The following is a 113,735-nucleotide window of genomic DNA, read 5'->3' as shown; positions in this document are numbered from 1 at the left end:
CAATCGCCAACAAGACAGCACGCATTGCCTAGGCGGTGTTGCGGAGTGGAGAAGGTTACAAAGCGGCGTAGTGGGTAGCGCGGAAAGCTTCGGCTTCCAAGAATGCGGGGTGATATGACGATGGTGTAACGGCAAGGGCCGCCAATTCACAGCCTGTAAGGAGTGGTGGCCATGAAAGGCCGGTCATCTTAGAAGGCACTGAAACCAGCGGATCCCATCGAGGCCAGGAGCCAATAAATGCTTCAATCAAAGGCCGGATAGATTCAAGCATCCAATGCCGTTGATGCTGTTGTGAAAAACACCTTGCGCAGGGGGCGTCCATAGATCCGCTCCTTGGTGGTTACGATGTGCCAGAAACCCTCTCTTATCAAATCGACCTAAACTGTCCCATTGGTGCTGACGTCAGACAAATCGAACTGCCCAACCAAAGCCGCGTTGCCGAGTTGGGATATGAAGAACACGCGCGTCGCTGTCTCAGCCACGCCAAGCGGACATTCGGCGCGGCGCGATCTCAGCGTCGTATGACCGATGCAGCAATTCCAAAACACCAAGAGGATTATCATGGGCAAAGAGCTCACTGAGAACGACCGCAACATGGCGGCCGATATGCTGGCGCGCGCCCGCGCTGCCATGGCCGAGATCGAGGATTGGGGTCAGGACAGGCTGGACCGCCTGTCTCAGGCCATTGCGTGGTATGCGGGGAACGAGAAGACCTTCACGCGTTTGGCCCAGCAGGGCGTGGACGAAAGCGGTATCGGAGATCGCGCAGGGCGTCCTGCGAAGCGCTTCAAGATTCACATGGTGCTGCGAGATGTCTTGCGCACACCCTCGACGGGTATCGTCGAGGTGGATGAGGAAAAAGGTCTGGTGAAATATGCCAAACCTGCCGGTGTGATCGCCTCCCTGATCCCGATGACCAACCCGGCAATGACTCCACCAGTGACCGGCGTGTCCGCCGCGAACGCCCGGAATGCGGTCGTCTTCAGCCCGCATCCGCGAACCGCCCATACCACCTTTGAAATGGTCGAGGTCATGCGTGCAGCTTGTCGTGCTGCCGGTGCCCCCGAGGACTTGTTCCAATCCATTCGCAAACCGTCGATCCCATTGACGCAACATCTGATGGAGATCTGCGACCTGACGTTGGCGACGGGTGGCAAGCCCATGGTCAAAGCAGCCTACAGCTCGGGACGTCCGGCCTATGGCGTGGGCGCGGGCAATTCGTCCATCGTCATCGATGAGACCGCAGATCTGGACATTGCCGCTCAGAACACTCGTATTTCTAAGACCTCTGACTTTGGGTCTGGCTGCTCGGCAGATGGCAACATCATCATCCAGCGCTCGGTCTACGACGATATGATCAAGGCACTTGAGGCCGAAGGTGGATATCTCTGTTCGGATGAAGAGAAGGCCATGCTCGAAGCGGCTATGTGGGATGATAGGGGCAACCGCACGTTCCCGACCATAGCTTGTCCGCCTCAGCAAACGGCCAAGGTCGCCGGGTTCTCGATCCCCGAAGATCGCAAATTCCTGATGGTTGAAAATCAGGGGCAAATCGGCCCGCAGCATAAGTTCTCCAAGGAAAAACTGACCACGTTAATGGCGCTATATCACTTCGAAACTTTCGATGATGCGCTGGAAACGGTCAGCCAGATCTACAACACCGGGGGCAAGGGCCATTCCTGCGGCATCTACAGCCACAATGACGATCACATCGACCGGTTGGCGCGTCTGGCTCCGGTCAGTCGCATGATGGTTCGACAGCCTCAGTCCAAGGCCAACGCGGGTGCGTGGACCAATGGCATGCCTATGACCAGCAGCCTTGGTTGCGGCATCTGGGGCGGCAACATCACAAATGAAAACGTCACCATGAAACACATGATGAACTACACTGGTCAGCCGTCCGATCCCTGAGGATCGCCCCTCGGAGCCGGACCTGTTCGGTGAATTCTACGGACAGGAGGTCGCGTGATGGACGCAAGCAAACTCGACGGTAAAACCGTCGCCGAACACATCGTTGATTTCCTCGAACGCCGTGATGTCAAGCATGTGTTCGGGCTTTGTGGCCATACAAACATCGCAGTTCTGGCTGCACTGGCCGAAAGTCCGATTGATTTTGTCACGGTGCGGCACGAACAAATCGCCAGCCACGCGGCGGACGCATATGCCCGCGTGACGGGCAAGGCCTCGGTGGTGTTGTCACACCTCTCCCCAGGTTTGACAAACTGTGCCACCGGGGTCGCCAACGCGGCGCTGGACTGTATCCCCATGGTCGTGATCGCGGGCGATATTCCCACGCATTACTATGGCAAGCATCCGCATCAGGAAGTGAACCTGCACGCAGACGCGGCCCAATGGGAGATTTATCGCCCCTTCGTCAAACGTGCTTGGCGGGTGGATCGCGCCGACCTGATGGCCGAAATCTTGGAAAAGGCGTTCCATCTGGCTGAAAGCGGTCAGCCCGGGCCGGTGCTGGTCAATGTGCCGATGGACATCTTCTCCGAGGTGATCCCCTCGGACAGCTTCGACCGTATCCGCGATAACACGCGCGCGCTCAAGAAGCCGTCGATTGACGATGAAACCGCACGTGAAATCATTGAGGCTCTGGCACAGGCCGAAAACCCGGTTGCCTATGTCGGCGGCGGTATCCTGTTGGCGCAGGCCAGTGAGGAGTTGCGAGAATTTGTTGAACATATGGGCCTTCCAGTCGCGCATTCCCTGATGGGTAAAGGCGCGTTGCGAGACGACCATCCGCTTGTGCTGGGAATGACCGGGTTTTGGGGCACCGAATTGGTCAACCAGTCCTGCTTGAATGCGGACTACATCTTTGCGGTGGGAACCCGGTTCAAAGAGGCCGATTGCTCCAGCTGGTACCCCGGCTATACGTTCAACATCCCCGGTTCCAAGGTCATTCATATCGACATTGAACCGCAGGAGATCGGCCGGAACTACCCCACCGAGATCGGAGTCGTTGCTGACGCCAAGGCCGCTTTACTAGTCCTCAACCGGGTCGCCCGCGAGATGTATCCGGAGGGCCTCCAACGCCCCGTGCTGGAGCAGAAGATCGCTGACTTTCGGACGGACTTCAAAGCGCGCAATGTGGAAATGGCGACCTCATCGGCCTTTCCAATGATGCCCGAGCGTATTCTGGCAGATGCCCGCAAGGCACTGCCTGAGGATGCCATCATCACCACGGACGTTGGGTGGAACAAGAACGGTGTCGGACAGCAATTCGATATCCTGACCCCTGGCTCAATACTGACCCCGGGCGGGTTCGCGACGATGGGTTTGGCCCTCCGGGCGCGATCGGCGCGAAATTGGCAGCACCTGATCGAGTCGTACTAAGTTTAGTTGGCGATGGTGGCTTCGGTCAAAACCCGTCGATGCTCGCAACGGCCGTCGAACTCAATCTGGGCATCATCTGGCTGGTCATGAACAACAACGCCTTCGGAACGATCGCAGGTCTTCAAAAAGCTCATTACGGTTTGACCTATGGAACCACGTTCCCCGGATCAGCCGCCGCACCCGCAAACGGACCGGGTTATGCAGATATTGCAAAAGCTTATGGTGCAAAAGGGCACAGGCTCAGTGCTGCTGATGAATTGTTGCCCGCATTGGAAGCGGCAATCGCCAGCGGCAAACCAACCGTTCTTGATGTCCCAATGATCAACAACCCAACACCAACCACCGGACATTGGAACATCTTGGACATATACTCGCCGGACAAAGAGATATCTCACGTCGCGACTTGACGAAACCGGGCGCGTTCAGACGCGCCCAGTGATCAGCCCCACTTGTGTGGTCCAATTTGATTGTTAGTGCATGACCGGCCTTTGGTCCATTTGAACGATGGTTTCCGGGGCCGGCGGTTTATATCCCAGAGCACTGTGCGGGCGTTTTGTGTTGTAGTGTTTCCTCCATTCTTCGATCAAAATCTGCGCTTCTCTTAGACAGTAGAAGACTTCTCCATTCAGGAACTCATCTCTGAACCGCGCATTGAAACTTTCACAGTAACCGTTCTCCCATGGGCTGCCTGGCTCGATGTATGCGGTCTTTGCTCCAACTGCATTGATCCAGTCTTGCACCGCCACGGCAATGAACTCAGGGCCATTGTCGGAGCGAATGTAGCTTGGCACACCGCGCATGATGAACAGGTCACTCAGCACGTCGATGACATCGCTGGAGTTCAGCTTGCGGTCCACACGGATCGCCAGGCACTCCCGGCTGTACTCATCGATGACGTTGAGCGTGCGGAAAGTATTCAGAGAGCAGTTTTGCGCGCCACAGAATGTCTTAAAACTGCCGGTTTATTGCTTGGAGAGCAGTCTCCAGTTGCCGGATAAACTCACTCGCCAATGCGGACGGGGGACGATGTGCTGGTCGCATGATTGAGACGTTTAGTATGACATGTGGATGGAATGCTCGAAAAACGACCGGCCTGGGTTCAGACCGCATGTTGACATATCCGGCTGCGGTAATTGGATCGCAGATACAGTAACAAAGCCCCTTTTCCACCAAAGTTAGAGCCGGGTTAAAAGTTCTAAGCTCGAACCGTTGGTCGAAACTGGCTTTTTGGCTGGCGAATGCCCTCTGAGTTGCGATCAGATTTGGATGCCCTTCTTGCAGCCCGGCCATCGGAAGGCCCGACAGATGGTGGGCTTCTACCTTGGCCAATTCAGTCAGTGGGTCATCTGCTGGGATTGCGCAAACGCATCTCATGTCGAAATCGACAGTATCAATCGCTGCTGTGGCTTTAGGTGTCTCACCCAGTCCAATGTCATATTGCTGAGAGGCTATCCATTCCTCGATAACGGGTGAGGCACGCATCATCAGTGACGCCTTTACGTCTGGTTTGTCCAGCAGAAACTCACCCAGTAGCTGCGGCATCAACAGGCTGCTGGCCGCCGGCATGCAGGCTATGTTCAGTCGCCCTTTCGTCAGCGCTCCGATTTCGCGCATTGTCCGGGTTGAAAGCGAAAGGCGATCCAGGATCGCTTCAGCCTCGGTGATGAAGTACTGGGCTTCCGGCGTAGGGGCCATTTTCCCGCGCTGCCGCCGGAATAGGGCGATGTCCAGTTCGGCTTCGAGATTTGCAATCAGTGCGCTGACGGCTGGCTGAGTCCGCCCGAGGATTCGGGCCGCTTCAGACACTGATCCTGTTCGCATGACTTCGCGGAAGGCCTGTAATTGGCGGAAGCTGAGATTCATTTGCCTTTGTTAATCCTTAACTTTTCATCGCCACATAAAGTAACTTTATTTAAAGATCAATTTAATCGTTTTGACTTAATAATCCGTACCCCTGATTTTTCCCATCATGAATGCGCTGCCTGTATTCGCCGTGATGGAGGGGGAAATGACACGTTTTTCAAGTGTCCTGCTGACGGTTCTGATTTGCCTTGTTGCTCTTGGGCAATTTGTGCAGGTGATCACGCGCTATGTGCTGGAGATCCCCGTCATGGGGCTGGAAGAAAGCCTGCTTTACCCAACGTTGTGGCTGTACATGCTGGGGGCGGTCAACGCGTCGCGCGAGAACACGCATATCCGCGCCAATGTGCTGGAGATCTTTCTGACCACAGAACGTCAGCATCAGGTTCTGGCGGTTATAGGTGAAGTCATCAGCCTGATCGTTGGCATCTGGTTGACCACCTGGGCCTGGGATTTCACCAAATATTCGATGCGGGTCTGGCGTGAGAGCCCGACATTGTATCTGCCGACCTTTTATGTCGATGTCGCTTTGTTTGTCGGGTTGGTTCTGATGATGATCTTCACCGCTTGGCATCTGCTTATGCACCTGCGCGCACTGTTTTCCCCCCTTGCCGAACCTGCCGTGGAAGGAGGTCTGAAATGATCGAGATTGCGCTTTTTGCTGTATTGATCCTGGTTATCCTGCTGACCTTGGGCGTACCGCTGCCCTATTGTTTCGGTGCGGGTCTGATGGTGATGTATTTCGCCGGAGACGTGGTCATGAAGGGCAATATGCTGTGGGGGTTCCAGCAGTTGGGCAACCCGGTGCTACTGGCCATTCCGCTGTTTGTTCTGGCCGGGACAATCATGTCAGTCTCAGGCATCGCTGCCAGCCTTCTGAATTTCGTCAATATATTCATCGGTCACCTGCGGGGCGGTCTGGGAGTGGTCGCTACAGTGTCCTGCGCCCTCATTGGAGCCATATCGGGTTCGGGCCTGACTGGCGTCGCAGCAATTGGCCCTTTGCTGATCCCCGAGATGGAGAAACAAGGCTATCCCCGCGAATACGCGACGGCGCTTATTGCCAACGCCTCGCTTTTGGGTCTGCTGATCCCGCCCTCGGTAACCATGATCGTCTATGGCTGGGTGACAGACACCTCAATTCTGGCCTGCTTCCTTGCTACATTGGGTCCCGGTCTGCTGATCATGGCCAGCTTTTCGGCGGTCAACATCCGCATGGCCCGCAAATTTCCCCTACAGCTGAATGAGCCGCCGAAAGGGAAGGCCTTTCTATCCGAGGCGACCTCGCTCGGTCTTAAGGCCACGCCCGCGTTGTTGATGCCGGTGATCATTCTGGGTGGTATCTATGGCGGTATCATGACACCGACCGAGGCTGCCGCCGTAGCTGTGATCTATGCGATCCCGGTAGGTTTCCTGATTTACAAGGGGCTGGACATCAAAACCTTTTTTGGTGCGGGCAAAGAGGCTGCGACCTCGGTCGGTGCGATCATGCTGATGATCTTGTTCTCGATGATCCTCAGCCAGATGTTTGTTCTGGAAAGCGTCCCTCAGGCCATCGTGCAGGCGATCTTTTCAGTGACCGAAAACAAAGCCCTGCTGCTGGTGTTGATCAACATCCTGTTGTTCCTCGTCGGAATGGTCGTGAATGATGTCACCGCCATAATCCTGATCGCGCCGCTGTTGCTGCCGCTGATGCAGGCCATCGGCGTCAGCCCGATCCAGTTTGCCGCGATCATGGGTGTGAATACCGCCATGGGCGGCGTGACCCCGCCCTATGCCTCGATCCTTTATCTGGGTGCACGCATCGGCCAGGTGCCGGTCACCAAGGTGATCCGCCCGGCCATGACCCTGATCCTGCTGGGATATCTGCCTGTCGTCTTCCTGACCAGTTTCTGGCCTGACCTGTCGATGTGGCTGCCTCGCTTCTTTGGCTACTAAGCCGACCACTTCATCATTCACGGAGGAGACTTATCCATGATGAACTTTCTGAAATCCACCTGCCTGGCTGCGGCCGTTGTCGCAACTGCAGGCATCGCTGCCGCCGACACGCTGAAGATCAGCCATATTCGACCTCAGGGCGCGACAATCGACAATGAACTGCGTGCTTTCGCTGAGGAGCTGAAGGCTGCCACGGACGGCTCTCTGGAACTGAACCTGTTCCCGGCATCTGCTCTGGGGGACTACACGTCTGTGCAAGAGCGTATTTCGGTTGGTGCCATCGACATGGCCGTGCAGCCCGCCGCCACAGCGGTTGATCGCCGTATGCAGATCTCGGCTTTCCCCTATGTTGCGGCAAACTGGGACGAAGCGAAAAAGATCTATGGTCCCGGCGGCGCGATCCATTCGGCGATGAAGGATCTTTATGCGAAGCAGGACATCACCATGCTGGCCGCCTATCCGGTGTATTTCGGCGGCGTTGCCTTGAATACCGACGCGGTGAACCCAGGTGATCCGACGGCCGCCAAGGGGATCAAGGTCCGTGTACCCGGTATCAAGAGCTTCCAGCTGACTGCAGACGCTCTGGGCTATATCTCGTCGCCCATTCCGTTCTCGGAAGCGTTTACTGCCGTGCAGACCGGTGTTGTTGACGGTGTCGTCGGTTCGGGCGCTGAAGGCTATTATGCCTCGTTTCGTGATGTGACGACGTCGTATGTGCCAGTGAACACGCATTTTGAAGTTTGGTACATGATCATCAACTCGGGCACATTGGCCGATTTGAGTGATGAAGATCGGGCTGCTCTGGAATCCGCGGCGCTGGCGTTCGAAGCCAAGCGCTGGGAAACCGCTGAGGCCGATCAGGCCGCGTTCGAGCAAAAGCTGGCCGACAATGGCGCAACCATCGTCTCGCTGACGGACGAAGAGCTTGCTGCCACCGCTGCTCATGTACGTGCGCAGGTCTGGCCTCAGGTCCTGGAGGACGTGGGGCAGGATTGGGGTCAGTCCATCCTCGACAAAATCGGCGAATAACCGATCAGACCCTGCGGTCGGGCAAGGCGCGCCTCTCCCCGTGCCTTGCCCGGCCAGCCCACGGAGATCAGCTTATGTTCAGATCCTTGCAAGACAATGACCACGATCTGGTGACGCTGGTCGTTAATGGTCAGCCGTTCACCGCGCGCAAAGGTCAGTCTGTCTGGTCCGCGATGGCCGTGGCCGGTCAGATTGTGACCCGTAAGGCGGCCCTGTCGGGTGACGAGCGCAGTGCTTATTGCGCCATGGGCGTCTGTTTCGAATGCATGGTCGAAATTGATGGGCTTCCCAATCAGCAAGCCTGCCTGCGTCGGGTCGTGGACGGGATGAGCGTTATGACACAAGACATTACCGAAGACACCGAGGCAACTGATGAAAGCTTTTGATTGTGCGATCATTGGGGCTGGCCCGGCCGGAATGTCAGCCGCCATTGAATTGGCGCGGGCTGGAATTGATGTGGTTGTGCTGGACCGGGCTGAACGGGCAGGGGGGCAGATCTATCGCTCTGCGGCAGATAGTCCCTTGCCGGATGCAGCACCCCTGGGGCCAGAATATGCGGCAGGTGCTGATCTGATCACTCGCTTTGAACAATCCCGCGCGACACATCTTGCCGGTGCCGATGCATGGCATCTGGGGGATGATGGCCGTATTCTGTTCTCATATCAGGGCGAAACACGTGAGTTGCACTGCCGGGAAATGTTGTTGTGCCCCGGGGCAATGGAGCGGCCCATGCCGATCCCGGGCTGGACCTTGCCCGGTGTCATGACCGCTGGTGCAGCGCAAGTGATGCTGAAGTCGCACGCAGTTGTAGCAGACAGGGCTGTCTTTGCTGGATCGGGACCGCTGTTGTACTTGATTGTGGCACAGTATCTGCGCCTCGGCGTGTCTGTGGCCGCTCTGGTCGATACGACTCCGCGACAACATTACATTGATGCCGCGCTTCTTATGCCGCGCGCCCTACGGCAGGTCGGACAATTTCGCAAGGGCTTGTCTTTGTTGCGGGAAATCCACGTTTCGGGTGTTGCCACCTACCGACATGCCGAAAATCTGGAGGTGATCGGCGATGAAAAAGCCTCTGGGCTGCGATTTGTGTCATCGGGTCAGCGGCGTGAGATCTTGGCCGATACCATATTCCTGCATCACGGCGTTCAGCCCAATCTGAACATGACCCGAGCAATGGGGTTGGATCATCATTGGAACAGCGAGCAGATGTGTTGGCAGGTCACTGTTGACGATTTTTGCCAGAGTTCGGTTGCGCATGTTTCGGTTGCTGGCGATGGGGCTGGGATTGCAGGTGCTGATGCCGCCTGCGCTGCTGGGCGTGTGGCTGCTCAGAACATTTTGGTTCACCTTGGCCGAATTTCCCAGACGGACAGGGATCAAAAAGCGCACGCTGATCTGAATTTCTTGTCCGCCCTGAAACCATTTCGCCGGTTCATCGACCGCCTGTACCGCCCAACCGAGGCGCTGAGATTGCCGCGCGATCCCGACACTCTGGTGTGTCGTTGCGAAGAACAGTCTTTGGGCGATTTGCGAGCGGGGTTCGAACAAGGTGCGCGGGACTCGAATGCGCTGAAATCCCTGACCCGATGTGGAATGGGGCCGTGCCAGGGAAGGCAATGTGGCCATGCCGTGACTGGCCTATTGGCAAAGTGGCGTGAGGAAAGCCCCGAAGCGGTTGGATATTACCGCCTGCGCAGCCCGCAACGCTTGTTGACCCTGGATGAGCTGGGCCGATACGACACGGTTCCGGCGGAGGCTGCGGAATGAAGGCGGATGTTCTGATTATCGGCGGGGGTATTCAGGGTTGTGCAACCGCGTACCATCTGGCCCGCAAGGGTGCCTCAGTTATTGTGGTCGAAAAGGATTACTCCGGTCGGCATGCTTCGGGCGTCAACGCGGGCGGAGTGCGGCTGCTGGGCCGGGATTTGGCTGAAGTCCCTTTGTCCAAAGCATCTATGGAGATGTGGCAGACACTGGATGAAGAGTTGGGTCACGATACCGGATTTCGGCGCCAGACACTGGTGAATATCGCGGTGGATGAGGCAGATCTGGCGAGTGCGAAGGCCCGCGAGGTCAAGATGTATGACGCAGGATATACGCATGAACGGATCATCGATCAGGTTGAACTCAGGGAACGATTGCCTCATGTGAATCCCAATTGCGTTGGCGGCGTGATCTCGGAGCTGGACGGGTATGCGATCCCCTTCAAGGCAACATCTGCGTTTCGCCTGGCGGCAAAAAACTATGGCGCTCTGGTGATCGAAGGCGAAGAGGTTAGGTGCCTCCGCCGCGTGGGCGATGTGTGGCTGGCGCAGGGCACCCGGCACAGGTTTGAGGCCAAAACCGTCGTCAATTGCGCCGGGGCCTGGGCGGATAAAATCGCTCTGATGATCGGTGATAACGTTCCCCTCAGCCATGCCGCACCGATGTTGATGATCACCGCCCGGATGCCGCATTTCGCCAAGCCTGTCGTTGGGGCGATCAGCCGACAGCTGAGCTTCAAACAGTTTGAAAACGGTACCGTCCTCATTGGCGGTGGCGCCAAGGGGTTCGCTGATCGCGACAATAATCGCACACGGCTGGACTATGCCAAACTTGCTGCTGCGTGCCGCACTACAACCGAGTTTTTTCCGATTATGCGCAAGGCCAGTATCAACCGGATGTGGGCCGGGTTGGAGGCTTATATGCCCGACAATCTGCCCGTGATCGGCCCGGCCGCAAATGCCCCGCGTGCATTCCACGCATTCGGGTTTTCAGCGCATGGATTTCAGATGGGACCTGTTGTGGGGCAGGTTCTGGCGGATCTGGTGACCGGTGGCCAAAGCCGCTTCAATCTATCGCCCTTCCGCATAGACCGATTTGACCGCAAGGTCCTGTAATGGAGATAACCGACATGACAATCACCCGCATCGAAACCGGCCAACGCATGAGCAAGATCGTCAAGCACAACGGCGTCGCTTATCTGTGTGGCCAAACCTCGGATGCCACAACAGCTGCGGATCAAACCCGCGAGATTCTGGCCAAGGTCGAGGACCTGTTGACCAAGGCCGGCAGCGACAAGACCCGCATCCTGCAATGCGTGATCTGGCTGGCAGACATGGCGGATTTCGCCGAGATGAATGACGTTTGGGATGCTTGGGTACCGCAAGGTCACGCCCCGGCCCGTGCCTGTGGCGAGGCCAAGCTGGCGCGTGATGTGCTCAAGGTTGAGATGATCGTCACTGCGGCCTGCGACTGAGCAGGTTGCTCCGCTTTTAATTTGCGCCCTGTTCAGCCGTTCTGAACTTTTCAGGATGTGTTCACGCTCAAGCCCAAGGCGACCAGCGCCCCGGATCTTGCCGTGCTTCAGGATCACCACCTGCGCAAAGGCGTGATGCACATCACGGGCAATGAGTTTCACGACCAGGGTCGGTCCATGATCTCTTTCAAAGGCGCGCAATATCCGAAGGACGTGATCCTGTTCGCGGTGTTCTTCTACGTTCGATAAGGTGTTTCATACCGTGACCTGGCGAAAATCATGGGTGAGCGCGGTGTTTCCGTGGATCACACCACGCTGAACCGTTGGGTAACGCAATACTCAGGCGCCATTGCCGAAGTCGTGCGTCGACGCAAAGGACCATGTGATTCCTCGAGGAGAGTGGGCGAGACTTACATCAAAGTGAAAGCCGCGTGGGTCTATCTCTACTGTGCCGTCGACAAACACGAAAAAACACTTGATGTCATGCTGTCCGAGCGGCGCAACAAACCAGCTGCCACGAAATTCTTCGCCCGGATGCTGTAGCTCAACGGCCTACCGCGAAAGATAGTCATCGACAAAAGTGGCGCAAGCACCGTTGGCATCAAGGCCATTAACAAGATGTTAAAGGGGTTTGGCTGCCCGATCCCGATCGATATGGTCAGGCGCAAATACCTCAATAACATCATGGAACAAGATCACAGCTTCGCCAATAGGCGAACCCGTCCGATGCTTGGCTTCAAGTCCTATATCTCGGCCGCAGCAACTCTGGTCGGGATCGAAGTCGCGCACATGATCCGCAAGGGCAACACACGCGCGGACTCTGTCCGTTCCAACAATTCGCTAGGCTAGCATATTAACGCTGGTGCGATCACTGAAGTAGCTCGCCTGGCTGAAATCTTTGCAACGGAACCGGATCAGACCCATGCTGGGATTCAAATCTTTCGCTTCAGCCGCATCTGCCCTGGCAGGCACAGAACTGATCAACATGATCCGCAAAGGTCAATTCACACCCGGGCTCCAACCGTTTCAGCAATTCGCCCAACTGGCAGGATAAACTGCTCACCAACTCCACTGATGCTCTGTCTTCTAAAAGGTTTGCGACAGAACCCTTGGTTGGTCAAAAAACGGAAGATCATCCCGTTCATTCATCTGGTTGACAAATCGGAACACAGGGACGGCACAATCATGCATTATCAATCGACTGTCGTGGATCCCTGAATGCCTTTCCGGTTACCAATCTCTAATGGGAGTACCCTTTTATGACATTGGCGACATTTGTGCCCAAAGCCTCCATCGCGTATCCGCCTTCCATGATAAACTGTGTGGAAAGGTCCAGAGCCCGGATCTGGCGCCCGATTTCGATGTAATCCGGGCTGTGCAGTTCGAATCCGCCAACGGGATCGCCCGCGAAACTGTCCACTCCGAGGGAAATCACAAGCACATCGGGGGCATAGTTGCGGGTCCTGTGTAGCGCGATTTCCAACGCTTTGCTCCAAGCGCGGAAATCGGTTCCACGCGGCATCGGAAGATTCAAATTATACCCCTTGCCCGGACCGAAACCGGTCTCGGTGTCATAGCCCATCAAAAAGGGGTACTCGTCCTCCGGCCGACAGTGGAGCGACGCAAAGAACACATCGGCCCGGTCATAGAAGATGGCCTGCGTCCCATTCCCGTGGTGATAGTCGATGTCCAGGATCGCCACACGCTTGGCCCCCTTGTTGCGGTGCGCCTGCGCGGCGATCGCAGCATTGTTGAGATAGCAATAGCCGCCTGCCATATCCTGCGAGGCGTGGTGCCCGGGCGGACGGCAGATGGAAAACACGGCTTGTTCTCCATCTTGGATCAGATCAACCCCTGTCAGGGCAATATCCTTGGCGGACCGGATCGCCTGCCATGTCCCTTTGACAAAGGGCACACATACGTCGAACGTATAGCAGCTGAGCATCGAATGCACCGAGGCGTTCGGCACCTGATCCATCCCGCGCATCCCAAAGGTATAGGCAGTGGCAAAACCGCCGGTGCCGAATTCGTCTTCCCATAGCGGATAACAGCGTTCCAGAAAGCTGACGAAAGCAGGGTCATGAACCTGATGCGCCACGTCCAGCCCATAGGTGGCTGGCGGGATGACATCCGTGAACCCGGCTTCGGCAAGCGCGGTCATGATCATATTCATGCGCTCGGGGCTTTCCGACATGGGTATCATCTGGTCATAGCGCATTTCCTTGGCACCGGCATGATCGCGATGATCGTCTGAATAGATCAGTTTCATGGCTTATCCATTTACAAAATGATTTTGGTATTTGCGCTGCCAGGCTTGGCAAAACCGGTCCGCCGTGATCGCGATGACGGCCATTCCTATCCCGGCCACTAAGCCCTGACCAAAATTACCGGCAGAAAGACCGATATAGACCTCTTGTCCCAGCCCGTTTGTCCCGACCAGTGCCGCAATGACCAGCATTGCGATGCCAAACATGATCGACTGGTTCAGCCCCAGCATGATGTTTGGCAGGGCCAGCGGCAGCTTGACCAGAAACAACATCTGTACGCGTGTTGTGCCCAGACTGGTTGCGGCTTCCGTCACGGTTTTAGGCACATGCCGAAGCCCGTGTTCCGTGTAGCGGAATGCCGGCACAAAGGCGTAAGAAACAATGGCCAGAAGCGCGGTGAACTCTCCGATCTTGAACACCATGACAATGGGGATCAGCAGCACAAAGGGTGGCATTGTCTGTAGCGTGTCGTTGACAGGCCGCATGATGCGCGAGAACCAGTCATACTGCGCCGCCGCCGCACCAAGCAATGCCCCGATGACAAAGGAAAGACCCACTGCGATCGAGCAGAGATAAAGCGACAGCATTGCCTTGTCCCAGCTGCCCGACACCAGAAGAAAGGTAAGCCCAAGCAGGGTTCCGGCTGCAAGTCGGCCCCCTCCCAGACGATAGGCGAAATAGGTGAGGATGGCGATCAGCGCCAGCCAGGGCATATCCGTCAACCCGATATAGAACAGCAGCCCACCCAACGGGACCGTCACGGCCAGACCCGGACGCTTCCGCTGCCAGAGCCACGCGGTGCCGAAGACCAGCAACGCGACATAGGCCACTGTGTGCCAGATTGTCAGAGCGAACCCCCAGGTGAACGGGCTGACCGTTTTGTCGAAACCAATTTTCAGGGGCAGCATAACAAAGAAGAGGCTGGCATTCTTGACCGCGTCCACCAAGGGTTTGAGGTTGATTATGAACCATGTGATCGCGCGATTAAGTGGTTCCGCCAGATCAAACTGCCAAGTTTCAGGCCATTGCGCCAGAAACGGAACGACCTGCGCCACAGCCAGAGCCAAAACCACGACCCCGATCAGACGCAGTGGAAAGGCGTATCGCTGCAACGTTGTTTTCCGGGTCAGCGTCACACCTTCGCGCTCGGCCAGACCAAAAGTGATCCGATCCAGGATCATCGCCATCAGGGCAATCACGATACCGGCCACCAGACTTTCACCAAACTGCGCTTTGCGCATGGTCGACAGAACCTCCCAGCCGATGTCGGCGGTGCCGCCGATGATCGAAGCAATGATTACCATCGAAAGCGATGCCATGGTGGTCTGGTTGATCCCGATCAGAATCTGCCGCAACGCAGTCGGGAACCGCACGCGCCAGAACAGCTGGCCTGGGGTGGCGCCGGACATGAGGCCGGACTCGATGATATCGGAGGGCACGCCGCGCAGCCCCAGAATGGTATTCCGCACCATGGGCGGGAAGGCGAACAGAATAGAGGCGACCAGACCAACAACCGGCCCGAAACCAAACAGCAGGAGGATCGGCAATAGATAAGCAAAGGCTGGAATAGTCTGAGAAATATCCAGCAGGTGGATGATGACGCGCTCGGCTCGAGTTGAGGCATAGCCCCACACCCCAAGAGCAAAGCCGACCAGAACGGCCATCGGAACCGAGATGAAGACAAGAGCAAAGGAATTCATCGCTTCTTCCCACAGGCCAACGCACAGCACATAAATCAGGCTGAGCACCGTAAACACTGCCAGATCGCGCCCGCCCGCCCTGTAGCCGATCATTGTTATCGCCGCGACGAAGGCGCTCCATGGCAGCCAATGCAGCAAGGCACGCACCCAGTCCATGGGATAGGTGAAAAGCAACGTGATCACTTTGAAGAAGGGTTCGAAATTGGCCACCACCCAATCCATGATGACATTCAGGACATCCGTGATCGGCAGTTCCAGCGCGCCAGGGAATTTCGCAATCCAGGGCACTTGCCCCATAAGAAGGACACAGAGCAGCGAAAACACAATGACTGCTGGCCATCCAAAGGATTGTTTTTGCAATTTGCCCGGATTGCTCGTTATCGCAATATCGCTGGGCATTTCACACCTCCCCTGAGGAAGCGGCGAGTGTTTTCATGAGTGAAGCAGGCGTCACGACGCCAAGAACACCTCCGTCGGCCCCATCGACAACCACCCCCTTGGGGCTGCGGACAAGTTCCGTGATGAGGGCTTCGGCCACCATCGCGCCCGGAACATGCGGCAGGTCGCCGATGTCGCCTTCGGGTGGGACCACGCAGGATTCGGCCCGCATGACACGGATACGGGGAACTTCGCTAGTGAATTGTGCGACATAGTTATCGGCGGGATTCAGTATCAGATCTTCGGGCGTTCCAATCTGTACCACCTTGCCATCACGCATGATCGCCATGCGGTCAGCAATGCGCAGCGCTTCAAGAAAATCATGAGTGATGAAGACGATGGATTTGTGCAACATCTTCTGAATACGCAGAAATTCATCCTGCATTTGTCGTCGGATCAAAGGATCCAACGCCGAAAACGGTTCATCCAGAAACCAGACATCCGGCTCAACCGCAAGCGAGCGCGCGATGCCAACCCGTTGTTGCTGCCCGCCTGACAATTGGCCGGGAAAGCTTGACTCACGCCCTTCGAGATCGACCAACTTGATGACGCGCTGGGCATGTTCAAGCTGTTCAGCAAGCGGCATCCCCTGAAGTTTCAGCGGAAAGGCTACGTTTTCAAGAACCGTCAGATGCGGCAGAAGCCCAAAGTTCTGAAAAACCATGCCCATCTTGTGGCGGCGGATGTCGATCAACTCTCGGTCGGATTTCGCCAGCAGGTTTTCTCCGTCCAACAGGACTTCGCCATAGCTGGCATCAACCAGCCTGGACAGACAGCGAACGACCGTCGACTTGCCCGAACCCGACAGGCCCATAATCACGAAGATCTCGCCCACATGGACATCGAAACTGACGTCTATGGCTGCTGGAACATGGACTTCGGACCGCATGCGGTCAGCCAGTGCATCACGATCTATCTGATAGCCGGAGGTGTCAAAGTAGTATTGCGGCCGGGGGCCATAGACCTTCCACAGATTGCGGCAGGAAAGCTTTACCGCGCGTTCCTCTGGTGACTCGTGCTGTCCCACAGCAGATCCTCTCATATTGTTAACGCCCGGCACCCTGTGCCGAGCGTCAAAGGCATCTGAACGACTTAGTTAATCCAGACCGACCATTGGTCTTCGTTGTTCGTGATCCATTCCTGAACAACCTCTTCCAGCGGTCTGCCGTCCTGATCTACGGCAAAGATCATTGCGTTTTGATCTTCGTTCGTCAGAGCGAACTGCTCAAGAAGCGCCGCCGCTCCGGGCCAGGTTTTCGCCAGCGAATTGGAGGCGATTTTCTTGACCGAAGCCTGAGCGAACCCGCAGGCTGTCTCGCGCTGCTGGTCTTCTTCGACGCACTCTCCGTCAATCGGGTTCCACTCAACCCAATTCATATCAACTTCGGCAAAGATCCAATGCGGTTGCCAGAACATCATCAGAATAGGGTCTTTGGACGCCAGTGCGCTTTTCAGTTCGGCCACCATTGCACCTTCGGAACCGCCGGGGACCGGTACGAAAGGCAGGCCAATCCCTTCGGCAACGGACTTGGAACGGGTGCCCCAGTCCCCCGGGTAAGTGATCAACCGGCCATCGGGGAATGTCTCGGCTGTGGCGAACGCCTGCGCACAGTCGAAGAGCGCCTGATAGTCGGGTAGGCCGGGGCACTTTTCAGCCATGTAGTCAGGGTACATCCAACCTTCTCGGGGGATGAGGCCCAGTTCTCCCATGTCGACAATCGCACCCGATGCCAGACCGTCGGTGTAAACGTCTGTGATGGAATTGTCCCAAACCTCGGGATTGAAATGCAGCTCATTCTGGGCCAGCGCGGTAAACTGTGGCAGACCGCCTGCGGTCACCAGCTCGACGTTGTAGCCCTTTTTCCTCAAAAGTTCCGCTGCAATGTTGGCTGACAGGTGCTGTCCTGTCCATTCATTGACCGCAATTTTGATTGGTTCTTCGGATTCAACCTCGGCAGTTGCCATAGATGCGGCCAGCATTGCAGCCGACAGGACCAGCGCGGTTTTCAGTTCTTTGATACTTTGTTTCACGTATTCTCCTCCCTGAGAGTGTTCAGTTTGTGGTTTCCAAAAGCGCTGCGCGCAAACTCTCGCGTTCGTTGGCATAATCATGGCTGATGTCCGGCGAACGCTGGCGGGTGCTCCAATTTGGATCGGCCAGCAACGGCGCGTCTGTAGCTTCACCCAGCGTTTGCCCGAGGATCAGATCAGCAGCCCGTTCCGCCAGCATGAGCGTGGGGGCATTCAGATCCCCCGCGGTCGCCTGCGGCATGACCGAACTGTCTACAAGACGAAGACCATCCACACCTTTGACCCGCATGGTCAGCGGATCGACGACCGCGCCGTCGTCCGTCCCCATTCGGCACGTCCCGCAGGGGTGATAGGCGCTCTCGACCTTTTCCTTGATGAACTGGTCGATGCACGCATCGCTTTGGTGGTCATCCCCCGGTGCGATTTCCCTGCCCCGATACGGGGCAAAGGCCGGTTGGGCAAAGATCTCACGGGTCAGGCGGACGCAGGCGCGCATTTCCAGCCAGTCGTCTTCGTGAGTCATATAGTTGAAACGCACGCGCGGCGGTTCTGAGGGGGCCGCGCTGCGCAGTCGGACCCAACCCCGGCTTTTTGAACGCTTGGTTCCGACATGGACCTGGAATCCGTGGCCATCAGCCAGGGACTTGCCGTCATAGGAAATTGCCAACGGCAGGAAATGGTACTGGATATCGGGATAGATGATCCCGGCCCGACTGCGTATGTGCCCACCGCTTTCAAAGTGGTTGGTGGCCCCAAGTCCCCCCTTAGTCAAAAGCCAGCGCGCACCGATCATCGCCTTGCCCAGCAGCGACATATGCGGAAACAAAGAGACAGGCTGTGTGCATTCCTGCTGCAGATAGACCTCAAGGTGGTCCATCAAATTTTCGCCCACGGCATCATTCGCTGCGATCACCTCGATCCCATGCTTGTCCAGTTCCTCTGGTGGCCCGATCCCGGACCGCTTGAGGATGGTGGGCGACATGATGGAACCGGCGCTCAGGACAACATCCCGCGTGGTGCGAACGATTTGAGAGGTGCCTTTTCGGGTGAACTTGACCCCTACCGCCCGGCGGCCTTCAAACACAATGCGTTCGACAAGCGCATGAGATAGAACACGGACATTGCCCCGCTTGATCGCGGGATACAGATAGCCCACGGCGGCACTGGCACGTTTGCCGCCGCCGACCGACATTTCCATCGGGCCGACGCCTTCATGCTGGCGCTCGTTCATGTTGGGGCTGACGGCATAGCCCGCCTCGCGGCCCGCTTCGACAAACGCGGAATAGAGAGGATTGCTTTCCTTGCCTCGTGTCACCGATATCGGACCCTGCGTGCCGCGCAAGGGACCGCCGCCTTTTACGTTCTCAAGGCGCTGGAAATAGGGCAGGACATTGGCCCAGTGCCAGCCTTCGGCCCCGCGCGCGGACCACAATTCGTAGTCCATCGGATTGCCGCGCACATAGCACATCCCATTGATCGAAGACGACCCGCCCAACCCTTTGCCGCGCGGCAAGTTCATGACACGCCCGTCCAAACCGGGTTCCGGTTCAGTCCACATGCCCCAGTTGAAGCGTTTGGTGTTCATCGGAATCGACAGCGCCGTCGGCATCGTCACGAACAGTGATTTATCGCTGCCGCCAGCCTCCAGCACCAGAATCCGAAGCTTGGGATCCGCGCCCAACCGGTTGGCCAGAACACAGCCGGCCGAACCTGCGCCAATGATCACGTAATCATAGAACCCGAGGTCACTTGATCCGTCGTTGTTGTGGACACTGTTCATGCAAACACATCTCCGCCGGATCAGTCGATCATCACGTAGTATTTCAGCATGGGTTCCGTCTGCTTCCAGTATCCCCGGAACCCCTTGGGCACGAGGAAGGCATCGCCCTTGGAATAGGTTTCCGAGAACTCTTCGTTTTCGAGTGTGACCGAGCCTTCGATGACATACATGAATTCGTGGCAGGGATAGGATTCATAGAACTCTGTATAAGCAGTGGAACGCCAGACGCCGGCGCGAATACCAGGAGTTTCGTTCTCAAAGTAAATGTGATCCAACCCAAGGGGCTGCTCAGTAAGAAGCTCAGCCGTCTCCAACGGTATGTCAGCTGTGGTTTTCCAACCTGTCGGTCCGTTAGCTTCAAATTTTATGGGGGTATTCATGTGGTTTCTTCCTTAGTCGGATCATCTTTGCGATGATGAATTTCGGCGACGTTAGAAGGCAAATGCTCAAAGGTGAAATTACTATTTGTGCCGTATAGAAACCTGAGGTTACTATAGGCCATGCAAATCAAACCAACTTTGACCTCATTGCGCGCCTTTGATCTTTTTGCTCGGACGGGCACGTTGACCGAGGCCGCGACCGTTCTGAATGTCACACGCCCAGCCATAAGCAAGCAGATCAAGGAATTGGAAACGATCACGGGCTGTCAGCTGGTTTCACGCGCCGGTCCCAACGTCACCCTTACCGCGCAGGGGGCCGAACTGGCCGCAGGACTTCGTCAAGCTTTCGATCTGATTTCAGCAACGACCGAACGCCTTACCGAAAGCGACCTTCGTTCAGATTCCGTGCGCGTCCTGGTCGAAAGAGATTTCGCGTCATCCTGGCTTGCCGAGAAAATCGGAACATTCCTGATCGACCATCCCGGTATTTCCGTTGAGATTATCGCCGAACGCAATGGGCGGCTGCGGAATGCAGAAGACTTTAGTTTTCGGATATTCTACGGACCACAAGGAAGTTTTGAATCTACGGATCTTACAGAGGAGTTTCTGTGCGACTGGATCGACATCCCCCTCTGTACACCGGAATATGCCGCAAGACACATAAGCGACGGTGGTCAGTATCAAGATGCGCGCTTCCTGCTCGACAAAAACTACAACCCCTGGGACCAATGGTTTGAAAAAGCTGGCATTGGAAGCCCCGGAGAATCTGCCGCCTTTACCAGCTTCAATGAAACCTCCCTATGCCTTTCAGCCGCGCTTTCAGATGCCGGAATAACCATTGGCGATAGTTTCTTGTGTCTTCATTCCATCGAAACCGGGCGTTTGATCGCCCCCTTTAAAATCGGTTCGCGTAGCACCGAACGTTATGCGATCTGCCGCCCTTCGGGGCGTAGGTTGTCGGCAAGTGAACTTAAATTCAAACAATGGCTGGTCCGCGAAATCGAAGAGTTCGAAAAAAAGGTAGATCGAGTCATTCGGCGAAAAGGGATCAAAGTGATTTGACACTCAATGAAAACACAACCGCTTGGTCGTGCTGCCCAAGTAGGCGAAGCTATGTTTGCTATGATCGTTCGCAGGCAAATCGGTTATGACAGAGACCGATGCAGCTTCATCCACAATAGCGGACGTTTTTACGAAACGTATTGTGGCGCACCAATCAGGCTCAGCCAATTCGACAAGGCTCCCAAGCCTGAGAAAGACCAAGCGACCAGTCCAGTTTGAGCCGACGGTAAACACGCGCGAAACCGTCTTGGCCTGGGTTAAATTACCCGAGTTGTTTGCGTGCCGTTTCATGTTCCCCAGCCGGTTCCATGACCGCCCACACATCTCAACCCGCCAGTATGGACGGCTTGTTCGAGACTGGGTAACTGCGATTGGCCTAGAACCGAGCGGGTACGGCACGCACACGCTCTGCCGGACAAAGGCAGCAAAGATATGTCGAAAGACCGGTAACATCCGTGCGGTCCAACTGTTGCCCGGCCATACTAAGGTTGACGGCACTGTTCGCTATCTCGGCGTCGAATTGGAAGACACCCTGAGCATCGCTGAGCGCATCGATATTTGAGCCACCTTGCCGAACGGTCCAGCCGTTCGCCACTCCAAAGCCGGTATCTGTTTCTCATGCGGCGTTGGCCGGTGCTGAGCCCGTACCGGATCTGTTAAAAATGTGCTGAACGAGCAAAGTGGTAGAACAATTCTGCACCGGCATGGAAAACCGGTCTGCGCTGCAGCGAAGATCTCGGCCATTCATGCAAGGTGCAGCGAATATTGAAGCCGTGAAACTGCACGGTGCGGGACAGAACCGCCGCTCATTTCACCTGACAACAGGTATCTGTTGTTAGGGCTGTTGATCTATGTTTGAGCAGCCTCATCTGACTGATCCAAGTTGATTGTTAGTGCATCATCGGCCTGTGATCCATCGGGACGATGGTTTCGGGCGCTGGCGGGCGATAGCCCAGAGCATTGTGGGGGCGTTTTGTGTTGTAGTGTCTCCTCCATTGTTCGATCAGAATTTGAGCTTCGCGCAGGTTGTAGAAGATCTCACCGTTGAGCGACTCGTCCTTGAACCTGCAATTGAAACTTTCACAGTATCCGTTCTCCCACGGGCTGCTAGGTTCGATGTAAGCCATCTTGGCGCCGACGGCGGCGATCCAGTCTCGGACGGCCTGGGCGACAAGTTCCGGCCCGTTATCCGAACGTATTAAACCGGGTGCGCCACGAAGGATGAACAGACCCGTCAGGGCATCGATCACGTCGGTCGAGTTCAGTTTTCGCTTCACTTTTATCGCAAGGCACTCCCGGCTGTGCTCATAAAGGATGTTCAGCGTCCGAAAAGCTTTGCCATCGTCGGTTCGGCAATGAACGAAGTCATAGCTCCATACATGATTGCGATACTCCGGCCTCAGCCGAACACACGACCCATCGTTCAGCCAGAGCCGTCCTTTCTTTGGTTGTTTCATTGGTACTTTCAGCCCCTCTCGCCGCCAGAGCCGTTCAATCCGCCCATCACTGACAGACCATCCAGCCTTTCTCAGCAGCGCTGTGTTCCTGCGATAGCCATATCGCCCGTATTGACGGGTCAGCTCAATCATGTCGGCCACCAGCCGGTCTTCGTCTTCGCGACCTTGTGGGACCCGCCGCTGCGTGGACCGGTGTTGCCCCAGCACGCGGCAGGCGCGTCGCTCAGGTACCTTGAGCTGGCTGCGGACATGATCGATGCAGGCACGACGACGAGCGGGGCTCAGTAGGGCCTCGCGTTCAGGCCTGCAAATCATCCACCGGATGATTTACTTTACGGCCTTCATCCTTTGTGGCTTCCGTCAGGATCAGTTTGTCCAACGTCAGATCTGAAACCGCGCGTCTCAGTCGCTCGTTCTCTTTCTGAAGCCGTTTCAGTTCTTTCAACTGGTCTACGCCCATTCCGCCGTACTTCTTTCGCCAGCGGTAATAGGTTTGTTCAACAACGCCAATCTGTCTGATCGCATCGAGACGGGACATGCCTTGCCCCATCAGAACTTCAACCTGCCGTAACTTCGAGACAATCTCTTTGGGCTTCGGTCGCTTGTTTGCTATTCGTGGTCCTCTGTTTCCTAAACATAACGGTGGACCAGTTTAGTTGGGGAGGCTCAGTACTTACTGCCCCCAAATCCTGGGACCGCAGCGCTTGTCCAAACAGCAGATCGCGTTCGCGCGCAGATGGCCATGATTGTTTGAACCGAAAACTCGAAATACTGGAGTAGGGCGCAGATATTAGGGTCAGGGCTGGGTTTTCCGCCCCGGCTTCTCAGGCATTGTCCTTCCGTCAATCGGGTCTTACTCGAAGAAATCTGAACATCCGATCTATGCGCAAAGAACTTGACGTCGCCGATTGCCTGCGGATTAACCGCTGCGAACAGCGGCTCGTGCCAATGCGGCGATCAGGTCGGTCCGCGTGACAATCCCTACGATGCGATCGTATTCGAGGACAGGGACGGCGTCGACATCCTCAACCGCCATCATCGGAAGCAGCACCCCGAGGGGTGAATTTGTCGTCACGCGCGGGCCTGCCACCTCCATGATGTCACCCGCTGTCACAGGCATCTCCCTTTTGCGATCCAATAAACGATTGAGTGTCGAAAAATATCCGCGCTTCAACCTGATCGCGTCTTCACGGGCCTGTCTGATCAGATGCATCTGAAAAATGACGCCCAGAAACTTTTCGTCGTTTCCGACGACAGGAAGAGAGATGAACCTGTGCCTTTTGAACAGCTCGGCAACCTCCCCGAGCGCCGTTTCGGGACCCACTGTGATCAGACTGGAGGACATGACATCTTTTGCCGTCAAAGGGGCGGTCACGTGCGTTGCCGCCTGCAGTTCCGCCGCGCTGATCAAGCGTGCCAGATCCTCGACCCCCAGATTGAAGGAGTGTCGGTAGCGCTCCAGAATACCTGCAAGTTCTTCTTCGGACAGGCCAAGGCGCTCTGAGGGGTTCTTGTCTTCCGATTGATTATTGCTCGGATCGTCGAATTGCCGGAATGGATAGCGACGTCCGGTGATCCGGGCATAGACTGTCGCAAGGATGACAAGGACACAGGTTCCGACCGCAATCGGTGCAAGCGCAAACCAGAACCCCAATTGCGCGATGGCCTCGGGATTCAATGCGGCCGTCATGGCGACGGCTCCTGCCGGCGGATGAAGCGCCCGGCACAGGATTGTTGCGGTAATGGCAAGCCCAACTGCAAGCGCAACGCGTAGCGCCGGGTCTGCGATTGTCATGCAAACAGCCACGCCGACAAGGGCCGCCACCGTATTGCCGACAACGGCGGACCAAGGCTGCGCGAGCGGGCTATTTGGGACAGCAAAGAGCAAGACAGAGGTCGCTCCGAAGGGTGCTACAAGATAAAGACCCAAATCCAGATCGGAACCCGGAGTCAGAAGGAACAGTCCCGTCAGCCCAAGACCGACAAGAGCACCCAGACCCGCACGAGCCGCTTCAATCGGTGAAACGCGGGAAACGGCCGGCCCGAGAGATCTGAGAATATACACGGCGCAGGCCCCATCCTTCTTCTTCTGCGCACAGTTTCAGCAGAATGCAAAAAGTTCAACCGCAGGGTTGCAGAGAGAGAATGCCGACCAACGACTTTGCCACTTTATTGGATGGGCGACATGGGAATTGGAAGCTGCTTGAAAGTGGGTAAATTTTTCGACACATCAGGCTGCTCTTTTGCACATCAAGGCTAAAGCAGATGGCCTGGCCCTTGGCGACCAAAGCTCCAGTCGTTTTCTACCCAGCCTTTCCAACGGTCTGCCACGCACGGCGCAAGACACAGGACGGATGTGAAAAGTGCATTTGCCGAAGCTGGTCTCCCTCTCAGATACAAGCTTGAAGCATGTTTGTCGGCGGATTTGAGCCCTTTTTGTCAACATCAATTGAGGCCCGCTCAATCGGGTTGTCTTCTATGTTTTAGCTGGACAAACGAGGGTAGGCCGCTTTCGGACTTTGCGAGAGGATACTTTTTGCTGCGTCACCCATGGCACCCATGGCGATCTCGTGCCACGATTTGTAGTCCGAGGCGAGGTTAAGAACCGGCCAGTCGCTGCCGAACAGCAGCCTCTCTGGGGCATAAATGCCAAGAATGTGGGCAATGTAAGGCTCAAGGCTGCTTGGCTTCCAATCGGTCGAGGCTTCGGTCACAATGCCCGACAGTTTACAAAACACCTGCGTGTTTTCGGCAATGTCAGCCATGTCCTGCGCCCAGCCCTCATAGGCCCCATTGCGGATTTCGGGCTTGGCGCAATGGTCAATGACGACTCGCAAATCGGGGTATTTTGCCAGAAACGCTTTGAGATGGTGTAGATGGTGGGGCAATACCAGAGCATCGAATGTCAGATCATTTTCGACCATGGCAGCGATAGCCGGACGCAGATCATCGCGCAGCATCCAAGCGTCATCGGGAATGTCCTGTATCATCGGGCGTAGTCCAAGAAGCTTTGGATGGGCCGCCAATCGCGCGATCGAGGCTGGTGCCGTTTCGGCGGCAAGGTCCACCCACCCGACAACCCCTCGTATCCAGTCATGCGTGTCTGCAAGAGACAGCAGGTATTCAGTCTCGGCCTCAGTATCGGCGGCCTGAACCGCGATGGTTCCACTGATACCCGCCTCGTCCAGCAAAGGTTTCAAATCCTTGGGCAGAAAATCGCGATATAGCGTTTCAAGCTCGGGTGTCAGCCAGCCGTAATCGCCTCGATCGAGCTTCCAGAAATGCTGATGCGTGTCGATGACCATGCTAAAACCTCTGATCATGTTTTTTGTTAAGCCGCCTTAAGCGGCTCCGAATTCCGGTGTTGATCCACCGTGAAGCAACGTCAGTTCCCGGGCCAGTTCCCGGTGCATATTCACGATTTCGTCCAGAGAGGGGACTTTCAGATCGTCGACACGTTCCAGATAGGGGCAGCTCAGCACCGCTGCGGCCCTGCCGCCCGGGCCAAAAATCGGGAAAGCCACATTGGTTACACCGATCGCAGTTGCAGACGGCATTTTTTCATAGCCCAAGCGCCGGATGCGGGCGATATGCTCCATGAACTCGCTACGGTCCAGCGGGGGTTCACCTACGGCAAGGCGGTGCTGCTCGATCAGGTCCTCGACTTCTTCATTTGAACGGAAGGCCGCCAGCACCCGGCCAGAGCCTGTATTCCCCAGCCCCACGACGGTTCCGGTTTTCAGCGCAAGGCCCCAATTGCCCGGAGACTCCGCTGAGGCCACGATCACGATATCACCGTTGCTTTCCATTCCCATATGGCAGGATTGCCAAGTTTTTCGTGTTATCGCGCGCATACGGGGCAGGGCACTTTCGATTACCCGTCCAATCGGCGGGTGTCGCTGCGAAATAGCGAACATCTTCAGGCCAAGTGAATATCGATCGCCTGACAGGGACCGGATGACATACCCGCGCCGTACCAGTGTCGAGAGCATCCGGTAAATCTCAGACGGGGACCGTTCCAGCGCCTTTGCGACCTCTCCCTGGGTCAGTCCCTCACCGTGGTCAGCCAAAAGCTCGATGATATCCAGGCCTTTTTCCAGCGCGGGTGCGCGGTATTTGTCGGTGATGTCGTCCATACAGTGCCCTGTCGCGCAATATTCCTGATTGATTTTCAGTCATTGGGAAGGCTAAGTCAACATTGATTTATAGATGAATAAATGTTTTAAATACGAACAAACAACAAGCATCGCTTGATTGCATCAGGGAGGACATGATGAAAAAATCCAGCATTTTAATGGGTTTGATGGTTGGAACAGCGATGGTCGCGGCCGTCGAATCGGCAAGTGCGTCGGATTGGGGGAACTTTGATGGCGTGACCATCGAGGCGAAACTGATCGGCGGACAACAATACGAAGGTCTCTATGGCCGTATTGCCGAATGGGAAGCTGCGACCGGTGCCAAGGTCGACATTATTTCGAAAAAAAGCCACTTCGAGATCGACAAGGAAATCAAGTCGGACATGGCCGCTGGGACCACCAGCTGGTGCGTGGGTTCAAACCACTCTTCCTTTGCGCCCCAGTATGAAGGGCTCTATGTTGATCTGAACGAGCTGGTTCCAGCGGAAACCATTGCCGAATTCGTTCCGGGCAACATTGGCGCCTCGACGGTCGACGGCCAGCTTTTGATGCTGCCGCGCGCGCAGTTTGACGTTTCAGTGCTTTATTACCTGAAGTCGAACTATGAAGACGCCGACAAGGCCGCCGCGTTCAAGGAAAAATACGGCTATGATCTGGCTGTTCCCGAGACGTGGGAGCAGGTCAAAGATCAGGCGATCTTTTTTGCCGACCCTCCGAATTTCTACGGCACTCAGTATGCAGGCAAGGATGAGGCCATCGTGGGTCGGTTCTATGAGATGGTTGTCGCCGAGGGCGGCAACTATCTGGACGAAAACAAGAAACCAATCTTCAATTCCGAGGCAGGTCAGCGCGCGCTGCAGTGGTTCGTAGACCTGTACGAGGCCAAGGCGGTTCCGGCTGGCACGACGTCCTATGTGTGGGACGATCTGGGGCAGGGCTTTGCCAGTGGAACCGTGGCGCTGAACCTGGACTGGCCGGGCTGGGCCGGGTTCTTCAACGATCCGGAATCGTCCAAGGCTGCTGGCAACGTCGGCGTTGCTGTGCAACCCATGGGTTCGGCGACGCGGACCGGTTGGTCCGGGCATCACGGGTTCTCGGTCACCAGTGACTGTGCAAACAAAGACGCCGCAGTATCGCTTGTTCAGTTCCTGACCAGCGAGGAAAGCCAGTTGGCCGAAAGCGCTGGTGGCTCGCTGCCGACACGGACAGCCGTTTGGGAGGCCAACGTCGCCGCTGCGCAAGCTGGTGATGACGCATTCCGCGCCGAAGCTCTGGCCGCGTTTGCCGAAGGTGCGAAATACGCCTTTGCGGTGCCGCCGATCCCGGAATGGGGCGAGACCACAAACCTGGTCTTTCCGGAACTGCAGGCCGCCATCGTTGGTGACAAGACTGTGCAGCAGGCGCTGGACGATGCCGCGGCTGCGGTGGACGAACTGATGCGGGAATCTGGTTACTACTAAACCCGGACCCGCAAGTATCCGCGGCGGGTGTTCCGCCGCGGGTGAACCCCAAAGACCCCTAAAAGGTGCACTATGACCCGCCGCCGCTTGCCCGAGTGGTTAGTCCTTCTGTTGCCTGCGATCATCGTGATTGCCGCAGTTGTTCTGATCCCTCTCATATTCTCACTCTATTCCAGCTTTACGCCGTACAAGCTGACGCGGCCGTCGACGCTGTGGAAATGGGTGGGGTTCTTCAACTATGAAAAAATCCTGACCGATGCGAAATTCTGGGCAGCGTTCGGGCGCACAGTGCTTTTTCTGACCATCGTTCTGAATCTGGAACTGCTTTTGGGACTGGGCATTGCGCTGATGATGAACAAGGTTACATGGGGCCAGCGCACGCTGCGCACGATCCTGATGTTCCCGATGATGTTCTCGCCCATCCTTGTGGGCTTTCAGTTCAAATTCATCTTCAACGACAACATCGGGCTGGTGAACAACGCGTTGCAATCGGTGGGCTTTCAGAATGCCTCGCTGCCGTGGCTGGTGGACGGCAACCTCGCGATGTTCTCGATCATGTTCGCGGAAATCTGGATGAGCACCTCCGTCTTCGCCATTCTGATCCTGGCCGGTCTGTTCGCCATGCCGCGTGACCCGCTGGAGGCCGCCAAGGTCGATGGCTGCACCGCTTGGCAGACCTTCCGCCACATCACTCTGCCGTTCCTGATGCCCTTCATCTTTATTGCCATGACCATCCGCTCGCTGGACGTCGCACGGGCCTATGACATCGTGCAGATCATGACCGGTGGTGGCCCCGCTCGGCGGACCGAGCTTTTGTGGACGCTGATGAGCCGCACCGGCTATGTCGATGCCCGCATGGGGCTGGCGAACGCGATGGGTTATGTCTCGATCCTGCTGTCGATCCTCTTCACCATCTATTTCTTCCGCAAGCTCAGCGCCGCACGTGCTGAACTGGGAATGGCGGGGTAGGGCCAATGGACCGCAATCTAGCACATCGCAATCGCCGCCGCGCCCTGAAAACTGCGCACTTCATCGGGCTGTTCCTGATTATGTCGATCATTTGCATTCCCGGGCTCTGGATTGTTCTCAACTCGTTCCGTCCAACGGTCGAGATTATGGCCAAACCGCCGGTTTGGACCCCCAGCTTTACGCTAGACCACTACCGCGCCATGTTCGGCGGCGCGGGCGAGGGCGGTGTGCCAGTGTTCAGCTATTTCCGCAACTCGCTGATCGTTTCGGTCGTCTCAACCTTTATCGCGATCCTGATCGGCATGTCGGGCGGCTATGCCTTTGCCCGCTATCGCTTCAAGGGCAAATCGGGCTATTTTGTCGGGCTGATGCTGTTCCGCGCGGTTCCCGGTGTGGCGTTGTCGCTGCCCCTGTTCATCGTGTTTGCCCGGGTCGGCATCATCGACACCCATTTCGGCCTGATCCTGGCCTATGTGGCGATGAACGTGCCGTTCACCATCTGGTTGACCGACGGGTTCTTCCGCCAGATCCCGAAAGAGCTGCACGAAGCGGCGGAAATTGACGGCTGCACCCGCTGGCAGGCATTCTGGAGGGTGGAATTTCCGGTGGCGCGCTCGGGCGTTGCCTCGGCGGCGATCTTTGCCTTCCTCACCTCGTGGAACGAATTCGCGCTGGCGTCGCAGCTGACCCGCTCGGTCGGGTCCAAGACGATGCCTGTGGGTCTTTTGGATTTTACCGCCGAATTTACCATCAACTGGGGGGGAATGTGCGCGCTTGCGGTTCTCATGATCGTGCCCGCGCTGGTCCTGACCTTCATCGTCCAGAAACACCTGATTGCCGGCCTGACCTTCGGCGGCGTCAAAGGATAAGAAAATGACTGAAGTTACCCTTTCCAATGTCGTCAAGAAATATGGCAAGCATCAGGCTGTGCACGGCATCGACCTGGGCATCCATGACGGAGAGTTCGTCGTGCTGGTCGGCCCTTCGGGCTGCGGCAAGTCGACGACGCTGCGGATGATTGCCGGACTCGAAGAAATCTCCGGCGGCGAGATCGCCATCGGCGGCCGTGTCGTCAATGACCTGCCCCCGCGCGAACGTAACATCTCGATGGTGTTCCAGAACTATGCTCTGTATCCGCATATGACCGTGCGCGAAAATCTGGGCTTTTCACTGAAGATCGCCAAGCGGCCCGTGGATGAGATTGCCAAATCCGTGGCCGAGGCGGCGGGCATTCTGGGACTGGACGAGTTGATGGAGCGCAAGCCCGCCGAACTGTCGGGCGGTCAGCGCCAGCGCGTCGCAATGGGCCGCGCCATCGTGCGGCACCCCGACGTGTTCCTGTTTGACGAGCCGCTGTCGAACCTTGACGCCAAGCTGCGCACCCAGATGCGGGTCGAGATCAAGAAGCTGCACCAGAAGGTCGGCAACACCATTATCTACGTAACACACGATCAGGTCGAGGCGATGACGCTGGCGGATCGAATCGTTCTGATGCGCGACGGCCATATAGTGCAGGTCGGCACCCCGCTGGACCTGTTCAACACGCCGGTAGATACCTTCGTGGCGACCTTCATCGGCTCGCCGCCGATGAACCTTGTCGATGGAGAGGTGTCCGGTGGCACCCTTCGTCTGAATGGCGGTATCGAGCTGTCCGTTCCCGCATCCGCGCGGTCACTTGTTCGCGACGGCCAAAAGGTGCGGTTCGGTTTCCGCGCCGACAACCTGATGCCAGTGGGCCACTCGGTCGAGGAAGAAGGCGAGACCGCAGAGCTGGACCTGTCCGTCACGCTGACGGAACCGCTTGGCACCGAGACGCTGCTGTTCGCCGACCTGGCCGGGGTCGAGGTCCAGGCCAAGATGTTCAATCCGCGCCCCGTCGCTCCGGGCGAGGCGATGAAGTTCCGCCTGATGCTGGACAAGACCCATGTCTTTGACGCTGCATCGGGCAAGGCGATCCGGGGGTAAGCATGGCGACAATCACTCATATTGAACTGCGCATGATCGATTTGGTGCCCAAGGTGAAACGGGTCGACGCCATCCAGACCTTTGTCAGTCAAGAAACCCCGATCCTTACTGTCTATGACAGCGACGGCGCCAGTGGTACGGGCTATTCCTATACCATTGGCACAGGTGGGCCATCTGTCATGGCGCTGCTGGAACACACGCTGGCCCCGATGCTGACCGGGCGCGACCCAGACCGGATCGAAGGCATCTGGCGCGACCTGCTGTTTGCCACTCACGCGACAGCGGTGGGCGCAATCACCTCGTTGGCGCTGGCCGCCATCGACACCGCGCTTTGGGATCTGCGTTGCCGCAAGCAAGGGCTGCCGCTTTGGAAAGCCGCCGGGGGATCGCGCGAAAAAGTGCCACTTTATTCCACCGAGGGCGGCTGGTTGCATCTGGAAACGCAGGCGCTGGTCGATGACGCGCTGGCGATGCAGGCACAGGGCTTTCGCGGCTCAAAAATCAAGATCGGCCGCGATCACCTGAGCGAAGATGACGCGCGTCTGGGGGCGGTCCGGTCTGCCCTGGGTGGCGGGTACGAGATTTTGACCGATGGCAATCAGGGCTTTACTCTGTCCGAAGCGATCCGCCGGGCGCGGGTTCTCGAGGAGCACGGGATAGGCTGGTTCGAAGAACCGCTGCCCGCCGATGATGTGGCAGGCCATGTGCAACTAGCGCAACACACCAGCGTGCCGATTGCGGTGGGCGAAAGTATGTATTCGCTGAGCCAGTTCAAGGATTACCTGCAAATGGGCGCGGCCTCGATCGTGCAGGTGGATGTGGCCCGGATTGGTGGCATCACCCCGTGGCTGAAGGTGGCGCACATGGCCGAGGCGTTCAACGTCATGGTTTGTCCGCATTTCCTGATGGAGCTGCACCTGCCGCTGGTTTGCGCTATCCCTAACGCAAAATGGCTGGAATACATCCCGCAATTGGACACCGTGACCAACGGCCCAATCCGGATTGAGGACGGTCACGCCATCCCTTCTGATGAACCCGGTTTGGGTATCGATTGGGATTGGGATGCGATTTCGCGGCTTTCCGAGGTCAAAACCGTCAAGGAAGGTGCATGATGCAGCGCATGGGCATGGTAATCGGGGTCAAACCCGAGATGATCGAAGAATATAAGCGCCTGCACGCCGCCGTCTGGCCGCAGGTTCTTAAGCAGATCAGAAACAGCAACATTCGCAACTATACCATCTTCCTGCGCGAGCCGGAAAACCTGTTGTTCGGGTACTGGGAATATCACGGCGAGGATTTCACTGCGGATATGGCCAAGATGGCCAAGGACCCGGTGACTCAGGAATGGTGGACCCATACCGACCCCTGCCAGTCGCCTCTGGCCAGCCGCGCCGAGGGCGAGCAATGGTCGATGATGCAAGAAGTATTTCACACGGATTAAAAGCTATGACTGACACAACGGGCCGTCTGGCCGGAAAAAAGACACTCATCACCGCCGCAGGCCAGGGCATCGGACGGGCGACGGCCGAGCTGTTCGCCGCCGAAGGGGGCGAGGTCATCGCCAGCGACATCAACGAGGATGCGCTGGCGGAATTGGCTAACAACCCGCGTGTCACTGCGCTGAAGCTGGATGTGACCGATGGCGCCGCAGTAGAGGCCGCCGTTACAGATATCGGCCCGCTGGACGTTCTGTTCAACTGCGCGGGCTATGTGGCGAACGGCACCATTCTGGAATGTGACGAAAAGGACTGGGATTTCAGCTTTGATCTGAACGTCAAGGCGATGTATCGGCTGATCCGTCTGACCCTGCCGGGAATGCTGGACAACGGTGGCGGATCGATCATCAACATGTCCTCGGTCGCGTCCTCGATCAAGGGCGTGCCGAACCGGTTTGCCTATTGCGCGTCCAAGGCGGCGGTGATCGGTATCACCAAGGCAGTGGCCGCTGACTATGTCACCCGTGGCATTCGCTGCAACGCGATCTGCCCGGGCACCGTTGACAGCCCCTCGATGCACGGACGTTTGCGCGCCACCGGCAACTATGAACAGGCACTGAACGACTTCATCGCACGTCAGCCGATGGGCCGCATCGGAACCGCCGAAGAAATCGCGGCATTGGCACTGTACCTCGCCAGCGACGACAGCGCCTTCACCACAGGACAGAACCACGCCATCGACGGCGGCTGGTCCATTTGATTTGCAGGAGAACTGAGAGATGAAACTGTTGCGCTATGGCCCGGTCGGGTCCGAAAAGCCGGGTTTGCTGGATGCCGAAGGGAACATTCGCGACCTGTCGGGTGTTGTTGATGATGTTTCGGGCGACACTCTAAGCGACGCCGCGCTGGACAAGTTGCGTGGCATCGACCCTGACTCATTGCCGTTGGTCGATGGCGACCCGCGTATCGGCGCCTGCGTGGGCCAGGTGGGAAAATTCATCTGTATCGGCTTGAACTATGCTGACCACGCCGCCGAAAGCGGCATGGAACTGCCGCAGGAGCCGGTGATCTTCTTCAAGGCCACTTCCTCGATCTGCGGGCCGAACGACGACACCGAAATCCCGCGCAGCTCGGTCAAGACCGATTGGGAGGTCGAGTTGGGCGTGGTGATCGGCAAGCACACCAAATACGTCAATGTCGAAGAGGCGCTGGACCATGTGGCAGGTTATTGCGTCATCAACGACCTGTCCGAGCGTGATTTCCAGCTGCACCGCTCGGGCCAATGGGTCAAGGGCAAGTCGGCGGACACGTTCGGCCCGATCGGTCCCTGGCTGGTGACACGGGACGAGGTTGCCGACCCGCAGAACCTGCCCATGTACCTAGAGGTCAACGGCCACCGCTATCAGGACGGCTCGACCCGGACCATGCATTTCGACGTGGCAACCGTTATCTCGCACCTGTCGCAATTCATGTCGCTGCAGCCCGGCGATGTAATCTCGACCGGTACGCCTCCGGGTGTCGGTATGGGGCAGAACCCTCAGACCTATCTGAAGCCTGGCGACGTTGTTGAACTTGGCATCGAAGGGCTGGGTGTTCAACGTCAGAACGTGGTGGCGGGCTGATGGTTACCATTACCGACCTGAAAACCTTCGACCTGCGGTTCCCGACCTCAGACTCGCTGGACGGGTCAGACGCAATGAACCCCGACCCGGACTATTCCGCCGCCTATGTGGTGCTGGAAACCGATGGCGCGTATCAGGGCCATGGCCTGACCTTCACCATCGGGCGAGGGAATGAGATTTGCATTACCGCTATTGAGGCGATGCGGCACCTGCTGGTCGGTCTCGATCTGGATTGGGCGCGCGAAGACATGGGACGGTTCTGGCGCTATGTCACCGGCGACAGCCAGTTGCGCTGGATCGGGCCGGACAAGGGTGCAATCCATCTGGCCACCGGTGCGGTGGTCAATGCGGTCTGGGATCTGCTGGCGAAAGAGGCCGGCAAGCCCGTCTGGCAACTGGTCGGGGAAATGACGCCCGAGGAAATCGTGCAACTTGTCGATTTCCGCTACATGACCGATGTTCTGACCAGGGACGAGGCGCTGGACATTCTGCGCAGGGCCGAACCGGGCAAGGCGGACAGGATCGCAAAGCTGAGGGCCGAAGGTTATCCCTGCTATACCACCTCGGCAGGATGGCTGGGCTATTCCGACGATAAGCTGCGCCGCTTGTGCCGCGAAGCGCGCGAGGCCGGATTTACCCATACCAAGTTCAAGGTGGGCCGCGAACTGGCCGACGACATCCGCCGCCTGACTATCGCCCGCGAGGAACTGGGCGAGGGCATGAACATCATGATCGACGCCAATCAGGTATGGGAGGTCGATCAGGCTATCGACTGGGTCAAGGAACTATCATTTGCGCGACCTTTGTTCATCGAGGAACCCACCAGCCCCGACGATGTGGTTGGGCACAGAAAAATCCGTCAGGCAATTGCCCCGATCAAGGTGGCGACGGGTGAAATGTGCCAGAACCGCATTCTGTTCAAACAGTTCATTGCCAACGAGGCTATTGATTTCGTGCAAATCGACAGCTGTCGTCTGGGCGGTTTGAACGAAGTGCTTGCGGTACAGCTGATGGCAGCAAAATTTGGCTTGCCGGTCTGGCCCCATGCCGGCGGCGTGGGCCTGTGCGAGTATGTGCAGCATCTGTCGATGATCGATTATGTGGCGATCACCGGTGAAAAAGACGACAAACGCATCGAATTTGTCGATCACCTGCACGAGCATTTCGTCGACCCCTGCATCGTGGAGAACGGTGCCTATCAGGCACCTGTGGCGCCGGGGTTTTCCATCGAGATGAAGGCAAGCTCGATCGCCGATTATCAACATCAACCATCTGCAACGCAAACCGCCGAGCAAGGAGCGGCCTGATGCGACAGAACCTCATTGGGAATACCGGTGTGCGCGTGACCGAGGCATCGTTTGGCTGTGCGAGTATCGGAAACCTGTACCGCCCAGCGACCGACGCGCAGGTGGATGAGGTGCTGCAATGCGCTTGGGACGCGGGTATCCGTTATTTCGATACCGCACCGCATTATGGTCGCGGCCTGTCCGAAATGCGACTGGGCCGCTTCCTTACGCGGTATCCCCGCGACGAATACGTCATTTCAACCAAGGTTGGGCGGGTGCTGTCACCCGGATCAGCGATGGTCGAGGCCGATGGCTTTGTCGATCCGCTGCCCAACGCGGTGCGCTATGACTATTCAGGCGACGGGATTGAAGCTTCGCTGGAACACAGTTTTGGCCTTCTGAATACCAACTACGCAGATATCGTCTATGTCCACGATATCGGTGAATACACTCACGGACAGGACAATAGCGCCCATATGGAAGCCTTCCTCGGGTCGGGATATGAACGGCTGGTAAGGTTGAAGGAGCAGGGCAAAATCCGGGCTTTCGGGCTGGGCGTGAACGAAAACCAGATTTGTCTCGACGTAATGGACCATGGCCCCATCGACGTGATCCTGTTGGCTGGTCGACTAACACTTCTGGACCGATCGGCAGAACAGGAGCTCACCGCCAAATGCCGAGCGCTAGGTACCAGCCTGGTACTGGGCGGCGTGTTCAATTCGGGCATCCTCGCTACCGGCCCGGTCGAAGGAGCAACCTATGATTATGTCCCGGCATCACCGGAAGTCATCGAGCAGGTTAAAAACCTTCAAACAAGAGCCGAGGTGCTTGGGCTGCAACTGGCAACTGCGGCGCTTCACTTTGCCAAACGGCATGAGTTGGCAGCCTCTGTCCTGTTGGGAACAGCTAGCGCGCGGTCATTGCAACGAAACCTTACTGCATTGGATGGACCAACGCCTGATGAGTTTGACAGTCATTTCAGGCGAGGATTTTGACGTGCAAGATGATGACAGGCGCAATCCGCCTAGCCGATAACCTAGGGTCAGAATTCATAGCCAAAAAGATGACGGTAGCCGCCCGTGCGATGGCTGAGAGGAAGACCTTTGGGCACCTGTCGTATCGGGTTGCCACACGTCGCCAATCTTTCAACCTTCCGAACATGATCTCGTATCACTGCCCGACAGTGCATTGCACAGCAATGTCACGAGAGGGGGGTTGCGACTATGTAGCGACGCTTGTCGTACTTCACCGCTTTTTTTGGCTGCTTCCGGCTTGGGATGCACATGCGTATCCCTTTGTCTTTCAACGTTTCCCGGAACCAATCAGCGTCATATCCGCGATCTCCGAGCAGCCATTCGACATCTGGCAGGCTGCTCAACAATGCTCGTGCGCCGATGTAATCACTCATCTGCCCAGGCGTCACAAACATGTTGAGTGGGCGCCCCTCGCTGTCGCGGATGACACGCCGTTTGGTGTTCATGCCGCCCTTGGTTCGGCCCCTCTCGGCAGCATCCTTCGGATGCGCCTTCAGGTAGGTCGCGTCCACTGCCCGGCAGTCGAAACGCAGTTTCGATGAGAGGGGATCATCACGGTCTTATCTTCTCCGTGCTCAGCGGCCAATCCGGCCATCATCCGCGCAAAGATGCCCTTGTGGCTCCAACGTTTCCAGCGGTTGTAGAGCGTCTTATGCGGGCCGTATTCCTTCGGCGCATCGCGCCAGCGCAAACCATTGCGATTAATGAAGACTATCCCACTCAACACCCGCCGGTCATCGACGCGGGGTTTGCCATGAGACTTTGGCAAGAAGGGCCCAAGACGCGCCATCTGGGCGTCGGTCAGCCAAAACAGATCAGACATGTTCACCGCCCGTTTTTCGAACCGTGAGTCACGCAACCCCGCTGAAATCAATGGGTCCTGACCCTAATTGACAGGATGACGACCAAGGTTTCGTTAAATCCTCACTATGCGATGAAACCTCCTGAAGTTTTATAGAACAAACTTGCAATCGTGACCTCAAGCGTAGTCACTTAAGAGTGACTGCTGGAGGAAACCGATGAAGTCATGGACTATAGTTCTTTGTGCCTGCTGCACGCTTGTTCTCGTCGCTTGCGCTCCTAAAGTTCGCATTTATGAAAAAACGGTAACGACTTCGTTACCCGCTGCCACAACCACTGAATTGGCTCTAGCAGCCAATCGGCTGGGAGATCCCAAAGACGGCCGTTCAGGCGTCAAATTAATCAGTGACGGTGAGCAAGCTCTGGTGTCACGACTTTTGTTGGCTGCTGCGGCTGAGCGAACGATTGACGCTCAATACTACCTTTTGCACAACGACCCGACAGGTCACCTTTTTGCGGCTAGCCTTTTGCAGGCTGCGGATCGAGGCGTGCGGGTGCGGCTGCTGTTGGATGACATAGATACATCCGGTTATGACGCGATGACAGCCGCGTTGGATCACCATGAGAATATTGAAATCCGCCTGTTCAATCCTTTCTGGCGTGACCAAGGCCTAGTCGTTGCCGGACTAACGGATTTCAAACGCATCAATCGCAGAATGCATAACAAGTCGATGACCGCAGACAACGTGTTCACGATTGTAGGCGGTCGCAATATCGGGGCCGAATACTTTCTGGCACGGGAAGAAATGAACTATGCAGATTTGGACGTATTAGCCGTCGGTCCCGTCGTGAATGAAGTATCGCAGAGCTTTGACGCATACTGGAACAGTGAATTCGCTGTTCCGGCCCGCGTGGTTGTCGGGGAACCCGAAGACTTCACACTTAGCGAAGCGAGAAACAGGTTGAGTGAATTGGTAGAGGAAGCAAAACAAACCCGGTACGGCGCGGCCCTGAGAAAATCGGCGAGGGAAAACTTTGCAGGCGGCGCGCTGTCACTAGATTGGGTGCCCGCAAAACTCTACGTCGATCCACCTTCCAAGGCCGCGGGGCTTGAGAACTCAGGTCCAATTCTTGCGTCGCAACTGTTGCCGTATTTCGAAAGCGCTGAAAGTGAGGTGAATATCGTTTCTGCTTACTTCGTGCCACGCAACAATGGCGTGAGGTGGTTGAACGAACTAGAAAACCGCGGTGTCGACGTCAAAGTCGTAACCAACTCGTTGGCTTCAAACGATGTCGCACCAGTCTACGCGCACTACGCAAAGAAACGCCGAGCATTGCTGCGTAGCGGGGTTGAGCTTTATGAATTGCGGCCGGACGCCTATCAGGTCCAACGTCGTGGTATTAACTGGGCTCAGTCTCGGTCTGGCCTGCATTCTAAAGCGTTTGCTGTGGACGACCGGTATCTGTTCATCGGTTCGTTCAATTGGGACCCTCGCTCGGTCAACATCAATACAGAAATGGGCATTTTGATCGACTCGCCAGCTCTGACCATTCAAACCTTAGGCGCTTTGGACGAAGCACTGTCGGCATATACCTATCGCGTGACGCTGGAGGAGGCAGGGCAGCTAAAATGGAGCACACGGGACGCAGATGGCAAAGTCCTCGAATATAGCTCAGAACCGACGGGTTCTGCCTGGGATCACATAGTCGCCGGCTTTCTAGGTATTCTGCCCATCGGTTCTCAGCTTTAGAGTTTTTGAAGAGGGCTTGGGACACACATCAAACTTGTTCTGGCCTTTTCCAATGTGCACTCGGTGCAAATCCTCGCGCGTATTCACGACGATGATAAATCTGAACTGGAAGCGCAGAGGGAAATGACCCATCACACATCGGATTGATCGCTCACCTGATACCTTTCATAAGATGAACGCGTTTTGGAATTCTCAGTGTTCAATGCGCCTTGTTCTGCCCGTAACCAATAGTGGCATAGGTCGCTAAACCATTTATGGTCCGTCCAGTTAAGGGAATTGTCCGCGCGCAGTCTTTGGCATGCATTGGCTTCCCAATCGACGCAAAATAGGATCGCCAATGAACACACAAACAGTCACTCCCATCTGTGCGTTTGATATAGTAGCGGGCCAAGCAGTCCCTGTCTCTTCAGATTGGCCAGAACCCTTCGCAAGGCAGCAAAACGGCTACCGCTGGATTCATTTCGACCTCGCCGACAGCGGCTTGAGGCAATGGGCATCCGAACAACTGCCAAACATAGCCGCGCAAGCATTGCTTCAATCCGAAACGCGACCACGATGTGATCTGCACGAGGATGGCATCATCCTGAACCTACGCGGCGTTAACTTGAACCCTGACGCGTCTCCGGAGGATATGGTTTCACTAAGGCTCTGGGCCACAGAAAGAACTATCGTATCTGCCCGTGTGCGCAAAGTCTGGGCAGCAGACAATTTTCGTCTAAGAGCCGAAAGCGGTTCGGGGCCGGAAAGTGTCGGTGCATTTTTGGCAGAACTTGCTGCGGGGCTCACAAAGCGGATTGAGGCTGTTTCCCTTGAACTTGAAGACGAGACAGACTCTCTCGAAGAGGTTGGACTTTCAGGAAATGAAATCAAACCAGAGAGCATTGCGCGATTGCGGCAAACGGTGATCAAACTTCGGCGCTATATCAGCCCGCAACGCGATGCGCTCGACGCTTTGTCCTCATTGAAAAGTAGCGTAATTCACAGCGACGCATCCGTATTGGTCAATGAAACCGCGAACCGCACTCGCCGTACACTTGAGGAACTGGACGCAAGTCGGGATCGCTTGACTGCCCTTCAGGAGCAAATGGACGCCGAACACGCGAATGCGCTTGCTCGAAACGGCTATCTCTTGTCTGTCGTGGCCGCGATCTTTCTGCCACTTGGATTTCTGACTGGTCTATTTGGCGTGAATGTTGCTGGCATGCCCGGCTTGAGTGCGCCCTTTGCGTTTTGGGCGCTGACACTGGCGTCGGTTGCCATCGGAATTGCACTTTACGTCGTATTCAAACTCTCGAAGTGGTTGTAGCGAAAGTAGATTGCCAAAGGTTGACCAAACTGCTGTACAGAAAGCCTTGATCACCTTCGCCAAATCGCTATTGCGAGCAAAATAGCTTCTCATTTCTCAGTTTGACATTAGGCTGGACCCGATGTTCCGACAGCTCTTACCGATATCAGCGTTACTTCTTGGTTCGGGGCTTCTTCTGTTCGCAGGTGGTGTCCATGGTCTGATACTTCCCGTTCGTGGCTCTTTCGAGGGTTTTTCCGCCAGCTCTCTGGGCCTTTTGGGAACGGGGTGGGCAGTTGGCTATGTCGCAGGATGCCTTGTTGCACCAAGGCTTGTTGGAGCAGTAGGACATATTCGAACCTTCGGCGTAATGTGTGCTCTTGCCGCCGTAACGATCCTTTTCCAGGCTGTGGTAGTAGAATCGTGGGCTTGGATACCGTCGCGCGCAGTTTCAGGATTTTGTTTTGCTGGCGCGGCAATGATCGTCGAGTCCTGGCTCAACGATAAGGTTGAACCCAATACGCGTGGTACAGTCTTTGGCGTCTACACGATGGTTAACCTGGGTGCGGTGACAGCCGGTCAGATGGCTATCTCACTGGGAGATGCAACAGGTTTCATCTTCTTTGCCATTGGTGCGATGGTCTATTGTTTGGCGCTTATACCAACAGCCCTGTCAACCTCTGAGTCGCCCGCACCCCTGACATCTGTGCGTCTCGACCTGCCGGCGTTGTGGCGAAACTCACCAGTTGCGGTTGCCGCGGTCTTTCTTGTTGGCATTTCAAATGCAGCATTTGGGACGCTTGCTGCGGTGTATGCGGATCGCGTCGGGCTATCACTTACTGCAATTGCTTTGTTCGCGAGTATTCCGGTTTTAGCCGGAGCCTTTGCGCAAGTCCCGATTGGTTTTGCAAGTGATCGAATGGACCGGCGTAAAGTCTTGCTGTTTACAGCGGGTGTGGCTCTCGCTTCGGACCTGGCTTTCGTCCTTCTTGCGCCGGAGTCGCGCGTCATGAACCTTGCTTTGGTCGGGATGTTCGGCGCTGCAATTTTTGCGATGTATCCAATCATCGTTGCGCACGCGAACGACCATGCTACGCCGGGCACCTCGATTCAGGTTTCAGGTGGGTTGCTGATGGTCTACGGGCTGGGATCGATTGTCGGGCCGCTGATAGCAGGTGTAGCAATGACTGGATTAGGGCCACAGGGCCTGTTCATGACAACTGTGGCAGCGCATTGCCTGATGATTGTATTTACGTTCTGGCGGATTATGGCCAAGTCAGCCGTACCTGAAAGTGACAAAACCGCATTTCGCGTCAGCGCTCCGGCAAGGGTGGTTACGCCTGAAACTGCCGTCCTTGCTGTCGGTGAAGATGAGGCAATTTCTCTTGCTGACGCCGAGAGCGGGCTGGGCGCCAGCCCCGATGTGAAGGATAGTCTGGCGCCAAGAACTAATTCTGAAGACAGCCCTTCCTAGTCGTCCCCAATGTGTTCGCGGCGCGCTAGGCTGGTCAACTACCGGCGCGAAGGTGAGAATTGAACATCACCTTAATCAAAAATGGTTTTCGCGCGGGGCTCTGTGAATGTTCCTGTCATTCATCCACAACACGAAACTCGCCGGAAGGCGCATCAGTCGGTGGTTCTTCAAACTCATTGGAAATCAGACCGCGACGGATGAGTTCTCGAATGGCGGCCGCTCTGGAGGGCAGTCTGTTCTCGAACCGCCAATCATCGATGACTTTAAGCTCTTCGAGGTCGAGCATCAGTTGCAGTTTTTCGGTGCGCTTTGGTGGTCGATTTTGATCAGACACTGGCATGACCTCAGTAGCTTACGTCAGTTACTCCAAGCATGTATGGCATTGGGCCTGCGTGTCTACATCAATATTGGCATGTGGGGCAGGATACCCAGGATCATGAAGCACCCCATGATGCGTCGGATACCCATAATAAGTATATGTTTTTATTTGTAATTTTTTGTGTCCCCCTTAGTTTTTACTCCATAAGCAACGAAACGGAGTGAATATGATACAGCAAGTATTGAAGTCTGAAGTTCAGGAAGAAACGAACGATACAGGCATCGACAAAAATGCGTGGATCGCCAACGCGGTGACGGAAATACTGGCCGATACAATGATCCTGATGGTGAAAACCCAAGGCACACATTGGAACGTTGTGGGCCCACTATTCCTGCCGATCCATGAGCTGACAGAGCGTCAGTATCGTGACCTGTTCGAGGCCGCTGATGAATTGGCCGAGCGTGTGCGCGCGTTGGGTCAGGTGGCACCGATTTCGTTCACTGACATGGTTAGTCAGGCAAAATTGACCGAAGAAGAGACGGTCAAAGATGCGGAGGGCATGATCAAACAATTGGTTGCAGACCACGAAGCGATTGCCCGGAACCTGCGTGAGACTGCCGCGACCGCCGCCCGTTATGGCGATGGGGCTACAGAGGATCTGATGAACGCCAGGATGGCGAAGCATGAAGAAGCAGTCTGGATGCTCAAGGCGATTGTTGCGGCCTAGTGGGCGGCTCCCGTCGATCTGAACCACAGTTTGCGAAGAAAGGAAAAACGATGACACGCGTTGGGTACGAGAAAAAGGCACAGCTGCAACTGGATAGTTGGAATGCCCAGATTGATGTTCTTGAAGCCAAGCTGAAAGTGGCGGAAGCGGATGCCAAGATCGAGCTCGAGGAACAACTCAGCATGCTCTACAAGGTAAGGTCTGACGCAGAAGCTCAGCTGAAAGAGTTGAAGTCGACCAGCGACGAGGCCTGGGAAGATGTCAAAGAGGGCTACGAGGCTGCATGGAATGACATGCAGAGTGCTTTGAAAAAAGCGGCCGACCGGTTCGCGTAAAGCAGGGTTCGTCAAGAAAGCGCGTGTTGTGAATGGGGACTGGAATGCAAACACCCAGAGAATTAGTGAGATACTTTCGCGGGTTCCTAACCATCCCTGCTGCCATAAGTCTTTCAGGGCTTTTGGTGGCTGGGATTGTCTTCAAGACCGAGCAAGCGCTCGTACGTTGGGGTTGGTCCGCTTCCGATTGGCTCAGCGTTTCCAATCGCACTGCGAGCGATGTACTGAGCGCAATCTCGGCAGCATCCATGTCCGCGTTGGTCATGGTCTATTCCATTGTTCTGCTGGTCTACACTTTGGCAGCAGGATCTATTGGCCCCAGGCTCTTGCAGCGTTTTGGCGAAGACAGGGTAAACCAGATTGCAGTTGGTTCACTTGGAGCAACGTTTTTATACAGCTTGATGATCTTGTGGTTAGTACGCGATGACACATCAGTGAACCTAGCCGTGGTGGTTGGCATAATCTATTCGATCGTCTCAGTTCTATTGCTGCTGCTCTTCGTCCATACAGTATCGACGCGCGTAACCATTGATCAGGAGGCGGCGCGGATTTCTGAAGCCTTGGATCGCCAAGTGAGCACCGCGATCGAAAACAGTGCAGATATTCCATCCTCAGAGGCAATTCCTGAGGAGGGAGACAAGCGCCCGGTCCCGGCTTCGGGCACCGGATATGTGAACTCGATCAACACCGAAGAACTGGTGCATGCGGCCAAACAAGCAGGAGCAGTCGTCGTTTTTGATGTGCAGCCTGGTGACTTTATGGTTCCATCGGACATTTTGGCCAATGTTTATGGTGATATTGATGAGAACCTCAATGATCTGGTGCCGGCGGCAGCTCCGTTGATCCCCGCGCGAGACCCTAACGGAGATATCCGTTTTTCTGTCCATCTTCTCGTTGAAATCGCACTTCGGGCATTGTCGCCGGGTGTCAACGACACGTTCACCGCAATAGTCTGCATCGACCGTCTGTCGGCCTCTCTGGCCCGTGCGTGGTCGTCCAAGCTCTGCACGGGTGTGTATCGAGATGACGACGGAGCCGTGCGGGTGGTTTACCCATCCATCACGGCAGAGTCGTTGTTTAACGACTCGATGCCAGCTCTGAGACGCGCCGCTCGGGGCAATGGCCTCGTGACGGCCGCCCTTATTCGAGCTTTGGTGCGCATTGCTGAAGCGGCTCCAGAAAAGAAAGCGCGGGCTGTTGTAGATGAACTATCCGCAGTCAGAGATGAGACCCGAGAAAGCGATATGCTGGAGCGCGATATTGATAAGTTTTGTGGTCAAATCGAAACTGCAATTAAAAGGGTTTAGTCAACCGTCCTGGACATTTGCAGTCCAGCTCGGCTCTTTCGCAAACACTGTTCCCACCTGTCAGATCAAGCGTCGTCTTGGTAGCGCGTGCTCAAAATGACAGGAGCAAACCATGACGATCTCATTCAAGGGCGCGCATTTTCCGAAAGAGGGGATTTTGTATGCTGTTTTCTTCTATCTCTGATACGGTGTTCATACCGGGATCTGGAAGAAATCATGGCGGAACGTGGCGTTGAACTGGATCACGCACCTCTGAACCGATGGGTGAACCAATATGCCGGTCTTGTAGCGGATGCGTCGCGGTACAAAAAGCGCCGCTGATCGTTCATGGCGCATGGATGAAACCTATGTGAAAGTGAAGGGTGAGTGGGTTTATCTCTATCGGGCCATCAACAAACACGGCAAGACCCTGGACCTCATGCTATCTAAGCGCCGCAATAAGACCGCTGCGACAGAGTTTTTCTCTTGGGCGCTTGAGGTGAACGGTTTGCCACGGAAGATTGTCATCGACAAAAGCGGGCCAACACTGCCGGTATCAAAGCAATCAACAAAATGCTGAAAAGGTTTTGGCTGCCCGATCCCAATCGAGATGATCAGGCGGAAGTGTTTGAATAACATCGTGGAACAGGACCATCAAGTCATCAAACGTCGCATCAGGCCCATGTTGGGTTTCAGGTCTTTCTCTTCAGCTGCATCTGCCCTAGCCGGCATCGAACTGGTTAACATGATCCGCAAGGATCAATTCACGCCCGGAACCTGCCCGGTTCAGCAGGTTGCTCAGCTGGTGGGCTTAAAGGATCGTTATTCCCATCCAGGCGGATTTAAAAGAATTTTGCGAGAGTCCCGTATCCCGGATAGAATGCGCGTCACTTTGAGAGGGGCTGAATGCGGTATCTGTTGTTGCAAGTATTGGCGATTGTCGCTTTTGCAGGCGCGCTTTGTGCAGAAAAGAGCGATTATATCGAACTTGCACAGAGAGGATGGGGGTATGAGCTGCGGTCCACGATGCTGGGGCGCGACATGGCGATCCCCGTTCACATCAATGGCCGCGATCAGGCCGGTGCAGCCCTGTGCCTGGTTGGTGAAAAACCGCATCCGCAAACGCTTGTCGTTCTTGATACTTTTCGGGCGTTGCTGAAACACAGCTTCGGGCACCCGACACCCATGCGCTACGCAGGCCCATCTGCGCGCGATTGTGGAACCGGTCGAACCGTGGTTTTGCGATTGTATTCCGGGCACCCTCCCAATCGGGACCTTTCGTCAGATATCGACTGGCTCAGTGAACTCCACCAGCTTGGTTTGCCTGCGGGTCGAAACTATGTGGTGACATCACCGGCGATGGCACAGACCTTTTTTGGTTATCGGGGGCAGGGGACCCATATTGTGGTCAAACAACCGGCGCATGATCAAACCAGCAAGCTGGAAAGGGATTTTCACAAATCGATCCTGCTGGAAGAGCTGTTTCAGTCCTTCACCTTTGGCATGGACATCCTGCTATATGACAAATCGTCAGGGTTCTTGTCGAAATTGCAGGAAACGCCGGTAAACTTGCAGCGCCTGCCTTGGAGTTCGCACGACTTCATGCGCGCATTGTTGGATTCGAACCCAAGCGGTCTTTGTGCGTTTGACATCTTCATGATGCATGCTGTCGCGCAATCCCCGGTGGATCAAACCATAGACCCCGGCTTTATCGAATACATTGATGCCCAATATGACCGGCTATGGGCGCAGGCGGACGAAACCCTGGCCAATCCCAGATTTGCAGCCCTTTTTGATGAAGGCTGCACCAATTCGGTTCGTGTGCCCAGGTAATACCATCTGACGTGTTTTATCGGGCGGGTGACTCCGGGTAGCCTGAGCGCAGGCAATGCGCCCTCAGAGGCTATGGGAGGACATATGGATACGAGGCCTGAAAACCCGCCACGCGCCATTGCGGGATTGTCCGCGTATCTGTCGCAGGGGCTTATCGGTCACGCGCATCTGGTGGACTCTCTTTTGATCGCGCTGCTGGAAGGTGGTCATCTTCTTGTAGAAGGTCCGCCCGGGCTGGCGAAGACACGGGCGGTCAAATGGCTGTCAAACGCTGTCGAGGGCGGCTTTGCCCGTATTCAATGCACACCTGACCTGATGCCCTCTGATCTGACCGGAACACCGGTTTACCAGCCTCAGGAAGGCCGCTTTGAGTTTGTTCCGGGGCCGGTGTTTCACACTCTGGTGCTGGTTGACGAGATCAACCGCGCGCCGCCAAAGGTGCAGTCTGCCTTGTTGGAGGCCATGGCAGAACACCAGGTTACGGTTGGCAATGAAACATACGCTCTGCCGGATCCCTTTCTGGTCGTGGCGACCCAGAACCCCATTGAACATGACGGGACCTTTCCTTTGCCCGAGGCGCAATTGGACAGGTTTCTGCTGCATGTCGTACTGACATTGCCGGATCTGGAAACGGAACGTGAGATTCTTGATCTGGTCATCGCCGAAACCCGGAATGGGCCTCCGGACGCGCAGCGGATGACGCTTGAAGAGTTGAAGATTGCCCGCACCGAAGCGCAGTCGGTTCACGTCGCGCCAGAATTGCGGGACTATATCGTACGGCTTGTGCTTGCCACCCGTGAAGGTCCGTTTTCCGAATATATTGAACACGCAGTCTCGCCGCGCGGGTCATTGGCCCTGGCCTCGGCATCGCGCGCGCGCGCCTATCTGCGGGGCCGGGATTTCGCCCTGCCTGAAGATGTCGCCGCTGTTGCGCCCGATGCGCTGGCCCACCGCATGGTGCTGACCTGGAGAGCCGTTGCAGATGGGAAAAAGCCGCGCGAGTTGGTGGCCGACATTCTGAATGCGGTCGAGCCGCTGTGACGGGCGTGCTGGCACATGCGGGGGTTCGCCTGACGACCGAGGCCTTGATTGCATTGCGGCATATCGCATTGACCGACCGCGGCAACCCGACAATGACGGCCCTGCCCGGAGGATTTCTGACCCGAAAGCGCGGGCAGGGCGTCGAGGTTGCTGATGTACGCGAATATGTGGACGGGGATGACATTCGTCATTTGGATCGCGGAACGACCGCCCGCACGGGGCGTATGCATATCCGGCAGTTTCAGGAGGAACAGGACCGCGTCGCCCTGTTGGTTGCGGATTTTCGTGCACCGATGTTCTGGGGCATCCAGCGGGCGTTTCTGTCAGTCGCTGCCGCCGAAGCCTTGACCCTGATCGGATGGTTCATGGTTGAAAGCGGCGGGCGTGTCGGTCTTTTGGCGCTTACCCCCGGCGCACCCGTCATCGTCCCGTTGCGAGGGAAAACGCGCGGAATGCTGGATGTGATCGGTGGCCTGGTTCAGGCTCATGCGCGCAGTCTGACCGCGCTGCAAAAAGGTGAGGATGAAAGCTGGACGCTGGAACAGGCACTTGCCGGCGTTGAGCGCCTGACGCCGACGGGCGCCGAGATTATCATCGCGTCTGGCTTTGATCAGCAGGGAGAGGGCTTTTCGGACGTGCTGGACCGGCTCAATCATCGCCGCACCCCCAGACTGCTGCTTGTGACTGAAAGCAAAGCGCATGAGATGCCAAGAGGCTGGTATCCGATCCGCCTTTCAGATGGGCGGCAAAAGCGGGTCTATCTGGCCCGGGCAGAGCCTGCCGGCGAACTTGCGTTTCAGAAGGTGGCAACACATCCTGCGCTTGTCCTGAATGCCAGTGACCCGGTCGAACAAACCTCTCGTCGCATTTCGTCGGTTTTCGCGGCAAGATATGTGGCATGAGTGAGAAAGCACTCTCTGAAGCCACGATGCTGGCCAGCCTGCGGGATATCCATTTGCCCGCCGAGGCCGCAGGTGGGGCGGTTGCGGAATTCGCGGCTGTTCTTGGTATCGCGGCGCTGGCTTCGGTCGGCTGTGTCGCCATCTTGCGGTTGCTGAGTGTTAAGACCGCAGCAAACAGGCGGCCGGATCCACCGGATCGATCTGTTGAACAACCGGGGTGGTCCGTGGATCGCCGCAGGGTGGCTCTATTGCACAAACTGCGCGCTCAGAATCCGACGCGTTATGCAGAGTTGACGGGTGATCTTTATCGACCCGGTGGTGAACCGGATCTGGCGACCCTGCAAAAGGAGGTCGCTAGTCGTGTTTGAGCTTGCTGACCCCTGGATCTTGTTGGCGCTGCCATTGCCTCTTGTCATCACACGTTTGGTCAAGCCGCGGCCGGTTTTCGAGCGGGGGTTCCCAGTTCCGGACCGCATAGGCGGAATGCTTATGGCGGCCAGCCCACAGGCTCAGGCCAGGACCCGGACTTTGGCGGACCTCCTGATTTTGTGGATCATTTGGGGGCTCATGATTTTTGCACTGTCCGGTCCGCGCCAACTGCAACCCGTCAGCGCCCTGAAAGTGTCCGGACGGGACCTTGCGATTGTTCTGGATCTTTCGGGATCGATGGTGCGGGAGGATTTTTATCTCGATGGGCGCCAGATCACCCGTTTGCAGGCGGTGACACGCGTTGGATCCGAGTTCGCCCGACGCCGCGCCGGCGACCGGGTGGCCTTGATTGTTTTCGGGTCCGAAGCCTATTTCGCCACGCCTTTCACTTTCGATACCGAGGCTGTCGCGCGACGGATCCAAGAGGCCACGATCGGTATCTCGGGCCGTGCGACAAACATATCCGATGGTCTGGGCCTTGCTTTGAAGCGCCTGGCCGACAGCCAGGCGGTGTCGCGGGTCGTCATTCTGTTGTCGGATGGAGTGAACAACGCGGGCGCCACGAACCCCGGTGGCGTGGCCGAACTGGCGGCCGAGATGGGGGTGCGGGTCCATACGATTGCTCTGGGCCCGAAAGACCTGCAAAGCGCCGAACCTGGTGAGCGCGGCGTCGTCGATGCGACAACCCTGCGCGCCATTGCCGAAATTTCAGGCGGCGAAGCGTTTCGCGTCAAAACCACCGATGATCTTGTCGACGTGACTCAGGCCTTGGATCGGCTGGAAGCGACGGACAGCGCGGGCCTTACGGCCGAGGTCTACCGATCATTCTGGACCTGGCCCGCAGCAATGGCGGCCGCACTTGCCCTGTTGGCGGCGTGGAGGCAAGCGTGATGATTGAGCTGGATGTCACTTTACTCAGACCGGTCTGGGGGCTTTTGCTGCCTGTCATCTGCGGGGCAGGGTGGTGGTTGCTTTCCCGTGCCGGAGGGTTCGGAGCCTGGGACAAGATCACCGACCCGCAGCTTGTCCAGGCGATGGCCGCGATCGGCCGGATCGAAGGCGGCTCCTTCCCGCTCAAACCCGCTGCCTTGCTTCTGACCGCCGGGATCGTCGCGATTGCCCTGACCGGCCCGGCAATCGAACGGCGCGACGCGCAGACCTATCGCAATCTGGATGGCGTATTGTTCCTTGTGGATGCATCTGACAGCGTGGCGGAAGGCGACCGCTGGCCGCAACTGCTGAGCATGGGGCGTTTGGGTGTCAGTGCGCTTGGGTCCCGCCCCGGCGGCATCATCGTTTACGCGGGCGATGCCTATGTCGCCACGGATATGACCACCGATCACCGCCAATTGGGTCAAACGCTGTCGCTCATCGATGGACAGACCGTTCCGGACAAGGGATCGCGACCCGAACGCGCGCTGGCTTTGGCTTTGCAGCGGATGGAAGGGGCGGGCATCCTGGCCGGGGACGTCGTCCTGTTCACTGACGGGGACGGGCTGGGATCACCCTCATTGCAGCGGGTCGCATTGCTTGCTGCACGAGGGGTGCGCGTGTCCTTGGTGTCGGCTCACCGCACGACTGCGCAAATCCAAACCCACGCCGCGCTCGGCGGTGGCGCTGTCTTCACTTTGGACCAGTCAGATGATCTGGCCAATTGGCTGGCAGATGATGCCGCAACCCGCTTGATACGGGCGGACTATCCGGTGCTGTTCTGGCATGATCTGGGGCGGTACTTGCTGTATTTCGCATTGCTCCCCCTGCTGTTTTTGTTCTGGAGGGAAGGGGCATGAGGTGGTTCGCGATTGCAGGTGCCACTTGTATTGCCGTTGCCTTTGCGCTGGGCGGCGCTGCCCCTTTTGGCCGCGTCGCATTGGCAATCGGTCTGTATCCAATGGCTGCAAAACTGTTTTCCGACCCTGACTGGCAAGGTGTTGCCTTCTACCGTGCGGGCGTTTTTGACAAAGCAGCCAGTGCTTTCGAGCACGCCGGGAACCAGTACAACCTCGGCAATGCTTACGCCCGGACCGGCCAATTGGCCGCTGCGCTGGAAGCCTATGATCAGGCCATGGCCAGGGGAAACCTGGATGCCCAGGCGAATTTCGATGTGCTGGCCGCCTATTACGCAGGGCAGCAGATCACCCCAGAGGCGTTGAGCCTTTTCCCCGAACGGAAATCCGGCCCCAAGGCCGACAGTTTTGTCGCGCGCGGGAATGCGCGGGCGGCGGGAACCGGCAGTGAGGTCACGAACGCGAACACGATGCTGGGACTGGCGGAATTGGACAGTCGCGGGCAACTGGGCGTGCGCCGCATCTTTGATGACAAGTTCATGGTTGCCGATCTGCGCTGGCTCAATCAGCTTTCCGATGTTCCGGGTGAGTTCATGGCGGCACGGATCGCACACGAACACAAGCGCCGGGAAAAGCTTGGTCTTTCGCCTCCGGAAGCGGAGAACCCGGAATGAAGTGGCTGTTTCTGCTTCTTATTGCACTTCCGATGCAGGTTTTGGCGCAGTCGAAAACAGTGCTGCCCTCCGAGGCGTTGATCGAAGTTGCCATCGAAGACAATGCCCCGGTTCCCTTCACCCAAGAGATGGTGCTGTTGACGATCCGGGGTGTCTATCGTCGGCACATCACGCGCGAAGAGCTGATCCAACCCCGCCTGGATGGGTTCAGCTGGGCGCAACTGGGCCCGGACAGCTGGTCGGAGCAAAGGATCAATGGCCGGAAATACAAAGTGTTCACCCGACGGATGGCGATCTATCCTGTCGAGGCAGGCAAGCTTACAATTGGTCCGTTTTTGCACAGGTTGACCCTGACAGACGAAAATGACGACTGGTTCGAACACGAGATTCAATCAGAGCCGCTGACCATTCAGGTGGCGCAAGCCCCGGCCACCAAGGAGTGGTGGTTTCCGGTTCGCAAATTGCAGATTTCGGATCAGTGGTCGAATGCGCCGGATCAACTTGCACCGGGTGAGGGGGTCTTGCGCGTCATTCGACTGGAAGCTCTGGGCGCGACGCCCGAGATGATCCCGCCCATGCCCGAGTTGACCTCGCCTTCGGCCCTGATCTTCCCGCATCCTGAGAAACGGCTTGTCGAACTGACCCCGGAAGGGCCGGTCACCCATGCGTTCTGGCGCTGGACCATACGCCCTTCAAACGACACATCCGGCATCGTTGAACCCTTACAATTCAGTTACTTTGATACCGTGGCCCGTGAAACCCGAGAGGTCGTCATCTCACCACAACGCATTGCCTATGGCACGGCCATCGAAGACGTAAACCTTGGCGGCGCAGAGGCAGATGCGCCAGCAGCAACGCTGTTGGGTTGGCCAATGGCCGCAACCGCCATTGTATTTTTTTTGGCCGGTTTGGGGTTTGGAATGTCCGGTCACAAACTGGCCGTTTCAAGGGCACTGCGTCGCTTTGGGGTTTTTGATCCGTTGGCCCGGGAATTGCGACGCAGTGCCAGGGCTGGTCGCGCAGACAGGCTGCGGCAAGCGGCTTCTGCCGTCCTGCGCCGCGACGGCCCTTCATCCAGTCGACTCAAACACATGCAAGACTTTGACAGGCAGTATTTTGATCCCAATGCTGCGGCGCCCGATTTGAAGGCGTTTGCCAGGGTCTTCCTCGGGAACCAGACCGGCTGAGTCATCAAGCATTTGTTATCTATGGTATCTTTCGCGTGTCTCAAAATGAAACAGTTGAACTGATCGGGAAATGCTGTACCTTTCCTGTCGGAGGAGAAGCAATGCACATTGCGGGATGCCCTAAACCGGTGGACCAGGTGTCCAGCGTGCTTATCGTGGATGATCATCCGCTGTTCAGCGATGCCTTGGCCGCGGCGTTGCAGCTGAGCTTCGAGAACTGCCGAATTGAAAAAGCCAACACGCTGAAGCAGACACTTGAAATACTTGGCGCAGGCTTCAAGCCCGATCTGATCATGTTCGATCTGAAATTGCCGGACGTAACGGGTATCTCGGGTTTTCAGCAGCTACGGCAGCGCTGTCCGAATGCGCCGGTTCTGGTGATATCGTCACTGGCATCCGGAGAGTTGGTAAGATCTTTGCTGGACCACGGTGCGATGGGATTTCTGCCGAAAGATACGCCGGCGCAAACCCTGAAACACGCCATTCAGGAGATCAGCTCTGGGCGGAGATACGTACCCACCGAATACAACCGCGTCGAAGAGCTGAAGCCCTCCGAAAGCACCGTCTACCAATCCAGCCCCGAGCTTTCATCACTGACGCCGCAGCAGGTTAAAATTCTCAAGCTTATCTGCGTGGGCCAATCCAACAAACAGATTGCATATGAGCTGTCGTTGGCCGAGGCGACGGTCAAGGCACATATCACCGCTTTGCTGCGCCGCCTTGGGGTGCGCAACCGGACCCAGGCCGCTGTTCTGGTCGACTCGGTTGTCGCCAGACAGTCGCGACACGAACCGGAGGTCAAATCCTTTCTTCAACACTAGGGGGGACACATGCGGGATCTGGAGCATGAACCAAATTTCATTGCGATTGGCCGTTCCGATGATTTGGACCCGACGACCGCCGTTGAAGAAGCCTGCGCGGAAATCGACAGTCTGTCGTCCTGCTTTGTCCTGGCCTTTATTCCCAGCACTCTTGACCCGGCAGAGGTGTCACGTTGCCTGAACAGAAGACTTGCGGGTGTTCCAGTATTTGGCTGCACTACCGCAGGTCAAATCACGCGATCGGGTTATGAATCCCATGCGCTTTTGCTGTTGGCCTTTCCAAAGTCCAACTTTCGGTGTTCGTCCATTTTGTTCGAGTCGCTCAGGCCGCTCAATTCAATGGAGATCGCTGCCGCAGCGCAGCGACTGGCCGAAAGATTCCGCCACACGGCGGGGTGGAACAGGCTGGCTCTGGTGTTTACGGATGGATTGTCCAAGCAGGAAGACTTGCTGGTTTCAACGCTGGAAACCGTTCTGGATGGATTGCCGATATTTGGCGGCTCTGCCGGGGATGGCCTTCAATATGAAGAGACGTTCGTTTTTCACGGTGGCAGCGCGCACAACAATGCTGCCGTCCTGTTGTTGATTGAAACCAACCTTGGTTTTCAGGGTATCGGTCTTGATCATTTCCTGCCCATCGGGTCAGAGATCATCATCACCGACGCCAACCCGGAAGAACGGGTGGTGTATGAGATCAACGGGGCGCCGGCAGCGCAGGAATATGCACGACTGGTCGGGTGCGCGGCCGAAGATCTTTCGCCACTGGTGTTCGCGGAAAACCCGCTGCTTCTCAGACAGAACCTCAATTACTATGTACGTGCCATTCGTGAACCGATGGAGGGGGGATCCCTGTCTTTTCTAGCGGCGATCGATGACGGCCTTATCATGACACTGGGGCGCGGGAAGGAGATTATTGAAACGCTCGAAGCTGGGTTGAATGTGCGCGACAACACCGGGACGGCCCCGGATTTCATTCTTGGATTCGACTGTATTCTGCGGAAACTCGAAATCGAACAGAAGCAGTTGAGCAAACAGGTTTCGGATGTTTTGCAATCCCACCGGGTGGTTGGCTTCAACACCTACGGCGAACAGCAATCCGGCGTTCACATGAACCAGACCTTTGTAGGGGTCGCTTTCTTTGAACCCGAAAAGCGGGAACTGAGCTGATCATGCTTAATCCTGACGACCCGCCAGAGATCCAGATATCCAAACAGGCCAAGATCATTGATGCGCTGATGCGGCGCGCCAACCGTCAGAAAGATGTAGGCCCGTCCGCCTTTCTGGCGTTTCAATCGGCGATAGAGTTGCGGCAGCAGGTGATGAAGCAGAGTCGCGATCTGGAACGCGCGACCACCGAACTTGAAAGCGCCAGATACGAACGCGAACAAACCCGCAAGAGCCTCGTCAAGGCCCTGTCTTCCATGGAAGAAGGGTTTGCGCTGTTCACGGATGGTGATTTGAACCTGTGCAACGAGCTGTTTCAGGCGATCTTCCCGGATATGTCTGATGTTGTCGGGCCCGGCCTCAGCCTGGGTCGGTTTTTTCTGTTGGTGCAGAACAGTCCTGAATTCGTATCGTCCGATAATGGCATATCGAAAATGCTGGATGCGCTTGAGCGCAATTGCCATACCGGGATGGTGTCCAGCGACGTGATCGAACTGCGTGGGGATCGTTGGTATCAACTCAGCGCACAATACACGTCGCCTCAGAATGTGGTCATTCTGTTGACCGATATCACATCCGTTGTTCGCAGAAACCGTGATGAGAAAGAAACCCTTATTGACCGTCAGGAGGACTACCTTAAGGCGGTTTTCCAAAACATGAGCTCAGGCGTTTGCACGTTTTCGTCAGATACGAAGATCATGATGCACAATGCGCGGTTCCGGGAAATACTGAACCTGCCGCTATCCGTCTTGCAGGCAAATATGCCAGTGCAAACGCTTTTGGATCTGATGCGGGCGCGTGGGCTGATCAAGGCCGATGATGAACTCAGGATCGGCAAGTGGCAACACGAGCTGAAAAGTCGTGGCTGGTTGCGCAAACGTGTGCGCGACGGATCAGACCGCGTATTGGACATTCAGGTCAACCAGCTGCCGGATGGTGGTTTTCTGGTCGAGCTGAAAGACGTAACGTTCGAAGCACGCGCGACCGAAACCCTGGAAAACCGGGTTATGGAACGCACGGCAGAGTTGACCCATGCCAACGCCAAGCTGGTTCAGGAATACGAAGAAAAAGCGCGGGTGGAAGAGGCGCTGCGGATCGCAAAGGAACGCGCCGAAGCTGCGGTTTCTTCCAAGACACGATTTCTTGCGGCCGCCAGCCACGACCTGCTTCAACCGATCAATGCCGCAAAACTCATGATCTCGACCCTGCTGGAGATCACGCGTGAGACAGAGCTTCATGAGATGATGGAGCGGTTGGACGGTGCGTTTGGATCTGCTGAACAACTGTTGCACTCATTGCTGGATATATCGCGGCTTGAAACCGCTGACCCGGACACGGTCTCACCCACAGAAGTTAGCCTTGCTACGATGATTGCAGGGATACAGGGCGACCAAACGCTGGTGGCCGAGAGCAAGAATGTGACGCTTGATGTGGTTCCGTGTTCGGAAATCGTGAAATCCGACCCGGTCTATCTGTTGCGCTCGATCCAGAATTTGGTCGTGAATGCCATCCAGTATACCGAACCGGGTGGTCGGGTTCTGGTGGGGTGCCGCAGGCGCGGCGACAAGGTCATTTTGCAGGTCTGGGATACGGGTATCGGTATCGCACGCAAAGACCAGGAACGCGTGTTCGAGGAATTCACTCGGGCCGAAAACGTGCCATTGGGGTCCGGCATGGGGCTGGGTTTGTCCGTCGTGGACCGCGCCTGCCGGCTGTTGGGTCACAAGCTGTCGCTGCGGTCCAAACCTGGCATTGGTTCAGTGTTCAGCATAGAAATGGACAGGGTCGAAAGTGGGCCAAGCACCATCGAACCCTTGGATCTTCTGGCCAATACGGGCGACGTGCCGTTGGATTTCATCATTCTGGTGATTGAAAATGACCGCGATGTTCTTTTTGGAACAACCCAGTGGCTGGAACAGAACGGCGCCAGTGTTCTGCCGGCTCGGTCGCCGAAGGAAGCGCTGCAATTCATAAAAGACATAGGAATGCCCCCGGATATCATTCTGGCCGACTATCAATTGGATGATGGGGAAACTGGCGTGATGGCCATTCACCGGATCCGAGAGATGACGCAGACTCAAGTTCCGGCGATTCTGATCACGGCTGATCGCAGCGAAGCGTTGCGCAAAGACGGATTGCGGCATGAAATTTCGGTTATGGCGAAACCGGTCAAGCTGCCTCGGCTGCGGTCCTTGATCTTTTGGAAGATACAGAATGCCCTGCACGCGCAAACGCTCAACACCGACAAAAGTCGGCGATGACATGGGGCGATTTGCCCATACTCTCATCCTTGGGAGGGCCAGGTTATGAGAAGGCTTCTTTGCGGCATCGCCGTTTTGTTTCTGAGTTTGAAAGCCGTTTCCGCGGCATCGGTTGATGCCGAGCAAGCCTATGATTTGCTGTTCCAAAATGGCGTTCTGGACACAATCGAACGTGACAAGGAATTGATCTATCAGCGTACCGTCACAAACCGGCTAAGACCCGATGCGGCGGAACGCGATACCGGTCTTATCTCTCTCAGTTTTTTGGATGACGGGAACGAGATGGCCCATCTGGAATTTCGCCAAGATGACAAACACCGCGCCATGGGTGTTTTTCCGGCCAGCGTCGGCAATCCGATGATCATGGTTTTCTATGAAAGCGCCATCCGGGATATGGCCGAGTCCGCCGGAGGCAGCCCGTTTTACATCCGAAACCGTATCAAGGATGCGCTGGTTCAACCTGCCGAGATCGTCGAAGGCGAGGCGGCGATTGGTGGCAGAACCATCCCCGTTCGGACCATTTTCATGCGTCCTTTCGCCGAGGATCCGAACCGCGACCGGATGCAAGGGTTCGGAGACCTGGTTCTTCGCGTCACGGTGTCAGAAGAGGTTCCGGGCTGGTATCTGAGCCTTGTGGCGGAAGCTGTTTCCGAACGTGACGGCACGGCCGTTTATCGATCGGAAATGCGGTTTGAAGGAATGCAGGAGGGTCGCGAATGAAAACGTCAGGCCAAATTCGGGAACGCAGCCGCATCACCTTTACGGCCCTGGTCGCGGGCATTCTGGCCGCGCCCATTGCAGCGTCAGCACAAAGCGTTGCGGATCGGCTCAATGACTACCCGACCGCGGCGCGCGCGGATTACGTGTTTGCATGTATGGTCACCAACGGTCAAACCCGCGAGATGCTGGATAGGTGTTCATGCTCGATCGATTTGATCGCTTCGATCCTGCCGTATGAGCATTATGAACAGGCGGAAACTGTTCTGTCTATGCGTCGGGTCGGGGGAGAGCGTATGGCGTTTTTCAAAAGCGCGGTACTGGCCGAAAACATGGTGGCTGACCTGCGCCGGGCGCAGGCAGAAGCCGAGGTTGTCTGTTTCCGATAAACGCAGGCTCGTCCGTCAGCTGGCCGCGGCTTTGGGCAGGTCTTTTTCGAACGTGTTGCCCTCGGTATCCGTTGCCTTGACCGTCAACATGGTCGAGCCGTTGTCATTGTAGGCAAAACGGAAAGCCGGGTTTTCCGAGATCGAGATGCCGCCATCCATCGTGAACAGCAACTCATCGCCCTGCCAGACTTCGATATGGTCGATGAAATGCGCGGGGATGAACAGTTGCGTGACCTGATCGCGTTGCAGGCCGGAATAGTTCGGATGGCGGATCATGATCTGAGCTTCTCGGCGTGATGTGGAAATCTGCGCCTCTTCCCCAAAGCTGCGCAGCTTCATCTTGCCCATGGACGCCAATGCGACCTCTGGGTCTTTGCTGGCCGGTGCCGAACAGCCGCCCGACGCTTTGACAAACCGGCCTGTCATATGAAGCCCGTCAGGCGTTTCAGCGATCACGCGGACATTCGAATATTGGTTCACGCGAACGCGCATCTCGAAATCCAACTGACCCATGGCCGGTGAAAAGCTGAAGACGCCTGCGATCGGCGCCGGGTTTTCGTCGATAACGACGGTGGCAGCGGAAATCCGGGCATCGGGATCAAGCTGTTTCAAAACGATCGGCACCGTTGCGGCATCATGCGCCCGGTATGGGGCGTCCAGCGAAAGCAGCGTGTCCGCGTTCCCGATCTGGGCGTCGCCCACGACATCGTATTGCAGGTCCTTCCAGGTTTCGCTGTCGACCAGCGGATTTTTGATCGGCTGCTGTGCCCATGCAGGCAGGGACAGCGCAAGAGAAAGGATCGCTGCGGGTGCTAGTGCTCTGGCCATGGTGTCTCCTCCGGCAACCGGTGGCCAAGAATGTGCCACAAAATGCGGGGAAAATACATGCCGACGAAAGGCGCGGTGGTTCGGGCAGAGATCTATGCCAATGTTCCGGTCGGAGGGCTGCCATGTTTGAAGCCGTAATTTTGCTATGCGCGCAGGTCGCGGCAGAGCCATGCAGAGAACAACTTTTGCCGGGTTACGAAGCCCGATCCCAGGCTGAATGCGAGCAGAAGCTGAAATCAACTCCTCCGCCGCTGTCCGATCGGCGCAGCGGCGCGCCTTATTGCCAACCCATTGGCCTGGCTCTGGAATTTGAAGAAGCTGCGCCGGGTCTGTTCGTGCATCGCGGCTTGATAGCGGAACCCGACGCGGACAATCTGGGCGACGTGTCCAATATCGGGTTTGTCATTGGCCAGGAGAGTGTCGCAGTGATTGACACGGGAACGGCACCATGGATAGGCGAGGCTGTCTGGCGGGCCATTCGGGCCGAGACGGACAAGCCAGTCAGTCACGTAATTTTGACTCACATGCATCCCGATCACACATTGGGTACAGAGCCTTTGGCCCTTTCAGGTGCGCAGGTTGTGGGCCATGTGGGGCTGGAGAGAGCGTTGCTGGACCGGTTGGGCAACTATGTCGAAAGCCTGAGCGCCGCGATCGGCGAAAGCGCCTATGTGGGCATCGGGCCGATTTCCGTCGACATCGCCGTCGAAACCACGCACGAGATTGATCTGGGTGGGCGCAAACTGATCCTGCGGGCCTGGCCCCGGGCACATACCGGGAATGACTTGACCGTGATGGATGCAAACACCGGCGTCATGTTCACCGGCGATCTTGTATTTCACCGGCACACCCCGGCATTGGATGGTCAACTGATAGGCTGGCAACGCGTCTTGAAACAGATGACCGGGCTTGAGGTCACCCAAATCGTACCGGGCCATGGTGGGCCGATCCTGGCGTGGCCTGAAGGGGCCGAGGATATGATGCGCTATTTGAACATGCTGGAAAGCGACACACGCAAAGCAATCGACAGTGGCCAGCGGTTGGGGGATGCGGTTGAAACGATCGCTCAGGAAGAAGCAGTGCACTGGGACTTGTTTGACACCTACAACCCGCGCAATGCAACGGTCGCATTCACCGAACTCGAATGGGAATAGCCCGGTCAGCGAATGGCCCGATCCACGTTTTTCGCTTCGTTCAGATTGGCCTGATCTGCGCCCTGAACATCAGTCAGCCGCGTTGCCGTCAAATCGGCGTTCGTAAAATCGGCACCGGACAAAGTGGCCCCTGTCAGGTCAGCCCCGCCCAATGTGGCCATCGACAAATCGGCATTGGTGAAATTGGCGTTAGGCAATTTGGCAAATTCCAGATCGGCGCGGGACATTTGCGCATCAGTGAAATCCACGTCCGATCCACGAGCCGAGGACAGAACACCGCGCATAAGCCCCATGGATTGGTTGCGCATGTCGGCCGAAAAATCCGCCCCTTTGAATACTGCCCGGTTCAGATTGGCCTTGGTAAAATCGGCGGCCGTTCTGGCATTTGTGAAATCCGTATCGCTCAGATCCGCCCGGCTGAGCTGGGTCTGGAACAGCTCGGCCCCGACAAGCGATGCGCCTGAAAGGTTGGCGCCGATCATCCAGGATTGGCTGAGAATCGCGCCGTCCAGAGTGGATCCCGACAAATTGGTGCCGTTCAATGATGTCGCTCGCAGGATCGCGTTGCTGAAATCCAACCCGGACAAGTCGAGATTGTTCAGCCAGACCCGGGTGAAATCGGCAGGGGCGTCGGCCGTTGCAGCCGCAAGCCGGGCCACGACATCAGCGCGGGTCATTTGCGCTTGGGTCATTTTGGGCAGAGTCATGTCAACGCCGCTGAGTGGGGACTGGCCCAGGGCCGAGAGGGGCGACAGCGTCAGAAAGATGATCAATACGTGTTTCATGTGTCCCTCCTTGCCCCCGAGGGCGCTGCGTCAACCCTGGTCTGAGGTCAATTGTTGCAGCATTTGCGAAATCGCGAACAGGCGCCGCTCGATGATTTGCGGCGTTTCACACAGATAGGTGATCGAGCGTTGACGGTCAGAATAGATAAGCTGATCCCAATCCAGCTGCTCTTCCAGGGCGTCAACGCGGTCATGGTCGGGCGGGTCGGAAGACAGGGCTTGGTCCATTTCCACCCTGGCCAGATCAATCTTTTCTGCCAGATCGATCTGCTTGAGCGAAAACTCTCCGATCCCCGCGATGATGTGCTTGCGCCTTTTGGACAAGGTGTCAAAGACGCGCTGGAACACCTGACCCAGAATATCCGGATCCCCATTGTACCGCGCGGCGAACTCTGCAACCTGGGGCCGAAGGTCTTCCAGTTCGATCCGCCTCAGGGCCAACAGCCCGGCGATTTCGTCGATGTCGGCAGTGTTTTTAGCGGTTTCGCCGTCAACAACCTGATACGGCCACATGAGGCCCAGCGAAAGGTCCTCGACCTTGCGCTGAATGCACGGCCATGTTGGATCGGAGAAATCCGCAGCCAAGCCAGGGCCAGCCGCACCCAGACAGGCCAGCGCCAAAACAATCAGCTTGCCGTTTGACATCACAGCTTTCCTCCACGCGGACATCATGCATGAAATGTGCGCGCGAAGTCCATTCAACCCAATACACACCATTGTCTTAATTGTTTGCACGTGGTGCTCGCCCCCATACTCGACCCAAGCTGCCGGACTGCGGTTGATTCCGGTGCCATGGGAGGACAGACGGAGATGAGAACACGCGCGGCGGTTGCTGTGGCGGCAGGCCAACCTCTGGAAATCATGGAGGTTGAGCTGGACGGCCCGAAAGCAGGTGAAGTCCTGATCGAGGTCAAGGCGACCGGTCTATGTCATACGGATGAGTTTACCCGTTCCGGAGATGACCCCGAAGGGATTTTCCCTGCAATTTTGGGCCATGAGGGTGCCGGGGTTGTTCTGGAGATCGGGGAAGGCGTTACCAGCCTAACCGTCGGCGATCACGTGATACCGCTGTACACACCCGAGTGCCGCGAATGCGAATATTGCCTGAACCCCAAGACAAACCTGTGTCAGAAAGTGCGGGCGACTCAGGGTGCCGGTCTGTTGCCGGATGGAACGACCCGGTTCAGCATGTTGGATGGCACACCGATCCACCACTACATGGGCTGTTCGACTTTTGCCAATCACACCGTGGTGCCCGAGATTGCGCTGGCCAAGGTGCGCAAGGATGCGCCGTTTGACAAGATTTGTTACATCGGCTGCGGCGTGACCACCGGCATCGGGGCCGTTATCAACACCGCCAAGGTCGAAATTGGTTCGCGTTGCGTGGTCTTTGGTCTGGGCGGGATCGGCCTGAACGTCATTCAGGGCTGTCGCATGGCGGGCTGTGATCAGATCGTTGGTGTCGACCTGAATGACGGCAAGGCCGAAATGGCGACTCATTTCGGTATGACCGATTTCGTGAACCCCTCGAACGTCAGCGGTGATATCGTGGCGCATCTGGTCGAACTGACCGGCGGCGGTGCGGATTATAGCTTTGATGCGACCGGCAATGTCGGCGTGATGCGGACCGCTTTGGAATGCGCACACAAAGGTTGGGGTGAAAGCATCATCATCGGGGTGGCACCCGCTGGCGCCGAGATTTCAACGCGTCCGTTCCAGCTGGTCACCGGCCGGTCATGGCGCGGAACCGCGTTCGGCGGTGCCAAGGGCCGGACGGATGTTCCGAAGATCGTGGATTGGTACATGGCCGGGAAGATCGAGATCGACCCCATGATCACGCACAAGCTGACGCTTGATGAAATCAACCACGGCTTTGACCTGATGCACCAGGGTAAATCGATCCGCGCGGTCGTGGAGTACTGACATGGGTTTGAAAACCATCTCGCAAAACCGCAGTTTCGGAGGGGAGCAGACCGTGTACTCCCACGCGTCCGAGACCTGTGATTGCGAGATGACCTTTGCCGTCTACCTGCCGCCTCAGGCCAAATCCGGCCCGGTGCCGGTGTTGTGGTACTTGTCCGGCCTGACCTGCACCCATGAAAACGCGATGACCAAAGGCGGATTTCAGGAGGCGGCCGCGGATTACGGTGTTGCGGTTGTGTTTCCCGATACGTCCCCGCGTGGTGACAATGTTGCCGATGATGACGCCTATGATCTGGGGCAGGGGGCCGGGTTTTACGTGAACGCCACCCGGGACCCGTGGCGGGCCCATTTCAGGATGTATGACTACATCGTCGACGAACTGCGCGACATCGTACTAAAGAATTTCCCTGTGCAGGATCGTCACGGGATCACGGGCCATTCCATGGGTGGGCACGGTGCGATTACGATCGCGATACGCAACTCCGACAAATTCGGGTCTCTTTCGGCATTTGCGCCGATTGCGCACCCGACGCGGTCGGATTGGGGCCGTAAACAGCTCAGCAGCTATCTGGGTGACGACGAAAACACCTGGGTCGCGCATGACGCCACCCTGCTGCTGGAAGAGCACGGCTGGAAAGGTGACCTGCTGATTGATCAGGGCGCGGATGATCAGTTCCTTGATCTGCTCAAACCCGAAGCGTTGGCCAACATGATGGCAAAGCGCCGCCAGCCCGGACAGATCAGAATTCAGGAAGGGTATGACCATTCGTATTTCTTCGTGAACAGTTTTGCGCGCGACCATGTCGAATGGCACGCGGAACGTCTCAGCCAATGAAAATAGCAAGGAAAGATTGATAGTGATCAGAACGGTATTCGCAGCAACCTGCCTCATGCTTTCCCCCGCCTTCACAAGTGCCGAAGGCGACCCCGAAGCGGGTGAGAAAGTCTTTCGCAAGTGCAAGGCCTGCCATGCGGTGGGCGAGGGGGCTGAAAACAAGGTGGGGCCGATGCTGAACGGCATTGTTGGACGTCAGGCCGCAACCGTAGAAGGATTTGGCTATTCACCGGTGTTGATTTCGCTGTCCGAAGAAGGGCTGGTTTGGACACCCGAAGAACTGGACGCGTTTCTGACGAAACCGCGCGACTACGCGAAGGGGATCAAGATGACCTTCGCCGGGCTGCGAAAAGAGGACGATCGGGCCAACATCATAGCATATCTTGCGACCTTTGAGGACAGCGGGTCGTAGGAGATCGCATTGCTCTCCCACCTAAGCGACCGGAAAACCGTCGGTCGGGGCGAGCATCAACAGACACCGTAATCCGACCTGGGTGAGGTGTTGCAATGCAGAGAGAGATCGCTGCACGAAAGGGAGGAGATTGAATGAAAAATCTATCGCTTTGGACCTCCGGGATTGCCATTGCACTGGCCACCACGGCCTATGCAAATGACGACCTGGTTGCCCAGATGGAGAACGCAAAACAATGGGCGATCCAGACGGGTGACTACAAAAATCAGCGCTATTCCGAACTGGATCAGATCAACGCAGACAATGTAGGTGATCTGCAAGTGGCGTGGACCTTCTCGACCGGTGTTCTGCGCGGGCACGAGGGTTCACCGCTGGTGATTGGTGACATGATGTATGTCCACACGCCGTTCCCGAACATTGTCTATGCTCTGGATCTGGCAAATGAGGGCAAAATCGTCTGGAAGTATGAGCCCAAGCAGGATCCGGACGTGATTCCGGTCATGTGCTGTGACACGGTGAACCGCGGTGTGGCTTATGCGGATGGCAAGATCTTCCTGCATCAGGCCGACACCAAGGTTGTGGCGCTTGATGCCAAGTCCGGCGATGTCGTCTGGGAAGTCCAGAATGGCGACCCGGCGATTGGTGAAACCAACACGGCCACGGTGTTGCCAATCAAGGACAAGGTCATCGTCGGTATCTCGGGTGGCGAATTCGGTGTGCGCGGGTCTGTTACGGCCTATGATATGAACTCGGGCGAGCAGGTCTGGCGGGCCTATTCCATGGGGCCGGATTCGGACATTCTTGTTGATCCGGAAAAGACCACCCATCTGGGTAAGCCGGTTGGCGCGGACTCGGGTACAAACACCTGGGAAGGCGATCAGTGGAAGATCGGCGGCGGCACCACATGGGGCTGGTATTCCGCGGATCTGGACGAGAACCTGATGTACTATGGCACCGGGAACCCGTCGACCTGGAACCCGGCGCAGCGTCCGGGCGACAACCGCTGGTCGATGACCATCATGGCGCGTGACATCGACACCGGCGTGGCAAGATGGTTCTACCAGATGACGCCGCATGATGAATGGGACTATGACGGCATCAATGAAATGATCCTTACGGAACAGGAAATTGATGGCGAGCAGCGCAAGTTGCTGACCCATTTCGACCGCAACGGTCTTGGTTACACCATGGACCGCGTGACGGGCGAGCTGCTGGTGGCCGAAAAATTCGACCCGGTTGTGAACTGGACAACTGGCGTCGACATGGATCCCAACAGCGAAACCTATGGCCGCCCGGCCGTGGTTGCGCAGTATTCGACGGAACAGAACGGCGAGGACGTGAACTCGACCGGTATCTGCCCGGCGGCTTTGGGCACCAAGGACCAACAGCCTGCGGCCTATTCGCCGAAGACTCAGTTGATGTATGTGCCAACCAACCATGTCTGCATGGATTATGAGCCGTTCCGCGTGTCCTATACCGCTGGTCAGCCCTATGTGGGTGCAACTCTGGCAATGTATCCGGCACCAGACAGCCATGGTGGCATGGGCAACTTCATTGCCTGGGACAACACTGATGGAAGCATCAAGTGGTCACTGCCAGAGCAGTTCTCGGTCTGGTCGGGTGCGCTGGCGACAGCGGGTGACGTTGTCTTCTATGGAACGCTCGAAGGGTATCTGAAGGCTGTTCATGCAGAAACAGGTGAAGAACTGTACAAGTTCAAAACGCCCTCTGGCATCATCGGCAACGTGATGACGTACGAGCAAGGTGGCAAGCAGTATATCGGCATCCTGTCCGGTGTCGGTGGCTGGGCCGGTATCGGTCTGGCGGCTGGTTTGACCAACCCGAATGACGGTCTGGGCGCCGTGGGTGGCTATGCCGCACTCAGCGACTATACCGCGCTGGGCGGTCAGCTGACCGTGTTCGCATTGCCGAACTAAGCCAAAGATCTGGCCGGCGCGGTTCAATCGGGCCGCGCCGGTATTCACTTGAAAAGAAACGAGCGTTCCATGAACCATTCTGTACGTCTTCTGGCTTCAATTCTTGCATTGTGCCTTCCTGTTGCCGCGATCGCTGACAATCTGGCAGTCGCGTATTCCGAAGATGGACGGTATTACACCGAAGACGATATCCCGACATTCAACGTGGCCGAGGATGGAACCGTGGACTGGATGACATTTTCGGGCTTCCGGCGCTATCACGCGGAATGCCATGTCTGTCACGGCCCGGATGGCGAGGGCTCGACCTATGCGCCGGCTCTGAAAGAGTCTGCGTTGGAAATGGATTATTACGACTTCGTTGATGTCGTCACCAATGGCCGCCAGGTGGTGAACGCCGCTGAAAACTCGGTAATGCCGGGATTTGGCGACAACCCGAATGTGATGTGCTTTCTGGATGACATTTATGTATACTTGAAGGCTCATGGATCGGGCGCGATCCCGCGTGGCCGCCCGCCCAAGAAAGAGGCGAAATCCGACGTGATCCGCGAGGATGAAGATGCGTGTATGGGCTAAGGCCTGCCTGCCGATTTTCGGACTTTGCGTCTGGCTTTGTCAGGCAGTGCCCGTGTCGGCGCAGACGTCTGACCTGGTTTCAAGAACGGCTTTTCGCGTCTGTGCGGATCCAGCCAACTATCCCATGTCATCCGAGGATGGATCGGGATTTGAAAACAAACTGGCCGAATTGATTGCCGCAAAGCTGGAATTGCCCGTGCAATATGTCTGGTTTCCGCAGGCGACGGGCTTCATACGGAACACGCTGGCCGCCAAACGTTGCGATGTGGTGATCGGTTATGCGCAAGGTCATGAGCTGGTGCAGAACACCAACCACTACTACACGTCCGCCTATGCGCTGATCGTGCCGATGGACAGTGATCTGGCCCAGGTGAACAGGCTGAACGCTCCCCTGCTCAAAGGGAAACGGATCGGGATCGTGGCGGGTACACCACCCGCGGCTCATATGGCGCGGAACGGGCTGATCGGGCAAGCCAAGCCTTATAACCTCTTCGTTGACCGACGTGTGGAAAGCCCGGCCATCGACATGCTGGATGACCTGCAAACAGGTGAGATCGATGCGGCCATTCTTTGGGGTCCGCTGGGCGGACCACTGGTCAAGGCAGACTATCCTGATTTCAAGGTGATCCCGCTGGTCAAGGAAGAGCTGCCACCGCGCCTGTTCTATCGCATCACCATGGGCGTGCGGCAGGGTGAGAAGGTATGGCAAAGACAGCTGAATTCCCTGATCCGGCGTAACCAGGGCGGGATCAATTCGTTATTGGCCGAGGCCGGTGTTCCCTTGGTGAATGATCTGGGGACAGAGGTTCTGGACCTGTCGCAATGATGCGGGCAACGGTGGCAATTGCGTTGATCTCGACTGCTGCAATAGCGCAGACAGTACCCGAACCAGGTGATTATCGCATGGACCACTACCGCGCGCCGGTGCCGGATCAGATAACCGGCGGGACGGTCATCGGCCCGGAAGAGGCGTACGGCCTATGGCAGGAACAAAGCGTCGCGTTCATCGACGTTTTGCCGCAGCCGCCCAAACCGGCCAATCTGCCTGAAGGCACGATCTGGCGCGACAAGCCGCGCGACAGCATTCCGGGATCACTGTGGTTGCCTAATGTCGGCTACGGCGCAATTGCCGATGTTACGACAGACTATTTTCGTACCGGTCTAGAAGCCAGCACCGATGGCGATATCGACCACGGTCTCGTGTTCTTTTGTCTGGAAGATTGCTGGATGAGCTGGAATGCCGCCCGACGCGCAATCGAATGGGGATACACCAAAGTCTATTGGTTCCCGGAAGGTACCGACGGCTGGGCCTTGTGGGGCTATCCGCTGGAACGGGTAAAGCCAGCCCCGGGCCAGCCCGTTGCCGGAGGCGGCTGATCTAAAAACCCGCCAGTTTTTTGTGTAAGTGACTGACCGTGCCGTCCGTATCCGTCATGGTCACGTCAACCGCTTGCGCCCTGCTTGGAACGGAAATGCCGACCCTTGGGTTTTCGGACAGTGAAATCGACCCCGTCATCTGGACATAGCCCGCGCCATCAAGATCGATATCCACGGTCTCTACATATCGCATCGGAATGAACAGCAGGGAAATCTGATCCATCTGCATTCCGGAATGCGACGGGTGATCAATGTTCAGATCCATCTTGTTGGCCCGGCTCGCCCCCAGGCTGGACAATCGTGCCCGCGTGTTCAACGCAGGGACGCGGCCCACCAGTTCGGCCTCCATCGTTCCAAGGTTTGCCAACGCCAGTTCCGGATCAGTTCCGGGAGGTGCCGCGCAAGCGCCAAGGCCCGAGGTTTTGACGAAAGTTTCCGATACCCAAAGGCGGCCATCCGTGGTTTCGGCGATGACATGCATCGGGGTCGGGCCGTTCACGCGCATGGTCACGTCGAAGTAGAAACCCGGCAACGGTTCTTCCAACTCGAACACGGCAGAAACCGGCATCGGGTTTTCGTCCAGCACCAACGTCACCTTGGCCACTTTCGTCCCCTGAGGGGCCGCAACCTGAGCCGCCAGTTGAGCCCGCGCATCATCGGGCGTGCGATAGGGGGCATCAATCGCGATGAACGCATCTCCGTTTTGCATCAGTCGGTCGCCATACAACATCGCTCGGACATTTTCCCATGCCTCGTTGGATGCCCAAACCGGAGCCGCCAGCACACAGAACAGGACTGCAATCAGATGATAAACTTTCATGGTCGTCCTCCTTGCAGGAACCTGCCAAAGGCACGGGGCCCATCACAGGTTTCCATAGTTTCTACCACCGACAGTGCCTGCGGGTCCACGATGCTGACAGTGTTGTCGAACCAGTTTGCGATGACCAGAAGATCTTCGCCCGCCGTCGCATCAATGCCTTCGGGGTATTCTCCAACATCAACCACGCCCTCATGTTCGAGCGTGTCCAGAGATATGACGCTGAGCGTATTGGCATATTGGTTCGTGACGAACGCCCGGCCGTGGGCGAAAGCGATACCGTACGGGCGTTCCCCGACCGGGACCGTTGCGAGAACGGCGCCGGTTTCCGCATCGACCACGGTGACATCATTGCTGCCGACATTGCCGACGAACAGACGCCCATCCGGGTCAAAACGCAGCCCGAAGGGGCGTGATCCAACCGGGCTGCGGTGCAGAGGCTGAAGAGTGTCGGCATCGAAAACCGACACCTGGTCCGCGTCCTTGTCGGCCGACGCCAGAAAACGCCCGTCTTTCGACATCGCAATACCCGCCGGGGCGGCTCCGGTGGGCAACTCGGATTGAACTTTCAGAGTTTCACTGTCCAGCACCCACAGTCGGGCGTTGTACCAGTCCGAGACGAAAACCCGCCCGCGATCCTGATCCAGTGCGATTCCAATCGGCCCCCCTTCAAGCGTAACTTGTGCGATCGTTTCACCGGTCTCGGCAGACAAACGCCTGACCATCTTGCTGTCCGGGGACACGGTGAACAGCGTCTCATCCAGACCAACCGCCACACCCGCAGGCTTGCCAGGAAGGGGCCAGCGGGCCGTTTCCTGCATCCGCGCAAGATCCATCCGGCTTAGTTCCTCACCGTTCTGACAGGTGATGAATGCTGTCTGTGCCAGTGTCGGGCTGCCAGAGAGCGCCAAAAACAACATCAGCAGTTGGCTAACTTGCCGCACCGAACCGCTCGATCAACGCGTCGAGACCCGCCTGATAGACGCCGGTCACGGCGGCAATGGCGGCTTCGTCATTCAACTCGGCCGGAGGATCGTTGTTTGGATACCCGCGATAGAAGGCACCGCGCCATTCGATGATCGAACCACCTCCGTCGCGCGGTTTTACCGTCAGATGCGACGAATAGTTGGTGACAGGCAGCACCTCTACCGCGACCTCGGTGATCCGGTAGGAGTAGCTCATTTTTTCCGCGCTGTACTTGTACAGAATTTCATTGATCGTCGGACCGCCTTCCTGGCCAAGTGTCAGCAATCGGGTCGCATCGACCTCGTTGCCGCCGTTTCCTTCGGTCGCAAACACAGCCGGATGCCACGACATGTCATCAAAGTTCCCGACAACGGCCCAGACTTCCTCTGGTGAGGCTGCGACCTCGGCAGTCAGCGTGACTTTCTGCCGGGTCGGCCCGTGGGCCCAAACCAGACCCGGAACCAGCAGAGCGGCGGTTGCGGCAAGAAGAAATCGTCGATGCATTCCATGTCCTCCCTGAATGCGCAGAGCGTTGGCAGACGCTGCGCGCTCGCGGCGTTTCTTCTGTCAGACCTGACGGCCGGGCGCACCTCGCCAGTCACCCGTCACATCCCCTGAAAAATCGGCGGGTGTCGCGGGAAACCGCAGCAAGATCAACCATATACGCGCATTCTTATAAAATAAGAATCGAGCTCAATGATGAAGCTGATAGGCTTTGTTTTACAACACGGCCAAAAGTATCGGTTCCGTTTTTCGGGGCGCTATGCTCCGGGTGTTTCAATCTGAACTCTGACTTTCAGGCAACGGGAGGACATCTTGAATACTCGCCTGCTGCCGCTGCTTGCGGCGCTTCTTTGGTGTGCATCCGCGATGACCGCCGCGGCGCTGGATGTGAAGGCTGCGGTGCTGCGAATCGACTATCCGTCGCTTCTGCCGATCTCGCGATATGATCTGAAACCGGACGACCTGGGGTTTGCCGGTGCCGCGCTTGGGGATGAGGATAACGGAACCACGGGCGGATTTCTGGGACATACCTACGAGACCATCACGATGGCCGTTCTGCCGGAAGAGGCTGACGCCGCAATGGACCAGATCCTTGCCGGAGGCGTGCGCCTGATCGTCCTTTTGGCCAAAGCGCCTGACATGTTGCGCCTGACGGACAAGGCGGCAGCGTCCGGGGCGCTTGTTTTCAACGTGTCTGCACCTGATGTCGATCTTCGCGACGCAAACTGCCGGGGCAACTTGCTTCATATCGCCCCGTCCCGCGCCATGAAGGCCGATGCGGTTGCACAGTTTGCCGTCTGGAAGAAATGGGGCGACTGGTTCCTGTTGGCGGGATCCAACCCCGAGGATGTCCAGCTTGCAGACGCGTATCGCCGCGCAGCCAAAAAGTTCGGCGCGAAGATTGCAGAAGATCGAACCTTTGCGGATACCGGTGGGTCTCGTAGAACGGATTCCGGTCACGTCCTTGTTCAGCGCCAATTGCCATTGGACACGCAGGATGCGCGAGACCATGACGTTGTGATTGCCGCAGACGAAACTGATTATTTCGCGCGCTATCTGTCCTATCACCTTTGGACTCCGCGCCCGGTGATGGGGTCAGGCGGCTTGCGTCCGACGACGTTTCACGGCGCGCATGAGGCATGGGGCGCGACCCAGTTCCAGACCCGTTTCGAGGATCTGACAGGCCGTTATGTCCGCCCCGAAGACTACAACACCTGGCTTGCACTGCGCGTGATCGGCGAGGCCGTGACCCGCGCCAGTACGGCAGAGCCCGAAGGTGTTCGGGATTATGCTCTGTCGGACGAGTTTGAGCTTGCCGCATTCAAAGGACAGAAAGTGACATTCCGCGAATGGAACGGGCAGTTGCGTCAGCCGATCCTTCTGTATGACGGGTCGATCACTGTCAGCGTCAGTCCGCAAGAGGGGTTTCTGCACCAGGTCTCACCGCTCGATACGATGGGATTGGATCGGGCGGAATCCAGCTGCCGCGCATTTGAGTAACCGGAGGTATTGATGAAACGACTTTTGTTGACTGTTGCCTGTGCTGCGCTGACCGCGGGTCCCGTGTTTGCGGGCAAGGCTTTTGTCTCGAACGAGCGGGGCAATACGATTACCGTGGTTGATACCGAAACCTGGGAGGTGATCACCGAATTTCCAGGCGGCAACCGACCGCGCGGGATCACCGTCAGTCCGGATGGCGGCACGCTGTATGTCTGTGCCTCGGATGACAATATCATCCGGGTATTTGATACAGAGACCTATGAAGAACTTCCCAGTTTGCCCTCTGGTCCGGACCCCGAACTTTTCATTCTCGAACCCTCGGGCAAGCGGCTCTATATCGCCAATGAGGACGACAATCTGGTGACGGTCACGGACACTGAAACACGCACCATTCTGGCCGAGGTTCCGGTCGGCGTCGAGCCCGAGGGCATGGGGATCAGCCCCGACGCCAAGTTCGTGGTCAATACGTCCGAGACCACCAACATGGCGCATTTCATTTCCACCGAGGATTATTCTATCAAGCATAATGTCCTGGTCGACCAGCGCCCGCGCTATGCCCAGTATACAGCGGATGGAAAGCGCCTGTTCGTGACATCGGAAATCGGCGGAACCGTCACGGTCATGGATATTGCAGAAGACGGAACGCCGACGGTTGTCGGCAAGATCAGCTTCGAAGTAGCGGGCGTGCAGCCGGAATGGTTGCAGCCTGTCGGTGCCAAGGTGACATCGGATGGCAAACGCCTGTTCGTTGCTTTGGGGCCCGCAAACCGGGTTGCCGTCGTTGACGCGCAAAGTCTTGAAGTGCTGGACTATATCTTGGTGGGGCAGCGGGTCTGGCAGTTGGACTTCACACCGGACGAAAAATATCTGCTGACCACGAATGGCAATTCAAACGACATCACCATCATCGATGTCGCCTCTGAAAAGGCGATCAAATCGGTGCAGGTCGGGCAACAGCCCTGGGGTGTGGTGACCATTGACTGAAGTTCTGGGAGGGACAGGAATGAAGAAACTTATGATCGCGGCCATGGTCGCGGCGCTCGGTGGGCCGATATCGGCGGCACCTCTTTGCGATGATCTGGGATTTGCCGGGCTTCTGGCGAAATGCAACCGCGGGGAAACCATCAAGCTGACGCTTGCTTCGGGGCAACCGTTGGGTGAGGACGTGGTTCTGCAATCCGGCGCGTATTACAAGCTTGAGATCACCGCTGACGGTTCGGCGGAATTGGCCATCGAGGGGCCGTCTTTCTTTCGCGCGATCTGGATGAATGAGATCGTGATCAACAAGATCGAGATCCGTCCTATGGCGGTGGACAGCATCGAGTTTGACAAGGCCGGCGTCGCCGAATTGTCGTTTATCGCGATCAAACCCGGCAGTCATGAAATTCGCATCCCCGGTTCCACCGGTGACACGCAACGCATTACGGTGAGTATTCAGTAACGGAGAGATAACGTCATGAAAAGATTTGCTATGTTGATAACCGTCGGGCTTCTGGCGGCCCCGGCTTTCGCCGACGACATTGACGCCGAAACGGTGGCAAAGATCGAGGCCTATCTTGTCTCTGTCGAGTGCCAGATGGACCCGGATGACATCGAGGTTGAAGATGATGGTTATGATCTGGACGATGTCATCTGCAAGGGCGGCAACCAGTTCGACATCAAACTGGACAAAGACTTGAAGGAAATCAGCCGAAAGGCGGAATAGCGATTGAACGGGATCGGGTCATGTTCAAACTTCTTGCCGCGTGCCTTGCATTTGCACTCAGTTCGGGGGCTTTGGCCGCCGAGACCCTGCCGACCATTCGCGCGGCCGTACTCAAGATCGGAACGGTGAATTGGGAGCTTGAGACCATTCGCCGGAACGGTCTGGATCGGAAACATGGCTTTGTCCTTGATGTTCAACCGTTTGCCGACAATGGCGCAACGCGTATCGCGGTCGAGGGGGATGAGGCTGATTTGGCGGTTGCCGACTGGATTTGGGTTGCGCGTCAAAGGGCTGCCGGCAAGGACTATGTGTTCATCCCTTATTCCAAAGCCGTGGGCGGGGTGGTTGTGCCCGCTGGCAGCCCGGCAACCAGTTTGAAGGACTTGGCGGGCGGCAAGATCGGCATCGCGGGTGGACCGCTGGATAAATCCTGGCTGATCCTGCGCGCCTATGCAGCAAAGGAATACGGGATGGACTTGAAAGCCGACACCGAACAGGTGTTCGGTGCGCCGCCTCTGATCTTCAAATCTGCTTTGAACGGCGATTATGCCGGGGCGATCAATTTCTGGCATTTCCTGGCCAAGATGAAAGCGTCCGGCATGAAAGAACTGATCTCGGTTGAGGATGCCGGGCAGGCCTTGGGGCTCGACACCAATACGCCCTTGCTGGGCTATTACCTGAAAGAGAGTTTTCTGAACGAACACCCCGACCTTGCGCAAAGCCTGTTTGCCGCCAGCCGCGACGCCAAGGACCTGCTGGCCAATTCGCCCAAGGCATGGGAGGCGATCAGACCGCGGATGAACGTCAAGTCCGATGCACAGTTTGAACAACTCAAGCTCGATTGGATCGCCGGTATTCCCGATCGCCGCCCGGTAGATGCGGTCGCGGCCAACAGGATGCTGGAACTTATGGCCGAATTGGGCGGGGCTGAACTGGTGGGCGCTGCGACGACTGTGCCGCAGGGTCTTTTTGCTGACGTGGAATAGGATCAGATGCAAAATGCGCGCCTCACGCCGCTTTTGTCTATCGCAGGCCTTGTGGCCTTGTGGATTGTTGCGGCGTCGCTGACCGCAGACCCTCAGATACTGCCGCAACCCTGGGACCTGGTCCCCAGATTTCATCAAGAGCTTGCGTCAGGAGAGTTGCTGCGCAGCCTTGGCGCGACCCTGTCCCGCGTGATCTGGGCGTTTGTGCTGGCAATGACTTTGGGAACGATCATTGGCCTGGCCATGGGCCGGTCGGATGCGCTGAACCGCTGGCTTGATCCATGGCTGGTTGTCTTCCTGAACCTGCCCGCGCTGGTTCTGATCGTGCTGTGCTACCTCTGGATCGGGTTGACCGAGGCTGCGGCGATCACGGCGGTTACGCTGAACAAAATTCCCAATGTCGCGACGATCCTCCGAGAGGGCGGCCGGGCGCTGAGCCGGGATCTGGATGCGTTGGCACGGGTCTACCGGATGCCGTGGCAAAGGCGACAGCGTCATGTGATCCTGCCGCAGCTTGCCCCGTTCATCGCAGCTGCCGCACGGTCCGGGCTTTCTCTGATCTGGAAGATCGTGCTCGTGGTCGAGTTTCTTGGGCGCTCATCCGGTGTCGGGTTTCAGATCCATTTGTATTTTCAGCTGTTCGATGTGGCAATGGTGCTGGTCTACGCGTTTTCGTTCATTGCTGTCATGCTGGTTGTCGAATGGCTGGTTCTTCAACCTTTGGAGCGCAATGCTCGACGGTGGAGAACTGCATGATCAGAATTGACATCCAAAGGAAGCGCTTTGAACACCACGCCGTTCTGGGCCCCATTGCATTTGACATCGCCGCTGGGGAAACGGTCGCGCTGACCGGACCATCGGGCATCGGAAAGACGACGCTGCTGCGATTGGTGGCAGGCATTGACCCGGATTTCGAAGGCCAGATCGTGCAGCCGGATCGGCTTGCCATTGTGTTTCAGGAACCCACTTTGCTGCCATGGCGTTCGGCTTTCGATAATCTCGCCCTGATCCATGGTGACCTGTCGCAGGCTGACATTGACGCCGCGCTGTCAGACGTCGGCCTGGACGGAAAGGGGGATTTGTTTCCCGGTCAATTGTCATTGGGTCAGCAGCGCCGGCTTTCTCTGGCGCGCGCCTTTGCCGGGCAGCCTGAATTTCTGATTATGGACGAGCCTTTTGTATCACTGGATACCGAAACGGCAGAGACGATGTTGACTCTGACCGAGGACCTCATCACGCGGCATCGCCCGGCGACCCTGTTCGTGACGCATTCCAAACCCGAAGCACGGCGGCTTTCCGACCGGATCCTGACCCTGGTACCCGGGCCCAGCGGTGCGGTTCTTGGTTAGGGTCATTCCGCAGGCTCTCTCGCCGCACCGGGTGCGGTACGATATGTGAAGGGTGCATCCGATTTGGCGGCATGTTCGTTTGCCTGGTTTTGCAGGGTCTGATGGTGGGGTGATTTGATGCAAACCGGATCAGTGGCGCTTGCGTCTCCGATAACGGCCATGGCCTGACAGCGGCAGCCACCAAAATCAATGGTTTTGCGTTCGCAGGTTTTGCACGGGTCCGACATCCAATCCGTTCCGCGATAGGCATTGAACGCGCTGCCATGGAACCAGATATCCGCAAGCGGTTTGTCCTGTACCCGGTCAAATGTCAGATGCGGGATGGACTGAGCCGCATGGCAGGGCAGAACCTGACCGTCTGGCGCCACGTTCAGCCCGGTTGTCCCCCAGCCGCCCATGCATCGCTTGGGGTAGTCGTCGTGATAGTCCGCTGGAACATAATCGATGACCAGTTGCCCCTTGAGGTCTTTCCTGGCCTCGGCCACCTGTCGCGTCACCTGTTGCGCCTGTTCCCGCGTCGGCATCAACGCATCCCTGTTCCGCAAGGCCCAGCCGTGGAACTGCACTGTTGCAACTTCGATCCGCCGGGCACCCATCTCCTGTGCCAGTTCCAGCGCCCGCGGCAGTTGGTAGGCATTGTGACGGTGCAGCACGAAGTTCAGGGTCAGCGGAAACCCGATCTTCTTGATCCATTCGACCGTTTTCATCTTGCGGTCAAACCCGCCGCGATAGCCGCCTACCTTATCCGCCATCGCGGCGTCGGTGCCCTGAAGAGAAAGCTGGATATGGTCCAGGCCGACTTCGTCCAGCTCATACAGGCGTCGCTCGGACAGGCCGATCGCCGACGTGATCAGGTTGGTGTACAACCCGGCCTCACGCGCGGAATTGACCAGTGCAACCAGATCGCGGCGGGATGCGGGTTCGCCACCGGACAGATGCAATTGCAAGACACCAAGTGCCGCCGCTTCTCTGAAAACACGTGCCCAGCTTTCGGTATCCATTTCATTGTCGAGTTTGGCCATTTCGACTGGGTTGGAGCAATAGGGGCAGGACAACGGACATCTGTGCGTCAGCTCGGCCAGCATGGCAATGGGGGGAGGGGGTTTTACCTGCATCAGATGACATCCAGAAAGCGACGGGCCCGAAGGGCATCCAGAAACCCCGAGCTGTCTTCGACAATCTGTTCTTCCGGGGCGTTGTATTGCCTGGACAGTCTCGCGGTGATCTGACCAAAGCTGCGTTGGCCGTCAACTTCGCTCAGAATCGCATGTCCGATCTGATCCAACGTCACGGCCCGTTCAGGTGCCAGCAGAACCCATTGTTCTCGCACGGAATCGAAATGGATGCGGACACCACGCGGTAGCAAGGGGACCTCCTGCGCCAACATTACGACGCCTGCCGCATCCGTAAACCGGTGTCCGGCTTCCATGCCCCCGGAGGAATTCGGGCAGGTTCGACATAGGCGCCCCACAGGGCATCCAGCTGCGACCAGAGGACATCGGTTTTGAATATCAGTGCCTTGGCTGCCGCGTCCTGTTTTTCAGCGGTGTCGGCATGATCCAATACCCATGCCAGACCAAAGGCCACATCCTTGGGGGCTTCTTTCAGGCGGTTGCGGAAATAGGCAAGCGAGCTGTCATCCGCAAAATCGTAATGCCGAAGCAGGCCTTCGATCCTGTTGGCATGAATCTTGGGAGCAAACAATTCAGTGAGTGAGGCCGCAACCGCTTCCAGCAACGATTTTTCGCGGACGTATCGCACGTAAGCGTCCACCGCAAATCTGGTGGCAGGCAATACGCCGTCGCATGAGGCGACATAGTCCGGATCCAGACCGACGGCTTCGGCCAGTCGCAACCAGCGCCGGATACCACCTTCGTTGTCTTCCGTGCCGTCATGATCTTCGATCCGCGACCGCCAGGCTCGGCGCAGCGCAGGATCTTCTACACGCGACATGAAGGCGGCGTCCTTCATCGGGATGGAATGCTGATAATAGTAGCGGTTGATCACCCAGGCCCGCACTTCGTCAGGCGTGCATTGACCACCGTGCAGGCGATGATGAAACGGATGAAGGTCGTGGTAACGCTCGGCTCCGATCTGACGAAGTCGGGCCTCGAACTCTTTGTGGCTTTGGGTCATAGCGTTATCTCCATGCCATCCTGGCCTATCGTCCAGCCTTTCGCCCTTGCCCGGGCGTTCTCGGCGCTGTCGGGGCGCAGAACCGGATTGGTGTTGTTCATGTGGATGAACACTTTCCGGCCGATTTTCATATCGGCGAAACCAGCGATCGATCCATCGGGGCCGTCCATCGACATATGGCCCATGCGCTTGCCCGTTTTCTGACCCAACCCGGCCTGCACCATTTCCGTGTCGTGCCAAAGCGTGCCGTCGAAAAACAAAAGATCGGCCTCGTCAAGTCGGGCGCGCAGCTCGGGCGTCAATGCGGCACAGCCCGGTATGTAATATGCCGTCTTCCCCTGCGCGCTCAGCGCCACTCCGACGGTTTGTTCGCCAACCAATTCGGTTTCGACATGTTCCCCTTCCAGATACAGAGGCACTTTGCCGGGCACCGAAAACAATGTTGCCTGCAAGCCGGGAACCAGATCGAACGTCTGATTCAACGAGATAGGCGCGCGAGTCACGACCGAGGCGTTCAAGGCGTCGAAAATCGGGTTCTGCGCGATGACGTCCTGAATGCTCTGGGTTGCAAACAGCGTGAATGACTGCATCTCGCGCAGCGTCAGCAAGCCGGCCACATGGTCGATGTCACCATTTGTCACCAGCACCGATTGAATCGGCACCTCTCGCAACCCGGACGGATACAGGACAGGCGTATTGCCGATCTGCGTTCGAATATCCGGAGACGCGTTCAGGATGGCCCAGTTCTGGCCATCGGGTGAGACCGCGAGTGATGATTGCGTCTGCGCCGGGATATGTCCGCTTCGGGCCAGATTGCAGTTTTCACATCCGCAATTCCATTGCGGAAGGCCGCCGCCAGCAGCGGCCCCAAGTATTATTGCGCGCAACGTCATTTAATGTTGGCGCTTGCAGCTGATCAAATCAGGCCGCCACCGCGCTCATCGTCGTGATCGGGGCCGTACATGTTGATTTCCATGCCGCATTCGATTTCGCGAATAACAGGTCTGTTCCAAGCCATATCAGGGTCCTCCTCCTAGAATGTGCTTGCGAGCAATGTGGCAGGTCTCATGCGCCCGTGCGACTCTTAATTCATAAGAAGGATTTAGACTTTGGTCGGTACTCAGGCGTCATCTGACAGTGGAGCAGTTCCCTGAAGGCAGAAGCCTTGATTGCGTATGGTTTTGATTTCAAATCCAAAGTCATCCGCCCCCAATTTCTTTCTCAGATATCCGATGTAGACGTCCACCACGTTTTCGTTACTGGACCCGTCCTGTGACCAGAGCGTGTCAAACAGTTCTCCTCGGGATATTGGCGATCCGGCCTTGCTGTTGAGCAGTGTGAGCAGTTCGAATTCACGTTCGGTGAGCGCAATGCGTGTCTCGCGGATCGAAAGTGTTCTGTCCCGCGACGACAGGCGCGCGGGGTCCGGGCGCTGAGACAGCACGCGTTGTTCCTGTACCTGCAACCGGGCGACAAGCTCATCAAAGCTGAACGGCTTAATGACGTAATCATCGGCCCCGGCTTCAAGCCCGGCGGCACGATGATCGACATCGGAAAGGGCAGACAACATCAATATCGGGATTCCGACCCCGGCAAGACGCGCGGCCCGGACCAGTTCGATACCACTGTCGGTTCCCAGCATGACATCGACAATCGCGCCCGAGAATACACCGCTTTTCAACCGCTCCAACCCTTGGTCGGCGCGGTTTTCAGCCTCGGCTGAGTAGCCGTGCAGCGACAGGCCCCGGACAAGGGCCGACGTGATTCTGGGGTCGTCATCTATGATCAGCAGTCTGGAGACCATTTTTCTATGCCTCCGCCAGTGGTAGTCGAATGCAGACATTTGTACCGGCATTTGATCCCAAGGCGTCTTCACGCGGAACCGGGCTTGCCACCGAAATGGTTCCTTCATGGGCCTCTATAACCCACCTGGCCAGTGCCAGCCCGACACCGAAACCCTGACTGTTTGCTGCCCCTCCTTGTACAAACCGCTCGAAGATCCGGGTTTGGGCGCCGTCGGGAATTCCGGGGCCGTTATCGGTCAGCTGTATTTGAACGCCACCATCAACCGATTGACCGGACAGCAACAACGCCTTCCCGTCCCGCGCATGTCGGATCGCATTGCGTATCAGACTGAGCAGGACCTGACGAATCCAGTTCAGGTCACAGTGCAACGAACAATCCGGGAAGTCGCCCGTTTCAAGCTGCATGTCGGCGCCGTCGATTTCAGGTTGAATGTCGCTCACAACTGTTTGCATCAGATCGCATAGTGCAACGTTGGTTGGTTCCAGAGCCAGCTCACCGGTTTCGGAACGGGCGACGCGCAGCAAATCATCGATTCTCTGGTTCAGTTTTGCCGCGCTGCTTTCGATTGTTGCCAACGCCTCTGGCGCGTTCTGGTTATCCCTCTGGCCTATCTGAGCTTCCATCATGATGACCGTCAGCGGTGTGCGCAGTTCGTGACTGACATCAGCAAAAAAGCGGCGCCGGTTTTCGTCGATCTTGGACAGGGACTCATTTGCAGCGCTCAGTTCGCAGGTTCGCTGGGCAATGGTCTCGTTCAACCGGGCCCATTCTGCGTCAACCTCGGCCTGGCGTTTTCTCAATGCAGCGGCCATGCGGTTGGTCTCGCCATATAACTGGCCGATCTCATCATTGCGGGTTTGAGGCAGCGAAATTGCGAATTCGGATCGGCCGACCTGAACCGCCGCGTTGCGCAGCCGATCCAGACGAGAGAACTGCGGTCGCACCAGGCCAAAATAGAACCACGCCGTGCTGAGCAAGGCGAACAGTGCCAGTGCCAGTGCCGCCCAGGTCAGAACCCAGCGGGTCCTTTCGATTCCCGCCATGACGGAGTTTCGAAACAGTACCTCGGTATTCACCGCCTGGCTGAGAAGGGGATCAAACGCCGACGCAAACGAGTCGACATAGGCGCGGAGCTGGGCCTGATCGGCGTCTGCGTCGGCTAGCCCTTCCAGCGTGCTGGCCAGCAGCGCCTCCATTCTGGCCAGACCCAGGGATTGGGTTCCGTATCGCGATTGTTCGTCCAGCCCCAGGGATTGAACCGCGGCAACGGCATCTTCCACATCGGAACGAAGGTTCAGAAACGTTGCCCCAATTTGGTCTTGGATCGGCGAAAGGCGATCGAGTCGAGACTCGACCGTTTGGCCGGTCTGTATCGACTCGGTTGCGATCACAAGAAATGTGGCCGCCTGGGTCGACAGAGCAGCATATCGTGCCATGCGGGTCTCCGATGCCAGTGCCGTTTCCAGGCGGCTGGCGACGGTCTGCATCCCGAAGTAAAGGATTGCGGCCGCCAGCAGGGTGCCTGATCCAAGCACGACGGCCCCAAGGCCCAAGCGTGTTTTCAGAAGCAGACTCCGCTTTGCGGTTTGTGGCGCGGCCGTCATGATTTCCGCCTCATCAGGCCCCGGGCCGGGTCGTACCCCCAAACGGCGATCGCGCTCAGTATCGCGGTTGACGCCAGAACCCACAGCAGGGCCCCCCAGTTGATCTGCAAGTAAAGCAGAAACCGGATCAACTCGACCACATGCGTGAAAGGATTGAGCGCACAGATATCACGCAGCAATGGCGAGCTTTCAGCCATTTTCCACAGCGGATAAAGGGCGGAGGACAGGAAGAACATCGGGAAGATGACAAAGTTCATCACCCCGGCAAAATTCTCCAGCTGCTTGACGAAACTGGACAGCACCAGCCCCAGCGCGCCCAGCATCAGACCACCCAGAACCAGCCCCGGCAAAACCGCGACATATCCGGGTAGGGGCAGGACAATGCCGAACACAGCGGCCAATGCGAGAAACGTATAGACTTGCAGGATGGATATCGCCGTTGATCCCAGCAGACGGCAGAACAAAAGCCACCAGCGCGGGAACGAGCTGGTCAGCAGAAGGCGCATCGAGCCCATCTCGCGGTCGTAGACAAGGCTGAGCGAGCTTTGCATCCCATTGAACAACAGAACCATCGCACACAGGCCGGGGACGATATAGGTCTCGTAAGTGATATAGGTCTGGTAGGGTGGAATGATCGACAGGCCGAGGGCCGCGCGAAACCCTGCTGCGAAGATCAAAAGCCAAACCATTGGCCGAACCAGAGCTGCCAGAAATCGTTCGCGTTGATGGATGAAACGCAGAAACTCGCGTCCGATGATGGCGCGGGCGACTCCCAGGAATCCGTTCATGTCGGGACCTCGGTTCGGGACAGGAACCAATCGGACAGTGTTTGATTCCCCCGCAGGCGGCCCACCTGCCCACTGGCAAGAATCTGACCGCGATGCAGAACCAGAAGCTGGTCGTCGTCGCGCATTTCATCTGTCAGATGCGTGGCCCACAAGACGCACAGCCCCTGTTCCGCCAGGTCGTGCACATGGTCGGTTATCGCGTGCCGAGCCGCGGCATCAAGCCCAACGGTCGGTTCGTCCAACAGCAACACCGAAGGTTCGTGCAACAGGGCCCGAGCCAGCTCCATACGGCGGCGATGACCGCCATTGAGATCGCGCACTCGTTCCCCGGCGCGGTCGCGCATGTTCAGCCGATCCAGCGCCGCGTCGATACGGCCGGGGACTTCGGATCGCGACAACCCATGCAGAGCTGCGAAATAGGCCATGTTCTGGCGCACCGTCAAACCCAGATCCAGTGTCGGTTGCTGAAAGACCACGCCAAGCTTTGCCAGCGCCCTGCGTGGGGATTGGCGCAGATCATGGCCCGCGACCGTGATTTCACCGTCCGGCGCCACAAGCAATCGCGTGAGCAGCGACACCAGTGTCGATTTCCCGGCCCCATTCGGACCGAGCAGACCACAGAACATCCCCGCCGACACGTCAAAAGAGACAGCATCCAAAGCCGTCTTGGCGCCATAATGAAAGCTCAGGTCGCGTACGGCGAGACCAGGATCGGTTTCCGCCGAGGGGCGCGCGTCTGACATTCTTCCTCCGTCCCGAACCATGGTTCTTGACAGCAGCTTGCATCGTCGGGCCGCGTTTCTCAACCTTCCAGTCCGAGGCTGGACCACGACTTAAGTATGTGAAGGTTCACGGATTTGATGGGATTGCCCGAAGGATCCGTCGCCAAATTTGGCCAGCCGAGACTGTCAGGGGAAGGCGGGCCTAATTGGCGGGAACAACCCGTTTTGCGGACACCGCTCTTCAGTTTGCGTTCAGCAAAAACGATCTTAACTCTTTGAACGCGGGGGATCTGCTGAATGAGGGTGTGAATTTGGCTACCATTGCGCGGGGCAGCTTCAACGAGGCCGAAAACGGGCGAACCAGGTCGCCATTGTCCAGCAAGTTCTGAACCAGAACTTCGTGCGCCATCAACACGCCGCCGCCATGACGCGCCTCCTCCAGCGCGACGGAATACAACGAGTGCACGGTTCCCGTCTTCGGTACACGTGGGCCATCTGGTTGGCTGTTCAGCCAATTGTCCCAATCATCTGCCCATGCCCCGTCATGGAGAAGTGTTTCCTTCGAAAGATCCGAAACAGAATTCAATCTGTTCGCGACCGAAGGGGCGCAAACCGGGAAAATCACATCTTCGGCAATTTTGATTTCGTTGATGCCGATCGGTTCACCGGAAAAAAACAAAGTCATGTCAAATGGTTCACGCGTAAGGTTTGGCGGCGTTTCAAGGGCCACGACAGACACGGATAAATCCGGGGCAATTCGCCTTAGCGTTCCAAGCCGCGGGGCCAGCCACAACTGCGCGATCGATGGCAACGCAGCAACCTTGACCTTCCGAGGCAAGGCCTTGCTTCGAAGTTCCTGCACGGCCATTCCCAATTGGTCAAACGCCTGGGTGAACCCGGGCAAAAGCTCTTCGGCAAGCGCCGTCATCTCGACCCCTCGGGCGTTTCGAACAAAAAGTTGGGTGCCGGCCCAGGCTTCCAGGGTCTTGACGTGCTGAGTTATCGCGCCCGGAGTAACGGATAGCTCGTCTGCCGCCGCAGCAAAACTGCCCAGCCGAGCCGCTGCCTCAAATGCTCGGAGGGCATTGAGATGTGGGCCTTTCGGGCGACGAGGAGAAAGTGACATCACTTGAGCCTTAGTTTTTCTGCGGCAAATAAATAGCAATACTGATTTGCTTCGGCCAGTGGAACTCTGGAATTTTGGAGAAAACGCAATCGCATCGGAGGAGCCCGGATGTCGCGGCACTTTGAAAACCCAGTTGGGATGACCGACCCCGTCGTCGCAGAAGCTCTTGCAAACGAGAAAAAGCGCCAGCAGGACCAAATTGAGCTGATCGCGTCCGAAAATATCGTCAGCCGCGCGGTGCTGGATGCTCTCGGGCATGAGATGACCAACAAGACGCTTGAAGGGTATCCGGGAAACCGGTTCCACGGGGGCGGTCAGTTTGTCGACGTCGTCGAGCAGGCGGCAATCGACCGCGCCAGGGAACTGTTCGGATGCGACTATGCCAATGTTCAGCCCCATTCCGGCAGCCAGGCGAACCTTGCTGTTTTCTTTCTGCTGCTTAAGCCTGGCGACAGGGTTTTGTCGCTGGATCTGGCTGCCGGCGGTCATCTGAGTCACGGCCTGAAGGCCAACCTGTCGGGTCGCTGGTTCGAACCGCATCATTATGGTGTCGATGCCGAATCCGAGGTCATTGACTGCGATGCGCTGGAAAAACTGGCCGAGGAAATCCGGCCAAAGCTGCTGATCGCGGGTGGGTCTGCCTATCCACGGGAAATCGACTTCGGGCGCATGGGGCAAATCGCCAGGAAGGTTGGTGCGCATTTTCATGTGGACATGGCCCATATTGCCGGGCTGGTCGCCGCGGGCGTGCATCCTTCGCCTTTTCCGCATGCGGACATTGTGACGTGCACCACGACAAAAACACTGCGTGGTCCTCGTGGCGGGCTGATCCTCACCAACAACGAGGACTGGTTCAAGAGGCTGCAATCTGCGGTTTTCCCCGGCGTTCAGGGTTCGATCCACAGCCAGGTTCTGGCGGCCAAAGCGGTTTGCCTTGCCGAAGCGCTTACGGATGAGTTCAAGGACTACGGAGCGCAGGTCAAAGCCAACGCCGCCAAACTTGCAGAAACCTTGCAGTCCCGGGGGTTGCGTATCGTGTCCGGTGGTACTGACACGCATCTGGTGCTCGTGGATCTCAGCCCCAAGGGTATCACAGGCAAACGCGCCGAGGCCGTTCTGGAAAAGGCCAATATCACGACCAACAAAAACGCGATCCCCAATGACAGCACGCGACCGTCAGAATGGGTTGGATTGCGCCTGGGCGTGAGCGCGGCAACGACCCGCGGCATGAAAGAGGCCGCGTTCGACCAGTTGGCAAACGTGATTGCGGATTTGATCGAAGCTGAGGCCACGGGTGATACCGACGCGACAATTCCGCGCTGCAAAGCCTCGGTCGCAACGTTGTGCAAATCGTTCCCCATCTATCCAGCGTAGTCACTGCGTGCCCGGTGGCAGGGTCCATTGACCGCTCTGGACCATTGGTGTGAGCGCGTCACCGCTGCGCCATGGCAACGCATGCCTGATTGGGTGTTTGGGCTGTACCATGTTTGCAAATTTTGGCATATTCGTGCAGTCCAAAACCAAAGGGCCGGCCAATGCTCGCACCTGAACGCCACGCCATCATACTGGAAGAAGTCTCGCGCCAGCCAGCGGTCTCGATCCGTTCGCTGACGGAACGGCTTGGTGTGTCACGGGAAACCGTGCGCAAGGATATTGAACAGTTGGCACTGGAGAACAAGCTTCATCAGGTGCGGGGCGGCGCGACCAGTGTTCGCAGGCGGGAACCTCCGATGGCCGACCGGGCTCAAACCAACCCGCAAGGCAAGGAACGGATTGGAGTCTATGTGGCAAGCGTGATTCCGGACGGGGCCAGCGTGATAATCGACAGCGGGTCAACGACAGTGGCGGCGGCGCAGGCTCTGGCTGCTGTGCGACAAAACCTTACAATATATACCAATGATTTGACGATTGCATCTGTGCTGGCGTCGGCAGCCGCCGAAGTCACGCTGCTGGGCGGACGGCTGGATTTTTCAGAGAATGTCACATTGGGTTTGGACACGCTCGACCACCTGTCGCGATACAATACGGAATATGCGTTGATCGGGGTCGGCGGTGTGAGCTCTCGGGCATTGTTTACGGATTTCTCACTGGAAGGCGCCAACCTGCGTCATATGATGATGCAACGTGCGCAGCGGCCGCTGATCCTGGCTGATAGCAGCAAGTTCGACGTGGTTGGTCCGATTGTGATGAAACCTCTGCCGGTGAAAGCGACTCTGGTTGTGGATGAGGAGTTGCCAAACAGCATAGCTGGCGCGCTGCAAAGCCAACCCGTGGATATTGTGAAAGCATAACGCAAATACAGGAAAGCAATTGCCAAATTTTGCAAAGTACAAATAGGGTGAAGGGAAATCCGAATCCCTGAGTACGGAGCGACCCGATGGCTGACACCAAACTTTCGCACAGCGCAGCATGTTATTGTCGGAGGCATCATCATTGGCTGCACGGTTGCGTATCATCTGACCGGAAAGTGGCAACGTGAAGTGGTGCTTATTGAGCAGGGGCAACCAAGCCGTGGCACCACATGGCATGTGGCTGGTCTGGTTGGTCCGTTGTGCAACCAACCCGCGATGACCAACCTGATCCGCCCCTCGCCGGGGTCGCATTGCCCAGCGGGATTGAGCCCCCTAAACCGTTGCTGCCGCGATACAGATCAAGATTTGGTCAAGTCACTGCATGCGCGCGCAAACAAGCGCGCTGAAAGTCGAAATCTGACGCAAGACAAATATTCAGCTCATATCGTCGGGCCACAATGACACTACAGGCAGTTCTCATCGTATTGACCGCAGCCGTGTTGCACGCGCTCTGGAATGCGGTTGTCAAAGGCGCGCCCGACAAAGCGGTTGTTTTGGGGTTGGTGGCGCTTGGCCACGCCGTGCCTGCGCTGATTGCGTTGCCTTTTATCGGCTTGCCGGTTTGGGCGGCGTTCCCCTTCATCATCGGTTCGACCCTGATCCACTGGGGGTACTATTGGTTTCTCAACACCGCGTACAAACATGGGGATCTGTCGGTGGTGTACCCGATCTCACGCGGGATGACGCCAATCCTGGTCACGGTGGGTGCCATTCTTTTCGCGGGTGAGTTTCTGCCGCCGATCGCGTGGGTCGGCATTGTCTGCATCTCGGCTGGGATTGGGTGCCTGTCCCTGGTCGGGCTGGGCCGAAACACAAGCTGGGTCGCCGTGGCGGCGTCGTTTGGCACGGGCCTGATGATAGCGTCCTATTCGATTGTGGACGGCATTGGTATCCGGCTGTCCGGGAATATACTGGGATACATTGCGGCATTGTTCGTTGCGGAAATTTTTGTCGCCGGATTTATCTTCGCAACCAGATGGCAGCGTTTCGTCGCACTGCCCAGGCGTTATGTGTGGGCGGGTCTGACAGGCGGCGTCATCTCTGGCGTGGCGTATGGGCTGGTGCTGTATGCGAAGACGGTCGCGCCCTTGGGCGTTGTATCCGCGCTTAGGGAAAGTTCGGTTATCTTTGCATCGCTTATTGGTGTGATGTGGTTCGGCGAAGGGCCGAAATCCAACAGGCTTCTTGCAGCGACTATTGTCGCGATCGGGATCGGACTCCTTGCGATGACACGTTGAGCGTTCTTGCGCCGCCGCGGGAAAGTTTTGAGAATTAAGCTCCTTTGACATGCCTTGATGATCTGTTGATCGTCATGGCCAGTTCCGCGCTGATCTTCCGGGGCGAGCGGATTTCATCTATAGGAGATGCTTATGACATCGAAGATATAATCGATTTTTATTGGCGTTTTTATCTGTCAAACTGCTGTCAAACAATCGGTGCACAATAATCGAGTTCTAACGCCGCGCAAGAATGGCGAAAACAACATAATTACCAACAGAGGATCACAATGAAACACAAAGCATCACTTCTCGCAGCTCTGACTATCGGTGCGCTGACGGCGACGGCGGCGGCATCGGAAACGGAACTTACAGTTTATACCGCAGTCGAGGCGGAAGACTTGGCCCGGTATGCCGAGACGTTCAATCAAAGCCACCCTGATATCAAGATCAATTGGGTTCGCGACTCGACCGGGATCATTACGGCGAAATTGCTGGCAGAACGTGATAATCCGCAGGCAGACGTTGTTTGGGGCCTGGCCGCCACGTCGCTGCTGCTGCTGAAATCAGAAGGTATGTTGGAGCCTTATGCGCCGGCCGGTGTGGAAAAGCTGGACAAAAAATTTGTTGATGGCGACAACCCCCCTGCCTGGGTCGGCATGGACGCCTGGGTTGCATCCGTCTGCTACAATACCGTCGAGGCCGAAAAGGCCGGGTTGACCCCGCCGACATCCTGGAAGGATCTCACCGATCCGATGTACAAAGATCAGGTGATCATGCCCAATCCGAACTCATCGGGCACCGGTTTCCTTGACGTGTCCAGCTGGTTGCAGATGTTCGGTGAAGAAGGTGGTTGGGAATACATGGATGCGCTGCACGAGAATATCGCGCGGTACACCCATTCAGGTTCAAAACCCTGCAAACTGGCCGCAGCAGGCGAAATCCCGATTGGCATTTCCTTTGCGTTCCGCGGGGCAAAGTCCAAAGCCGACGGCGCGCCCCTTGAGATCATCGTGCCTTCCGAGGGCGTCGGATGGGACATGGAAGCCACCGCAATTGTTGCTGGCACCGCCAATTTGGAGGCCGCGCAAAAGCTGGTGGATTTCACCGTCACCAAGGAAGCCAACGAGATGTACAACACCGGCTATGCAGTTGTCGCCTATCCGGGCGTTGCAAAACCGGTTGAGCACTTCCCAGAGGGTCTTCTGGATGCAATGATCGAAAATGATTTTGAGTTTGCCGCCAACAATCGCGCGGCAATCCTGAAGGAATGGCAGTCTCGCTATGACGGAAAGTCGGAAGCGAAGTAACCCCATTGGCAGGAGAGGTTTTCGTGCCTCTCCTGCACACCAGTCTCTTGTTCCCCGAAAAACAACTTACTCACCCGGTTTCAACCGGCCAGGACCGGCCGCGCCCGAGGTGCAGATGTGAGGACTTCTCCCGTGCTTCAGAAAACACCACCCGGTGAACTGTATCTCAGCATCCAGAATTTGTGGAAAGCGTTCGGAAGCTTTCTGGCGCTCAAGGACATCTCTTTGGAAATCAACGAGGGCGAGTTTGTCTGTTTCCTCGGCCCGTCCGGGTGCGGCAAGACCACTCTTTTGCGGGCAATCGCCGGATTGGATTTGCAGACCAAGGGTACGGTCATGCAGGATGGCAAGGACGTGTCCAATCTGCCCCCGTCCGAGCGTGATTTCGGGATCGTGTTTCAGTCCTACGCGTTGTTCCCAAATCTGACGATTGAAAAGAACATCGCTTTTGGCCTTGAAAACACCGGCCGCAGCAAATCGGATATCGCTATTCGCGTAAACGAACTCTTGACCCTGGTTGGTCTGCCGGATCAGGGCAAGAAATATCCGGCGCAATTGTCAGGTGGTCAGCAGCAACGAATTGCGCTGGCGCGTGCCATTGCGACCAACCCCGGACTTTTGCTGCTGGACGAACCCCTGTCGGCGCTGGACGCCAAAGTGCGTGTTCATCTGCGGCACGAGATCAAGGAGTTGCAGCGCAAGCTGGGTGTGACCACCGTGATGGTCACTCACGATCAGGAAGAAGCGCTGGCGATGGCAGACCGCATCGTGGTCATGAATCATGGTGTGATCGAACAGGTGGGGCCCCCTACCGAAATCTACCGGGATCCGGCCAATCTGTTCGTTGCCGACTTTATCGGTGAAATGAACCAGATCCGGTCGCAGGTCACCAACGGCGGACGTTTGAGCGTCGGTGAAAAGACCTTTGCCTGCCTCAGCCACAAGTTCAACGATGGAACTCCGATCATCGCGGCCATTCGACCCGAAGACATCATCCCTCATGAAGCTGGTTATCTCGACACGGGCGGCAATCGGAACTGCATAGAGGTGACGCTGGATGAGATGGAGTTCCTGGGTTCGTTCTGGCGCTGCCGCTTGAACAACGAGAAGTTCGGATCATCGGAACTGATCGCGGATTTCTCGATCAATGCCGTGCGTCGTCTGGAACTGGAAGAGGGGCGCAGCGTGGTGATTGAGCTTCCCGAGAACCGCCTTATGGCGTTTGAAGCGCCGGAGGCCAAGGCATGAGCTCGGTTTCTACCAATCAGGACAGCCTGCCTGTCGGGCCGGACATCAAGCCCAAGCTCAGCCGTGATGATATCCTGATGCGCGGCAGTATGATGGTGATCGCGCTGTATCTGGTCGTGACATTGGCGTTGCCGCTTTACACGATGCTGTCCAAGTCGTTTTCGACCTATCGGGTCGAGCTGTCCCAGTACGAGTTTCAGGTAAGTGACGACGCAGGCGTCTTCGACGGAACGATCCTGTCGGCAGACGAGTTGAACAGGCAATTGGGGGTCTATTCCGACTCTGATCTGGTGACGGGTTCGGACGGGCGCTTGCCTGTGACCGGATTCTTTCCTGATTTCAGCTTTCGCAGCCCGGTGATGTACAAGATCCGCAACACGACGGATACCGGGCGCTTTCTGGTCGGATCGACATTGAATGAAGGCACCGATTGGGTCGAGCTTGATTCCAACACGTTCCGCCGGGTGCAAATGCGGCCGGTCCAGTCGCGAGGGTTGGACAATTTCATCAACTATTTCTCGACACCGGCACTGTTCAATTCGATCAAGAACTCGCTTTGGATCTCGGTCGTCAGCACCATTGTGACGGTGACACTGGCGTTTTGGTTCGCCTATGCGCTGAACCGAAGCTGCATGCGGTTCAAGGGTGTTTTTCGCCTTATCGCGATGGCACCGATCCTGGTTCCGTCGCTCTTGCCGGGCATCGCGTTGGTCTACCTGTTCGGCAATCAGGGCATGATCAAGGAGTTGCTGTTCGGTGCCAGCATTTACGGCCCCATAGGCATCGTGATCGGATCGGTTTTCTTTACCTTTCCGCACGCGTTTCTGATCATATCGACCGCGCTCGCGATATCTGACGCGCGCCTGTATGAAGCTGCGGCCAGCTTGCGGTCGACGCCATGGCGGACCTTCTGGACCGTAACCATCCCCGGGGCCCGCTATGGCCTGATCTCGGCGGCCTTTGTCGTGTTCAACCTGGTGATCACTGATTTCGGATTGCCAAAGGTCATCGGTGGTCAATTCAACGTGCTTGCTGTGGATATCTACAAACAGGTGATCGGCCAGCAGAACTTTGAAATGGGCGCCGTGGTCTCTGTGGTTCTGGTCATTCCGGCCATTCTGGCTTTTGCCATCGACCGGATGGTTCAGTCCAAGCAGGTTGCGCTGCTTTCGGCGCGTTCCGTGCCATATCAGGCGACGCCAAACCCGCAAGCTGACCGCATATTCCTGATCTATTGCAGCCTGATCGGCCTGTTCATCGTTGGTCTTCTGGCTGTGTGTCAGTTTGCGGCGCTGATCAAGTTCTGGCCCTACGACCTGAGTCTGAGCCTCAAGAACTATCAGTTCAACAGAATGGACGGCGGCGGCTGGGGGTCGTATTTCAACTCGATCAAACTGGCGTTGCTGACGGCAGTCATCGGCACGACGGTTGTGTTCTTCGGGGCCTATCTGGTTGAAAAATCAAACGGGTTCAGAACCGGCCGGTCGATTTTCCAGATGTTCGCGATGCTACCCATGGCGATCCCGGGAATGGTATTGGGGCTGTCCTACATCTTCTTCTTCAACAACCCGTCCAATCCGCTGAACGGGATTTACGGCACGATGGCGATTTTGGTGATTTGCACTGTGACGCATTTCTACACCGTATCGCACCTGACGGCCGTCACCGCGCTCAAGCAAATGGACAGAGAATTTGAGTCCGTGTCTGCCTCGCTCAAACAGCCGACAATGAAGCTGTTTGCACGGGTAACGGTTCCGGTTTGTCTGCCAGCGGTGTTGGACATCTCAATCTATCTGTTCGTCAATGCGATGACGACCGTGTCGGCAGTGGTATTCCTCTATTCTCCCAAAACGACGCTTGCGTCCATCGCGGTGCTGAACATGGATGATGCCGGGGATATCGCGCCTGCGGCGGCGATGGGCATGATGATCTTTTACACCAACGCCGCTGCCCGGATCGTTCACCTGATTGCTTCAAAAGGCATCCTCAAGCGCACTCAGGCTTGGCGAAGCCGGTAGCCAAAGGAACCCTGCCCCCGCCGGTCAGGTATCAGCGGGGGGGCTTTTTTCTTCCAGCGCGCGCTGGGCGAAGTCCATGAAGGCCCGGATGATCTTTACGTTGCGCCGTTGCGACAGCGAAATCATGCTTTCACCCATTTGCAACTTCACGTCCTTGAGCTTGATTTGTCGCAACCGATCATCATGCCCATACTCTGCCTGAGAGACAAACCCGATGCCTGCCCCCGAGGCCACAAGCTCGCGCACGGCCTCGCGCCCTTCCGCAACGATTGCAGGATTCAACGTGATACCGCGCCTTTCGGCTTCTTCTTCCAATTTCTGACGTGTTTTTGACCCGTGCTCTCTGAAAACCAGCGGCAGATCGGCCAGTTCTTCCAAAGAAAGCGAGGGTTTGGATGCCAAAAGCACGCCTTGGGCGGCAAAGGCCACGATTTCAGTGGACCCTAGGTTCAACACATCCATGTCCTTGCCGGGGGACAGGCTGCCGACAACACCAATCTCGGCATTGTACGACCGAAGTTCTTCCAAAATTTCTTCGGTGTTTCCGGACCGCACGGTGATGGTGATTTTGGGGTACTTCTTTTGAAACGACCCCAGGAAAGACGTCATGTGATGCGCTGAATCGGCGATGATCCGCAATTCCCCGTCGATTGCGGCCTTGGTTTCCGAAAGGTAGTCCTCGATCTGATCTTCGATCTCAAAATACTGCTTTGTGAACCGGTAAAGCTGTTCGCCTTCGGGGGTGAGGTTCACGCGTTTTCGTTCGCGCTGAAACAACAACAGATCGTGATCCTGTTCCAGCTTTCGAACCTGTTCGGAAATTGCCGGCTGCGTCAGAAAAAGCGCCTCGGCCGCGCGGGAAAACCCGCCATGTTTGGCCACGTAATGAAAGGCTTTGAGCTGGCTGTGTCGCATCACCGGTCCCCAATGATTTGTGCATAGGCTGCACTTATAATTAGATTGATATTTGCAATTTCACATATAGCAACCGTTGCTGCAATGGTGTTTGTGAAAACGCTGTTCTGGAGCCCGGTAATGACGCCATCCCATCCAAAAATCGAGCAACCGCGCCTCGGCGAACCATACCTTTTGACACCCGGTCCTTTGACAACGTCCTATGCCGTAAAAGAGGCCATGCTGAAGGACTGGGGCAGCTGGGACGACGACTTTCGCGCCATGACAAAAGAGCTGCGGTCAAGCCTGCTGGACCTGCTTGGTGAAGGTGCCGACGCCTTCGATTGTGTGCCAATGCAAGGCAGCGGCTCCTTCTCGGTCGAAGCAATGCTGGCGTCTTTTATTCCGCCGGAAGGAAAGGCGCTGGTACTGGCCAATGGCGCCTATGGGCAACGTTCTGCGCAGACGCTACAGTATCTGGGCCGGGACCATATCGTGCTGGACAAGGGCGATTACCTGCCGCCACGGGGCGACGAGGTTGCGCGCATTCTCGCGGATGACCCGGCCATCACGCATGTTGTTGCCATTCACTGCGAAACCAGTTCGGGTATCTTGAACCCCGTCGAGGAAATATCCGAGGCCACATATGCAGCCGGTCGCAAGCTGTTGATCGACTCGATGTCTGCCTTTGGCGCGATCGAGCTCAGGCCCTCGGATATTCGATATGAAGCCATGGTGTCTTCGGCCAACAAGTGCATTGAGGGCGTTCCTGGCTTTGGCTTCATTGTGGCGCGCAAGAACGAGCTGAAAGCCGCAAAGGGTAACAGTCATTCCCTGTCTCTGGATGTGCACGCCCAATGGGCGCACATGAACAAGACCGGTCAGTGGCGCTTTACCCCGCCGACGCACGTGGTCGCCGCCTTCATCGAAGCGCTTCGGGCGCATGCAGCTGAAGGCGGTGTTGCCGGCCGCGGCGCACGTTACACCCGCAACCGGGACGTCATGGTTGCGGGCATGCGTGAACTGGGTTTCGAAACGCTGCTGGACAATCGTTGGCTCAGCCCGATCATCGTCACGTTCTTCTGCCCCGCCGATGAGAAATTCGTATTCGATCAGTTCTACAACCTGATGAAGGACAAAGGGTTCATTATCTACCCGGGCAAGCTGACCGTCGTCGACAGTTTCCGCGTCGGATGCATCGGTCAGATGGACGAAGACGTCATGCGCAATGTCGTGCGCGCAGCAAAGGAATCCCTGGAAGAAATGGGCGTGACAAACGCCGCTCCTCCTCTTCGGGCACTGGAAGAACGCGCCAAGCTGGCCGCTTAATCATCAAGGAAAATACAGATGACCATTCAAACCCCTGTCGAAGCAAATGAGCGCGTCTATCCGACGCCGAAGGTGCCTGCCATTGCCATCTGCCTTGATGGATGCGAGCCCGAATATCTTGATGTCGCGATTGCGAAAGGGCTGATGCCCAATCTCAAGCGGATACGCGAAGAGGGCACGGACCGACTGGCCCATTCCGTTATCCCGTCCTTCACCAACCCCAACAATCTTTCGATTGCCACCGGGCGCCCTCCGATCGTGCATGGCATCTGCGGCAACTACCTCATCGACCCCGACAGCGGTGAGGAAGTGATGATGAATGATGTCCGCTTCCTGCGTGCGCCGACCATTTTTTCCCAATTCTACGACGCAGGTTTCCGCGTGGCGATGGTAACCGCCAAGGACAAGCTGCGCGCGCTGTTGGGGGCCGGGCTGAAATTTGACGAGGGCAGGGCGGTTGCGTTTTCTTCCGAACGGTCGGGTGAAACGACGCTGGCGGAACATGGCATCGACAACGCCAGCGAATGGCTGGGCATGGACGTCCCCGAGGTCTACTCGGCAGAGCTTTCCGAATTTGTCTTTGCCGCTGGCGTCAAGCTGCTGAAAGAGTTCAAGCCCGACGTGATGTATTTGTCGACGACCGACTATATCCAGCACAAGTTTGCACCCGATCAAAAAGGCGCACTCGATTTCTATGCCATGTTCGACCGGTATCTTGGCGAACTGGATGAATTGGGTGCGGCCATCGTGGTGACCGCGGATCACGGCATGAAGCCAAAGCATTTGGCGGATGGATCCCCCTCGGTGGTGTACGTGCAAGACCTGATGGACGAATGGCTGGGCAAGGATGCGGCGCGGGTCATTCTTCCGATTACCGATCCTTACGTCGTGCATCATGGCGCGTTGGGATCTTTTGCAACCGCTTATTTGCCTGACGGAGCAGACCAGGACGACATCATCAGCAAGCTCAAGGCGACCAGCGGCATCACTCATGTGCTGACCAAGGCCGAGGCGATCGAGCAATTCGAATTGCCGGGCGACCGCATTGGCGACATCGTGATGGTTTCCGGTGAAAACATCTGCATCGGCACGTCCGAGCATCGCCACGATCTGGCAGCACTCAAAGAGCCGTTGCGCAGCCATGGTGGTTTGACCGAGCAGGAAGTTCCCTTCATCGTGAACCGTGTCATCGACCTGCCAAACCAACCCGTGCTGCGCAATTTCGATGCCTTCTTCTACGCAACAACAGCGGCGGCCCAGTAAGCTATGAAAGATCAGACCATGTCGAAAATCGAAGTACGCAACGAGGGAATGCGGATCGGCGGCGAAATAGTCTTTACCGATGACACCGTTCCCGTTCTCTACCCGTACACAAACGAGGTTGTGGGTCACGTACCAGCCGGTACAGCCGAACATGCGCGCCGGGCGTTTGAGATCGCGGCGAATTACAAACCCAAGCTGACCCGATACGAGCGCAGCCAGATCCTGCAACGGGCAGGCGAGCTGATCGGCGAAAAGCGCGATTATCTTGCGAAATGGCTGACGCTGGAGTTGGGGATCTGTCACCAGCATGCGATCTACGAAACCAAGCGCGCGCAGGACGTGTATCAATTCGCGGCGGCCGAGGCACTGAAGGATGATGGTGAGATCTTCTCCTGCGACCTGACCCACAATGGCAAGGCCCGCAAGATTTTCACCACCCGAGAACCGGTGAAAGCAATCAGCGCGATCACGCCGTTCAACCACCCGCTGAACATGGTCAGCCACAAGATCGCGCCGTCGATTGCCACCAACAATTGCATGGTTTGCAAACCGACCGAGCTGACGCCGCTGACCGCATTGACACTGGCGGACATTCTCTACGAGGCCGGCTTGCCGCCCGAGATGTTCCAGGTCGTGACAGGTTGGCCCGCCGACATTGGCGACGAAATGATCACCAATGAGCACATCGATATCATCACCTTCACCGGCGGTGTGCCCGTCGGCAAGATGATCGCCGAAAAGGGCGTCTACAAGCGTCAGGCGCTGGAACTTGGCGGCAACGACCCTCTGATCGTTCTGAATGACCTGAGTGAGGCCGATCTGGACAAGGCGGCAGCCATTGCGGTGGCGGGGGCTACCGGAAATTCCGGCCAGCGTTGCACGGCGGTCAAGCGCATTCTCGTGCAGGAAAGTGTGGCCGATACATTCGTGCCGCTGGTTCTTGAAAAGGCCAAGAAGATCAAGTTCGGCGATCCGCAAGACCCGGAAACCGAATTGGGATGCGTGATCCATGACAAGGCCGCCGAAATTTTTGAAAACCGCGTTTTTCAGGCGGAAAAAGAGGGTGCTGAAATTCTGTACCACCCCGGTCGTCAGGGGGCGCTGCTGCCGCCAATCGTCGTCGACAAGGTTCCCCATGACAGCGAGCTGGTGATGGAGGAAACCTTTGGTCCCATCGTGCCGATCGTTCGTGTGCCGGACAACGACGAAGAGGTGATGGCAATTTCAAACGGAACCGAGTTCGGCCTGTCTTCGGGTGTCTGCACCAATGATCTGAACCGGGCGATTGCCTTCATCAACGGGTTGAACGTCGGCACCTGCAACATCTGGGAACAGCCGGGTTACCGCATTGAAATGTCGCCCTTTGGCGGCATCAAGGACAGTGGAAACGGGGTGAAGGAAGGCGTCATCGAAGCGATGAAGTTTTTCACCAACGTCAAAACCTATTCGCTGCCGTGGCCTAACTGAGTCTGTTGCCCTTACTCCTTTTGCGGAAAGGGCAACACAGTTCCTCCCTGGTACTGGCGGGCCTTGCGGGGTCCGCATCTTTTGATGACGGCAAAGAGGAGCGGCGATGCCACAAATTGTCCACACTGAAGGGGAATCAAACACGTCCGAGGCGCGCAAGGCGTGGCTGCAAAAATCGACGGGGCCGAAATCATCGCCATTGCTCAAACGCGATGCGAACGTTTTCCTGCATCAATCTCTGTCCTCACCCTGCGTCAGCACCATTGCAAAGGCCGAAGGGCTCTGGATCGAAGATATCGAGGGCCGCCGGTACATGGATTTCCACGGCAACTCGGTACACCACATCGGGTATGGCCATCCCCGCTTGGTAGCCGCCATAAAGGCACAGCTTGACGATCTGCCCTTTGCGCCCCGCCGCTTTACCAATGATCCGGCGGTGGAGCTGGCTGAAAAACTGGCAGAGATCGTGCCTGGTGATCTGGGCAAAATGCTCTTTACCACTGGCGGATCCGACGCCAACGAGGTTGCCCTCAGGATCGCGCGTGCCGCCACCGGTCGTTTCAAAACAATCAGCTTCTGGGATGCCTTCCATGGCGCGGGTTTCGGCGCCGCAAGTGTCGGCGGAGAGGCGACCTTTCGCAGTCACATTGCGGGGCCCCTTTTGTCCGGTACCGAACATGTCGCCCCCTTTGCCTGCTATCGATGCCCGTACAATCATGCGGGCCCCGAAACCTGCGGGCTGGCTTGTGCGAAAATGGTGGAATATGTCCTCGAGCGCGAAGGAGATGTGGCGGCGGTCATTGCGGAACCGATGCGCGCCGTGCCCTATGTCCCGCCGCCGGGGTTCTGGAAGACGGTGCGCGAGGCATGCAACCGTCACGGGGCGCTGTTGATCATGGATGAAATCCCGACGGGTCTTGGCAAGACGGGCAGGATGTTCGCCTTTGAACATGACGAGATCATCCCGGACATCGTGACACTTGGGAAGGCGCTTGGCGGCGGCATCCTGCCTATTGCCGCCTGTGTCGCCCGTAAGCAACTAGATGTCTGCGGAGATTTTGCCATCGGGCATTACACGCACGAAAAAAACCCGGTCACCGCCCGTGCCGCTTTGACGACAATTCAGATCATCGAAGACGAAGGCCTGGTTCGCCGGTCAGCCGAACTGGGTGAACATGCCATTGGTCGCTTGATGGATGAACTTCAGAACGTTCCGATTGTCGGAGACATCCGGGGAAGGGGCCTGATGTTCGGGATCGAAATCGTCGATGATCGCGCCGACAAAACACCGGGGAACGCGTGCGCCGAACGGATCTATTATGCCTGTCTCGAGGCCGGTCTGAGCTATAAGATCAGCCAGGGGTGCGTTCTGACACTGTCACCGCCGCTGACGATCTCGCGTTTGGAACTGGACCGCGCAATCGATATCGTAATTGCTGCAATCAAGGCCGAGAGTTGACGCCCCTTACCGATCTCGTGTCACAATAGGATCAGGGGCCGCGCCCTTCCGGGGGCCCTTGGCCAAGTTCATAAGTGACGGATGTTCCGTCAAAGCGCGGTCAAGTGCTTGCGGTGAAGCTCACAGGAGTTTACGCCTTGTAGGCCAAAATGGGATGTATCCCTTCCCGATCGCGGTCGGTAACATGAATAATTCAATGCGCCGCGACAAGCTGGGCCAAAAAGAATAACGGGGTAGAGTATGGCAATTGTCAGCTTCCTTATCAGCCTTGCCGGGGCGACGATGCTGCTGCTTTACGCGGTTCGTATGGTGCGAACCGGGATCGAGCGCAGCTATGGGGCGTCTTTCCAGCGGGTAATGACCCAACAACGCAGCTACCTTCAGGCCTCGGTGGTTGGGTTGACGATGGCGGTCGTGTTGCAAAGCTCGGCGGCTGTTGCTCTGTTGACCTCGGGGTTTGCGGCCAGTGGAATGCTCAGTTTTCCTGCCGGCCTTGCGATTGTGCTTGGCGGCGATCTGGGGTCGGCGCTGATCATCCAGATTCTTTCGTTCCGGCTGGACTGGCTTGTTCCGATGCTGTTGGCGGTTGGGGGGTATCTGTTCGTAAAGACCGACGCAAAAAAAACCCGGCAAATGGGGCGCATCCTGATGGGCGTGGCCTTTATCCTGATCTCGCTTCGGTTCCTTCGCGAGGCAATGGATCCCATTCGGGACAGCGCGTTTCTGCCCGCGGTGGCGGATTATCTGGCGCGCGACTATATCACCGCGTTTCTGGTCGGGGGCGCCTTGGCTTTCGTCATGCATTCCTCGGTGGCGGCCATCCTCATGTGTGTCACCCTTGTGCAGATCGGAGCGATCCCGTTCGCCGCCGGGATGTCTTTGGTGTTTGGCGCGAATTTCGGCTCTGCCTTCATTCCGGTCTGGCTCACCCGCGCCATGCCAGTCCAGGCCCGGCGCATTCCATATGCCAACCTGGCATTGCGTGGCAGTTGGGCTTTGGTGAGTTTGTTTGCCGCCAACATGGCTTTGCGGACCGGGTTGTTAGGAGACCCGCAAGGCGGGCAGATGCTGGTCAATGTGCATGTTTTGTTCAACCTGTCACTGCTGCTTCTGGCCTTGCCATTTTGCGGGAAATTGAAGGATCTGTTCGAAAGGTTTTTGCCGGATCAGAAGAAGGAACTGGTTCCACAACCGGCACGACCGGCCAGCGCATTGGACATTGGCAATGTGGCAAATCCCAGCCAGGCCCTGCCAAGCCTCAAACGTGAGCTGCTGCGGATGAGCGACCTAGTCGAAACCATGTTCCGGCCTTGCCTGGAATTGTATCGCAGTGGCGACAAACAACAGATTCGAGCGGTACAGGCCATCGACGAGGACGTGAACAATTGCCTGTCCGGGATCAGGGCATTCGTTTCGGCGATTCCACCGGATGTATATGAAAAAAAAGATGAAAAATCCGCACGCGACCTGATGGAATTCGCTATCCGGCTGGAGACGGCCGGTGATGTCGTGGCCAAGCGCTTGACCGTGTTGGCGGGTGAAATGCGGGCCAAAGGCTCGAGTTTCTCGCAGGAAGGCTGGTCGGAACTCGTTCAGATGCACGAGGGCATTCTGGCCAACATGAAGCTGGCATCAAACGTGCTTATTTCAGACGATCTGGAAAGCGCGCGCCTGCTGAGCCTTGAGAAGACCGAAATCAAACGGGTGGAACGTGAAAGCCGAAAACGACATCTGCGCCGATTGCAGCACGGGTCACGGGAAAGCTTCGAAACCAGTGATATTCATCTTGAGACGTTGCGGGCGTTCCGGGAGTTCAACAGCCATATCGCATCTATTGCTTACCCTGTGCTGTACCAGAATGGCCAGCTCCTCGAGACGCGGCTGATCGACGAAATTGCGAAATAGTCGTAAGGTTCTCTGATAAAAATCTGAAAAAGCAAAGGAACGATGCTACACTCGGGATGACGGCAGCGAACAGGAGCCGGACTCGATGCAAGCACGGGAAAAGAAAACAGGAAAATCGAAACGCGAAGCAAAAAAGTGGCTTCAGTTTCGAAATTCGGTTTTGCGGCTGTTCGGCGTCGATGGAAGCTTCCGCCCAGAGGGCGGCGCAGAAGGCGGAATCCAAAAGGTTGCGGTCGAAAAGGCAACCACGTTTTACCTGCCTTGAAGCTGAATTGCGCGACGGTTTTCGGGGGCGCTCCCAGACCTGATGCGTGAAAAATTCTATGAACATCAATTCCGTGGAGTTTGGCGGGCCAAATCGTAGCTTGGGAACGGGTTCGAGTGGATCTTTAGCTTGGTGCGTTCAAAGCTTTGCAACAAAGCCGATACCAGCCGGAAAGCCCCACCCGGGAACCGATCTCAACAGGAAGGAATGGGCAGGGCGTTGCTGCGTTTGATTTCGCGCAAAACGACATTTGTTTGCGCGCTTTCCACCGCCGGCAGGCGAAACAGGAATTCTTCAAGAAAAACGTTGTAAGCCCCGATATCCTTGCAGATCACCCGCATGTGGTAATCTGCCTGCCCGGTCGTTGCGTAGCATTCCATGACTTCCGGGCGCTTCTCGATCGCTGCAATGAACCGTTCAAGATGTTCCGGATTGTGCCGGGTCAGATGAACATGCACCAGGGCCTGAAACGAAAGCCCGGCGTGTTCAGGCGACAATTCGGCACGGTACTGCGAAATCAGGCCGGCCTCTTCAAACACACGGACTCGACGCCAGCAAGCAGAGGATGACATGCCCACCCGTTCAGCAAGGTCAGCGTTTGAGATGCGACAGTCCTTTTGAAGCAGCGCGAGAAGTTGGCAGTCACGTGAGTCGAGAAGCATCCGAGAAAAATACCCCAAATCGCGACAAAAGAAGAGATGATTTTTCAAGAATGCTAGGAAACGTCGGGAAGACAGAACAGATTCTTCAAAAATTTCCGGTAAAATATCCAAAAAAAGGCGAGGTGTCCATGACTGACCAGTCCCTGAAATTCGATACTTACGCCCTGTCGGACCGATACAAAGCCTCAAAGGGTCGTGTTTTCCTGACGGGAACGCAAGCTCTGGTGCGCATCATGTTAGACCAGGCCCGCAGGGACGCAGCAGCAGGAAACAACACGGCCGGGTTCATTTCCGGATATCGGGGGTCTCCTCTTGGTGGGTTGGATCTGGAGCTGTGGCGAGCGAAAGAGGAAACCGAGGCGGCCAGGATCACATTCATGCCGGCCGTAAACGAAGACCTCGGCGCAACAGCGGTTCTTGGTGCCCAGCAGGCCTCGCTTGATCCCGATTGTGAGGTCGAGGGCGTGTTTTCGATGTGGTACGGGAAGGGCCCCGGAGTTGACCGTTCAGGGGACGCGTTGCGCCATGGCAATGCATATGGCTCGTCGCCGAAGGGCGGGGTACTGGTTGTCGCGGGTGACGATCATGGCTGCGTGTCTTCTTCAATGCCGCATCAGTCCGACGTCGCCTTCATGACCTGGTTCATGCCAACGCTGAACCCGGCCAACGTGGCTGAATACCTGGAGTTCGGTGAATACGGGATCGCGCTGAGCCGATACTCGGGCACCTGGGTCGGGTTCAAGGCGATTTCGGAAACCGTGGAAAGCGGGCAATCCGTGCGGTTGAAGCCGGACCGTACGTTTACCTTGCCGGAAATAGATCTGCCGCCGGGCGGCTTGCACGTGCGCAGCGCCGATTTGCCAAGCCCGGCCATCGAGACGCGGATCGAACACAAGTTGCGGGCAGTCGAGGCTTTTGTCGAGGCGAACCCGATCGACCGGCGCATCTATGACATCAAGGATGCCCCATTCGGGATTGTCACAACGGGCAAAAGCCATCTGGACCTGATGGAAGTGCTGCGCCTTCTGGGGCTCGACGAAAGCGGATGCCGCCGTTTGGGCATCGACATCTACAAGGTCGGGATGGTTTGGCCTTTGGCGCGGCGCGATGCGCTGTCTTTCGTCCGTGGTAAAAAAGAGGTGCTGGTCGTCGAGGAAAAACGCGGGATCATCGAAAGCCAGTTCAAGGAATATTTCTATGACTGGCCGGGGGACAAACCCGAAAAGATGGTCGGAAAACACCGCGCAGCGGGTGATCCGTTGATTCCCTGGACCGGAGAGTTGAGCCCGTTGAACCTGATCCCAGTCGTTGCAGAGCGACTCGACCGTTTTTTTCCGGAAGAGGGTTTCTTGGAAAAGGCGAAGGCGCTGACGGACGAACCGCCATCCGTTCTGAATGTTCCGGGTGCGGTCAGGGCTCCGTATTTTTGCTCGGGTTGTCCCCACAACACATCCACCAAAGTCCCCGATGGAAGCATGGCTGCGTCAGGCATCGGCTGTCACGTGATGGCAAGTTGGATGAATCGCAACACGGTCGGTTATGCGCAGATGGGTGGGGAAGGTGTGCCGCATGTTGTTGCCTCGAAATTCAATGGCAACAAACATATCTTTCAAAACCTTGGCGAGGGCACTTGGTATCATTCCGGGTCGCTTGCCATTCGCCAGGCCGTGGCGGCGGGTACGAACATCACCTACAAGATCCTTTACAATGACGCAGTGGCAATGACGGGGGGGCAGCCTGTTGATGGCCCTATCAGCGTTTCCGGGATCGCCCAGACCTGTCGCGCAGAAGGTGTGGACCGGATCGCGTTGGTTTCAGACGACATTACGAAATTCGATTCCAGCGATTTTCCGGCACGAACGAGCTTTCACCCCCGGGAAGAGATGGATGCGGTGCAGCGTGAGTTGCGTGACATCCAAGGTGTGACGGTTTTAATCTACGAGCAGACCTGCGCCACCGAGAAACGTCGTCGCCGCAAGCGTGGCAAAACAGAAGACCCCAAGCGGTTTGCTTTCATCAACCCCGCGGTGTGCGAAGGCTGCGGCGATTGCTCGGTCGAAAGCAACTGTCTGAGTATCGAACCCCTGGAAACCCCATTGGGCCGCAAGCGAAAGGTCAACCTGAACTCGTGCAACAAGGACTTTTCCTGCCTGAACGGGTTTTGCCCCAGTTTCATTACCGTGGAAGGGGCAATGCGGCGAAAGGAACCCAAGCAGAAACTGGATATCCCGTCGCTTCTTGCCAAGGTTCCCGACCCGCAGCTTCCTGACCTGCACGCGCCGTACGATCTTTTGGTCGGTGGGGTCGGCGGCACCGGTGTCGTAACGGTGGGCGCCGTTCTGACGATGGCGGCGCATTTGGAAGGCAAAGGCGCCAGCGTGCTGGATTTCACCGGGTTCGCCCAGAAATTCGGCACGGTTGTCGGCTATGTTCGCATTGCCCGCACGCCCGAAGAAATCAATCAGGTCCGAATTGAGGCCAATAGCGCGGACGCCGTCATCGGGTGTGACGTGGTCGTGTCTTCGGCGCCCAAAGCCTCGGTTCACTATCGCAAGGGCACAAAAGTTGTGCTGAACCGTGCGGAAATGCCAACAGGCGATCTTGTTCTGCACCGCGATGCCCAGCTCAAGGTCGATGAACGAGAAGCGTTGATACGCCGGACCGTCGGCGAAGAAAACGTTTTCGGTTTGGATGCAAACCAATTGGCCGTGGATTTGCTGGGGGATTCGGTCTTTGCCAATACCTTGCTGTTTGGTGTCGCATGGCAGTTGGGGAACATTCCGATCAGTGAAGTTGCTATCAAACAGGCGATCAAGCTCAATGGAACCGCGGTCGAGGCCAACATAAGGGCCTTTGATCTCGGGCGGGTGATCGCAGCAAACCCACAGATGCTGAATGCGAAGGAAAAGAGCTTCTCGCAAGAGTCGGCGCAGCAGATAATCGATTACCGGTCCGACGAATTGGCGACCTATCACGATGACGCTTATGCGCAACAGTACCGGGATCGCCTGGCCCGTCTGTCCGCAGCACTGCCTGACCAGATTCGCGAGGAAGCGCTTTCGCTTGCGGCAAAATCCCTGTTTCGCCTCATGGCAATCAAGGACGAATACGAGGTTGCCCGGCTGCTGACATCGCAACAATTCGAGAAACAACTGCGGTCCGAGTTCGAGGGGGATTTTCGGATCAAATACCACCTCGCCCCTCCGGTTTTAGGTGGTCAGAAGGATGCACGCGGACGGCCGCGCAAGCGAAGCTATGGTGGTTGGGTGACCCCCGTTCTGAGGCTCCTTTCGCGTGCACGCAGGCTTCGCGGCGGCTGGCTTGATCCGTTCCGGTTTTCAAGGGACCGCAAGCTTGAAAACGAAACCCTGGCCTGGTTTCTGGGTGTCCTGGATCGCGTCGAAGACACGGACCTCGAGACGGAAACCTGCCTGAAAATCCTGTCAGCCCCGCTGGATATCCGCGGCTTTGGCCCGGTGCGCGAAGCGGCAACACAAACCGTACGCGCGGATGTAGATGCAATGTTGAACGTGATCGGAGAACAGCGAAGGGATGCGCAGGGCGCCGCTTCTCACAAGGCTTGAATGTTCTTTCCGGAACCTGTCTGGATGTGCGGATCGTACGCGGGGCTGAACGGATCTGAAGCCCCGTACACTCCGTTGTAATGGACTGCGGTCTGAAACGGTCCGGTTTACGTTCGGACGCCACCGGCAGCGGCGCGACGCCGCCACCAGATAGACGGATGTGGGTAACCCTTCGTCATGGGCAATGCGTTGGCAGAGGCTGTCTTGCTCTGGGTTGACGAGTAAGGGACCTGTGGGTGCTTTTCACCCAGCCGGCTTTCGTTGTCTCCGACCCCTGCGATCAGACCCTTGCTTTTTCAAAGGCGGCCCAGGCGGTTTCGAATGCTTCGAAATCAAACGTGGGCTCGCGGGCTGCGTCCAGAACAATACGTTCTGTCGCCAAAAGCTTTTGGATGGCACCTTCCAATTGATCGACGACATCATTCGGTATGACCAATGCGCCATGACGATCGGCGTGAACCAGATCACCGGGCTCAACTGTCAGACTAAAAATCGAAACCTGAGTGTCAATCTCACGGATGTGGACGAAACCATGGCTCGGTCCGATGGAACCAGCGACAACCGGGAACCCTTGGGGCAAATCCCCCAGATCCCGCATGACACCATTGGTCAGAGCACCCGACAGGCCGAAACCCTTGTGAACCGTCGTATTGATCTCACCCCAATAAGCGCCGATGCATTCGGGATGATCCAGATCCTCGACAACGGCGATTGAAGGGCCCGGTGCCTCGGCCATGTACTTGTAATAGGCCATACGTCGGGCTTTGATGACTTCGGGCGGCTCGGTCGGGGGATTGACTGCAGCGATCTTGGCAGTGCGCGCATAGCCGACGATGGCAGGCCCTTCGGGGGCCGAGCTTAGCATGGTGCCACGCGTGAACCTGTCGAACCCACGCCTGCCCTGTGCCACCTCGATGGCATTGCAGACAGTTGGCGTATCGACCTTGCGAAGCAAAGACAAAAGGGACGGTGTCATGTGTCCTCCAGCCAGCGGGACAGCGCCGCTGTTGTTTTTTCAGGTTGTTCCAATGTCGGGAGATGGCCCGCGTCGCCGATGATCTCAAGCGCGCTTCGTGGCAACAGGTCATGCATAAGTCGGTGGCGTTCAACTGGGCAAAGCCGGTCTTCATGCCCGCACAAAACCAGAGCCCGTCCGGCATAGGCCGTCAGTGTCTCGCTTTGGTCCGGTCGGTTCATAAGTGCCTTGGACTGACGTATGAAGACGTCAGGGCCCAGGTCGGTGGCCATTGCCATGCACAGATCCAGAATCGCCCCCCGGTTCGGTCCGTCAGCCAGATAACCGGGCTTCATCTCGTCACGCATCACGGTCCTCAGCTGACCCTTGCGAACGGCGGACATCTGCGGCGTACGACGCGCTTTTACCTCTGGCTTTTCCGCCAGTGGATTGGTGTCAAGCAAGGCCAGACGCGAAACACGTTCGGGAGCTTGGCGCGTGACCTCCATCGCCACGATACCCCCCATGGACAGCCCGGCCAGCGCGAAAACCGGCGGCGCATTTCCAAGGATATCCTGGGCCATGGCCTCTATGCTGTCGTGATGAGACAACGGAAAGGTCATCACGGGCATTCTGCCCGACAGAGCATTGATCTGGGGGCCAAAAAGCCGGGCATCACACATCATGCCCGGCAACAGGATCAGAGGTTTCATGCCGAAGCCAGCTTTGCCCCTTCGGACAACGCCGCCAGCTTGGCATAGGCGATCTGGGGATCGACGGCGCCGAAACCCGCAAAAGTGCCAAAGCCGCAATCGCTGCCCGCGATCACCCGGTCCGGTCCCACGATTTCCGTGAACCGGTCAATCCGTTGGGCCACAAGTTCGGGATGTTCGACGAAATTGGTCGTGGTGTCGACCACGCCGGGCACCAGAACCTTGTCATCGGGAATCTCGGCCTTGCGGTCCCGGAAGACAGTCCATTCATGGGCATGCCGCGGATTGGATGTTTCGAACAGGACATAGCGCGACTTGGTCGCCATCAGGGTACTGAAGACCTTGTCCATGGCGATGTCGCAGCAATGAGGGCCTTCGTAGTTGCCCCAGCAAATATGTACCCGTACCCGATCCTGCGGGACGTTCTGAAGCGCGTGGTTCAGGGCCTCGACATGCATGTCGGCAATCTTGATGAACGCCTCATCCGACAGGTCGGTGAACAGCATGTGGCGTGACAGGGCAAGATCGGGGCAATCCAGTTGCAGGTCCAACCCGGCGGCGACGATGGTTTCGTATTCGTCCTTCATCGCGTCGGCCAACGCTGCCAGATAAGCCTCACGCGTAGGGTAGAAATCATTCTGCAAAAACAACGAGATCACTCCGGGAGACGCGGCATTCATGAAGCCGCGCTCGGCCCCGTGTCGAGCCATGGCCGCCTTGAGATTGGCGATGTCCTTTTGCAACTCGCCTTGCCCTTTTGATCGCACCTCACCCGTGCACATCGGCCTTGCGTATTGTGGCGTACCGCCGTCATCGGCCAGTCTTTGCAGAAAGCCGGGGAACATCTTCAAGTCTGCCGGCGCGTTACGAGGGCTGTCGCCCGAAAACCCGGTGTAGCGATCTTTGACATAGGTCGCATAGGAGATTTTCGAAGTTTCGCCGTCGCTGACGATATCTACACCGGCTTCGACCTGTTTGCGCACCGTTTCGGCCACGGCGTTGGCCATGCAGGTATCAAAGGCGCCTGTGTCATAAGGTTCGCCGTTTTCGCGGGCAAAAATAAAATCCACGACGTCCTGCGTTCGGGGCAGAGAGCCAACATGTGTTGTTTTTACGGTCATGGGGACCTCCTTAAATTTTTCGTGCCATCAGGATCGTGTGGCTTTGGGCTTCTGGGTCTTCGGCCAGGTATCCGGTCATTTGCAGCCCGTTTTTCTCAAGACACCCGGCGTAACCGGCCGGGGACAGCGACGCGTGGTAGACAAGCTCTGATCCCACTGTGCCGCTGACCTCTCCGGCACGAGGTCCGACGGTCAGCATGAGCATTCCGTTGGGTCGCAAATGGCGCGCCATCCGGGCGATACAGTCTTTCTGCTCGTCCGCCGTAAGGTGGAAAAAGCTGTTCCAGGCAATGATGCCGTCGAACTGCTGATCCAGTTCAAAATTCCGCATATCCGCGTTGCGCCAGTCGCCATCGGGCCAACGGTCGCGGGCTATGGCAAGCATGGCGTCGGAAAAATCGATACCCGTGACGTCAAACCCTTCGGCCATGAACCAACGGGCAATCGGGTCGCCCGAGCCACAGCCCAGGTCCAATACGCGGTCACCCGGCTTCAGGCTGGCCGTGAAGCGCGCCAACCAGCGCGCTTCGAACAGGGCCTTGGAACGGCGCCTGTCATACTCGGTCGCCTGCCGTTCATAAACGGCGTGGGTGTCATTCGGGTCCGCGTTCATCCTGTCCAGGTCGCTCCTGCCGAGTCATCGGTTGCGGTGATCCGGTACAGGCCCGCCTGTCCGGTCATCGAAGGCTGAACACCATAGGTTTCGCCAGGAAGAACCAAGGCCGTGTCGCCCACCGAGATCGTGGTCTCGTACCCGTCAATCGAAACACGCCAGTGACCGCTGGCCGGCATCAGAACCACTGGTTTCTCGGCAGCGATCGGTTGGGTCACTGCGGATCCGCGCCCCAGAAAATCGACCTCGAATCCGGGTTTGTCCTTGATCAACGCGTTTTCGCCAATCACCTTTGCGGGCTTATTGGCCGACAACGCCATCAGATCCCAATACCGCGCAACGTATCTGCCCACCACATCCTCGATTGGAACTTCGGGATAGCTTTTCAGCTGTTCTTCGGTCAGCACAGGCATCGGGCGGACATTGTGGGGCAGTTCCTGGCCCAGTTTGGAGTCGTACAGAACGCCATTGTCGCCCAGCATCAGACCGTGTGCCTGCGCATCTTCGATCACTTGAGGCGCCCAGGTGACGCCGCCACCCGCATCGTCTCCGCCCAGGATCGACATGATCATTCCGTAATCCTGGCCGACATTCTCAAAGCCCCGGAAAATACCCGTTGGAATGTTGAAGATGTCTCCTTCCTCGGCGATGAATTCCCCGGCCGTACCATAGCGGCCCCAGAAAAACCGCCAACGACCCTTGGCAACGAAAAAGACCTCGGCGGTGGTGTGGCTGTGCAGTGAGTTGCGGCATTTCGGCGGCTGCCCTGCCGCTCCGATGTTGAAGCCGATCTTGTCCGTGATGTGGACATGCTGGTCCGGAGATTCCGAGACGCCGCCGCCGATTATCGTGAAGTTCTCTTTCTGATCGCTGCCGGGAGTATGGGCATCGATAAAAGCGGTTTTACAGGGTTGAAGCTCGCCATAGCGGACGATGCGGGAAGGGATGGATGATTTTGTCATGACGTACGATCCGATTCAGCGTTTTTGGAAAGAAAGCTCGTGTGCCCAAGTAGGACAGGCCCTTACTTTCCGGGCGGGCGCAGGTTCAGTCGCCGCGCCCTCAGGCTTTGACGGTACATATGGAAAAGCCGAACGGTCCGGGGCTCGGACAGACCGCCCGACAGGATGCGATATGAGACCGGGCGGCCCACTCAGACCTCGCCGTTCTGCAACAGGATCTGCTTCCAGACCGAGGTTTCATCGAACAGGGTGTATTCACGGCGCAACTGCGGCTGCCCCGCAACAAGTGCGCCGAATTCAGCGTGGCTGATCCCGAGGACATAAACCTGCGCACCAGTCGGCGCGCCAAACACGCCCCAGCCGTCATGCTTGCCCCAAAGGCTCCAGCGAATTGCCGCACGCGGAGGCATATCAGGGTCATCTCGCCCGATCTGATGCTCGATCTTGAATTCCGCATTCGGAAAACTCGCCCGCAGTCCCATCCAGAAGCGGTCGATGGCCTGCCAGCCATGCCCGGTTACACCACCTACATATTCTGACTGAACAGCGCGGTCATATTCTGAACCGATCACGCCCATATCTGCGTTCATGATCCGCGTCAGAATGTCGGCGTAGCGCTGCCCCCATTCATTGTCATTCCCATGGCCTTTGTATGGTCCAGGCTGATCAATTTCGGGTGTCAGAGGTTTGACGCAGTTCTCTTTGCCGCCTTCCCGGGCAATCAGATCAGCGGCGTATTCCTTAGGGTCCCAGCCCATCTGGCGCACAATCGCGCCCTGATCGCGGATCAGCCATTCATCGTTGATCTGATTGTCGATGGCGTGACAATCCGCAAGAATCCGGTAACGCAGCTTGGTGCCGGTGGGCTTGCCATAGACACCCTCGGCCAAATGCGTGGCCGTTGAAATGATCCGATGAGAGCTCAACATGCCCTCTTCCGGTGTGCCGGACCAGATCACGTCTTCGCCTAGCAGCTGCCGGTCCGGAAACTCGGCCAGCGTTGCCATGGTAGCGCCGATCACATTCTGATTGCCCAACACCACCGAACCGGGTGAGCGTACCACAATGTCTTCGCTGTAATACTCATGCAGCGTGGCGATACCCCGATCTTCCCAGATCTCTTTGGTGATGCCGATGATATAGTCGGGGAAATCCCGGAACTTGGGATCGAAACCTTTCATGAATTCATCCTTTGAGGTGTCCAGCCTTTGGGCAGACGTGCCGATGTGCGCACGATCAGCGGCCCATCAATGGCGACTTTGCGTGCCGAAGCAGCTGTCGGGTTTTCGATATGATCCAGCAGGGCATCAACGGTCTCAGCAACCATCAAATTTGCCCGCTGGCGAATGGTCGTAAGGTTGTAGGCAAGCCATCCGGCCTGAGGGACGTCATCGTAACCAACGACAGACACGTCTTCGGGCACGCGCAATCCCAACTCGAACCGAATGACGTCCATGACCGCAAGCGCCATGTGATCATTGGCGACAAACACGGCGTCAGGTCGTTTCTGCGGTTCGACATCAAACATCCGGCGGGCAGCTAAACGAGCTTTCTCGGTGTGAAAATCTCCGATGTCGTGCGCATACAATTCCTGGCCCGCATCGTTGAGCGCGGCGCGGAATCCGGCCTCGCGGTCCCGCTGGGTTGAGGCACCCGGCCAACCGGCAATGTAGGCGATACGACTGTGCCCGGCGGTGATCAGAAATTCCGCAACTTTGCGACCACCGGCATAATTGTCAGAAGTAACAGACGTGATCCCGTCGAGGTCCTGGCTGCGGTTGAACAAAACCACGGGCACGCCTGCCTGCTGGCAGCGGGTGGCAATGTCTGAAGACATGGCAACGGATGCCAGAACGACGCCATCGACTTGATAATCAAGGATTTCCTCCATCACGTCGTCTATATTTCCAGCGGTTCTGGAGGCCATGAAAATCAGAACGTGATAGCCCTGTTCCTGCAAGGCATTGGACAGTTTCTCGAGCGCCTCGGGGTAGAAGTAATTGTCCAGATAGGCGACCACCAAACCGATGATCCTGCTTTTGCCGGACACCATCGCGCGTGCCAGCACGTTGGGGCGATAGCCCAGTTCAGACGCAGCCTTGCGCACTTTTTCTTCGGTCTTTTTGCTGACCGAGGCACCGGGCGTGAAGACGCGGCTAACGGCAGACTGGCTAACGCCGGCCAATTGGGCAACCTGGAGGGATGTTACTTTCTCAGCCATCAGTCTGCCGTCCAACCTCCGTCAATCAACATTGAGGTGCCGGTAACCAGTGCCGAGGCGTCCGAGGCGAGGTAGCGTACTGCGCCCATGATGTCTTCGACTTCGCCCACGCGATCCAATTTGATCTTCTCCATGATCCACGCGGCACGTTCAGGATTGTCGAATGTGGACTGCGTCAACGGCGTTCGGATGAAAGTCGGACAGACCGTATTGATCCGAATGCCCTGTTTGCCCCATTCGATGGCCATGGATTTGACCATGCCTTCCAACCCATGCTTGGTCGCGCAATAAAGCGCCCGATCAACCCCGCCAACATGCCCCATCTGGCTGGATATATGGATGATCGAACCCGGCTTTCCTGCCTTGATCAAAGCGCGGGCGGCGTAGGCCGACAAGAAGTAGGCCGAACGCAAATTGACGTTGGTGACAACATCAAAGTCATCGGGTGTTGTCTCGATAGCCGGGCTGTGGCGCGCCACGCCCGCCGAATTCACCACGATATCGAAGGCGCGGTGATCGAAAAGCTGTTTCAGGGCGTCCAAATCACCCTGATCCATCACAAGCGCTTCGGCTGACCATCCCTTCTCTTTCAGAGCGGAAACTGTCTCATTCAACCGATCCGCTCCTCTGGCCGCGCAAACTACATGTGCACCCGCCTCGGCCAGCGCTACCGCGCATCCTTGCCCGATACCAGAGGAGGCTCCGGTCACAAGGGCGGTTTTTCCACTCAGAGAAAATGAAGGGGTGCGCGGCAGTTTAGTCATCAGCTCATTCCATCCGGTATTTCAATACGACCCATATTTCGGGCTTTATTGAATTCACGCAGACGGGCAAAGACGTCAACGTCAAGCTGACGGTACGCATCCAGCAAATCAACGAGCACCCAGTTTTCCCGGATCCTGCCGTTTTCCAAACGCCAGAAATCGAGGCTGCGCATGGTGATCTTCTTGCCTGACGGAGCGATGCCCATCCAACCATCGTCTGTGACGGTCTGGATCATGTTGGGCCAGCCCGTCACAGCTGCATATTCCCCGTCACCGAAGAAGTGATAGGTGATGTCGTCCACGAACTGCCCGCGATCCGGCATACCGTTCAGGAACGGGATCTGATGCCAGTTGCGGAACCCCGCAAACCCGCGCCCGGTGCCGATGCCCGAAGGACCGTACCAGTTCATGCGCGGGTGCCAGAACCGTTCCATCTCCATCACTTCGGGGCCGCCTTGAGACGGGTGTTTCTTGAGATGATCAAGCATGTCGATGATATGCTGGCAGGTCTGTTTTCCCTTGGTTTCATCATAAGGGCCGGGGACAAACCCGTCCTGGGTGGCGGGGCCTGGGACGTGCCATTCACGGCCCAGACTTGGCGCCATCGGCCAGGCATTCGCCTGCATCATGACTTCGGGGATGTCCCACAGGGCCTGCATCTCGACGATCTTGCCGTTTTCGATGCGGAAGAATTCATGAAACCGCATCGTGACTTGATGACCCGTCGGCGGGATGTCCAGCCAGGGGCTGGTGAAAACACCGGTGTAATAGCCGCCACACCCGACCCAATCTGCGCCAAACTCGTCCGGGCCGGCCATGACGATATAGTCCCGCCGTTCAAGATCGGGCCAGGCCGCCAGCAAGTCTTTGTAGCCAGTGTCATAGAAAACACCACTACCGACGCTGTCCCCAAAGGGATGACACAGACGGAACACGGCATCCGGTGACGTGACCTCCGCCAAAGCCCGGCGTACGCCGGCCTCATCGAAATCGTACATCGCAGCCCTGAGCGGTTCGATCAGGGCCTTGTGATGTGTGTGTTTGTCACTCATTCAGCAGCGTCCCGGTAAGGGGCGGGCGCACCGTAGGGCACATTGATTCCGCCATATCGGCGCACGCGAACGTTGCACTGTTCCGCGTGGCCAACGAACCCTTCGAGCATGCACAGGCGCGAGCCATACTCGCCGATCAGTGTCGCGGCCTCATCCGTCAGAACTTTTTGATAGCTGTGCGTCTTCAGGTATTTGCCAACCCAAAGACCACCCGTGTAACGCCCGGCCTTCTTGGTGGGCAGCGTGTGGTTTGTGCCAATCACCTTGTCCCCGTTCGAAACATTGGTGCGCGGCCCAAGGAACAACGCCCCATAGCAGGTCATGTTCTCAAGGAACCAGTCGTCGCGGTCAGTCATCACCTGCACATGTTCCGAGGCAATGTCATCGGCAACCTGCAACATCTCGTCATAGGTGTCGCAAACGATCACCTCACCATATTCGTCCCACGACACCTTCGCGGTATCCGCGGTTGGAAGGATGCCCAGCAGCCGGTCGACCTCGGCCAAGGTGTCATTGGCCAGATTGCGTGAGTTGGTCAGCAGAACGCAGGGGCTGTTGTATCCATGCTCGGCCTGCCCCAGCAGATCGGTTGCGCACAGCTCCGCATCTGCGGCGGTCTCGTCGGCAATGACCATCGTTTCGGTCGGCCCTGCAAAAAGATCGATCCCGACACGACCGAACAACTGACGTTTGGCTTCCGCGACAAAGGCGTTTCCGGGGCCAACAAGCATGTGAACCGGATCGATTGTTTCGGTGCCCAATGCCATGGCCCCGATGGCCTGAATGCCGCCCATGACATATATCTCATGCGCGCCACCCAAGTGCATGGCGGCAATTACCGCTGCATTGGGTTTGCCCTGAAACGGGGGCGTGCAGGCGATGATGCGCGGAACACCGGCGACCGAAGCGGTCG

At 57.0% G+C, this 113,735-nt stretch carries 108 protein-coding genes and 7 pseudogenes (2 of these 115 cut by a window edge); 73 read left to right on the top strand and 42 right to left on the bottom strand.

What is annotated here, in order from left to right; genetic code table 11:
* The 4 genes from ACR3E6_RS18315 to ACR3E6_RS18300 form a co-directional block, all read left to right on the top strand.
* Positions 1-32 carry the 3' portion of an IS110 family RNA-guided transposase gene (locus ACR3E6_RS18315; protein ID WP_480488585.1) on the top strand. The gene continues 928 nt to the left of window position 1, outside the view, so 32 of the gene's 960 nt are visible here — the last part of the coding sequence; its start codon lies off the left edge, out of view; its stop codon occupies positions 30-32.
* A gap of 529 nt (positions 33-561) precedes the next feature.
* Positions 562-1,911: an aldehyde dehydrogenase family protein gene (locus ACR3E6_RS18310; RefSeq protein ID WP_480488583.1), complete on the top strand. Its 1,350-nt coding sequence runs from the start codon at positions 562-564 to the stop codon at positions 1,909-1,911.
* Positions 1,912-1,968: 57 nt separating this feature from the next.
* A complete protein-coding gene (locus ACR3E6_RS18305; protein WP_480488581.1) occupies positions 1,969-3,342 on the top strand; it encodes a thiamine pyrophosphate-binding protein in 1,374 nt (457 codons plus the stop codon).
* Complete coding sequence (locus ACR3E6_RS18300; RefSeq protein WP_480488579.1) at positions 3,315-3,749, top strand: thiamine pyrophosphate-dependent enzyme; 435 nt, start codon at positions 3,315-3,317, stop codon at positions 3,747-3,749. Before ACR3E6_RS18305 ends, ACR3E6_RS18300 begins: the two co-directional genes overlap by 28 nt.
* A 63-nt stretch (positions 3,750-3,812) precedes the next feature.
* On the opposite strand, the pseudogene ACR3E6_RS18295 reads toward ACR3E6_RS18300, so the two are convergent.
* Together ACR3E6_RS18295 and ACR3E6_RS18290 are read right to left on the bottom strand one after the other, a co-directional pair.
* A pseudogene (locus ACR3E6_RS18295) lies at positions 3,813-4,253 on the bottom strand (integrase core domain-containing protein); the annotation flags it as partial.
* A gap of 37 nt (positions 4,254-4,290) precedes the next feature.
* The gene (locus ACR3E6_RS18290) at positions 4,291-5,205 is read right to left on the bottom strand and encodes a LysR substrate-binding domain-containing protein (protein WP_171725124.1); all 915 of its coding nucleotides are present in this window, start codon (positions 5,203-5,205) and stop codon (positions 4,291-4,293) included.
* Between the two features lie 145 nt (positions 5,206-5,350).
* Here ACR3E6_RS18290 and ACR3E6_RS18285 point away from each other — a divergent pair, with 145 nt between their 5' ends.
* The 9 genes and pseudogenes from ACR3E6_RS18285 to ACR3E6_RS18245 all read left to right on the top strand — a co-directional run.
* Positions 5,351-5,845, top strand: coding sequence for a TRAP transporter small permease (locus ACR3E6_RS18285; RefSeq protein WP_170745487.1), 495 nt, complete (start codon positions 5,351-5,353; stop codon positions 5,843-5,845).
* Positions 5,842-7,140, top strand: a complete 1,299-nt coding sequence (locus ACR3E6_RS18280; RefSeq protein WP_480488577.1) for a TRAP transporter large permease — start codon at positions 5,842-5,844, stop codon at positions 7,138-7,140. The genes ACR3E6_RS18285 and ACR3E6_RS18280 overlap by 4 nt, the downstream gene beginning before the upstream one ends.
* 36 nt (positions 7,141-7,176) lie before the next feature.
* Complete coding sequence (gene dctP / locus ACR3E6_RS18275; RefSeq protein ID WP_171725127.1) at positions 7,177-8,169, top strand: TRAP transporter substrate-binding protein DctP; 993 nt, start codon at positions 7,177-7,179, stop codon at positions 8,167-8,169.
* Positions 8,170-8,243: 74 nt separating this feature from the next.
* Positions 8,244-8,555, top strand: coding sequence for a (2Fe-2S)-binding protein (locus ACR3E6_RS18270; RefSeq protein WP_209835581.1), 312 nt, complete (start codon positions 8,244-8,246; stop codon positions 8,553-8,555).
* Positions 8,542-9,939 (top strand): FAD-dependent oxidoreductase, encoded by a 1,398-nt coding sequence (locus ACR3E6_RS18265; protein ID WP_480488574.1) that lies wholly within the window; start codon positions 8,542-8,544, stop codon positions 9,937-9,939. The genes ACR3E6_RS18270 and ACR3E6_RS18265 overlap by 14 nt, the downstream gene beginning before the upstream one ends.
* The gene (locus ACR3E6_RS18260) at positions 9,936-11,051 is read left to right on the top strand and encodes an NAD(P)/FAD-dependent oxidoreductase (RefSeq protein WP_210093908.1); all 1,116 of its coding nucleotides are present in this window, start codon (positions 9,936-9,938) and stop codon (positions 11,049-11,051) included. Before ACR3E6_RS18265 ends, ACR3E6_RS18260 begins: the two co-directional genes overlap by 4 nt.
* Before the next feature lie 14 nt (positions 11,052-11,065).
* Positions 11,066-11,410: a RidA family protein gene (locus tag ACR3E6_RS18255; RefSeq protein WP_171725131.1), complete on the top strand. Its 345-nt coding sequence runs from the start codon at positions 11,066-11,068 to the stop codon at positions 11,408-11,410.
* A gap of 177 nt (positions 11,411-11,587) precedes the next feature.
* A pseudogene (locus ACR3E6_RS18250) lies at positions 11,588-12,267 on the top strand (IS6 family transposase).
* A 47-nt stretch (positions 12,268-12,314) separates the two neighbouring features.
* Positions 12,315-12,464: pseudogene (locus tag ACR3E6_RS18245) on the top strand (IS6 family transposase); the annotation flags it as partial.
* 186 nt (positions 12,465-12,650) lie between these two features.
* Here ACR3E6_RS18245 and ACR3E6_RS18240 read toward each other — a convergent pair.
* From ACR3E6_RS18240 to ACR3E6_RS18215, 6 genes are all read right to left on the bottom strand, one after another.
* The gene (locus tag ACR3E6_RS18240) at positions 12,651-13,679 is read right to left on the bottom strand and encodes a histone deacetylase family protein (RefSeq protein WP_171725132.1); all 1,029 of its coding nucleotides are present in this window, start codon (positions 13,677-13,679) and stop codon (positions 12,651-12,653) included.
* Between the two features lie 3 nt (positions 13,680-13,682).
* Positions 13,683-15,776: an ABC transporter permease gene (locus ACR3E6_RS18235; RefSeq protein WP_480488572.1), complete on the bottom strand. Its 2,094-nt coding sequence runs from the start codon at positions 15,774-15,776 to the stop codon at positions 13,683-13,685.
* Position 15,777: 1 nt separating this feature from the next.
* The gene (locus tag ACR3E6_RS18230) at positions 15,778-16,842 is read right to left on the bottom strand and encodes a quaternary amine ABC transporter ATP-binding protein (RefSeq protein ID WP_480488570.1); all 1,065 of its coding nucleotides are present in this window, start codon (positions 16,840-16,842) and stop codon (positions 15,778-15,780) included.
* A gap of 65 nt (positions 16,843-16,907) precedes the next feature.
* Positions 16,908-17,846 (bottom strand): ABC transporter substrate-binding protein, encoded by a 939-nt coding sequence (locus ACR3E6_RS18225; protein WP_480488568.1) that lies wholly within the window; start codon positions 17,844-17,846, stop codon positions 16,908-16,910.
* Positions 17,847-17,868: 22 nt separating this feature from the next.
* On the bottom strand, positions 17,869-19,626 hold the full coding sequence (locus tag ACR3E6_RS18220) for a choline dehydrogenase (protein WP_480488566.1): 1,758 nt from the start codon (positions 19,624-19,626) through the stop codon (positions 17,869-17,871).
* Between the two features lie 20 nt (positions 19,627-19,646).
* Positions 19,647-20,006: a cupin domain-containing protein gene (locus ACR3E6_RS18215; protein ID WP_171725136.1), complete on the bottom strand. Its 360-nt coding sequence runs from the start codon at positions 20,004-20,006 to the stop codon at positions 19,647-19,649.
* 120 nt (positions 20,007-20,126) lie between these two features.
* Here ACR3E6_RS18215 and ACR3E6_RS18210 point away from each other — a divergent pair, with 120 nt between their 5' ends.
* Together ACR3E6_RS18210 and ACR3E6_RS18205 are read left to right on the top strand one after the other, a co-directional pair.
* Positions 20,127-21,068, top strand: a complete 942-nt coding sequence (locus ACR3E6_RS18210) for a LysR family transcriptional regulator (RefSeq protein WP_171725137.1) — start codon at positions 20,127-20,129, stop codon at positions 21,066-21,068.
* Between the two features lie 193 nt (positions 21,069-21,261).
* Positions 21,262-21,630, top strand: a pseudogene (locus ACR3E6_RS18205) (site-specific integrase); the annotation flags it as partial.
* 328 nt (positions 21,631-21,958) lie between these two features.
* On the opposite strand, the pseudogene ACR3E6_RS18200 reads toward ACR3E6_RS18205, so the two are convergent.
* The 4 genes and pseudogenes from ACR3E6_RS18200 to ACR3E6_RS18185 form a co-directional block, all read right to left on the bottom strand.
* Positions 21,959-23,138 (bottom strand): annotated as a pseudogene (locus ACR3E6_RS18200) (IS3 family transposase).
* Between the two features lie 306 nt (positions 23,139-23,444).
* Positions 23,445-24,590: an HPP family protein gene (locus tag ACR3E6_RS18195; protein WP_480488564.1), complete on the bottom strand. Its 1,146-nt coding sequence runs from the start codon at positions 24,588-24,590 to the stop codon at positions 23,445-23,447.
* A gap of 418 nt (positions 24,591-25,008) precedes the next feature.
* Positions 25,009-25,848 (bottom strand): amidohydrolase family protein, encoded by an 840-nt coding sequence (locus ACR3E6_RS18190; protein WP_245218236.1) that lies wholly within the window; start codon positions 25,846-25,848, stop codon positions 25,009-25,011.
* 18 nt (positions 25,849-25,866) lie between these two features.
* Complete coding sequence (locus ACR3E6_RS18185; protein ID WP_171630722.1) at positions 25,867-26,661, bottom strand: IclR family transcriptional regulator; 795 nt, start codon at positions 26,659-26,661, stop codon at positions 25,867-25,869.
* A gap of 137 nt (positions 26,662-26,798) precedes the next feature.
* Here ACR3E6_RS18185 and ACR3E6_RS18180 point away from each other — a divergent pair, with 137 nt between their 5' ends.
* The 10 genes from ACR3E6_RS18180 (at position 26,799) to ACR3E6_RS18135 (ending at position 36,394) form a co-directional block, all read left to right on the top strand.
* The gene (locus ACR3E6_RS18180; RefSeq protein WP_480488562.1) at positions 26,799-28,121 is read left to right on the top strand and encodes an ABC transporter substrate-binding protein; all 1,323 of its coding nucleotides are present in this window, start codon (positions 26,799-26,801) and stop codon (positions 28,119-28,121) included.
* 72 nt (positions 28,122-28,193) lie between these two features.
* A complete protein-coding gene (locus ACR3E6_RS18175) occupies positions 28,194-29,090 on the top strand; it encodes a carbohydrate ABC transporter permease (protein WP_480488560.1) in 897 nt (298 codons plus the stop codon).
* A gap of 5 nt (positions 29,091-29,095) precedes the next feature.
* Positions 29,096-29,959, top strand: a complete 864-nt coding sequence (locus ACR3E6_RS18170) for a carbohydrate ABC transporter permease (RefSeq protein WP_171630711.1) — start codon at positions 29,096-29,098, stop codon at positions 29,957-29,959.
* A gap of 4 nt (positions 29,960-29,963) precedes the next feature.
* Entirely contained in the window at positions 29,964-31,055 is a 1,092-nt protein-coding gene (locus ACR3E6_RS18165) for an ABC transporter ATP-binding protein (RefSeq protein ID WP_209835590.1), read from the top strand.
* Between the two features lie 2 nt (positions 31,056-31,057).
* Complete coding sequence (locus ACR3E6_RS18160) at positions 31,058-32,167, top strand: mandelate racemase/muconate lactonizing enzyme family protein (RefSeq protein ID WP_480488557.1); 1,110 nt, start codon at positions 31,058-31,060, stop codon at positions 32,165-32,167.
* Positions 32,164-32,496: an L-rhamnose mutarotase gene (locus ACR3E6_RS18155; RefSeq protein ID WP_253283369.1), complete on the top strand. Its 333-nt coding sequence runs from the start codon at positions 32,164-32,166 to the stop codon at positions 32,494-32,496. The genes ACR3E6_RS18160 and ACR3E6_RS18155 overlap by 4 nt, the downstream gene beginning before the upstream one ends.
* A gap of 5 nt (positions 32,497-32,501) precedes the next feature.
* The gene (locus ACR3E6_RS18150; RefSeq protein ID WP_480488555.1) at positions 32,502-33,251 is read left to right on the top strand and encodes an SDR family oxidoreductase; all 750 of its coding nucleotides are present in this window, start codon (positions 32,502-32,504) and stop codon (positions 33,249-33,251) included.
* A gap of 19 nt (positions 33,252-33,270) precedes the next feature.
* Positions 33,271-34,113 (top strand): fumarylacetoacetate hydrolase family protein, encoded by an 843-nt coding sequence (locus ACR3E6_RS18145; RefSeq protein ID WP_171630703.1) that lies wholly within the window; start codon positions 33,271-33,273, stop codon positions 34,111-34,113.
* Positions 34,113-35,420: an L-fuconate dehydratase gene (locus tag ACR3E6_RS18140; RefSeq protein WP_171725143.1), complete on the top strand. Its 1,308-nt coding sequence runs from the start codon at positions 34,113-34,115 to the stop codon at positions 35,418-35,420. Before ACR3E6_RS18145 ends, ACR3E6_RS18140 begins: the two co-directional genes overlap by 1 nt.
* Positions 35,420-36,394, top strand: coding sequence for an aldo/keto reductase (locus ACR3E6_RS18135; RefSeq protein WP_171725144.1), 975 nt, complete (start codon positions 35,420-35,422; stop codon positions 36,392-36,394). Before ACR3E6_RS18140 ends, ACR3E6_RS18135 begins: the two co-directional genes overlap by 1 nt.
* Positions 36,395-36,452: 58 nt before the next feature.
* Here the strand turns inward: ACR3E6_RS18135 and ACR3E6_RS18130 are convergent.
* Positions 36,453-37,256 (bottom strand): annotated as a pseudogene (locus ACR3E6_RS18130) (IS5 family transposase); the annotation flags it as partial.
* 196 nt (positions 37,257-37,452) lie between these two features.
* Here ACR3E6_RS18130 and ACR3E6_RS18125 point away from each other — a divergent pair.
* From ACR3E6_RS18125 to ACR3E6_RS18115, 3 genes are all read left to right on the top strand, one after another.
* Positions 37,453-38,985 carry a phospholipase D family protein gene (locus tag ACR3E6_RS18125; RefSeq protein WP_480488552.1) on the top strand — a complete coding sequence of 511 codons (1,533 nt, stop codon included), beginning with the start codon at positions 37,453-37,455 and terminating at the stop codon, positions 38,983-38,985.
* Positions 38,986-39,322: 337 nt separating this feature from the next.
* Positions 39,323-40,291: a zinc transporter ZntB gene (locus tag ACR3E6_RS18120; RefSeq protein WP_171637219.1), complete on the top strand. Its 969-nt coding sequence runs from the start codon at positions 39,323-39,325 to the stop codon at positions 40,289-40,291.
* Between the two features lie 121 nt (positions 40,292-40,412).
* Positions 40,413-41,744: an MFS transporter gene (locus tag ACR3E6_RS18115; protein WP_171637216.1), complete on the top strand. Its 1,332-nt coding sequence runs from the start codon at positions 40,413-40,415 to the stop codon at positions 41,742-41,744.
* 115 nt (positions 41,745-41,859) lie between these two features.
* Here ACR3E6_RS18115 and ACR3E6_RS18110 read toward each other — a convergent pair whose 3' ends face one another.
* Positions 41,860-42,030, bottom strand: coding sequence for a hypothetical protein (locus ACR3E6_RS18110; RefSeq protein WP_480488550.1), 171 nt, complete (start codon positions 42,028-42,030; stop codon positions 41,860-41,862).
* Between the two features lie 259 nt (positions 42,031-42,289).
* Between ACR3E6_RS18110 and ACR3E6_RS18105 the strand changes: the two genes are divergently transcribed.
* The 17 genes and pseudogenes from ACR3E6_RS18105 to ACR3E6_RS18025 all read left to right on the top strand — a co-directional run bounded on the left by ACR3E6_RS18105 (position 42,290) and on the right by ACR3E6_RS18025 (position 57,616).
* Positions 42,290-42,790, top strand: a complete 501-nt coding sequence (locus ACR3E6_RS18105; RefSeq protein ID WP_171171700.1) for a Dps family protein — start codon at positions 42,290-42,292, stop codon at positions 42,788-42,790.
* Between the two features lie 50 nt (positions 42,791-42,840).
* Positions 42,841-43,125 (top strand): sll1863 family stress response protein, encoded by a 285-nt coding sequence (locus tag ACR3E6_RS18100; protein ID WP_171637212.1) that lies wholly within the window; start codon positions 42,841-42,843, stop codon positions 43,123-43,125.
* A 32-nt stretch (positions 43,126-43,157) separates the two neighbouring features.
* Positions 43,158-44,432: a DUF2254 domain-containing protein gene (locus tag ACR3E6_RS18095; RefSeq protein ID WP_480488547.1), complete on the top strand. Its 1,275-nt coding sequence runs from the start codon at positions 43,158-43,160 to the stop codon at positions 44,430-44,432.
* Positions 44,433-44,724: 292 nt separating this feature from the next.
* Positions 44,725-45,159: pseudogene (locus ACR3E6_RS18090) on the top strand (IS6 family transposase); the annotation flags it as partial.
* Between the two features lie 158 nt (positions 45,160-45,317).
* A complete protein-coding gene (locus tag ACR3E6_RS18085; RefSeq protein ID WP_480488545.1) occupies positions 45,318-46,244 on the top strand; it encodes a hypothetical protein in 927 nt (308 codons plus the stop codon).
* 84 nt (positions 46,245-46,328) lie between these two features.
* The gene (locus ACR3E6_RS18080) at positions 46,329-47,285 is read left to right on the top strand and encodes an AAA family ATPase (RefSeq protein WP_171205901.1); all 957 of its coding nucleotides are present in this window, start codon (positions 46,329-46,331) and stop codon (positions 47,283-47,285) included.
* The gene (locus ACR3E6_RS18075; RefSeq protein ID WP_480488543.1) at positions 47,282-48,187 is read left to right on the top strand and encodes a DUF58 domain-containing protein; all 906 of its coding nucleotides are present in this window, start codon (positions 47,282-47,284) and stop codon (positions 48,185-48,187) included. The genes ACR3E6_RS18080 and ACR3E6_RS18075 overlap by 4 nt, the downstream gene beginning before the upstream one ends.
* The gene (locus tag ACR3E6_RS18070; protein WP_171637203.1) at positions 48,184-48,555 is read left to right on the top strand and encodes a hypothetical protein; all 372 of its coding nucleotides are present in this window, start codon (positions 48,184-48,186) and stop codon (positions 48,553-48,555) included. Before ACR3E6_RS18075 ends, ACR3E6_RS18070 begins: the two co-directional genes overlap by 4 nt.
* Complete coding sequence (locus ACR3E6_RS18065) at positions 48,548-49,507, top strand: VWA domain-containing protein (RefSeq protein WP_480488541.1); 960 nt, start codon at positions 48,548-48,550, stop codon at positions 49,505-49,507. Before ACR3E6_RS18070 ends, ACR3E6_RS18065 begins: the two co-directional genes overlap by 8 nt.
* Complete coding sequence (locus ACR3E6_RS18060) at positions 49,507-50,406, top strand: vWA domain-containing protein (RefSeq protein ID WP_171723925.1); 900 nt, start codon at positions 49,507-49,509, stop codon at positions 50,404-50,406. Before ACR3E6_RS18065 ends, ACR3E6_RS18060 begins: the two co-directional genes overlap by 1 nt.
* A complete protein-coding gene (locus tag ACR3E6_RS18055) occupies positions 50,403-51,077 on the top strand; it encodes a tetratricopeptide repeat protein (RefSeq protein ID WP_171637199.1) in 675 nt (224 codons plus the stop codon). Before ACR3E6_RS18060 ends, ACR3E6_RS18055 begins: the two co-directional genes overlap by 4 nt.
* A complete protein-coding gene (locus tag ACR3E6_RS18050; protein WP_480488538.1) occupies positions 51,074-52,264 on the top strand; it encodes a hypothetical protein in 1,191 nt (396 codons plus the stop codon). Before ACR3E6_RS18055 ends, ACR3E6_RS18050 begins: the two co-directional genes overlap by 4 nt.
* 101 nt (positions 52,265-52,365) lie before the next feature.
* Positions 52,366-53,085, top strand: coding sequence for a response regulator (locus ACR3E6_RS18045; protein ID WP_171637197.1), 720 nt, complete (start codon positions 52,366-52,368; stop codon positions 53,083-53,085).
* A gap of 9 nt (positions 53,086-53,094) precedes the next feature.
* Positions 53,095-54,252, top strand: a complete 1,158-nt coding sequence (locus tag ACR3E6_RS18040; RefSeq protein WP_480488536.1) for an FIST N-terminal domain-containing protein — start codon at positions 53,095-53,097, stop codon at positions 54,250-54,252.
* A gap of 2 nt (positions 54,253-54,254) precedes the next feature.
* A complete protein-coding gene (locus ACR3E6_RS18035; protein ID WP_480488534.1) occupies positions 54,255-56,510 on the top strand; it encodes a hybrid sensor histidine kinase/response regulator in 2,256 nt (751 codons plus the stop codon).
* Between the two features lie 45 nt (positions 56,511-56,555).
* Positions 56,556-57,230 carry a hypothetical protein gene (locus tag ACR3E6_RS18030; RefSeq protein WP_171637194.1) on the top strand — a complete coding sequence of 225 codons (675 nt, stop codon included), beginning with the start codon at positions 56,556-56,558 and terminating at the stop codon, positions 57,228-57,230.
* A complete protein-coding gene (locus ACR3E6_RS18025) occupies positions 57,227-57,616 on the top strand; it encodes a hypothetical protein (RefSeq protein ID WP_245218211.1) in 390 nt (129 codons plus the stop codon). Before ACR3E6_RS18030 ends, ACR3E6_RS18025 begins: the two co-directional genes overlap by 4 nt.
* 15 nt (positions 57,617-57,631) lie before the next feature.
* On the opposite strand, the gene ACR3E6_RS18020 is transcribed toward ACR3E6_RS18025, so the two are convergent.
* Positions 57,632-58,444 carry a quinoprotein dehydrogenase-associated SoxYZ-like carrier gene (locus ACR3E6_RS18020; protein WP_210093077.1) on the bottom strand — a complete coding sequence of 271 codons (813 nt, stop codon included), beginning with the start codon at positions 58,442-58,444 and terminating at the stop codon, positions 57,632-57,634.
* A 122-nt stretch (positions 58,445-58,566) separates the two neighbouring features.
* Here ACR3E6_RS18020 and ACR3E6_RS18015 point away from each other — a divergent pair, with 122 nt between their 5' ends.
* Positions 58,567-59,598 (top strand): quinoprotein relay system zinc metallohydrolase 2, encoded by a 1,032-nt coding sequence (locus ACR3E6_RS18015; protein ID WP_480488531.1) that lies wholly within the window; start codon positions 58,567-58,569, stop codon positions 59,596-59,598.
* 5 nt (positions 59,599-59,603) lie between these two features.
* Here ACR3E6_RS18015 and ACR3E6_RS18010 read toward each other — a convergent pair whose 3' ends face one another.
* Together ACR3E6_RS18010 and ACR3E6_RS18005 are read right to left on the bottom strand one after the other, a co-directional pair.
* The gene (locus ACR3E6_RS18010; protein WP_210093075.1) at positions 59,604-60,383 is read right to left on the bottom strand and encodes a pentapeptide repeat-containing protein; all 780 of its coding nucleotides are present in this window, start codon (positions 60,381-60,383) and stop codon (positions 59,604-59,606) included.
* 30 nt (positions 60,384-60,413) lie between these two features.
* On the bottom strand, positions 60,414-61,028 hold the full coding sequence (locus ACR3E6_RS18005) for a hypothetical protein (protein WP_171637189.1): 615 nt from the start codon (positions 61,026-61,028) through the stop codon (positions 60,414-60,416).
* A gap of 165 nt (positions 61,029-61,193) precedes the next feature.
* Between ACR3E6_RS18005 and ACR3E6_RS18000 the strand changes: the two genes are divergently transcribed.
* The 7 genes from ACR3E6_RS18000 (at position 61,194) to ACR3E6_RS17970 (ending at position 67,440) form a co-directional block, all read left to right on the top strand.
* A complete protein-coding gene (locus tag ACR3E6_RS18000; RefSeq protein WP_171637187.1) occupies positions 61,194-62,306 on the top strand; it encodes an S-(hydroxymethyl)glutathione dehydrogenase/class III alcohol dehydrogenase in 1,113 nt (370 codons plus the stop codon).
* 1 nt (position 62,307) lies between these two features.
* The gene (gene fghA, locus ACR3E6_RS17995) at positions 62,308-63,141 is read left to right on the top strand and encodes an S-formylglutathione hydrolase (RefSeq protein ID WP_216598307.1); all 834 of its coding nucleotides are present in this window, start codon (positions 62,308-62,310) and stop codon (positions 63,139-63,141) included.
* Between the two features lie 55 nt (positions 63,142-63,196).
* Positions 63,197-63,553 carry a c-type cytochrome gene (locus tag ACR3E6_RS17990; RefSeq protein WP_480488528.1) on the top strand — a complete coding sequence of 119 codons (357 nt, stop codon included), beginning with the start codon at positions 63,197-63,199 and terminating at the stop codon, positions 63,551-63,553.
* Between the two features lie 134 nt (positions 63,554-63,687).
* Complete coding sequence (xoxF5, locus tag ACR3E6_RS17985; RefSeq protein ID WP_171637184.1) at positions 63,688-65,490, top strand: lanthanide-dependent methanol dehydrogenase XoxF5; 1,803 nt, start codon at positions 63,688-63,690, stop codon at positions 65,488-65,490.
* Positions 65,491-65,559: 69 nt separating this feature from the next.
* Positions 65,560-66,063: a c-type cytochrome, methanol metabolism-related gene (locus tag ACR3E6_RS17980; protein ID WP_171637183.1), complete on the top strand. Its 504-nt coding sequence runs from the start codon at positions 65,560-65,562 to the stop codon at positions 66,061-66,063.
* The gene (locus ACR3E6_RS17975; RefSeq protein ID WP_371732279.1) at positions 66,047-66,889 is read left to right on the top strand and encodes a substrate-binding domain-containing protein; all 843 of its coding nucleotides are present in this window, start codon (positions 66,047-66,049) and stop codon (positions 66,887-66,889) included. The genes ACR3E6_RS17980 and ACR3E6_RS17975 overlap by 17 nt, the downstream gene beginning before the upstream one ends.
* A complete protein-coding gene (locus ACR3E6_RS17970) occupies positions 66,886-67,440 on the top strand; it encodes a PQQ-dependent catabolism-associated CXXCW motif protein (protein WP_210093072.1) in 555 nt (184 codons plus the stop codon). The genes ACR3E6_RS17975 and ACR3E6_RS17970 overlap by 4 nt, the downstream gene beginning before the upstream one ends.
* 1 nt (position 67,441) lies before the next feature.
* Here the strand turns inward: ACR3E6_RS17970 and ACR3E6_RS17965 are convergent, their stop codons facing one another.
* Genes ACR3E6_RS17965 through ACR3E6_RS17955 form a run of 3 tightly spaced genes read right to left on the bottom strand, consistent with a single transcriptional unit; the run spans position 67,442 to position 69,727 of the window.
* Positions 67,442-68,260, bottom strand: a complete 819-nt coding sequence (locus tag ACR3E6_RS17965; RefSeq protein ID WP_480488525.1) for a quinoprotein dehydrogenase-associated SoxYZ-like carrier — start codon at positions 68,258-68,260, stop codon at positions 67,442-67,444.
* Positions 68,257-69,177 (bottom strand): YncE family protein, encoded by a 921-nt coding sequence (locus ACR3E6_RS17960; RefSeq protein ID WP_480488524.1) that lies wholly within the window; start codon positions 69,175-69,177, stop codon positions 68,257-68,259. Before ACR3E6_RS17960 ends, ACR3E6_RS17965 begins: the two co-directional genes overlap by 4 nt.
* 10 nt (positions 69,178-69,187) lie before the next feature.
* A complete protein-coding gene (locus ACR3E6_RS17955; protein ID WP_171637179.1) occupies positions 69,188-69,727 on the bottom strand; it encodes an SRPBCC family protein in 540 nt (179 codons plus the stop codon).
* A gap of 366 nt (positions 69,728-70,093) precedes the next feature.
* On the opposite strand from ACR3E6_RS17955, the gene ACR3E6_RS17950 reads away from it, so the two are divergent.
* Genes ACR3E6_RS17950 through ACR3E6_RS17920 form a run of 7 tightly spaced genes read left to right on the top strand, consistent with a single transcriptional unit; the run spans position 70,094 to position 75,267 of the window.
* Positions 70,094-71,227 (top strand): ABC transporter substrate-binding protein, encoded by a 1,134-nt coding sequence (locus ACR3E6_RS17950; protein WP_480489151.1) that lies wholly within the window; start codon positions 70,094-70,096, stop codon positions 71,225-71,227.
* Positions 71,228-71,239: 12 nt separating this feature from the next.
* Positions 71,240-72,211, top strand: a complete 972-nt coding sequence (locus ACR3E6_RS17945; RefSeq protein WP_171205913.1) for a YVTN family beta-propeller repeat protein — start codon at positions 71,240-71,242, stop codon at positions 72,209-72,211.
* 19 nt (positions 72,212-72,230) lie between these two features.
* The gene (locus ACR3E6_RS17940) at positions 72,231-72,668 is read left to right on the top strand and encodes a cupredoxin domain-containing protein (RefSeq protein WP_171170174.1); all 438 of its coding nucleotides are present in this window, start codon (positions 72,231-72,233) and stop codon (positions 72,666-72,668) included.
* 15 nt (positions 72,669-72,683) lie between these two features.
* Positions 72,684-72,932 carry a PepSY domain-containing protein gene (locus ACR3E6_RS17935; protein WP_480488522.1) on the top strand — a complete coding sequence of 83 codons (249 nt, stop codon included), beginning with the start codon at positions 72,684-72,686 and terminating at the stop codon, positions 72,930-72,932.
* A gap of 20 nt (positions 72,933-72,952) precedes the next feature.
* On the top strand, positions 72,953-73,918 hold the full coding sequence (locus tag ACR3E6_RS17930; RefSeq protein WP_480488520.1) for an ABC transporter substrate-binding protein: 966 nt from the start codon (positions 72,953-72,955) through the stop codon (positions 73,916-73,918).
* A 6-nt stretch (positions 73,919-73,924) separates the two neighbouring features.
* Positions 73,925-74,674, top strand: a complete 750-nt coding sequence (locus ACR3E6_RS17925) for an ABC transporter permease (protein WP_480488518.1) — start codon at positions 73,925-73,927, stop codon at positions 74,672-74,674.
* On the top strand, positions 74,671-75,267 hold the full coding sequence (locus ACR3E6_RS17920; RefSeq protein WP_480488516.1) for an ABC transporter ATP-binding protein: 597 nt from the start codon (positions 74,671-74,673) through the stop codon (positions 75,265-75,267). Before ACR3E6_RS17925 ends, ACR3E6_RS17920 begins: the two co-directional genes overlap by 4 nt.
* 2 nt (positions 75,268-75,269) lie before the next feature.
* Here the strand turns inward: ACR3E6_RS17920 and pqqE are convergent, their stop codons facing one another.
* The 10 genes from pqqE to ACR3E6_RS17870 all read right to left on the bottom strand — a co-directional run bounded on the left by pqqE (position 75,270) and on the right by ACR3E6_RS17870 (position 83,449).
* On the bottom strand, positions 75,270-76,382 hold the full coding sequence (gene pqqE, locus ACR3E6_RS17915) for a pyrroloquinoline quinone biosynthesis protein PqqE (protein ID WP_480488514.1): 1,113 nt from the start codon (positions 76,380-76,382) through the stop codon (positions 75,270-75,272).
* On the bottom strand, positions 76,382-76,654 hold the full coding sequence (gene pqqD / locus ACR3E6_RS17910) for a pyrroloquinoline quinone biosynthesis peptide chaperone PqqD (RefSeq protein WP_171723951.1): 273 nt from the start codon (positions 76,652-76,654) through the stop codon (positions 76,382-76,384). The genes pqqE and pqqD overlap by 1 nt, the downstream gene beginning before the upstream one ends.
* Positions 76,654-77,403, bottom strand: coding sequence for a pyrroloquinoline-quinone synthase PqqC (pqqC, locus tag ACR3E6_RS17905; protein ID WP_171723912.1), 750 nt, complete (start codon positions 77,401-77,403; stop codon positions 76,654-76,656). Before pqqC ends, pqqD begins: the two co-directional genes overlap by 1 nt.
* Entirely contained in the window at positions 77,400-78,296 is an 897-nt protein-coding gene (gene pqqB, locus ACR3E6_RS17900) for a pyrroloquinoline quinone biosynthesis protein PqqB (protein ID WP_171723911.1), read from the bottom strand. The genes pqqC and pqqB overlap by 4 nt, the downstream gene beginning before the upstream one ends.
* A gap of 23 nt (positions 78,297-78,319) precedes the next feature.
* Complete coding sequence (gene pqqA / locus ACR3E6_RS17895; RefSeq protein WP_117873022.1) at positions 78,320-78,421, bottom strand: pyrroloquinoline quinone precursor peptide PqqA; 102 nt, start codon at positions 78,419-78,421, stop codon at positions 78,320-78,322.
* A gap of 102 nt (positions 78,422-78,523) precedes the next feature.
* Positions 78,524-79,207 (bottom strand): response regulator transcription factor, encoded by a 684-nt coding sequence (locus tag ACR3E6_RS17890; RefSeq protein WP_480488511.1) that lies wholly within the window; start codon positions 79,205-79,207, stop codon positions 78,524-78,526.
* Between the two features lie 4 nt (positions 79,208-79,211).
* Positions 79,212-80,813, bottom strand: a complete 1,602-nt coding sequence (locus tag ACR3E6_RS17885; protein WP_480488509.1) for a sensor histidine kinase — start codon at positions 80,811-80,813, stop codon at positions 79,212-79,214.
* The gene (locus tag ACR3E6_RS17880; RefSeq protein WP_171723909.1) at positions 80,810-81,601 is read right to left on the bottom strand and encodes an ABC transporter permease; all 792 of its coding nucleotides are present in this window, start codon (positions 81,599-81,601) and stop codon (positions 80,810-80,812) included. The genes ACR3E6_RS17885 and ACR3E6_RS17880 overlap by 4 nt, the downstream gene beginning before the upstream one ends.
* Positions 81,598-82,344: an ABC transporter ATP-binding protein gene (locus ACR3E6_RS17875; RefSeq protein ID WP_480488507.1), complete on the bottom strand. Its 747-nt coding sequence runs from the start codon at positions 82,342-82,344 to the stop codon at positions 81,598-81,600. Before ACR3E6_RS17875 ends, ACR3E6_RS17880 begins: the two co-directional genes overlap by 4 nt.
* 220 nt (positions 82,345-82,564) lie before the next feature.
* Complete coding sequence (locus ACR3E6_RS17870) at positions 82,565-83,449, bottom strand: LysR family transcriptional regulator (RefSeq protein WP_480488505.1); 885 nt, start codon at positions 83,447-83,449, stop codon at positions 82,565-82,567.
* 108 nt (positions 83,450-83,557) lie between these two features.
* On the opposite strand from ACR3E6_RS17870, the gene ACR3E6_RS17865 reads away from it, so the two are divergent.
* The 7 genes from ACR3E6_RS17865 to ACR3E6_RS17835 all read left to right on the top strand — a co-directional run bounded on the left by ACR3E6_RS17865 (position 83,558) and on the right by ACR3E6_RS17835 (position 91,593).
* Positions 83,558-84,823 carry a serine hydroxymethyltransferase gene (locus tag ACR3E6_RS17865; protein WP_480488503.1) on the top strand — a complete coding sequence of 422 codons (1,266 nt, stop codon included), beginning with the start codon at positions 83,558-83,560 and terminating at the stop codon, positions 84,821-84,823.
* Between the two features lie 161 nt (positions 84,824-84,984).
* Positions 84,985-85,740 (top strand): DeoR/GlpR family DNA-binding transcription regulator, encoded by a 756-nt coding sequence (locus ACR3E6_RS17860; protein WP_171637155.1) that lies wholly within the window; start codon positions 84,985-84,987, stop codon positions 85,738-85,740.
* Between the two features lie 57 nt (positions 85,741-85,797).
* On the top strand, positions 85,798-86,202 hold the full coding sequence (locus ACR3E6_RS17855; RefSeq protein ID WP_371807751.1) for an FAD-dependent oxidoreductase: 405 nt from the start codon (positions 85,798-85,800) through the stop codon (positions 86,200-86,202).
* Positions 86,199-87,038, top strand: a complete 840-nt coding sequence (locus ACR3E6_RS17850; RefSeq protein WP_171637153.1) for an EamA family transporter — start codon at positions 86,199-86,201, stop codon at positions 87,036-87,038. Before ACR3E6_RS17855 ends, ACR3E6_RS17850 begins: the two co-directional genes overlap by 4 nt.
* 269 nt (positions 87,039-87,307) lie before the next feature.
* On the top strand, positions 87,308-88,327 hold the full coding sequence (locus ACR3E6_RS17845; protein ID WP_171118362.1) for a putative 2-aminoethylphosphonate ABC transporter substrate-binding protein: 1,020 nt from the start codon (positions 87,308-87,310) through the stop codon (positions 88,325-88,327).
* A gap of 132 nt (positions 88,328-88,459) precedes the next feature.
* A complete protein-coding gene (locus tag ACR3E6_RS17840) occupies positions 88,460-89,575 on the top strand; it encodes a putative 2-aminoethylphosphonate ABC transporter ATP-binding protein (RefSeq protein WP_480488500.1) in 1,116 nt (371 codons plus the stop codon).
* The gene (locus tag ACR3E6_RS17835) at positions 89,572-91,593 is read left to right on the top strand and encodes a putative 2-aminoethylphosphonate ABC transporter permease subunit (RefSeq protein ID WP_480488499.1); all 2,022 of its coding nucleotides are present in this window, start codon (positions 89,572-89,574) and stop codon (positions 91,591-91,593) included. The genes ACR3E6_RS17840 and ACR3E6_RS17835 overlap by 4 nt, the downstream gene beginning before the upstream one ends.
* Positions 91,594-91,617: 24 nt before the next feature.
* Here ACR3E6_RS17835 and ACR3E6_RS17830 read toward each other — a convergent pair whose 3' ends face one another.
* A complete protein-coding gene (locus ACR3E6_RS17830; RefSeq protein ID WP_171118368.1) occupies positions 91,618-92,508 on the bottom strand; it encodes a LysR substrate-binding domain-containing protein in 891 nt (296 codons plus the stop codon).
* Positions 92,509-92,592: 84 nt separating this feature from the next.
* Here ACR3E6_RS17830 and ACR3E6_RS17825 point away from each other — a divergent pair, with 84 nt between their 5' ends.
* From ACR3E6_RS17825 to ACR3E6_RS17805, 5 genes are all read left to right on the top strand, one after another.
* A complete protein-coding gene (locus ACR3E6_RS17825; protein WP_480488497.1) occupies positions 92,593-93,816 on the top strand; it encodes a 2-aminoethylphosphonate--pyruvate transaminase in 1,224 nt (407 codons plus the stop codon).
* Between the two features lie 18 nt (positions 93,817-93,834).
* A complete protein-coding gene (gene phnA, locus ACR3E6_RS17820) occupies positions 93,835-95,079 on the top strand; it encodes a phosphonoacetate hydrolase (protein ID WP_171637143.1) in 1,245 nt (414 codons plus the stop codon).
* An 18-nt stretch (positions 95,080-95,097) separates the two neighbouring features.
* On the top strand, positions 95,098-96,546 hold the full coding sequence (gene phnY / locus ACR3E6_RS17815) for a phosphonoacetaldehyde dehydrogenase (protein WP_171637141.1): 1,449 nt from the start codon (positions 95,098-95,100) through the stop codon (positions 96,544-96,546).
* A gap of 106 nt (positions 96,547-96,652) precedes the next feature.
* A complete protein-coding gene (gene pbfA, locus ACR3E6_RS17810) occupies positions 96,653-98,005 on the top strand; it encodes a (R)-1-hydroxy-2-aminoethylphosphonate ammonia-lyase (RefSeq protein WP_171118375.1) in 1,353 nt (450 codons plus the stop codon).
* Positions 98,006-98,245: 240 nt separating this feature from the next.
* Positions 98,246-99,910, top strand: a complete 1,665-nt coding sequence (locus ACR3E6_RS17805; RefSeq protein WP_480488494.1) for a Na/Pi cotransporter family protein — start codon at positions 98,246-98,248, stop codon at positions 99,908-99,910.
* A gap of 459 nt (positions 99,911-100,369) precedes the next feature.
* Here the strand turns inward: ACR3E6_RS17805 and ACR3E6_RS17800 are convergent, their stop codons facing one another.
* A complete protein-coding gene (locus ACR3E6_RS17800; RefSeq protein ID WP_171118486.1) occupies positions 100,370-100,837 on the bottom strand; it encodes an Lrp/AsnC family transcriptional regulator in 468 nt (155 codons plus the stop codon).
* Positions 100,838-100,965: 128 nt separating this feature from the next.
* On the opposite strand from ACR3E6_RS17800, the gene ACR3E6_RS17795 reads away from it, so the two are divergent.
* A complete protein-coding gene (locus ACR3E6_RS17795; RefSeq protein ID WP_480488493.1) occupies positions 100,966-104,421 on the top strand; it encodes an indolepyruvate ferredoxin oxidoreductase family protein in 3,456 nt (1,151 codons plus the stop codon).
* 280 nt (positions 104,422-104,701) lie between these two features.
* Here the strand turns inward: ACR3E6_RS17795 and ACR3E6_RS17790 are convergent, their stop codons facing one another.
* The 10 genes from ACR3E6_RS17790 to hisD form a co-directional block, all read right to left on the bottom strand.
* Positions 104,702-105,397, bottom strand: a complete 696-nt coding sequence (locus tag ACR3E6_RS17790) for an RraA family protein (RefSeq protein WP_480488491.1) — start codon at positions 105,395-105,397, stop codon at positions 104,702-104,704.
* Positions 105,394-106,089: an alpha/beta fold hydrolase gene (locus ACR3E6_RS17785; RefSeq protein ID WP_171637129.1), complete on the bottom strand. Its 696-nt coding sequence runs from the start codon at positions 106,087-106,089 to the stop codon at positions 105,394-105,396. The genes ACR3E6_RS17790 and ACR3E6_RS17785 overlap by 4 nt, the downstream gene beginning before the upstream one ends.
* Positions 106,086-107,210, bottom strand: a complete 1,125-nt coding sequence (locus ACR3E6_RS17780) for a cobalamin-independent methionine synthase II family protein (RefSeq protein ID WP_171118384.1) — start codon at positions 107,208-107,210, stop codon at positions 106,086-106,088. The genes ACR3E6_RS17785 and ACR3E6_RS17780 overlap by 4 nt, the downstream gene beginning before the upstream one ends.
* A 10-nt stretch (positions 107,211-107,220) precedes the next feature.
* The gene (locus ACR3E6_RS17775) at positions 107,221-107,823 is read right to left on the bottom strand and encodes a class I SAM-dependent methyltransferase (protein WP_480488489.1); all 603 of its coding nucleotides are present in this window, start codon (positions 107,821-107,823) and stop codon (positions 107,221-107,223) included.
* Positions 107,820-108,785 carry a cupin domain-containing protein gene (locus ACR3E6_RS17770; protein ID WP_480488487.1) on the bottom strand — a complete coding sequence of 322 codons (966 nt, stop codon included), beginning with the start codon at positions 108,783-108,785 and terminating at the stop codon, positions 107,820-107,822. Before ACR3E6_RS17770 ends, ACR3E6_RS17775 begins: the two co-directional genes overlap by 4 nt.
* Positions 108,786-108,976: 191 nt before the next feature.
* Positions 108,977-109,966 (bottom strand): nuclear transport factor 2 family protein, encoded by a 990-nt coding sequence (locus ACR3E6_RS17765; RefSeq protein WP_171723894.1) that lies wholly within the window; start codon positions 109,964-109,966, stop codon positions 108,977-108,979.
* Positions 109,963-111,006, bottom strand: a complete 1,044-nt coding sequence (locus ACR3E6_RS17760) for a LacI family DNA-binding transcriptional regulator (protein ID WP_209835380.1) — start codon at positions 111,004-111,006, stop codon at positions 109,963-109,965. Before ACR3E6_RS17760 ends, ACR3E6_RS17765 begins: the two co-directional genes overlap by 4 nt.
* On the bottom strand, positions 111,006-111,770 hold the full coding sequence (locus tag ACR3E6_RS17755; RefSeq protein ID WP_171637121.1) for an SDR family NAD(P)-dependent oxidoreductase: 765 nt from the start codon (positions 111,768-111,770) through the stop codon (positions 111,006-111,008). The genes ACR3E6_RS17760 and ACR3E6_RS17755 overlap by 1 nt, the downstream gene beginning before the upstream one ends.
* Positions 111,770-112,822 (bottom strand): ester cyclase, encoded by a 1,053-nt coding sequence (locus tag ACR3E6_RS17750; RefSeq protein ID WP_480488485.1) that lies wholly within the window; start codon positions 112,820-112,822, stop codon positions 111,770-111,772. Before ACR3E6_RS17750 ends, ACR3E6_RS17755 begins: the two co-directional genes overlap by 1 nt.
* A protein-coding gene (gene hisD, locus ACR3E6_RS17745) for a histidinol dehydrogenase (protein ID WP_171170235.1) crosses the window boundary here: on the bottom strand, positions 112,819-113,735 show its 3' portion. It continues 415 nt past the right edge of the window; only the last 917 of its 1,332 coding nucleotides appear in the window; its start codon lies beyond the right edge, outside the window; it ends in the stop codon at positions 112,819-112,821. The genes ACR3E6_RS17750 and hisD overlap by 4 nt, the downstream gene beginning before the upstream one ends.

The sequence above is a fragment of the Ruegeria sp. AL3 genome (assembly GCF_056536065.1).
Note: the sequence above shows the minus strand (reverse complement) of the source record. Positions and strands in the feature narration are given on the sequence as shown.

Bases quoted from the DNA above. Each gene is read 5' to 3' on its own strand.
- ACR3E6_RS18310 (WP_480488583.1), top strand. From the start codon at position 562: ATGGGCAAAGAGCTCACTGAGAACGACCGCAACATGGCGGCCGATATG.
- ACR3E6_RS18305 (WP_480488581.1), top strand. From the start codon at position 1,969: ATGGACGCAAGCAAACTCGACGGTAAAACCGTCGCCGAACACATCGTT.
- ACR3E6_RS18290 (WP_171725124.1), bottom strand. From the start codon at position 5,205: ATGAATCTCAGCTTCCGCCAATTACAGGCCTTCCGCGAAGTCATGCGA.
- ACR3E6_RS18285 (WP_170745487.1), top strand. From the start codon at position 5,351: ATGACACGTTTTTCAAGTGTCCTGCTGACGGTTCTGATTTGCCTTGTT.
- ACR3E6_RS18280 (WP_480488577.1), top strand. From the start codon at position 5,842: ATGATCGAGATTGCGCTTTTTGCTGTATTGATCCTGGTTATCCTGCTG.
- dctP (WP_171725127.1), top strand. From the start codon at position 7,177: ATGATGAACTTTCTGAAATCCACCTGCCTGGCTGCGGCCGTTGTCGCA.
- ACR3E6_RS18270 (WP_209835581.1), top strand. From the start codon at position 8,244: ATGTTCAGATCCTTGCAAGACAATGACCACGATCTGGTGACGCTGGTC.
- ACR3E6_RS18265 (WP_480488574.1), top strand. From the start codon at position 8,542: ATGAAAGCTTTTGATTGTGCGATCATTGGGGCTGGCCCGGCCGGAATG.
- ACR3E6_RS18260 (WP_210093908.1), top strand. From the start codon at position 9,936: ATGAAGGCGGATGTTCTGATTATCGGCGGGGGTATTCAGGGTTGTGCA.
- ACR3E6_RS18255 (WP_171725131.1), top strand. From the start codon at position 11,066: ATGACAATCACCCGCATCGAAACCGGCCAACGCATGAGCAAGATCGTC.
- ACR3E6_RS18240 (WP_171725132.1), bottom strand. From the start codon at position 13,679: ATGAAACTGATCTATTCAGACGATCATCGCGATCATGCCGGTGCCAAG.
- ACR3E6_RS18235 (WP_480488572.1), bottom strand. From the start codon at position 15,776: ATGCCCAGCGATATTGCGATAACGAGCAATCCGGGCAAATTGCAAAAA.
- ACR3E6_RS18220 (WP_480488566.1), bottom strand. From the start codon at position 19,626: ATGAACAGTGTCCACAACAACGACGGATCAAGTGACCTCGGGTTCTAT.
- ACR3E6_RS18215 (WP_171725136.1), bottom strand. From the start codon at position 20,006: ATGAATACCCCCATAAAATTTGAAGCTAACGGACCGACAGGTTGGAAA.
- ACR3E6_RS18210 (WP_171725137.1), top strand. From the start codon at position 20,127: ATGCAAATCAAACCAACTTTGACCTCATTGCGCGCCTTTGATCTTTTT.
- ACR3E6_RS18190 (WP_245218236.1), bottom strand. From the start codon at position 25,848: ATGATCAGAGGTTTTAGCATGGTCATCGACACGCATCAGCATTTCTGG.
- ACR3E6_RS18185 (WP_171630722.1), bottom strand. From the start codon at position 26,661: ATGGACGACATCACCGACAAATACCGCGCACCCGCGCTGGAAAAAGGC.
- ACR3E6_RS18180 (WP_480488562.1), top strand. From the start codon at position 26,799: ATGAAAAAATCCAGCATTTTAATGGGTTTGATGGTTGGAACAGCGATG.
- ACR3E6_RS18175 (WP_480488560.1), top strand. From the start codon at position 28,194: ATGACCCGCCGCCGCTTGCCCGAGTGGTTAGTCCTTCTGTTGCCTGCG.
- ACR3E6_RS18170 (WP_171630711.1), top strand. From the start codon at position 29,096: ATGGACCGCAATCTAGCACATCGCAATCGCCGCCGCGCCCTGAAAACT.
- ACR3E6_RS18165 (WP_209835590.1), top strand. From the start codon at position 29,964: ATGACTGAAGTTACCCTTTCCAATGTCGTCAAGAAATATGGCAAGCAT.
- ACR3E6_RS18160 (WP_480488557.1), top strand. From the start codon at position 31,058: ATGGCGACAATCACTCATATTGAACTGCGCATGATCGATTTGGTGCCC.
- ACR3E6_RS18155 (WP_253283369.1), top strand. From the start codon at position 32,164: ATGATGCAGCGCATGGGCATGGTAATCGGGGTCAAACCCGAGATGATC.
- ACR3E6_RS18150 (WP_480488555.1), top strand. From the start codon at position 32,502: ATGACTGACACAACGGGCCGTCTGGCCGGAAAAAAGACACTCATCACC.
- ACR3E6_RS18145 (WP_171630703.1), top strand. From the start codon at position 33,271: ATGAAACTGTTGCGCTATGGCCCGGTCGGGTCCGAAAAGCCGGGTTTG.
- ACR3E6_RS18140 (WP_171725143.1), top strand. From the start codon at position 34,113: ATGGTTACCATTACCGACCTGAAAACCTTCGACCTGCGGTTCCCGACC.
- ACR3E6_RS18135 (WP_171725144.1), top strand. From the start codon at position 35,420: ATGCGACAGAACCTCATTGGGAATACCGGTGTGCGCGTGACCGAGGCA.
- ACR3E6_RS18125 (WP_480488552.1), top strand. From the start codon at position 37,453: ATGAAGTCATGGACTATAGTTCTTTGTGCCTGCTGCACGCTTGTTCTC.
- ACR3E6_RS18120 (WP_171637219.1), top strand. From the start codon at position 39,323: ATGAACACACAAACAGTCACTCCCATCTGTGCGTTTGATATAGTAGCG.
- ACR3E6_RS18115 (WP_171637216.1), top strand. From the start codon at position 40,413: ATGTTCCGACAGCTCTTACCGATATCAGCGTTACTTCTTGGTTCGGGG.
- ACR3E6_RS18110 (WP_480488550.1), bottom strand. From the start codon at position 42,030: ATGCTCGACCTCGAAGAGCTTAAAGTCATCGATGATTGGCGGTTCGAG.
- ACR3E6_RS18105 (WP_171171700.1), top strand. From the start codon at position 42,290: ATGATACAGCAAGTATTGAAGTCTGAAGTTCAGGAAGAAACGAACGAT.
- ACR3E6_RS18100 (WP_171637212.1), top strand. From the start codon at position 42,841: ATGACACGCGTTGGGTACGAGAAAAAGGCACAGCTGCAACTGGATAGT.
- ACR3E6_RS18095 (WP_480488547.1), top strand. From the start codon at position 43,158: ATGGGGACTGGAATGCAAACACCCAGAGAATTAGTGAGATACTTTCGC.
- ACR3E6_RS18085 (WP_480488545.1), top strand. From the start codon at position 45,318: ATGCGGTATCTGTTGTTGCAAGTATTGGCGATTGTCGCTTTTGCAGGC.
- ACR3E6_RS18080 (WP_171205901.1), top strand. From the start codon at position 46,329: ATGGATACGAGGCCTGAAAACCCGCCACGCGCCATTGCGGGATTGTCC.
- ACR3E6_RS18070 (WP_171637203.1), top strand. From the start codon at position 48,184: ATGAGTGAGAAAGCACTCTCTGAAGCCACGATGCTGGCCAGCCTGCGG.
- ACR3E6_RS18060 (WP_171723925.1), top strand. From the start codon at position 49,507: ATGATTGAGCTGGATGTCACTTTACTCAGACCGGTCTGGGGGCTTTTG.
- ACR3E6_RS18055 (WP_171637199.1), top strand. From the start codon at position 50,403: ATGAGGTGGTTCGCGATTGCAGGTGCCACTTGTATTGCCGTTGCCTTT.
- ACR3E6_RS18050 (WP_480488538.1), top strand. From the start codon at position 51,074: ATGAAGTGGCTGTTTCTGCTTCTTATTGCACTTCCGATGCAGGTTTTG.
- ACR3E6_RS18045 (WP_171637197.1), top strand. From the start codon at position 52,366: ATGCACATTGCGGGATGCCCTAAACCGGTGGACCAGGTGTCCAGCGTG.
- ACR3E6_RS18040 (WP_480488536.1), top strand. From the start codon at position 53,095: ATGCGGGATCTGGAGCATGAACCAAATTTCATTGCGATTGGCCGTTCC.
- ACR3E6_RS18035 (WP_480488534.1), top strand. From the start codon at position 54,255: ATGCTTAATCCTGACGACCCGCCAGAGATCCAGATATCCAAACAGGCC.
- ACR3E6_RS18030 (WP_171637194.1), top strand. From the start codon at position 56,556: ATGAGAAGGCTTCTTTGCGGCATCGCCGTTTTGTTTCTGAGTTTGAAA.
- ACR3E6_RS18025 (WP_245218211.1), top strand. From the start codon at position 57,227: ATGAAAACGTCAGGCCAAATTCGGGAACGCAGCCGCATCACCTTTACG.
- ACR3E6_RS18020 (WP_210093077.1), bottom strand. From the start codon at position 58,444: ATGGCCAGAGCACTAGCACCCGCAGCGATCCTTTCTCTTGCGCTGTCC.
- ACR3E6_RS18015 (WP_480488531.1), top strand. From the start codon at position 58,567: ATGTTTGAAGCCGTAATTTTGCTATGCGCGCAGGTCGCGGCAGAGCCA.
- ACR3E6_RS18010 (WP_210093075.1), bottom strand. From the start codon at position 60,383: ATGAAACACGTATTGATCATCTTTCTGACGCTGTCGCCCCTCTCGGCC.
- ACR3E6_RS18005 (WP_171637189.1), bottom strand. From the start codon at position 61,028: ATGTCAAACGGCAAGCTGATTGTTTTGGCGCTGGCCTGTCTGGGTGCG.
- ACR3E6_RS18000 (WP_171637187.1), top strand. From the start codon at position 61,194: ATGAGAACACGCGCGGCGGTTGCTGTGGCGGCAGGCCAACCTCTGGAA.
- fghA (WP_216598307.1), top strand. From the start codon at position 62,308: ATGGGTTTGAAAACCATCTCGCAAAACCGCAGTTTCGGAGGGGAGCAG.
- ACR3E6_RS17990 (WP_480488528.1), top strand. From the start codon at position 63,197: ATGCTTTCCCCCGCCTTCACAAGTGCCGAAGGCGACCCCGAAGCGGGT.
- xoxF5 (WP_171637184.1), top strand. From the start codon at position 63,688: ATGAAAAATCTATCGCTTTGGACCTCCGGGATTGCCATTGCACTGGCC.
- ACR3E6_RS17980 (WP_171637183.1), top strand. From the start codon at position 65,560: ATGAACCATTCTGTACGTCTTCTGGCTTCAATTCTTGCATTGTGCCTT.
- ACR3E6_RS17975 (WP_371732279.1), top strand. From the start codon at position 66,047: ATGCGTGTATGGGCTAAGGCCTGCCTGCCGATTTTCGGACTTTGCGTC.
- ACR3E6_RS17970 (WP_210093072.1), top strand. From the start codon at position 66,886: ATGATGCGGGCAACGGTGGCAATTGCGTTGATCTCGACTGCTGCAATA.
- ACR3E6_RS17965 (WP_480488525.1), bottom strand. From the start codon at position 68,260: ATGAAAGTTTATCATCTGATTGCAGTCCTGTTCTGTGTGCTGGCGGCT.
- ACR3E6_RS17960 (WP_480488524.1), bottom strand. From the start codon at position 69,177: ATGTTGTTTTTGGCGCTCTCTGGCAGCCCGACACTGGCACAGACAGCA.
- ACR3E6_RS17955 (WP_171637179.1), bottom strand. From the start codon at position 69,727: ATGCATCGACGATTTCTTCTTGCCGCAACCGCCGCTCTGCTGGTTCCG.
- ACR3E6_RS17950 (WP_480489151.1), top strand. From the start codon at position 70,094: ATGACCGCCGCGGCGCTGGATGTGAAGGCTGCGGTGCTGCGAATCGAC.
- ACR3E6_RS17945 (WP_171205913.1), top strand. From the start codon at position 71,240: ATGAAACGACTTTTGTTGACTGTTGCCTGTGCTGCGCTGACCGCGGGT.
- ACR3E6_RS17940 (WP_171170174.1), top strand. From the start codon at position 72,231: ATGAAGAAACTTATGATCGCGGCCATGGTCGCGGCGCTCGGTGGGCCG.
- ACR3E6_RS17935 (WP_480488522.1), top strand. From the start codon at position 72,684: ATGAAAAGATTTGCTATGTTGATAACCGTCGGGCTTCTGGCGGCCCCG.
- ACR3E6_RS17930 (WP_480488520.1), top strand. From the start codon at position 72,953: ATGTTCAAACTTCTTGCCGCGTGCCTTGCATTTGCACTCAGTTCGGGG.
- ACR3E6_RS17925 (WP_480488518.1), top strand. From the start codon at position 73,925: ATGCAAAATGCGCGCCTCACGCCGCTTTTGTCTATCGCAGGCCTTGTG.
- ACR3E6_RS17920 (WP_480488516.1), top strand. From the start codon at position 74,671: ATGATCAGAATTGACATCCAAAGGAAGCGCTTTGAACACCACGCCGTT.
- pqqE (WP_480488514.1), bottom strand. From the start codon at position 76,382: ATGCAGGTAAAACCCCCTCCCCCCATTGCCATGCTGGCCGAGCTGACG.
- pqqD (WP_171723951.1), bottom strand. From the start codon at position 76,654: ATGTTGGCGCAGGAGGTCCCCTTGCTACCGCGTGGTGTCCGCATCCAT.
- pqqC (WP_171723912.1), bottom strand. From the start codon at position 77,403: ATGACCCAAAGCCACAAAGAGTTCGAGGCCCGACTTCGTCAGATCGGA.
- pqqB (WP_171723911.1), bottom strand. From the start codon at position 78,296: ATGACGTTGCGCGCAATAATACTTGGGGCCGCTGCTGGCGGCGGCCTT.
- pqqA (WP_117873022.1), bottom strand. From the start codon at position 78,421: ATGGCTTGGAACAGACCTGTTATTCGCGAAATCGAATGCGGCATGGAA.
- ACR3E6_RS17890 (WP_480488511.1), bottom strand. From the start codon at position 79,207: ATGGTCTCCAGACTGCTGATCATAGATGACGACCCCAGAATCACGTCG.
- ACR3E6_RS17885 (WP_480488509.1), bottom strand. From the start codon at position 80,813: ATGACGGCCGCGCCACAAACCGCAAAGCGGAGTCTGCTTCTGAAAACA.
- ACR3E6_RS17880 (WP_171723909.1), bottom strand. From the start codon at position 81,601: ATGAACGGATTCCTGGGAGTCGCCCGCGCCATCATCGGACGCGAGTTT.
- ACR3E6_RS17875 (WP_480488507.1), bottom strand. From the start codon at position 82,344: ATGTCAGACGCGCGCCCCTCGGCGGAAACCGATCCTGGTCTCGCCGTA.
- ACR3E6_RS17870 (WP_480488505.1), bottom strand. From the start codon at position 83,449: ATGTCACTTTCTCCTCGTCGCCCGAAAGGCCCACATCTCAATGCCCTC.
- ACR3E6_RS17865 (WP_480488503.1), top strand. From the start codon at position 83,558: ATGTCGCGGCACTTTGAAAACCCAGTTGGGATGACCGACCCCGTCGTC.
- ACR3E6_RS17860 (WP_171637155.1), top strand. From the start codon at position 84,985: ATGCTCGCACCTGAACGCCACGCCATCATACTGGAAGAAGTCTCGCGC.
- ACR3E6_RS17850 (WP_171637153.1), top strand. From the start codon at position 86,199: ATGACACTACAGGCAGTTCTCATCGTATTGACCGCAGCCGTGTTGCAC.
- ACR3E6_RS17845 (WP_171118362.1), top strand. From the start codon at position 87,308: ATGAAACACAAAGCATCACTTCTCGCAGCTCTGACTATCGGTGCGCTG.
- ACR3E6_RS17835 (WP_480488499.1), top strand. From the start codon at position 89,572: ATGAGCTCGGTTTCTACCAATCAGGACAGCCTGCCTGTCGGGCCGGAC.
- ACR3E6_RS17830 (WP_171118368.1), bottom strand. From the start codon at position 92,508: ATGCGACACAGCCAGCTCAAAGCCTTTCATTACGTGGCCAAACATGGC.
- ACR3E6_RS17825 (WP_480488497.1), top strand. From the start codon at position 92,593: ATGGTGTTTGTGAAAACGCTGTTCTGGAGCCCGGTAATGACGCCATCC.
- phnA (WP_171637143.1), top strand. From the start codon at position 93,835: ATGACCATTCAAACCCCTGTCGAAGCAAATGAGCGCGTCTATCCGACG.
- phnY (WP_171637141.1), top strand. From the start codon at position 95,098: ATGTCGAAAATCGAAGTACGCAACGAGGGAATGCGGATCGGCGGCGAA.
- pbfA (WP_171118375.1), top strand. From the start codon at position 96,653: ATGCCACAAATTGTCCACACTGAAGGGGAATCAAACACGTCCGAGGCG.
- ACR3E6_RS17805 (WP_480488494.1), top strand. From the start codon at position 98,246: ATGGCAATTGTCAGCTTCCTTATCAGCCTTGCCGGGGCGACGATGCTG.
- ACR3E6_RS17800 (WP_171118486.1), bottom strand. From the start codon at position 100,837: ATGCTTCTCGACTCACGTGACTGCCAACTTCTCGCGCTGCTTCAAAAG.
- ACR3E6_RS17795 (WP_480488493.1), top strand. From the start codon at position 100,966: ATGACTGACCAGTCCCTGAAATTCGATACTTACGCCCTGTCGGACCGA.
- ACR3E6_RS17790 (WP_480488491.1), bottom strand. From the start codon at position 105,397: ATGACACCGTCCCTTTTGTCTTTGCTTCGCAAGGTCGATACGCCAACT.
- ACR3E6_RS17785 (WP_171637129.1), bottom strand. From the start codon at position 106,089: ATGAAACCTCTGATCCTGTTGCCGGGCATGATGTGTGATGCCCGGCTT.
- ACR3E6_RS17780 (WP_171118384.1), bottom strand. From the start codon at position 107,210: ATGACCGTAAAAACAACACATGTTGGCTCTCTGCCCCGAACGCAGGAC.
- ACR3E6_RS17775 (WP_480488489.1), bottom strand. From the start codon at position 107,823: ATGAACGCGGACCCGAATGACACCCACGCCGTTTATGAACGGCAGGCG.
- ACR3E6_RS17770 (WP_480488487.1), bottom strand. From the start codon at position 108,785: ATGACAAAATCATCCATCCCTTCCCGCATCGTCCGCTATGGCGAGCTT.
- ACR3E6_RS17765 (WP_171723894.1), bottom strand. From the start codon at position 109,966: ATGAAAGGTTTCGATCCCAAGTTCCGGGATTTCCCCGACTATATCATC.
- ACR3E6_RS17760 (WP_209835380.1), bottom strand. From the start codon at position 111,006: ATGGCTGAGAAAGTAACATCCCTCCAGGTTGCCCAATTGGCCGGCGTT.
- ACR3E6_RS17755 (WP_171637121.1), bottom strand. From the start codon at position 111,770: ATGACTAAACTGCCGCGCACCCCTTCATTTTCTCTGAGTGGAAAAACC.
- ACR3E6_RS17750 (WP_480488485.1), bottom strand. From the start codon at position 112,822: ATGAGTGACAAACACACACATCACAAGGCCCTGATCGAACCGCTCAGG.